The sequence below is a fragment of the Pedobacter panaciterrae genome, assembly GCF_013204795.1.
Classification (GTDB): domain Bacteria; phylum Bacteroidota; class Bacteroidia; order Sphingobacteriales; family Sphingobacteriaceae; genus Pedobacter; species Pedobacter panaciterrae.
In genome coordinates this window covers 1-115,343 of sequence record NZ_JABMKW010000012.1, presented here as the reverse complement: position 1 = coordinate 115,343, position 115,343 = coordinate 1, and the positions used below count along the sequence as shown (strand labels likewise).

General features: G+C 38.2%; 98 protein-coding genes, 1 other RNA gene and 2 riboswitches (1 of these 101 running past the window's edge). Of the genes, 59 read left to right on the top strand and 40 right to left on the bottom strand.

The features are described 5' to 3' along the window. The 4 genes from HQN86_RS07610 to HQN86_RS07595 form a co-directional block, all read right to left on the bottom strand. A protein-coding gene (locus HQN86_RS07610; protein WP_172660422.1) for an alanyl-tRNA synthetase crosses the window boundary here: on the bottom strand, positions 1-119 show its 5' portion. The gene continues 13 nt to the left of window position 1, outside the view; the window shows 119 of its 132 coding nt (coding positions 1-119); it begins with the start codon at positions 117-119; its stop codon lies off the left edge, out of view. A 101-nt stretch (positions 120-220) separates the two neighbouring features. Continuing rightward, the gene (locus tag HQN86_RS07605; protein WP_449580839.1) at positions 221-1,006 is read right to left on the bottom strand and encodes a heme ABC transporter ATP-binding protein; all 786 of its coding nucleotides are present in this window, start codon (positions 1,004-1,006) and stop codon (positions 221-223) included. Positions 1,007-1,010: 4 nt separating this feature from the next. Beyond that, positions 1,011-2,054: a FecCD family ABC transporter permease gene (locus HQN86_RS07600; protein WP_172660420.1), complete on the bottom strand. Its 1,044-nt coding sequence runs from the start codon at positions 2,052-2,054 to the stop codon at positions 1,011-1,013. A gap of 3 nt (positions 2,055-2,057) precedes the next feature. Beyond that, on the bottom strand, positions 2,058-2,888 hold the full coding sequence (locus HQN86_RS07595; RefSeq protein ID WP_172660419.1) for a heme/hemin ABC transporter substrate-binding protein: 831 nt from the start codon (positions 2,886-2,888) through the stop codon (positions 2,058-2,060). A 390-nt stretch (positions 2,889-3,278) separates the two neighbouring features. Here HQN86_RS07595 and HQN86_RS07590 point away from each other — a divergent pair, with 390 nt between their 5' ends. The 9 genes from HQN86_RS07590 to HQN86_RS07550 all read left to right on the top strand — a co-directional run bounded on the left by HQN86_RS07590 (position 3,279) and on the right by HQN86_RS07550 (position 12,828). Beyond that, entirely contained in the window at positions 3,279-5,612 is a 2,334-nt protein-coding gene (locus HQN86_RS07590) for a TonB-dependent receptor (protein WP_172660418.1), read from the top strand. Positions 5,613-5,650: 38 nt separating this feature from the next. Beyond that, complete coding sequence (locus HQN86_RS07585) at positions 5,651-6,214, top strand: biliverdin-producing heme oxygenase (RefSeq protein ID WP_172660417.1); 564 nt, start codon at positions 5,651-5,653, stop codon at positions 6,212-6,214. Positions 6,215-6,261: 47 nt separating this feature from the next. Next, a complete protein-coding gene (locus HQN86_RS07580) occupies positions 6,262-7,326 on the top strand; it encodes a helix-turn-helix transcriptional regulator (RefSeq protein WP_172660416.1) in 1,065 nt (354 codons plus the stop codon). A gap of 27 nt (positions 7,327-7,353) precedes the next feature. Further along, positions 7,354-8,010 (top strand): HmuY family protein, encoded by a 657-nt coding sequence (locus HQN86_RS07575; RefSeq protein WP_172660415.1) that lies wholly within the window; start codon positions 7,354-7,356, stop codon positions 8,008-8,010. A 134-nt stretch (positions 8,011-8,144) separates the two neighbouring features. Further along, complete coding sequence (locus HQN86_RS07570; protein ID WP_172660414.1) at positions 8,145-8,957, top strand: HmuY family protein; 813 nt, start codon at positions 8,145-8,147, stop codon at positions 8,955-8,957. Positions 8,958-8,959: 2 nt separating this feature from the next. Then, a complete protein-coding gene (locus HQN86_RS07565; protein WP_172660413.1) occupies positions 8,960-9,790 on the top strand; it encodes a hypothetical protein in 831 nt (276 codons plus the stop codon). A gap of 50 nt (positions 9,791-9,840) precedes the next feature. Then, positions 9,841-10,560, top strand: coding sequence for an HmuY family protein (locus HQN86_RS07560; RefSeq protein ID WP_172660412.1), 720 nt, complete (start codon positions 9,841-9,843; stop codon positions 10,558-10,560). Between the two features lie 177 nt (positions 10,561-10,737). Beyond that, on the top strand, positions 10,738-11,580 hold the full coding sequence (locus HQN86_RS07555) for a hypothetical protein (RefSeq protein ID WP_172660411.1): 843 nt from the start codon (positions 10,738-10,740) through the stop codon (positions 11,578-11,580). Positions 11,581-11,583: 3 nt separating this feature from the next. Further along, positions 11,584-12,828 carry a S41 family peptidase gene (locus tag HQN86_RS07550; protein ID WP_172660410.1) on the top strand — a complete coding sequence of 415 codons (1,245 nt, stop codon included), beginning with the start codon at positions 11,584-11,586 and terminating at the stop codon, positions 12,826-12,828. A 66-nt stretch (positions 12,829-12,894) separates the two neighbouring features. On the opposite strand, the gene HQN86_RS07545 is transcribed toward HQN86_RS07550, so the two are convergent. Continuing rightward, positions 12,895-13,422 carry a hypothetical protein gene (locus HQN86_RS07545; protein ID WP_216854355.1) on the bottom strand — a complete coding sequence of 176 codons (528 nt, stop codon included), beginning with the start codon at positions 13,420-13,422 and terminating at the stop codon, positions 12,895-12,897. Between the two features lie 148 nt (positions 13,423-13,570). On the opposite strand from HQN86_RS07545, the gene gatB reads away from it, so the two are divergent. The 5 genes from gatB (at position 13,571) to HQN86_RS07520 (ending at position 19,575) form a co-directional block, all read left to right on the top strand. After that, positions 13,571-15,034: an Asp-tRNA(Asn)/Glu-tRNA(Gln) amidotransferase subunit GatB gene (gene gatB, locus HQN86_RS07540; protein ID WP_172660409.1), complete on the top strand. Its 1,464-nt coding sequence runs from the start codon at positions 13,571-13,573 to the stop codon at positions 15,032-15,034. Between the two features lie 8 nt (positions 15,035-15,042). Beyond that, the gene (locus HQN86_RS07535) at positions 15,043-16,152 is read left to right on the top strand and encodes a TlpA disulfide reductase family protein (protein ID WP_172660408.1); all 1,110 of its coding nucleotides are present in this window, start codon (positions 15,043-15,045) and stop codon (positions 16,150-16,152) included. 105 nt (positions 16,153-16,257) lie between these two features. After that, a complete protein-coding gene (locus HQN86_RS07530) occupies positions 16,258-16,947 on the top strand; it encodes a response regulator transcription factor (protein ID WP_048906107.1) in 690 nt (229 codons plus the stop codon). A gap of 110 nt (positions 16,948-17,057) precedes the next feature. Continuing rightward, positions 17,058-17,780, top strand: a complete 723-nt coding sequence (locus HQN86_RS07525; protein ID WP_048906106.1) for an RluA family pseudouridine synthase — start codon at positions 17,058-17,060, stop codon at positions 17,778-17,780. A 10-nt stretch (positions 17,781-17,790) separates the two neighbouring features. Beyond that, positions 17,791-19,575, top strand: a complete 1,785-nt coding sequence (locus tag HQN86_RS07520) for a chloride channel protein (protein ID WP_172660407.1) — start codon at positions 17,791-17,793, stop codon at positions 19,573-19,575. Positions 19,576-19,608: 33 nt separating this feature from the next. On the opposite strand, the gene HQN86_RS07515 is transcribed toward HQN86_RS07520, so the two are convergent. The 3 genes from HQN86_RS07515 to HQN86_RS07505 all read right to left on the bottom strand — a co-directional run bounded on the left by HQN86_RS07515 (position 19,609) and on the right by HQN86_RS07505 (position 22,176). Continuing rightward, entirely contained in the window at positions 19,609-21,018 is a 1,410-nt protein-coding gene (locus HQN86_RS07515; protein WP_172660406.1) for a sigma-54-dependent transcriptional regulator, read from the bottom strand. Positions 21,019-21,118: 100 nt separating this feature from the next. Beyond that, positions 21,119-21,494, bottom strand: an RNA gene (gene rnpB, locus HQN86_RS07510) — RNase P RNA component class A. A gap of 43 nt (positions 21,495-21,537) precedes the next feature. Next, positions 21,538-22,176, bottom strand: coding sequence for a hypothetical protein (locus HQN86_RS07505; RefSeq protein WP_172660405.1), 639 nt, complete (start codon positions 22,174-22,176; stop codon positions 21,538-21,540). A gap of 126 nt (positions 22,177-22,302) precedes the next feature. On the opposite strand from HQN86_RS07505, the gene HQN86_RS07500 reads away from it, so the two are divergent. Beyond that, the gene (locus HQN86_RS07500) at positions 22,303-23,013 is read left to right on the top strand and encodes a DUF4377 domain-containing protein (RefSeq protein WP_172660404.1); all 711 of its coding nucleotides are present in this window, start codon (positions 22,303-22,305) and stop codon (positions 23,011-23,013) included. Between the two features lie 39 nt (positions 23,014-23,052). On the opposite strand, the gene HQN86_RS07495 is transcribed toward HQN86_RS07500, so the two are convergent. From HQN86_RS07495 to HQN86_RS07485, 3 genes are all read right to left on the bottom strand, one after another. Further along, a complete protein-coding gene (locus HQN86_RS07495) occupies positions 23,053-23,454 on the bottom strand; it encodes a GreA/GreB family elongation factor (protein WP_172660403.1) in 402 nt (133 codons plus the stop codon). Between the two features lie 61 nt (positions 23,455-23,515). Beyond that, on the bottom strand, positions 23,516-23,707 hold the full coding sequence (locus tag HQN86_RS07490) for a hypothetical protein (protein WP_172660402.1): 192 nt from the start codon (positions 23,705-23,707) through the stop codon (positions 23,516-23,518). A 70-nt stretch (positions 23,708-23,777) separates the two neighbouring features. Beyond that, entirely contained in the window at positions 23,778-23,927 is a 150-nt protein-coding gene (locus HQN86_RS07485; RefSeq protein WP_172660401.1) for a hypothetical protein, read from the bottom strand. A gap of 173 nt (positions 23,928-24,100) precedes the next feature. Between HQN86_RS07485 and HQN86_RS07480 the strand changes: the two genes are divergently transcribed. Further along, positions 24,101-24,790 (top strand): Crp/Fnr family transcriptional regulator, encoded by a 690-nt coding sequence (locus HQN86_RS07480; RefSeq protein ID WP_172660400.1) that lies wholly within the window; start codon positions 24,101-24,103, stop codon positions 24,788-24,790. A gap of 10 nt (positions 24,791-24,800) precedes the next feature. On the opposite strand, the gene HQN86_RS07475 is transcribed toward HQN86_RS07480, so the two are convergent. The 6 genes from HQN86_RS07475 to nirB form a co-directional block, all read right to left on the bottom strand. Then, entirely contained in the window at positions 24,801-25,205 is a 405-nt protein-coding gene (locus tag HQN86_RS07475) for a hypothetical protein (RefSeq protein WP_246269497.1), read from the bottom strand. Between the two features lie 24 nt (positions 25,206-25,229). Then, positions 25,230-26,717 carry a rubredoxin gene (locus tag HQN86_RS07470; RefSeq protein WP_172660399.1) on the bottom strand — a complete coding sequence of 496 codons (1,488 nt, stop codon included), beginning with the start codon at positions 26,715-26,717 and terminating at the stop codon, positions 25,230-25,232. A gap of 1 nt (position 26,718) precedes the next feature. Beyond that, positions 26,719-30,234, bottom strand: coding sequence for a nitrate reductase (locus HQN86_RS07465; RefSeq protein ID WP_172660398.1), 3,516 nt, complete (start codon positions 30,232-30,234; stop codon positions 26,719-26,721). 22 nt (positions 30,235-30,256) lie between these two features. Continuing rightward, positions 30,257-31,567: a NarK family nitrate/nitrite MFS transporter gene (locus HQN86_RS07460; RefSeq protein WP_172660397.1), complete on the bottom strand. Its 1,311-nt coding sequence runs from the start codon at positions 31,565-31,567 to the stop codon at positions 30,257-30,259. Positions 31,568-31,758: 191 nt separating this feature from the next. Next, complete coding sequence (nirD, locus tag HQN86_RS07455; protein ID WP_048906098.1) at positions 31,759-32,103, bottom strand: nitrite reductase small subunit NirD; 345 nt, start codon at positions 32,101-32,103, stop codon at positions 31,759-31,761. Between the two features lie 43 nt (positions 32,104-32,146). After that, positions 32,147-34,660 (bottom strand): nitrite reductase large subunit NirB, encoded by a 2,514-nt coding sequence (nirB, locus tag HQN86_RS07450; RefSeq protein WP_172660396.1) that lies wholly within the window; start codon positions 34,658-34,660, stop codon positions 32,147-32,149. A gap of 271 nt (positions 34,661-34,931) precedes the next feature. Between nirB and cobA the strand changes: the two genes are divergently transcribed. After that, entirely contained in the window at positions 34,932-35,702 is a 771-nt protein-coding gene (cobA, locus tag HQN86_RS07445; RefSeq protein ID WP_216854354.1) for a uroporphyrinogen-III C-methyltransferase, read from the top strand. Here the strand turns inward: cobA and HQN86_RS07440 are convergent. Further along, a complete protein-coding gene (locus HQN86_RS07440) occupies positions 35,699-37,579 on the bottom strand; it encodes a chloride channel protein (RefSeq protein ID WP_172660395.1) in 1,881 nt (626 codons plus the stop codon). The two genes, cobA and HQN86_RS07440, sit on opposite strands and share 4 nt — an antisense overlap. Before the next feature lie 242 nt (positions 37,580-37,821). Between HQN86_RS07440 and HQN86_RS07435 the strand changes: the two genes are divergently transcribed. Further along, a complete protein-coding gene (locus HQN86_RS07435; protein ID WP_172660394.1) occupies positions 37,822-38,514 on the top strand; it encodes a Crp/Fnr family transcriptional regulator in 693 nt (230 codons plus the stop codon). An 18-nt stretch (positions 38,515-38,532) separates the two neighbouring features. Here HQN86_RS07435 and HQN86_RS07430 read toward each other — a convergent pair whose 3' ends face one another. Next, a complete protein-coding gene (locus tag HQN86_RS07430; RefSeq protein WP_172660393.1) occupies positions 38,533-39,924 on the bottom strand; it encodes a glycoside hydrolase family 140 protein in 1,392 nt (463 codons plus the stop codon). Between the two features lie 122 nt (positions 39,925-40,046). Between HQN86_RS07430 and HQN86_RS07425 the strand changes: the two genes are divergently transcribed. The 6 genes from HQN86_RS07425 (at position 40,047) to HQN86_RS07400 (ending at position 48,868) form a co-directional block, all read left to right on the top strand. After that, complete coding sequence (locus HQN86_RS07425; protein ID WP_172660392.1) at positions 40,047-40,613, top strand: RNA polymerase sigma factor; 567 nt, start codon at positions 40,047-40,049, stop codon at positions 40,611-40,613. A gap of 68 nt (positions 40,614-40,681) precedes the next feature. After that, a complete protein-coding gene (locus HQN86_RS07420; protein ID WP_172660391.1) occupies positions 40,682-41,677 on the top strand; it encodes a FecR family protein in 996 nt (331 codons plus the stop codon). A 116-nt stretch (positions 41,678-41,793) separates the two neighbouring features. Next, the gene (locus HQN86_RS07415) at positions 41,794-45,351 is read left to right on the top strand and encodes a SusC/RagA family TonB-linked outer membrane protein (RefSeq protein ID WP_216854353.1); all 3,558 of its coding nucleotides are present in this window, start codon (positions 41,794-41,796) and stop codon (positions 45,349-45,351) included. A gap of 32 nt (positions 45,352-45,383) precedes the next feature. Further along, the gene (locus HQN86_RS07410; protein ID WP_172660390.1) at positions 45,384-47,168 is read left to right on the top strand and encodes a RagB/SusD family nutrient uptake outer membrane protein; all 1,785 of its coding nucleotides are present in this window, start codon (positions 45,384-45,386) and stop codon (positions 47,166-47,168) included. Positions 47,169-47,195: 27 nt separating this feature from the next. Continuing rightward, complete coding sequence (locus HQN86_RS07405; protein WP_172660389.1) at positions 47,196-48,041, top strand: endonuclease/exonuclease/phosphatase family protein; 846 nt, start codon at positions 47,196-47,198, stop codon at positions 48,039-48,041. 68 nt (positions 48,042-48,109) lie between these two features. Next, positions 48,110-48,868 (top strand): class I SAM-dependent methyltransferase, encoded by a 759-nt coding sequence (locus HQN86_RS07400; protein WP_172660388.1) that lies wholly within the window; start codon positions 48,110-48,112, stop codon positions 48,866-48,868. Between the two features lie 199 nt (positions 48,869-49,067). Here the strand turns inward: HQN86_RS07400 and cls are convergent, their stop codons facing one another. Further along, complete coding sequence (cls, locus tag HQN86_RS07395) at positions 49,068-50,519, bottom strand: cardiolipin synthase (RefSeq protein ID WP_172660387.1); 1,452 nt, start codon at positions 50,517-50,519, stop codon at positions 49,068-49,070. Between the two features lie 122 nt (positions 50,520-50,641). Here cls and HQN86_RS07390 point away from each other — a divergent pair, with 122 nt between their 5' ends. From HQN86_RS07390 to HQN86_RS07380, 3 genes are all read left to right on the top strand, one after another. Next, positions 50,642-52,801 carry a hypothetical protein gene (locus HQN86_RS07390; RefSeq protein ID WP_172660386.1) on the top strand — a complete coding sequence of 720 codons (2,160 nt, stop codon included), beginning with the start codon at positions 50,642-50,644 and terminating at the stop codon, positions 52,799-52,801. Between the two features lie 66 nt (positions 52,802-52,867). Beyond that, complete coding sequence (locus HQN86_RS07385; protein ID WP_172660385.1) at positions 52,868-53,095, top strand: hypothetical protein; 228 nt, start codon at positions 52,868-52,870, stop codon at positions 53,093-53,095. Next, positions 53,092-53,544, top strand: coding sequence for a hypothetical protein (locus HQN86_RS07380; RefSeq protein WP_172660384.1), 453 nt, complete (start codon positions 53,092-53,094; stop codon positions 53,542-53,544). The genes HQN86_RS07385 and HQN86_RS07380 overlap by 4 nt, the downstream gene beginning before the upstream one ends. A 10-nt stretch (positions 53,545-53,554) precedes the next feature. Here the strand turns inward: HQN86_RS07380 and HQN86_RS07375 are convergent, their stop codons facing one another. Then, a complete protein-coding gene (locus tag HQN86_RS07375) occupies positions 53,555-53,803 on the bottom strand; it encodes a hypothetical protein (RefSeq protein ID WP_172660383.1) in 249 nt (82 codons plus the stop codon). 100 nt (positions 53,804-53,903) lie between these two features. Here HQN86_RS07375 and HQN86_RS07370 point away from each other — a divergent pair, with 100 nt between their 5' ends. Further along, the gene (locus tag HQN86_RS07370; RefSeq protein ID WP_172660382.1) at positions 53,904-54,353 is read left to right on the top strand and encodes a GNAT family N-acetyltransferase; all 450 of its coding nucleotides are present in this window, start codon (positions 53,904-53,906) and stop codon (positions 54,351-54,353) included. Between the two features lie 7 nt (positions 54,354-54,360). Here the strand turns inward: HQN86_RS07370 and HQN86_RS07365 are convergent, their stop codons facing one another. After that, on the bottom strand, positions 54,361-57,156 hold the full coding sequence (locus tag HQN86_RS07365; RefSeq protein ID WP_246269495.1) for a substrate-binding domain-containing protein: 2,796 nt from the start codon (positions 57,154-57,156) through the stop codon (positions 54,361-54,363). A gap of 283 nt (positions 57,157-57,439) precedes the next feature. On the opposite strand from HQN86_RS07365, the gene HQN86_RS07360 reads away from it, so the two are divergent. From HQN86_RS07360 to HQN86_RS07340, 5 genes are read left to right on the top strand one after another with little or no spacing between them, the layout of a single operon-like run. Then, on the top strand, positions 57,440-58,774 hold the full coding sequence (locus tag HQN86_RS07360; protein ID WP_172660381.1) for a sugar porter family MFS transporter: 1,335 nt from the start codon (positions 57,440-57,442) through the stop codon (positions 58,772-58,774). 10 nt (positions 58,775-58,784) lie between these two features. After that, on the top strand, positions 58,785-59,702 hold the full coding sequence (locus HQN86_RS07355) for a carbohydrate kinase family protein (RefSeq protein ID WP_172660380.1): 918 nt from the start codon (positions 58,785-58,787) through the stop codon (positions 59,700-59,702). Between the two features lie 42 nt (positions 59,703-59,744). After that, on the top strand, positions 59,745-62,825 hold the full coding sequence (locus HQN86_RS07350; protein WP_172660379.1) for a SusC/RagA family TonB-linked outer membrane protein: 3,081 nt from the start codon (positions 59,745-59,747) through the stop codon (positions 62,823-62,825). Between the two features lie 17 nt (positions 62,826-62,842). Then, complete coding sequence (locus HQN86_RS07345; protein WP_172660378.1) at positions 62,843-64,561, top strand: RagB/SusD family nutrient uptake outer membrane protein; 1,719 nt, start codon at positions 62,843-62,845, stop codon at positions 64,559-64,561. Positions 64,562-64,617: 56 nt separating this feature from the next. After that, positions 64,618-66,267, top strand: a complete 1,650-nt coding sequence (locus HQN86_RS07340) for a glycoside hydrolase family 32 protein (protein WP_172660377.1) — start codon at positions 64,618-64,620, stop codon at positions 66,265-66,267. Between the two features lie 78 nt (positions 66,268-66,345). Here the strand turns inward: HQN86_RS07340 and HQN86_RS07335 are convergent, their stop codons facing one another. After that, a complete protein-coding gene (locus HQN86_RS07335; RefSeq protein ID WP_172660376.1) occupies positions 66,346-66,768 on the bottom strand; it encodes a c-type cytochrome in 423 nt (140 codons plus the stop codon). A 2-nt stretch (positions 66,769-66,770) separates the two neighbouring features. Then, the gene (locus tag HQN86_RS07330; RefSeq protein WP_172660375.1) at positions 66,771-67,424 is read right to left on the bottom strand and encodes an SCO family protein; all 654 of its coding nucleotides are present in this window, start codon (positions 67,422-67,424) and stop codon (positions 66,771-66,773) included. 103 nt (positions 67,425-67,527) lie between these two features. Beyond that, positions 67,528-67,718: riboswitch (cobalamin riboswitch) on the top strand. A 218-nt stretch (positions 67,719-67,936) separates the two neighbouring features. On the opposite strand from HQN86_RS07330, the gene metE reads away from it, so the two are divergent. The 8 genes from metE (at position 67,937) to HQN86_RS07290 (ending at position 74,526) form a co-directional block, all read left to right on the top strand. Beyond that, positions 67,937-70,255, top strand: a complete 2,319-nt coding sequence (metE, locus tag HQN86_RS07325) for a 5-methyltetrahydropteroyltriglutamate--homocysteine S-methyltransferase (protein ID WP_172660374.1) — start codon at positions 67,937-67,939, stop codon at positions 70,253-70,255. Positions 70,256-70,309: 54 nt separating this feature from the next. Continuing rightward, positions 70,310-71,323 (top strand): beta-ketoacyl-ACP synthase III, encoded by a 1,014-nt coding sequence (locus tag HQN86_RS07320; RefSeq protein WP_048906078.1) that lies wholly within the window; start codon positions 70,310-70,312, stop codon positions 71,321-71,323. Beyond that, on the top strand, positions 71,323-71,709 hold the full coding sequence (locus HQN86_RS07315) for an acyl-CoA thioesterase (RefSeq protein ID WP_172660373.1): 387 nt from the start codon (positions 71,323-71,325) through the stop codon (positions 71,707-71,709). Before HQN86_RS07320 ends, HQN86_RS07315 begins: the two co-directional genes overlap by 1 nt. Before the next feature lie 116 nt (positions 71,710-71,825). Then, positions 71,826-72,125 (top strand): hypothetical protein, encoded by a 300-nt coding sequence (locus HQN86_RS07310; protein WP_246269493.1) that lies wholly within the window; start codon positions 71,826-71,828, stop codon positions 72,123-72,125. A gap of 153 nt (positions 72,126-72,278) precedes the next feature. Beyond that, complete coding sequence (locus HQN86_RS07305) at positions 72,279-72,725, top strand: hypothetical protein (protein WP_172660371.1); 447 nt, start codon at positions 72,279-72,281, stop codon at positions 72,723-72,725. 86 nt (positions 72,726-72,811) lie between these two features. After that, positions 72,812-73,363, top strand: a complete 552-nt coding sequence (locus tag HQN86_RS07300; RefSeq protein WP_317171667.1) for an SCO family protein — start codon at positions 72,812-72,814, stop codon at positions 73,361-73,363. A 177-nt stretch (positions 73,364-73,540) separates the two neighbouring features. After that, positions 73,541-73,735, top strand: a complete 195-nt coding sequence (locus HQN86_RS07295) for a hypothetical protein (protein WP_172660369.1) — start codon at positions 73,541-73,543, stop codon at positions 73,733-73,735. Between the two features lie 92 nt (positions 73,736-73,827). Then, positions 73,828-74,526 (top strand): zinc metallopeptidase, encoded by a 699-nt coding sequence (locus tag HQN86_RS07290; protein ID WP_172660368.1) that lies wholly within the window; start codon positions 73,828-73,830, stop codon positions 74,524-74,526. Here HQN86_RS07290 and HQN86_RS07285 read toward each other — a convergent pair. Further along, positions 74,494-74,637: a hypothetical protein gene (locus tag HQN86_RS07285; RefSeq protein WP_172660367.1), complete on the bottom strand. Its 144-nt coding sequence runs from the start codon at positions 74,635-74,637 to the stop codon at positions 74,494-74,496. The two genes, HQN86_RS07290 and HQN86_RS07285, sit on opposite strands and share 33 nt — an antisense overlap. A gap of 116 nt (positions 74,638-74,753) precedes the next feature. On the opposite strand from HQN86_RS07285, the gene HQN86_RS07280 reads away from it, so the two are divergent. The 9 genes from HQN86_RS07280 to HQN86_RS07240 all read left to right on the top strand — a co-directional run bounded on the left by HQN86_RS07280 (position 74,754) and on the right by HQN86_RS07240 (position 89,611). After that, positions 74,754-75,392 carry a 3-keto-disaccharide hydrolase gene (locus HQN86_RS07280; protein WP_172660366.1) on the top strand — a complete coding sequence of 213 codons (639 nt, stop codon included), beginning with the start codon at positions 74,754-74,756 and terminating at the stop codon, positions 75,390-75,392. Positions 75,393-75,403: 11 nt separating this feature from the next. After that, positions 75,404-76,267 (top strand): NAD(P)-dependent oxidoreductase, encoded by an 864-nt coding sequence (locus HQN86_RS07275; RefSeq protein WP_172660365.1) that lies wholly within the window; start codon positions 75,404-75,406, stop codon positions 76,265-76,267. A gap of 73 nt (positions 76,268-76,340) precedes the next feature. Continuing rightward, complete coding sequence (locus HQN86_RS07270; protein ID WP_172660364.1) at positions 76,341-79,271, top strand: DEAD/DEAH box helicase; 2,931 nt, start codon at positions 76,341-76,343, stop codon at positions 79,269-79,271. 7 nt (positions 79,272-79,278) lie between these two features. Continuing rightward, positions 79,279-80,379 carry a DUF4185 domain-containing protein gene (locus HQN86_RS07265; RefSeq protein WP_172660363.1) on the top strand — a complete coding sequence of 367 codons (1,101 nt, stop codon included), beginning with the start codon at positions 79,279-79,281 and terminating at the stop codon, positions 80,377-80,379. 54 nt (positions 80,380-80,433) lie between these two features. After that, complete coding sequence (locus HQN86_RS07260; protein WP_172660362.1) at positions 80,434-81,645, top strand: Pycsar system effector family protein; 1,212 nt, start codon at positions 80,434-80,436, stop codon at positions 81,643-81,645. Between the two features lie 7 nt (positions 81,646-81,652). Next, positions 81,653-83,620: a polyphosphate kinase 1 gene (gene ppk1, locus HQN86_RS07255; RefSeq protein ID WP_172660361.1), complete on the top strand. Its 1,968-nt coding sequence runs from the start codon at positions 81,653-81,655 to the stop codon at positions 83,618-83,620. Positions 83,621-83,633: 13 nt separating this feature from the next. Continuing rightward, a complete protein-coding gene (locus tag HQN86_RS07250) occupies positions 83,634-84,503 on the top strand; it encodes an SdiA-regulated domain-containing protein (protein ID WP_172660360.1) in 870 nt (289 codons plus the stop codon). Between the two features lie 148 nt (positions 84,504-84,651). Beyond that, positions 84,652-87,021 (top strand): GAF domain-containing protein, encoded by a 2,370-nt coding sequence (locus HQN86_RS07245; RefSeq protein ID WP_172660359.1) that lies wholly within the window; start codon positions 84,652-84,654, stop codon positions 87,019-87,021. 1 nt (position 87,022) lies between these two features. After that, positions 87,023-89,611, top strand: a complete 2,589-nt coding sequence (locus HQN86_RS07240; RefSeq protein WP_172660358.1) for a BamA/TamA family outer membrane protein — start codon at positions 87,023-87,025, stop codon at positions 89,609-89,611. A gap of 40 nt (positions 89,612-89,651) precedes the next feature. On the opposite strand, the gene HQN86_RS07235 is transcribed toward HQN86_RS07240, so the two are convergent. The 10 genes from HQN86_RS07235 to thiS all read right to left on the bottom strand — a co-directional run bounded on the left by HQN86_RS07235 (position 89,652) and on the right by thiS (position 98,061). After that, positions 89,652-90,497, bottom strand: a complete 846-nt coding sequence (locus HQN86_RS07235) for a CvfB family protein (RefSeq protein ID WP_172660357.1) — start codon at positions 90,495-90,497, stop codon at positions 89,652-89,654. Between the two features lie 70 nt (positions 90,498-90,567). After that, a complete protein-coding gene (locus HQN86_RS07230; protein ID WP_172660356.1) occupies positions 90,568-90,873 on the bottom strand; it encodes a hypothetical protein in 306 nt (101 codons plus the stop codon). 106 nt (positions 90,874-90,979) lie between these two features. Further along, the gene (locus tag HQN86_RS07225) at positions 90,980-92,056 is read right to left on the bottom strand and encodes a HesA/MoeB/ThiF family protein (RefSeq protein ID WP_172660355.1); all 1,077 of its coding nucleotides are present in this window, start codon (positions 92,054-92,056) and stop codon (positions 90,980-90,982) included. A gap of 6 nt (positions 92,057-92,062) precedes the next feature. Continuing rightward, positions 92,063-93,181 carry a 2-iminoacetate synthase ThiH gene (gene thiH, locus HQN86_RS07220; RefSeq protein WP_172660354.1) on the bottom strand — a complete coding sequence of 373 codons (1,119 nt, stop codon included), beginning with the start codon at positions 93,179-93,181 and terminating at the stop codon, positions 92,063-92,065. Continuing rightward, complete coding sequence (locus HQN86_RS07215) at positions 93,174-93,938, bottom strand: thiazole synthase (RefSeq protein ID WP_172660353.1); 765 nt, start codon at positions 93,936-93,938, stop codon at positions 93,174-93,176. Before HQN86_RS07215 ends, thiH begins: the two co-directional genes overlap by 8 nt. A gap of 5 nt (positions 93,939-93,943) precedes the next feature. Then, on the bottom strand, positions 93,944-94,588 hold the full coding sequence (locus tag HQN86_RS07210; RefSeq protein ID WP_172660352.1) for a thiamine phosphate synthase: 645 nt from the start codon (positions 94,586-94,588) through the stop codon (positions 93,944-93,946). Beyond that, positions 94,585-95,343 carry a hydroxymethylpyrimidine/phosphomethylpyrimidine kinase gene (locus HQN86_RS07205; RefSeq protein ID WP_172660351.1) on the bottom strand — a complete coding sequence of 253 codons (759 nt, stop codon included), beginning with the start codon at positions 95,341-95,343 and terminating at the stop codon, positions 94,585-94,587. The genes HQN86_RS07210 and HQN86_RS07205 overlap by 4 nt, the downstream gene beginning before the upstream one ends. After that, positions 95,340-95,927 carry a thiamine phosphate synthase gene (locus HQN86_RS07200; protein ID WP_172660350.1) on the bottom strand — a complete coding sequence of 196 codons (588 nt, stop codon included), beginning with the start codon at positions 95,925-95,927 and terminating at the stop codon, positions 95,340-95,342. Before HQN86_RS07200 ends, HQN86_RS07205 begins: the two co-directional genes overlap by 4 nt. Then, a complete protein-coding gene (gene thiC, locus HQN86_RS07195; protein WP_172660349.1) occupies positions 95,928-97,811 on the bottom strand; it encodes a phosphomethylpyrimidine synthase ThiC in 1,884 nt (627 codons plus the stop codon). 49 nt (positions 97,812-97,860) lie between these two features. Beyond that, positions 97,861-98,061, bottom strand: coding sequence for a sulfur carrier protein ThiS (gene thiS, locus HQN86_RS07190; RefSeq protein ID WP_172660348.1), 201 nt, complete (start codon positions 98,059-98,061; stop codon positions 97,861-97,863). A 59-nt stretch (positions 98,062-98,120) separates the two neighbouring features. After that, positions 98,121-98,208, bottom strand: a riboswitch (TPP riboswitch). 346 nt (positions 98,209-98,554) lie between these two features. Here thiS and HQN86_RS07185 point away from each other — a divergent pair. Continuing rightward, complete coding sequence (locus HQN86_RS07185) at positions 98,555-99,709, top strand: MFS transporter (protein WP_172660347.1); 1,155 nt, start codon at positions 98,555-98,557, stop codon at positions 99,707-99,709. A gap of 1 nt (position 99,710) precedes the next feature. Here HQN86_RS07185 and HQN86_RS07180 read toward each other — a convergent pair whose 3' ends face one another. Further along, entirely contained in the window at positions 99,711-100,115 is a 405-nt protein-coding gene (locus tag HQN86_RS07180) for a YtxH domain-containing protein (RefSeq protein ID WP_172660346.1), read from the bottom strand. A gap of 224 nt (positions 100,116-100,339) precedes the next feature. Between HQN86_RS07180 and HQN86_RS07175 the strand changes: the two genes are divergently transcribed. The 5 genes from HQN86_RS07175 to HQN86_RS07155 all read left to right on the top strand — a co-directional run bounded on the left by HQN86_RS07175 (position 100,340) and on the right by HQN86_RS07155 (position 106,944). Then, positions 100,340-103,216, top strand: coding sequence for a tetratricopeptide repeat protein (locus HQN86_RS07175; RefSeq protein WP_172660345.1), 2,877 nt, complete (start codon positions 100,340-100,342; stop codon positions 103,214-103,216). 103 nt (positions 103,217-103,319) lie between these two features. Next, on the top strand, positions 103,320-104,486 hold the full coding sequence (locus HQN86_RS07170; RefSeq protein ID WP_172660344.1) for an MFS transporter: 1,167 nt from the start codon (positions 103,320-103,322) through the stop codon (positions 104,484-104,486). An 18-nt stretch (positions 104,487-104,504) separates the two neighbouring features. Then, complete coding sequence (locus tag HQN86_RS27060; RefSeq protein ID WP_172660343.1) at positions 104,505-105,353, top strand: helix-turn-helix domain-containing protein; 849 nt, start codon at positions 104,505-104,507, stop codon at positions 105,351-105,353. 76 nt (positions 105,354-105,429) lie between these two features. Beyond that, entirely contained in the window at positions 105,430-106,119 is a 690-nt protein-coding gene (locus HQN86_RS07160) for an SIP domain-containing protein (RefSeq protein WP_172660342.1), read from the top strand. A 36-nt stretch (positions 106,120-106,155) separates the two neighbouring features. Then, a complete protein-coding gene (locus tag HQN86_RS07155; RefSeq protein ID WP_172660341.1) occupies positions 106,156-106,944 on the top strand; it encodes a DUF3050 domain-containing protein in 789 nt (262 codons plus the stop codon). A gap of 1 nt (position 106,945) precedes the next feature. Here the strand turns inward: HQN86_RS07155 and HQN86_RS07150 are convergent, their stop codons facing one another. After that, on the bottom strand, positions 106,946-107,428 hold the full coding sequence (locus HQN86_RS07150; protein ID WP_172660340.1) for a peroxiredoxin family protein: 483 nt from the start codon (positions 107,426-107,428) through the stop codon (positions 106,946-106,948). Positions 107,429-107,650: 222 nt separating this feature from the next. Here HQN86_RS07150 and HQN86_RS07145 point away from each other — a divergent pair, with 222 nt between their 5' ends. From HQN86_RS07145 to rpiB, 3 genes are read left to right on the top strand one after another with little or no spacing between them, the layout of a single operon-like run. Continuing rightward, complete coding sequence (locus HQN86_RS07145; protein WP_172660339.1) at positions 107,651-109,111, top strand: aminoacyl-histidine dipeptidase; 1,461 nt, start codon at positions 107,651-107,653, stop codon at positions 109,109-109,111. A gap of 25 nt (positions 109,112-109,136) precedes the next feature. After that, positions 109,137-111,431 (top strand): DUF7133 domain-containing protein, encoded by a 2,295-nt coding sequence (locus HQN86_RS07140; RefSeq protein WP_172660338.1) that lies wholly within the window; start codon positions 109,137-109,139, stop codon positions 111,429-111,431. A 10-nt stretch (positions 111,432-111,441) separates the two neighbouring features. Continuing rightward, complete coding sequence (rpiB, locus tag HQN86_RS07135; protein ID WP_172660337.1) at positions 111,442-111,891, top strand: ribose 5-phosphate isomerase B; 450 nt, start codon at positions 111,442-111,444, stop codon at positions 111,889-111,891. 3 nt (positions 111,892-111,894) lie between these two features. Here rpiB and HQN86_RS07130 read toward each other — a convergent pair whose 3' ends face one another. The 3 genes from HQN86_RS07130 to HQN86_RS26700 form a co-directional block, all read right to left on the bottom strand. Next, positions 111,895-112,617 carry a DUF4397 domain-containing protein gene (locus HQN86_RS07130; protein WP_172660336.1) on the bottom strand — a complete coding sequence of 241 codons (723 nt, stop codon included), beginning with the start codon at positions 112,615-112,617 and terminating at the stop codon, positions 111,895-111,897. 158 nt (positions 112,618-112,775) lie between these two features. Then, positions 112,776-114,416, bottom strand: a complete 1,641-nt coding sequence (locus tag HQN86_RS07125) for a L,D-transpeptidase family protein (protein ID WP_172660335.1) — start codon at positions 114,414-114,416, stop codon at positions 112,776-112,778. A 696-nt stretch (positions 114,417-115,112) separates the two neighbouring features. Then, on the bottom strand, positions 115,113-115,343 hold a 231-nt coding region (locus HQN86_RS26700; protein ID WP_216854352.1), incomplete at its 5' end, for a hypothetical protein.

The following is a 115,343-nucleotide window of genomic DNA, read 5'->3' as shown; positions in this document are numbered from 1 at the left end:
CAATACCCTACGGCCAGCCAGATCAGGCCTTTTATCAGGAAAAACAAGAATCCCCAAACGCCGACTTTTTTCAGCCATTTTAGGATTGCAGCTTTTTTTTCTGAAGTGTTAGTAGTCATACTCTATAATTTATGTTTATCTATAATGAGATTTAGACTTAAACAAATCTAAAGATTTGCTTAATAATTATCAGGTTTTTATGATATATTATTGTAAAAATTTAAGTGGCTATTTTAACATCTTTAGGAATAAAGAAGTGTTTTAACGTTCGCGGATTGGTATAAACATCCGAGTCGATTTCAAATACTTCATAGATGTTTTTACTACTCAGTACCTCTGCGGGAGCACCGTCGTACCATTTCCGTCCATTTTTCAACAAAAGTATTCTGTCGCCATACTGAGCGGCCAGGTTAATGTCGTGTAAAATACTGATAACCATAAATCCACGTTTGGTGAGCATCTTGGCAATAGCCAGTGTTTGCTGCTGGTATTGAAGGTCGAGGCTAGCTACCGGTTCATCCATAAGCAGTAAGGCATTTGATACATCCCATATTTGGGCCAGCACCCGGGCCAACTGAACCCTTTGCTGTTCACCTCCGGATAGGGTTAGGTACGAACGTTCTGAAAAATCCTTTACCCCGGTAAGTTCCATCACCTGCTGAATAATTTCTGTATCATTTATAGAAGGGTTACTCTTATAATGAGGATATCTGCCCATCATCACAATTTCTGTAACGGTAAAGGCCATGTTAATCACATTTTGCTGGTTCATTACACCACGTTTTAATGCAAGCAGGGAGGGACTGTATTGCTGAATTTCTTTGTTATGTAGTTTTACAACACCCTTTGATGGTATTTTTTCTCCGCTCAGCATTTTTAGCAGCGTTGATTTACCGGCACCATTAGCACCTAATATCAATAATAGTTCACCCGGTCGGATGCTAAAGGAAACATCTTTGACTAAGGCTCTTCTGCCTGCTTCGAAAGTTAATGAATCTGCTATCAACATTTTATATAACCAGTTTTTTCTTGTCCTTAACTAAAATATACAGAAACAATGGAGTGCCCATTAATGCTGTTATTACACCAATAGGAAGTTCTATTGGGGCAATGATAATGCGGCAAATCATATCTGATATGGTAAGCATTAAAGCGCCAAATAAAGCTGATGCCGGTAAGACATGTTTGTTGTCGACTCCAATAACTAACCGTATGGTGTGCGGAACCAGCAACCCGATAAAGCCAATGATACCCGATACTGCAACGGCTGCACCTACGGCCATAGTTGCAAGTATGACAACATTTCTTTTTACTACATTAACTTTAAGGCCCAGCTGAGCAGCCTGTATTTCGCCAAGAGAGAAAGCATTTAATGCCTTTCCCATACCGGGAAGTAATACCAGAGGGATTAAAACAAAAGGAAGTAGAGAAATTACAGTTTCCCAGGTTGCTCCGGCCAGACTTCCGAGCATCCAGAAAGTGATGTTGCGTAATTGCTGATCATCAGCGGCATAGGTTATGAGTCCTGTTAATGCACCTGCAAGGGCATTAATTGCAATGCCGGCCAAAAGCATAGTGGCAACATTAGATTTGCCGTCGGTTCTGGAGATCTGATATACAATTAAAGCTGCTAAGCCCGCGCCTGCAAAAGCACCAAAGGCCATTATATAGTAGCCCGTGATGTTACTTAGGCCTACCAACAGTGTTGCCTCCAGTACAATAATGATCACTGCCATTAAAGAAGCGCCGGCAGAAATTCCAATTAATCCCGGTTCTGCCAAGGGGTTTCTGAAAATACCCTGTACAGCTGTACCAGAAATGCCTAAGGCGGCACCTACCAGTAGCCCGAGTATTACCCGTGGTATTCGTACAATGTTCAGTACTCCTTCATGTTGTGTGGATACGGGTAATTCGCTAAACAATCCGATTTTTTTGCCTAAAATTACGACAACCTCTTTCAAAGGAATCTGTACGGCACCAAGCCCCATGGAAAGTCCTGCGCTAATCAGCAATGCCACAATAAGCAATATGTATAGACCTGTTTTCTTATTCACTACTTACCAATTAGCATTTAATTGTGTGATTGCCTGAGCAAGACGGACCGAAAAGTTGACTAACAATTCGCCATCCATCTGCACTATCCTTTTGTTTTTGCCTGCATTTGTTAGGGAAACACCAGGCATTTTAAGAATACTGTTAATACCGCCAAGACTTTTATACCCGAAATCAAACATCAATATGAGATCTGGATTTGCATTTACTAAAGATTCTGTGGTATACGGTTTGAACTTCGAAAAACCCTGAGCGGCATTTTTACCGCCAGCAAGCTTGATAATTGCATCCAGATTTGTGTCCTTACCGGCCACCATCATGGTACCGGCACCTCTGGCATATAAAAAAAGCACTTTAGGAGATTTTGGGTTTTTCTTTACTACTTCGAGAGCCTTATTTACGCTTAATGTTGTTTGTTTAACCAATTCTTCTCCTTTTGGAATATTATTCAGAGCGCTTGCCACTTGTCTGATAAAGGTAACGGCACCCTTTGCGGAGTATTCTTGCTTTACTGTAACTACTTTGATCCCTGCAGATTTTAATTGAAATTCTATTGCATTTGACAATGCACCTTCAGGAGCGAGCACAAGATCGGGAGTGAAAGAAATGACACCTTCTGCAGATATACTTCGGTTTTGGCTTACCTTCTCAATTTTATTTACATAAGCGGGATAAGTACTTGTTACATCTACAGCAACAATCTGTGGGCCGTACCCCAATGCATCTACGGTTTCGGTAAGTGCGCCACTAAGAGTGATAATGCGTTTTGGTGCGACTGCAAATAAGGTATTGTAACCTAGAATAAGAAGAAGAGAAATATAGAAGAATCTGATCATTTTTATGTTTTTGTGGGTTGTTTTCTTTAACAAAGGACGACTTAATTAAAATCATTCCAAATAATTTAATTGGTGTTAACGGTATTGGTATATATTTTTTAGTGCAGCTTTTATTTTCATTTTATTGGATTGTTTTGCGCTGTATTTCGTTGTTTATTAGTGTTTTGTGTTTCTATTTGAAATTGCTTTTTAGCTATCTTTTTCCTCTTTTTTTTGCAAAAATCATCCTGAATCCGTAAAAACAATCCCGAAATGGTTAAAAATAATCCTCTTCGCGTTGCTTTATTTCTGACAAATGTAAGCATATTTGTGATCTTATTTAGACTGATTAAAAATAACAAATTACAATTCATGTGTGGCTTTCATTTCATTAAAAGGTGTTTGATTTTCTTGTTTACCTTATTCAGTCTGCCTGCTTTTAGTGCGGATAAACTGGGGAGTCTGGAGGGGATCATAACAGATGAGAACGGCAAGTTACTTCAGGGGATTGCTGTTACGCTTCAACCTGACCACAAAAAAGCACTTAGTGATTCGAAGGGAAGATTTAAGATTACCGGACTTTATGGAGGTACTTATAAATTAACAGTTTCGGCAGTAGGATTTGATGCGCAGACAAAGGAAATAGAAATAGAAATGGGGAAGATGAGCACGATTTTTATTCGGCTTAAGCCTGGAAATAAGGAGTTGAACGAGATTAATGTAACAGGAATACACAGTAATCCGGATAATTTTATTGACATGACCCGCACTGCGATGCCCAGTAAAGTGATTACACGGCAGGAGATTGAAATGATGGGTAGCAGGAGGCTCGATGAGGTATTGAAGGAGCAGACAGGGCTTGCAATTGTAAATGATATAGGATCTGGAAACCGAGCGGTTGGTCTGCAAATGCAGGGTTTCGACAGCGGATATACAATGATCATGATAGATGGTCAACCCATGGTGGGGCGGAACAACGGAAATTTTGACCTTTCCCGCATTACAGTCTCAAATATTGAGCGTATAGAAATCATTAAGGGCGCATCATCCTGCCTATTTGGTAGCGAGGCGCTGGCTGGTGTTGTAAACATTGTAACACGTAAAAATATAAGTCATCCACAGGGACTGGCTGCGCTGAGGTATGGAAGTTTTAATATGGTGGATGCAACTTTGGAAGGCGAAACTCCTTTTGCAGGTAAAAGGGGATCAGCTTATTTATCCGGAAATTATTACCGAACAGATGGGTTCAACTCAAACCCTTATTTATCAGACGGAAAAACTGCCCCGCCCTTTAATAGTTATGCTTTTCAGGGTAGGGGTAGATATTTGCTGAGCGACATTAGTACGCTAAGTTTTAATGGCAGGTTTGTTACCAGGCATTCTGAAAATAAGATCGCCTATCAGAACCTTAATCCTAGTATGGATGTGCTTGATGAATATGACCTTAACGGTTCTTTGGCCTTAAACGACAATTTCCGAAATGGCTTAAAACTAAAATCACAATACTACCTGACAAGGTACCAGAACGAACAGAATGTTACTGATTTAGAAAGTGGTTTTATTATGCCGGGTAGTGATTTTAAACAATACCTGCATCGAGCAGAAATGCAGGTTTCCAAAAATATGGGGCCTTTATTGGAACTAACAGGAGGGGCAGGAGGAGCTTATGAATTGCTGGATAATACTTCTTATAGAGGTAATAAAAGCATGGCGAATTACTTTCTATATGGTCAGTTTGATTTTCAGGCTGCTGAAAGGCTTTCATTTACCGGGGGTGCAAGATTCGACTATCATGATAAATACGATTCTAAATTAAATCCAAGTTTGGGGATGCGGTATAATGCACTAAAAAATTTAACATTTAGGGCTGCAGTCGGAACCGGATTTAAAACACCGAACTTTCAGCAACTGTATATGATTTTTACCAATGTGCAGACCGGCTACTCTGTATTTGGGGCAGAGGAATTCTGGCGCGAAATCCAGATCCTTCAGGAAGCGGGACAGATCATGAGTGTTTTTCCAAGTGCCAAACGTATTGGTAGTTTGAAACCGGAGCGCTCTGTTTCTTATAGCGGTGGGTTTGCCTATAAGCCCTTTGGCGCATTGGATGTGGATGTGAATGTGTTCTATAATGACATGAAGAATTTCATTAATTCTGAACAGGTTGCATTCAAAACAAGCGGTCAGCAGATTTATTCTTATATGAATATTGCCAAAGCATATACTGCCGGAGCAGAAATAGGTGTCAATTATAAAGCGTCCAAATCAATTCATCTTTCGGCCGGCTATCAATTGCTTTATGCGGTAGATAAAGGTGTTGTTGACTCTATAAAGAATGGCACTGGCTTGTATGAGCAAGTTTATGACACCGATGCCAACGAAACACGCCGCTCAAAACGTAGCGATTACCTGGGTATGAACAACAGATCGCGACATATGGCCAATGTAAAGATTAGTTATGCTCACGAGCCATCAGGATTAACAGGTTCATTTCGTGTGAATTATAGGAGTAAGTATGGTTTTATGGAAGATAACAGGGCTAATAACTTTCTTGATCCCTGGGATAAATTTGTGAAAAGCTTTTTTCTGCTGAATCTGGCAGTGCAAAAAACATTGTATAACAAGCATCTGCAGTTGCAGATCACTGCAGATAACCTGATGAATTATCGGGACCAGTTAATGCCCGGACAGCAGGGGCGTGCCATACTGTGTGGTATTAGCTGGAGATTTTTTAAAAATGAATAAACCTTTTAAATATAGTTAACCCCTTAAATAACACCAATATGTTAAGTACAAACATTAAAGAGGCTACTAAAGAAGCCCACCAGCAATTAGAAAAAAAAGTAATATTGAAATTGAAATCTATACGCAGTAATGCCGACTACGCAGATCTGCTAAAGCATTTCTACGTTTACTTCAATGCAGTAGAACAAGCTGTTGCTCCATATATTATCAACGAGTTATTACCAGATTATGCAGAAAGAAGAAATTCTGCCTATCTGAAAGCTGATATTGAGCAACTAGGCGGAGATCTTAATGATTTGCCTGCTGTACAAACCCCACAAATAGGTAATGTAGCTTCGGCATTAGGTGCATTATATGTGATGGAAGGCTCTATTATGGGGGGAAGCATCATTGTACAAATGCTTGCTAAATATGGAATTAATGAAGGGGTATCCTTCTTTTCTGGTTATGGAGAAGCTACCGGTCAGATGTGGGGTAAGTTTGTAGGCGTAATGAATACTCAGGTGCAAACTGAAGCGCAGGAAGGACAGGCCATTATTGCTGCCAACGAAACGTTTTCTCGATTTTCTGATGTTTTTGGAGAAGTTTCAGTTGCTTCATAAAAATAGCTTTCCTATATCGTCCCTATTAAAAAATACAAAACAAGCTGATGAAGATTAAATCAAAAATAGAAGGGTCGGACGACTGGCTGTTCATTGAAGAAATCCCCGAACTCTATTCTCCGAATACACCACTTTCAGAGAAGAATGTGAATATAAAGAGTTTGCCTGCACAGAAGCTGGTTAATTACCAGCTTAGCGCAGGTGGGCTTTTTTTGGTTCACTCAACAATGCAGTTCTCTGAACACGTAAAAGTGCTTTCTGAAATTGAGGGAGAGGCAATTACTTCACAGTTTATTTTTTATGGCACTAATCCATCAAATGAAAAATCAAGCGATATACCTGCGCAGAAAAGTAGTGAAGCAAAAAGTAAATCTTCTGACAAAGAAGGAAGGAGGACGGGTAGCAGGCACAATATCCGATACATACCCTCTATAAAAGGTAAGTATCCGATGATGTCTGGTATTGAGTATAAATACTTCTTGCTGGTACTTTCAAAACAATACTACTTTCACCTGATTGATCAGCATTCGTTGCTTCATAGCGACTTTGTAAGAGAGATATTAAAAGGAAGATATACCTCTTATGCTGCCAAAGATTTACCTGTGACTACTGAAATGAAACGGGTGATTAATGACATCTGTGAATGTAAAAGAAGCGGGGAACTTAAGAGACTTCATACCGAATCCAAGATCCTTGAGTTACTGATGCTTCAGCTGGAGCAAATGCAATCTGGCATGGCAGAGGTTGACAAGTATATGATTAAACAGGATGACCTTAAAAAAATTGAACATGCAAGGAACATACTTGATGCAGAGTATACCTATCCGCCAACAATTATTGAGCTGGCAAAACAGATTACGCTAAACGAGTTTAAACTTAAGCGTGGATTTAAGGAATACTTTGGTACTACCATTTATGGTTACGTAACGAGGTTAAGAATGGAGGAAGCCAGAAGATTGATTCTGGATGAGAAGAAAAGTATAGGCCAGGTAGCTGCGGCTGTAGGATTTAATCATCAAAGTCATCTTACCGACGCCTTTAAGCGCTACTTCGGTATTTTACCCAGCGAAATTAAATCTGATGAAGAGCATGCCCTGGCACTGAATAAATAACCCTCTGAACGTATTAATATAAAACCTATGAAAGCTATAAATTATAAACCAATAATGCTGTTTATTTCACTCGTCGCTTTTGCTTCATGCACAAAAGATGAGGTAAAACCAGATCTGTATGATGATAAAAGTACGGTAATTAAGGATCTTGCCGGTGATGTAGGCAATACAGTTGGCAGTGGAAAAGAGTTTGAAACTTTTTATTTCAGTCTGAATACCGGAACCAAGATCGATCCATCAAAAAAACTAACGACTGAATGGGATCTTGCATTTACAAAAGAATACAATTCGCTGATAGTTGCGAATAATGGACAGGTAACGGTAAGTCCAGGATATGGAGGTTCAGGTACAGGTCGTATTATTATTGTTGAAAAACCTTATGATCAAGTCACACAAGCACCTTCTGATAATGAGTTTACTTCAAATGGCATCCCTAATTTTGGATGGGACGCAGGAAATGGTGTGGGCTGGTTTTTTTACGACCTTAAAACACATATTGCCGTTCCTGTAAAGAACAGAACTTTTGTGGTTAGAACTGCTGAAGGTAAATATGCGAAGCTAGAGATGGTTAGTATGTATAAGGGTGCACCCGCAACGGTTAGTGATCTGAACTGGCCTGCACCATATTTTACTTTCAGGTACTATTTGCAGGCAGATGGCAGTAGAAATTTGAATACAAACTAAATCAAATCAGCTTTCTAACAGAAATCCCATTAACGTAATTTTTATCCCGAAATGGTAAGAGATTGTACGCTCTACTCTGGAAGATTGTTGTCATATTTGCTATTATTTAAAATCATTCTAAATAACCAATGTTAATGAAAAATTATCTCTCTTTCCTTTTTGTTCTGGTAATGGGTTTATCATCAGGGTGTTCAAAGAATAATGAAGTTGTTCCTGAAAAAGAACTGCCGCTTTTACCTGCAATTACCGTAACTGCCAGCGGAGAATACAATGTTATTCTTAAAGGAGATACCGAAGCCAAAATGACTACTGGCGATGGTAATTTTAAGCCTGTATTTTATAGTCTTGAGGATGGAAGGATTATACCTTCTGAGTATGCCAATACCGATAAATGGGACATTGCTTTTACCGGAATATACAACAGCAGCATTTGGGCTAATCATGGTGAAGTAGTGTTTGATAATGGTAATAAAGGGCCAGGTTATGGCAGTCCGGCACGTGGCGGATTATACCTGATTAGTGATCCTGCAGTAGAGACGAAATACTATGATTCAGAAAAGCAAAGGCCAAGGCAAGTGCCCATACCTAAATCTCTTCTAGATGAGGCTTATACGAATGTTGGGACTGTTACAATTAATGACAGTCAGCTACTTTCAAAAGGATTTCTGACCCTTGATTATTTTCTGGGAAGTGGGGCAGGCTATGCATTTTATGATTTCTATGGAGCTATGTTCCCGGGAGATAAAGAAAGAGCGCATATTGTATACAACCTGCCAAGACCCATAATTATCAAAACCGCTAAAGGAAACTATGCGAAAATTATCATTTACAGTTTTTATAAGGATAGTCCTTTAAGTCCTACACTTAAATCAGAAGCACCCTACATCACCTTTAAATATACCATCCTGAAAAACGGATCAAAAGATTTTACTAAAGCAATTAACTAAAAATGAAACAAATAAAACTAATAATGGCAGTTTTGTTGGGCGGTGTAGTAATTATGGGCTGCTCAAGAGATAAGCCTGAAACACCAGATGAACCTGCAGTAGCCGACACTGCTAAAGTAGCGGGAACCAATTGGGTTCCGGCACGTGCAGTAAAAATACAAGACACTACTTACAGCTATACCAAAGTGATTCCATACAAAGATGCAAGTGGAAAACTTATATACGATAAGGCTAATTCTGAAACGAAACAAGGTAAGGGTTATGTTTATTATGATGAGAAATTTAAAGTAGTTTATGTGGTAGACTGGCCAGGTATACAAGGTAATGCTGCAGAAGGTGCGGCAGGGTTTGAGCCCTTTTACTTTAATTTTGATAAGCGCCACAGTGTTAAAAAGGAAGCTGCTCAGGCTGGAACTGCTGCATGGCATATCAAATTCTACGATATCTACAGTGCGTATGTAGTTACCGATGGGGATGCCGGATCAGCTGGTGACCTTGGTAAATTAAGGGTATACCGAACCCCTTTTGATGAACTTGATGAGGCAGCAGATAAGGTGATGACCAGGACTTCAGTTGAGATAGAAATGGATGAGTTTCCGACAACAGATGGATGGGGCAGTTACCGACTTAGTGATCACATCCTTCGACCGTATAAAGACAGAAGTGTGGTATTCCGCCTTAAGGACGGTAGGTATGTGAAGTTTCAGCTCGTAAACCTTTATAGAAGTAATCCTCTAACTGTTACCGATAAGTATGAGTTCGAAGCACCGTATTATAATTTCAGATACTACGTACAACAAACACCAGATAACAGAAACGTAAAGACCAGGTAAGAAAACGGTCTGATATCCAACAACAATTATCAATTAATATTTAAATAACGATGAATCTTAAAAACACAATTTTAGTTCTGGCATTATCTGCCGCATGTTTAACTGCCTGTAAAAAGGATAATGGCGAAAAAGAGCCCGAACAGGCCCAATTTGAACAGGTTTCGAAATACATTAAGAAGTACACAACCGGGCTGGTAGAGGTTACACAGCTTCCATTGCCAGATACCATAAGCAGAAGAGCCAGGAGCTATTTCAGTTTTGATAAAATGGATTTTGTTGATGCTTCAAAAGTAATGACCCAGGAGTGGGACTTCCATATAAGGGGCTTAGAAGCCAGCGTGATCTGGCCAAATAACGGGGCTACTGTTGATGAGGAGCAGCCTTGGTATGAAAATACTGCAAGGGTAAACGTTAAATCAATATTCAAAAAATTTGATGAGGTAAATGAAGTGCCATCAGATATGGTTTTTGATAATGACAAGAATAATAATGTGATTAGTACAGCAGGCTATGACAGAGAACCTTATACCCTGAGTGCTTTTTACTGGGCATACGATGCCTATGATATTGACGGAGTACACACCCACTACATTCCATACACCAACAGAACACATATTTTTAAGCTTACAGACGGTCGTTATGTGAAGTTCCAGATGATCAATACTTATAACAATACGCCCGACAAAAATAGTGCAACTTCAAGGAAAGGATATCTAAGTTTTCGCTATATCATAAGTAAAGCGGGAAGTAAAGATTTAAAAACCAAATAAGAAATTTTAAACCAGGGCCCGGTTTAAGGTAGGCTTTGCATAAGCCGTAATGCCGTGCAGGCAGGGTAATCAATTTTCGCAGAATTAATTTTCCCCGCTACATGGCCTGTGATGTCAGAAAGGATTTGATATCGCTTTAATCAATAATTATTTAATCATAAAAATCATTCTTTTAAGATGAACAATTACCAATCAGGCGTAGTACGCCCAAGCACCCCTCTGCTAACAGGCAGTAAATTTAGTAAAAAAATAACCTTATTTGGTTTGATGGCAGCTATTGCTGTCGGTTCAGTGTTAACTTCTTGTAAAAAGGAAAGTGCGGATGCCGCTGCTCCGGGTTTAAAATTAAACACTGAAAAAGCACTGGCACCTGTAGCTGGTGGTCCTGCTCTAAACCTTACTGATGCTACCGGGACAGTAGAAAGAAGTTCAACAGGCAATATTTATACTGTTAAGAATTACTTTGTAGATCAGGGCATCTACTCAGGTACTGCCAACCACAGACCGAATGGTACCTATTATTTTGATTTCAGTGCAAACGACAACAAAAAGGGTGCTACCAGTACAACCGAACCGACTAGTAAAGTATGGGATATCTCTCTTTCAGGAACTGGAAATGCAGATATTAGAATCAACACTGATGCTACAGAAGGTTCAGCCATCAAATTCCTGAACCAATCATTTGCGACTGTGATCGGCACTTATACTGCCGCGGGGTCTGGTGCTACAGCCTGGGCAGCGGGCAGCACTTCTGCTACCACACCATTTGGTCATAACCGTACTGTAGCAACGCTAGATTATTCTGCTGATGCTCCGGCCTGGACAATTAAAGGATGGTACAACTACTATTTCGCTAATCATACTTTATTGGCTACGGATGACCTTACCATTCTTGTTGAGGATAGTAATGGCGATGTATATGCCTTACATATGATCAGTACTTATGAGAATGCAACACCGGTGGGTACGCCTCCAACCAACTATTCATGGTTAAAATTTGAGTACAAAAAATTACCATAGTATATGGGTAATTATCGCTATCTCAAGTATATACTGCTGATCATTTTGATCAGCAGTATTGCTGCTTGCAGGAAGTCCTCTTTTAATGATGATGAAAAAAATGAATCACCCACTGAAGGCACACGTGAACAACTAACACTGGATTCGATTTATCTTTATACTAAACACACTTATCTCTGGAATAATGTACTGCCAGATTACAAAACTTTCAACCCACGTAGATACAATACAGCAACATCAGATTTGCTGAATTTCAGGAAAGCTCTTTACGATATCAGTCAATATAAAATAAACACTTTAACATCTGAAGCTTATGAAAAGACCAATCTGCCGGGGTTGTCTAAATATAGCTACATAGAAGAAGGAATTCTTAACGCCGGATATCAGGCTGCTTTAAATACAAACACATCCGTTACAGTTTCTGCTTTATCATCAGGAAATATAGGGTATCTTAAACTTAGCGAGTTCGCACATTTAAGTGAGCTAATGGTACCTTTAAATGAGGCATTCACAGAATTTGCCTCTTCGGGGATTACTTCACTTGTTATAGATTTACGTAATAACCCAGGTGGTTATGTAGAGACAGCACAACATCTGGCCAACCTCATTGCTACACCATCTATGAATGATAAAGTAATGTATAGTGAGCATTTTAATGCTCAAATGCAGTCGGGCAAAGCAGCTATCTTAAAAAATCAGCTTTATCTGGATGAAAATAATCAACCTGTATTGGTTGATGGTCGCCGGGCAACTTATGCTGATGTGGATTTTTCTGTTGGTGGTAATACCTATTTATTTAAAAAAGAAGGGCAGTTGAAAACAATATCCAGCCTTTATTTTTTAGTGAATAATGGCACTGCATCTGCCAGTGAAATGCTGATAAATTCCCTTAAACCTTATTTTAATGTTAAATTGATAGGGGAGCAAACTTACGGAAAGCCAGTTGGTTCTTTCGGAATAAAAATAGATAGAATGGTCTTATCCGCAGTGAGTTTTCAAATTAAGAATGCAAAAGATGAGGGTGATTATTTTAGCGGGATGCCTGTAGAAATAGCAGCTACAGATGAACAATTGGGTAATGAATCGGAACTTATATTTGCTAATTCGCTTTCGTTGATAAATAAGCAACAAGCCAAAGTAGCTAAAACTGCTGTTGCTCGTGTAAAATCTATAGTAAACCTTTCTTCCAATAAGGTAGGATTTACTAAGCCTGAAATGATTAAAGAAAGGCTGAGATTAAAACGCTAGTTATAAAAATAATTGGGAGCATCTAAAAAATCGTCATCTCTACGTTAGGAGAGATGACGAAAGTTTTTACCCTCTTGGCCTTATTATTCTTTCAATACCCGGATCTCTTCTTTCCCTTTTGTTTTCGTAATGCCTGTTGTCGCGTCTTCTGTTATTACCTCTTTCTCTGTATTGTCTTCTGCCGTTATCATGGTGTCTATCTTCGCGATATCTTTCAGTGTAATGTCTTCTATTCCCTTTCCAGTTATCATGTCTGCCATATTTAACCCTATAAGCATTGTGGTTATGATATGGTCTTGGCGAATTAATTACGTATTTTCTTCCAGAGTATAAGTTGTAACCCCTGTATCTATGTGGCAGTGAACGAGAATGAACCCACCGGTTTCCGTTTAAGTAAATAAACTGTCTGGTTGGTACATAATAATAACTCTCAATGTCGGGCATGTAATAGTAGTCTACATAATCATAGCCTCTTGGTCCCCATTGCGGCTGTGAGCCTATGTTAACACTAATGTTTACTTGCGCCTTTGCAGGTGCTGTTGCAGCTATTATTGATGCAAATCCAAGCATCGCCAATAAAAATAGTTTTTTCATAGAATTGATTTATTATTTGTGTGTGATGTATTAAAACCAAAGTTTGTGCCATAAGTATAATTCTGGCTACAAATCTGTGTTAATAACGCATAAATGGTTATGTTTGTATCTTAAATACATGTTGAATAAAGTTAATTATTGCATATAAATGAGTACGAAAACTGCAGTTTCTCCATCAGAATTCGAATTGGTATCTGGTTTAGAAATCCACGTACAATTAAACACACAAACAAAAATATTCTCGTCGGATAGTGCTTCTTTTGGAGCAAAACCTAATGAGCATATCTCTGCTGTTTCGCTGGCATTACCAGGCGCTTTGCCTAAATTGAATAAAGAGGTGGTTGCTAAAGCCGTTAGAATGGGCCTGGCCTTAAATTGCACAATTAACCAGCTCAATTTTTTTGATAGAAAGAATTATTTCTATGCCGATTTGCCTAAAGGATATCAGATTACTCAGGATAACAAGCCCATCTGTCAGAATGGTTATCTGAATGTAACGCTAAGCAATGGTGAAGAAAAGCGCATTGGAATTAATAGAATACACCTGGAAGAGGATGCCGGTAAAAGTATGCATGATCAGAATGATCAATACTCTTATGTAGATTTAAACAGGGCAGGGGTTCCATTAATAGAGATTGTTACAGAACCTGATATCAGAAGTTCAGAAGAAGCATCTGCGCTGTTAACAGAGATGAGGAAATTGGTTCGTCATTTAAATGTGAGTGATGGCAATATGGAAGAAGGAAGTTTGCGTTGCGATGCAAATATCTCTATCCGTGAGGTTGGTGCAACAGAATTTGGAACGCGCTGTGAGGTAAAAAACCTAAACTCCATAAGAAACGTGCGCAGGGCAATGGATTTTGAGTTTAACAGACAAAAAGAGGTTGTAGCCAACGGAGGAAGGATTATACAGAGCACATTGAACTTTGATGCTGAAGAAGGTACAACATCGCCAATGCGGAGCAAGGAAGAAGCCAATGATTACAGGTATTTTCCGGATCCGGATTTGCCGCCCGTACATATTTCTGATGAGTGGCTGGAGCAGATAAAGGCCACAATGCCTGAACTGCCCTCGGAGATCTCTAAAAGACTGGTAAAAGATTATGGAGTTAACACATCTGAAGCTACATTACTTGCTGAAGATATTGACTTGCTTACCTATTTTAATTCGGCATTGCCTATAGTTAAAAATACAAAGAGCCTGGTGAATTGGCTTACCGGATCTATCAGAGCTTTGTTAAGTGAACAAGAGATCACAATATCAGGCTTTAAAGTTAGTCCTGTGCAACTTGCAGATGCAATTAACCTGGTAGATAATAAAAAGATCACCCAACAAATTGCATTGCAACAGCTATTGCCTTTAATTGTTAATAATGCGGGTGCCGATGTAAATAAACTGGCTACTGAACATAGCTTGCTAATTGAAGAAAATAGTGATGAACTGGCTGGTTTTGTGGATCAGGTTCTATCGAAATACGAAGCACAGGTACAAGCCTATAAAAAAGGAAAAAAAGGCGTGCTTGGGCTTTTCGTAGGTGAGGTAATGAAACTTGCCAGGGGAAAAGCAGATCCTCAAAAAATAAATGAATTGTTACAAGAGAAATTAAAATAGTAAATATTATGATGAAACGTATTGGGTATGTATTGGTGTTGTGTGTGGCTTTTGCAGCATGTAAGGACAAAAGTAAGTTTGTAATTAACGGGGAGTTTAAAAACGCTGCTCCAAAAAGCAAAGTTTACTTATTTGGCTTGCAAAAAGACAATGCTTTGCCATTAGATTCAACTGTGTTTTCTGAAAAAGGAGAATTTAAATTCACCCATTCAACCCCGGGGGCAGATTTCTTTAGGATTTCTGCGGGCAATAACGAGTATATGATTATTGCAAAGAATGGCGATGAAATTAAAATTACTGCTGATTTGGCCGACAAATCATTGGCTTATACTACATCTGGTGCTGCTGAGGCTGATAAGTTACAGGAATTGAACACCACCAAGCATGAGTATATGACTAAAATTGCTGCTATACAAACTCAGTTTGATGAAGCAGTATCGGCCCAGCCAGATAAGAGAGAAGCTATTATGGAGCAAATGAGACCTCAATATACTGCTGAAATTGAAGGGCTTAATAAAGCGGTGTTGAAATTTGCTGAGGAGAATACAGAATCGTTAGCAGGTTTTTATGCCATAAACTTGTTAAATCCTTCGGAATTTGAGAAAGAAATGGTGGCTTACTCTGATAAAATCAAAAGTAAGTTTAATGATAATGCCGCAGTAACTGAATTTTTAAAGAGAATGGCTAGCTTAAAGGCTGTTCAAATTGGTCAGGCTGCACCAGAATTTACCATAACCGGTATCGATGGAAAGCCAGTTAAGTTGTCTGATTTTAAAGGAAAATATGTATTGCTTGATTTCTGGGCATCGTGGTGTATGCCATGCAGACAGGAAAATCCGAATGTGGTTAAAGCCTACAATACTTATAAAGACAAGAATTTTACCATATTGGGTATTTCTTTAGATAAAGACCCGGCAGCATGGAAAAAAGCAATTGCTGATGATAAACTAACCTGGAACCATGCCAGCGAATTAAGCGATTTTGAAGGTTCTACAGTTAGATTGTATCAAATAGAGGCTATTCCAAGCTCATTTATCATAGATCCAAAGGGAACAATAGTTGCAAAGAATCTTCGCGGAGAGGAGCTTGATGCATTTTTAAATAAAACTTTACGCTAACCCTAAATTCATGTTAATATACATGATGGTATTAACAATTTGTTAACATGAGTTTAACGGTATATTATAATTGATTACCTAATTTCGTAACAAATAATTAAAGCTATGAGCACCGTAAAACAGAAGATACTTATTGTTGATGACGAACCAGATATTTTAGAGTTAATTGAGTATAACTTAAAGAAAGAGGGATATCAGGTATTCTTAGCCAATAATGGTCAGGAAGGCATTACGATTGCAAAGAAGGTACATCCTGATTTAATTATCCTGGATATCATGATGCCAAAGATGGATGGTATTGAGGCATGCAGGTTAATGAGGGCTATTCCTGAGTTTAAAAATACTTTTATGGTGTTTTTAACAGCACGAAGTGAAGAGTATTCAGAAATAGCGGGATTTAATGTTGGTGCAGATGATTATATAGCTAAACCAATTAAGCCTCGTGCACTAGTAAGTCGTATTAATGCGATTCTAAGAAGAAATGCAAGCGGAGACGAGGTTTCTGATAATAAGGTTGAAATAGGTGATTTGGTAATTGACAGAGAAGCGTACCTTGTTTTTCAGAGTGGTAAAAAAGTCATTTTAGCTAAAAAAGAGTTTGAATTACTTTATTTATTAGCTTCAAAACCAGGTAAGGTATATACCAGAGAATCTATTCTAAAGAATATTTGGGAAGATTCTGTAGTGGTTACAAACCGTACAATTGATGTACACATTCGCAAGTTACGCGAGAAGTTAGGTGAAACTTATGTTGCTACTGTAAAAGGAGTGGGGTATAAATTCGAACTTTCTTAGTACTTTTGCATTCTGGAAGATCATTGGGCTTTTTGCTACCTGTAGCGAATTAGCTCATTGATATCTTTACAGGCTGGAATGCACTAGTTACTTCTGAAAAACACACTGAATTGAAATATCCTTCATTTAAAGACATTATCCTATTCGAAAACGATGATTATATCGTTGTAAATAAACCACCTTTTGTTGCCTCTTTAGATGAGCGCGGCGGTTCTGGTGAAGTAAATATCTTACGCCTTGCTAAACAATATAGTGCCGATGCACAGGTTTGCCATCGCCTTGATAAAGAAACTTCGGGTGCAATTATTATTGCAAAAACGCCTGAGGCTTACCGTTCTGTAGCCATGCAATTTGAAAAGCGTAAGGTAAATAAAGTATACCACGCTGTTGTTGATGGGCAGTTTACTTTTAAAGACTTGTTCATAGACCTTCCTATTCTAAATGATGGAAATAAGAGTGTAACTATAGACCGTAAGGAAGGTAAACGTGCGGAAACGTATTTTAATTCCATTAAAAACTACAGACATTATACTCTGGTAGAGTGTAAACCAATAACTGGTAGGATGCATCAGATTCGGATACATTTAGCTACCCAGCGTGCTGCAATTGTTGGAGATCATATGTATAAGGGTAAACCGGTATACCTATCGGCCATGAAAAAAGGATACCGCATTGCAAAGGATGATGAGGAACAACCCATCATGAAACGTTTTGCTTTACATGCCCGCCATTTGGTATTTAAAGGCCTTGATGATAAGGATATTGTAATCGACGCACCCTATCCAAAAGATTTTGCTACATTAATTAAATTGCTGGATAAATTTGACGCTTAAAAGGTAAATTATGTATATACGGCTGGTGAATTATATAGATTCGATTAACCATTACCGGAAAACTAAAATTTCTAACCGTAATTTCCTGGTTATTGCTGCACTGATTGTTGGCATTCTGGCCGGTCTTGCTGCCGCACTTCTAAAAACCTTAACTCACCATATAGAAGATTTTCTGCAGACGGGTTTTCACTGGCAGTACAAGTATTATCTGTATTTCTTTTTTCCTTTTATAGGGATACTTCTTTCGGTAATGTATGTGCGAAGGTTCATCAGAAAAGGAAAATTTGAAACCGGGCTAACACCTCTTTTGTATACAATTTCGAAAAAATCCAGTAAAGTAGAACCTCATAATATCTATTCGCAAATTATTACAGCAGCATTAACTGTTGGTTTTGGGGGTTCTACGGGTTTGGAAGCTCCAATTGTGACCAGTGGAGGGGGTATTGGTTCTGTTGTAGGCAGATTTTTAGGTTTATCATACCGTGAAACCACAATGTTGCTGGCGTGTGGTGCAGCAGCCGGAATATCTGCTGCATTTAATAGTCCAATTGCGGGTATTGTATTTGCCATAGAAATACTGCTTCCAGAGTTTACAATCCCTGCTTTTATACCTTTATTGCTTGCTTCGGCCACCGCTGCGGTAGTAGCAAGGTTCTTTTTTAACGAACAGCTTTTCTTTCTGGTTACAGAAGGATGGAAGATGAATGCACTTGTATATTATGTATTGCTTGCGGTTTTAATTGGTCTTTTCTCTATCTATTTTGCCAAAGCAAATTCGGTTATTAAGTCCTTCTTTTACAAGATTAATCATCCATATAAACGTGTAGTTGTTGGCGGTTTGATGCTAGGTATAATGGTTTTCCTGTTTCCAACATTATATGGGGAGGGTTATATTACCATTAAAAATTTGCTTGGCGGAAATTATACCAATGTAATGACCAACAGTATATTTTCAGAATATAGTAATTTGCCATGGCTGGTTATCCTTTTTACAGCAATAACTATTTTTGCTAAATCTTGCGCTACCCTTATTACTTTAGGTGCCGGTGGGAATGGGGGTATTTTTGCACCGAGCTTGGTTATTGGTGGTTTAATTGGTTTTGTGGTTGCATTTTCTGCAAATACTCTGGGAATAGCAAACCTGAATGTTGCCAATTTCATTGTGGCGGGCATGGCGGCTTCATTAAGCGCTATTATGCATGCACCGCTTACAGGGATATTTTTGATTGCCGAGATCACCGGTGGTTATGTTTTAATGGTTCCGTTGATGATTACATCTGCAATCTCTTATTTGATCAATCGCAGTGCGAATAAATACTCTATCTATACCAAGCCTTTGGCAGAGAAGGGAGAACTGTTGTCGCATGAAGACAAAGACACTACCGTTCTTAATATGATGAAACTTAAATATCTTGTAGAACGAGATTACCTTGTTTTAAATGAAGATGATCTGGTCTCAGTAAGAATGCCTGAAATTCTACTTTCTAAAAGAAATTTGTTTCCGGTTGTAAGTGCAGACAGGAGCTTTAAGGGTTTGGTGTTTGTTGAAGATGTTTTGAAGAGGAATGTTGCCGATGAAGATAACCTTTCTGTAAATGATCTGATGCAGACTGCTCCAGATATTGTACTGGTTACGGATTCACTAAAGAAGGTACTGGGGAAAATGGAAAAGGAAAATGCATGGCTATTACCTGTATTGGATGAAAGTGGAGCTTACCTTGGGTTTGTATCCAAAACGGCAATTTTTAATAAGTACAGGGCTTTGTTAAGCAGGCAAGCTGATTATATGGAATAAAAAAAAGCTCCTGATCAAATCAGGAGCTTTTTTTTATTCTGCGGATCTTTTTAATCCGAATTTCTCGATCTTACTATATAAGTGACTGCGTTGGATATCTATATCATCGGCAGTTTTAGATACATTCCAGTTGTTCTTTTCCAATTTAAACTTGATGAATTCTTTTTCAGCATAGTCTTTGTAATCCTGAAAGTTGTTGAATTTATCATAAGCCAAGGCTGGAGAAGGAGCTGTATGGGTAGATCCATTGGGAGTCCCACCTGCTGCACCTATGTTTGTTCCTCCACTAGGATTTGCAAATACAGTTACATCATGATCTGTAATGGTTTTATCGCTTAAAATAATGAGACGTTCGATCATGTTGTGTAATTCCCTAACATTACCTGTCCACGGCAGACTTTGTAATGCTGTCATGGCGCTATCGCTGATCTTTTTAACAGGCATGCCATATTCTTTACAAATTTCTTCAAGGAAGCTTTGCGCGATCTCCGGGATATCGTCAATGCGCTCACTTAGATGTGGAACATGGATATTTATAACGTTTAGACGGTGGTATAAATCCATACGGAAATTGCCATCTTCGATTTCTTTTAAAAGATTTTTATTGGTAGCTGCCAGTACACGTACATTCACTTCAAGTTCTTTTTCGCCACCTACACGGGTGATTTTGTGTTCCTGTAATGCGCGTAAAACTTTTGCCTGAGCCGAAAGGCTCATGTCTCCAATTTCATCTAAAAACAGCGTTCCCCCATTGGCAAGTTCAAATTTACCTATACGCTGTTTTACAGCAGAGGTAAATGAACCTTTTTCGTGGCCAAATAATTCACTCTCTATCAGTTCTGATGGAATAGCAGCGCAGTTAACCTCGATAAGAGGGCTGTCGGCACGATTCGATTTTTCGTGTAACCAACGTGCAACCAATTCTTTACCACTACCATTTGCTCCGGTTATTAATACCCTGGCTTCTGTAGGGGCAACACGCTCTATAGTTTCTTTAATTTTGTTAATATTCTCTGAACTACCTAGAATATCTCTTGTTTTGCTAACTTTTCTTTTTAATACTTTGGTTTCAGTAACTAAAGTACCTCTGTCCAGTGCATTTCTAACTGTAATCAGTAGCCTGTTTAGATCCGGTGGTTTTGAAATGAAATCAAATGCACCTTTTTTACTGGCTTCTATTGCGGTTTCGACCGTTCCATGTCCTGAAATCATAATGAATGGAAGGTCCGGGCTATATGCAAGTGCTTGTTCCAGCACCTCCATTCCATCCATTTTATTCATCTTGATATCACATAGGACTAGGTCGTATTTCTTCTTTTTGATGAGCTCTAATCCATCTACACCATTGTCAATATCCTCAACTTCATAGTTCTCGTATTCTAAGATTTCACGTAAAGTACTTCTTATCGCTCTCTCATCATCAATTATTAACAATTTTGCCATAGGGTATGCTAAATCTTCTTATTATCCAGTGCTAATATATTATTTTTCAGTTTAATAATGTGTTTTTTTAAAGTTATGAAACTGATATATCATTTAAAAAACAAAATGCAAGCCTGTAAGCCGGGTTCTGTAACCTGATTGCTCAGGTTTTCTATCATTAATCCAGTATAAATGTTGCCATTTATCTCTAACGACCTACCCACTAACATCGGACGAGCAGCCCTACATGCGTTAGCCTATTTGGTCTTTCAACTCCCGGGGTTTACCAGTTCTCCGATCACCCGGAAAAATCGTGAGCTCTTACCTCACGTTTTCAACCTTACCTGTGCTTAAAAGCCATCGGCGGTATGCTTTCTGCGGCACTTTCCATAATTCGGGTGTTCATCCCCAAACCTCTTCCCGTTAGGAAGCGAGATGCTCTGTGTTGCCCGGACTTTCCTCTCCGATATAATCGCAGCGATAGAACGGCTTGCATTTGCGGCAAAGATACAAAATAAGGAATGTATAAATTAAGGTTGTTTACTTTGTCACGTAAATCTTTTTACTGTTTCCTTTGATCGATTTTATTTTGCCAAATAACCTTTTTGCATCAAAAGAATTAAAATAGGTGATTTTTACATTCCCTATTGATTTAACCTTTTCAGCGGGATCGTTAATGTCAAAGGCATTGTTGTATTTAATCTGAATGGCACCAATGGATTTAATTGTTCCAGATTTATCGTGGACATCAAAAGCGTTATTGTATTTAATTTGAATGTTACCGATGGATTTTATTTTTCCTCTGGGATCATGAATATCAAAATTATCATTATAATCAATTTTGATTCCGCCTATCCATTTTATTTTTCCCGATTTTTCATCGTCAAACCGGTCGTAATATTCAATTTTCTGATTGGCAATGAATTTAGAATGTTCGTTATCGGTATATTCTGAATTACTTGTGTAATCTGCAAGTGCTCCTTCGGCCTCATCGATATAAGATATGTCGCCAGTGGAATTTAAACCAATGATGATCATGTTGTTTATAGTTAGTTCGATAGATCTGATTCCATTTTCTCTATCAGAGATTCTAAAATGTGCGCTTGTTAAGGTTTGTGAGCTGGAAATCTGGCTGTGGCACAGCAATAAGCCAAGCACGAACAGGAGTTTGCGTTTCATAGTGGTTTTTCATTAAGTGTGTAACCTAAAGTAAGTAAATCTTATCAATCAGGGGAGAAGAAAATCTTATATTTATGGAAACGACTTGTTTCGTGCATCTTTTTAACAAAGATGAATACACAGAAAATGAAAAGAATTATAACAAAGAATTTCAGTCCAAAATTAATACTAACTATTTTAATGTTGCTGGGCCTTTCAGTTTATGCCAATGCAGCTGATGTAATAAAGCTTATAGTTAAGGAAGATCGTGCAAGTTGTACAGGTGTAGCGCCGCAAACTTGTTTTCAGGTTAAATATAAAAACAGTAAAGGTTGGGAGCTGTTTTACAGCAATATTTCTGGTTTTAATTATAAACCCGGATATCGTTATGTAATTCTGGTAACCCGTACTAAAAGGGCCAATGTTCCTGCCGATGCATCAATTTATACTTATAAACTAAAGAAAGTATTAAAGAAACAAAAGATGCCGGTTAAAACTGGTGAATGGGATTTTGTTGTTAAACATAAATGGAAACTGATTCAGATGAATGGCGTCGCTCTGGAACAATCGCCGGCTTATGTAGTATTTGATAAAGAAAAGGGAAGAGTTAATGGTTTTGCAGGATGTAATTCTTTCTTTGGAGCTTATGAAAAAGGCGATGGTAAACTTACGTTTAAACAAATGGGCAGTACTTTGAGGGCTTGTGTAGATGAAGATAGAAATAGGCTCGAAAGTGAGTTTTTAAAGCTGATAAGCGATAAAACATTGAAATACGATGTTGCTGAACAAACCTTAAATTTTTATGAGAACCACCGCTTGGTTTTAATGTTCGGGATGGCTCCTTTAGATAAGAAATAGGATAAAAAAACCGGCATCTGATGAAGATGCCGGTTTTTTTTATCCTATTTTAGTGACGTCTTCTATTTGGTACTTCTTTATTCCTTCAGGCATTTCCCATTGCACTATGGCGCCCTTAGTGTAGCCAAGGATTGCTACGCCTATTGGAGAGAGAATGGAAAGGGTATTGTGTTTTCTTCGTGCCTTTGCAGGTGCAACAAGTTTGTATATGAATTCTTTTCCTGATTCCATTTCCTTCACTTTTACATTGGTATCAACCGTAACCACATCAGCTGGTAGTTCATTTCTTAAAACCTGCCTTGCATGTTTTAGTTCCAGTTCAAGTTTTGCTTCGTTATACCTGCTTAACTTTCTTCTTCTTAAATGATCTTTAAGGAGGTCGTAAATTCCGGTTGATAGTATGATAGGGGTTTCGTTTATTTTTATTGATTCAGTATTCATGTTTTTTTGTATTGAGTAAATGACTTAATAATTTGATTTGTATGAATAGCCTCAGCCAGTATTAATCGACTGAGGCAATGCCATCGAAGTCTTTATTGTTGTACCAGCTTGTTAAAAAGGTAAATGTACCCGCCGAAAGTAAAACCAACAGTGGTTTAAGTAGTAAAATAGCCAATAGCAAAACTATCAACAGCGCTAAAAGCAGCATTATATGAATGGCCCTAAAAAAGCATTTAGTGCTTATTAATTTCATTTTAGAAAGCAAGAAGGTGAAAGGAAAGAATTAAATGTCTGGACCCCTGACCCCAAGAAAAGGGAGGGGTTTATTTAATAAAGTCTTTACTGCTTTTAAGAAAAGAATCTCCTAAACCGTACTGTAAGGAAAGAAAGCGTAAAAACATGGCAATAGCAGTTCGCAATAATGTTGCAAGCTGAATACCCAGTGTTTTATAAAATTGCTTAAAGAAATCCATTGGTTCAAAGATAGCCCAAATGCTTTGATATAAAAACTATACCTGCTTAGAATTGCGATTATTGCACTATTATGCCATATCTGTACGCTGATTATTAAAATCGGATGTCTTAATTTAATTGATTTATTGTTTCTTTGCTAGATAAGAGGAAATCCTTTTAGCTAGAGACCCTTATGAAGAAAAATACAAAGGCATGTGATCTGCAAAGCTGCTTAATGTGCAGATTGGTTTTAAAGGAATGGAAATTACCTATTGAGAATCATCGCAAGAACTTTTTGGTGAAAAAAGGGGAGGTGATAATTAAAGAAGGAGATCCGGTTAATGGTATTTATTTCGTTAATAAAGGCAAAGTTAAAATACACAAAACCTGGGGAGATAAGGAACTGATAGTTCGTTTTGCCAGTAATGGTGCAATTATTGGTCATCGCGGTCTAAGTACCAAAAGTGCCATTTTTCCTATATCTGCTACTGCACTTGAGGCCACATCGGTATGTTTTATTGATTTGGATTTCTTTATGTCGACCCTTAAGATAAATTCAGACCTTACTTTTCAATTGATGATGTTTTACGCTGATGAACTACAGGAATCGGAACGGAGAATGCGGAATTTAGCCCACATGTCTGTTAAAGGTCGTTTGGCTTTATCTATTATCCAACTTAAAGATCAATTTGGCGTAAATGACAGAGGGCATATTGATATAGAACTAAGCAGGCAGGATCTTGCTGCTTTTACAGGGACCACATATGAAACAGTTTTTCGAATGATGAATGAGCTTGTTAGAGAAGATTTGATTTCGATAACAGGAAAAGCAATAAGTGTTAAAGATCCCAGAGGTTTGAAAGCATTAACACTTATTGCATAATTCTTATACTTTAAAACTTATATCCTAAGCCCACTCCAACATTCCACTTTCCATCTTTTGTACTTGTTTTTGCGGTATAAAGCATCGGCATCTGTAAGGCAATGTGTTTATAAATTGCCGTTACACCACAGCCTAAAGAAGGTATAATAATTGCATTTTTGGGTGCATTTCCGGGCGATTTGTCTTCTTTGATTTTTAAACTGGGAAGTAAACCTATTAATAAACTGAAGGGTTTGCTGGTGTATTTAATTGCAGGGCCTGTACAGTTTATTGCGGCCCCATGATCAATATAACTTAATACCACTACTCCCTCAAACAGGGTAGGTTTAATTTGTGTTGTTTGAGCTTTTCCTTTAAAATTCAGCATGCAAAGTGCCAGTCCGCCATAAATGGCAAGTTGTAATTGTGTTTTCATGAAATGATAATTTAAATGTGAAACCTAAATTGTTTGTAGTGATTCTTTTTGAATCGGAATAATATCTGTTTTAAAGGCTCCGCAAACAGCGCAACCGTAATCTGCTTTTAAATCTGAGAAGGGGGTTCCAGGTGGTACTCCATTTGCCTCATCTCCCCATGTTTCATCATATATAGTTAAGCAGTGACTGCACTGGTGCGCAATGACGTACTCAATTTCTGTAACCAATTCTGTTTCGTAATAATTATCTGCAGAAGCACTTTCTGACAAAGTCTGGAGCTGATAATAATTGTCGCAAAGTTTTACCAATGCTTCAGCTAATGATGCTCTGTCAAGGTTGTCTTTATAAAGAGTGAAATTCTTCGAATTGGGATTAAAATCAGTGGTATGAAGAATGTCGAATTTGCATTCATCCTCCAAGTCATTATTGGCACATTTCCTTATAATTACTGAGCCAAATAAGCCACTTTTTGGATTGGTTTTAATTGCAAAACAAAGTTTGAAAGTTCTGAGATCTACTTTGTTAAACTCATTGATAAGCTCCCGTTTAAGGTTAAGCCCATATTCACAAAGATCCTCACTTTGCCAGTTTAGTTCGTTGGATGCGTGACGTACGTTTATTCTGTTTTTATCCAGTACAGCATTCCAGAGTTTTTTGTCGCCTGTTTCTACACCTTTTATGATAATTGATTTCCAGGGAGTAGTGTACAGCTGGCCAATGCGGGTTTTTGCGCAAATAGCACAAAGATCTTTAAGAAATGAAACTGAAAACAATTCGTTTCTACGGTAAATCCCTAGCCAATATTTGTCGTTATATTTATTGAATCCCTCATAGTATGGTAATTGGAAATCGGGTAGCTTTAGCGGGGCAGAGAGGGGTTGGTAAAAGATGCTTCCGGTTAATTTTACCTTGTTTTCCAGTAGCAGTCCGTCAATATTAATTTGATCATAAAATAAATCTTTATTGCTGAATATTGCGTCTTCAACCAATTTGCTAAGGGTGCCAATGTCCTCAGAATAAATTAAAGATGACCAGCAGTAAATGATATTGGTTCTGGGAAAACGTATGTATAAATACCAATAATTGCCAATCTCTGAAGATATAAAGTTTAAATTTCCAGTGAAAAAGGGAATTAAGGTCTGACTGTTGTCTGCCAGATTGATTTTTAATCTTGGGGTATAGTCAAAAGCATCTAAAACATCTCTGTAAACCCCTTCGCGGAGCCAATTCGAATTGTTAAATATGTCTTCAGTTACATAAGAGCTAATGATGTTTGGCTGTTTATCAGCATCTATTTCAAACTCAGTGTCGGATATAAAAAAGCCATGCTCAATGTCTTCTAACTTATCTTCATCCACAGAAAAATAAAGCTGCTGTCTGGTGCCAAATCTTACGTTTTCGACTGCTGATTCTTCGAGAATAGTGAGGATTTGTAAAAGATCACCAATAGAAACAATGCCTCCCGGAAGATTTACTTTAATTTGATGTTTTTTTATTTCCTTGTTTTCCATATCAGTTCGTTTTTTCTAATACTTCTTCCTTTAATGCTTCCTGAAGGATAAGCTTAACCTCTGGTTTACAAGAACCACACCCCATTCCTGCCCCTGTTGATTCACATAATTCCTTAAAATCTGAACACCCTGAGGTTATTTTTTTTAGGAGGTTTCCTGCTCCAACGTTGTTACAGCTGCATACCAGTTTGCCCGATACCGGTTCTGTTTTTTTACCACTTCTAAGCAGTTGTAATCTCTTATCACTTAATTCTATTTTGTTGGCTATTAGTTCCCTGAACTCAAGGAACTCGGTTTTATCCCCAATTAAGATTGTTCCAACAAGTCTGTCCTGATGGATGATACATTTTTTATAATACCGTTTTGCCTTATCGATAAAAACAATCTCTTCATAGTTTTGGTCGTCAGGGCATTCTGATAGTCCAATACTGCAAAGGTCAAATCCGTGGATCTTTATGATGTTCATGAAGAGGCTGCCTTTGTAATAGCTGCTGATATCTCCGTTGTGAAATTTGGCAACTACCTCTGCTTGCTGCTCAGCAGCGGCCGTTATTCCATATAATGTGCCTTCAAATTCGGCAATCTCGCCTATGGCGTAAATGGAAGGATCGTTGGTTTGTAAACGCTCGTTTACAAGTACACCACGTTTACAATCTAATCCTGTTTCTTTTGCCAGTTCAATATTGGGAGTAGTGCCAATAGCCAGTATAATTGCATCACAATTTATCCTGCGGCCGCTTTTTAGCTCAATGCCTGTTAGTTTGGAACGGCCGTAATAAAGCTGTACTTCATCATTGTAATAAATATCACAGCCCTGATCTACCATTTCCTCATGCAGCATCTGGCTTCCCAGCGGATCCAGTTGTCTGTTCAAAAATCTGGATACCCTATGAATGATGGTTATTTTTACGCCTATTTCACGTAGTGATGCAGCCATTTCCAGGCCAAGCAGGCCGCCACCAACAACTACTACATGAGCGTTTTTAGGAATATGTTTTTTGAAATTGTCTGCATCTGTACGACTCCGCATGGTAAATATGCCAGGTAAGGAAGGCGCATTTTTGGGAAGGGTAGAGCGACTTCCCATAGCCATAATCAATACATCATACGATGTTCTTTTGCCGGTTGAATCTATTACGTATTTCTGTTCTCTGTTTACTTTTTCTACGCTGATGCCTCTTAACAGTCTGATACTATATTCGGGCTCTTCCTCATCATTCATTTTTACCAATTGTTCCCATTTTTGTTCTCCGCTTATATAATCAGGGAGCATTACACGATTGTAAAATGGAAAATTCTCTTTGCTAAAGACTGTGATTTGGTCTTCCTTGTTGATTTCCGTGTAAGATTTAACAAAGCCATAAGCGCCGGCACCAGCGCCTATAATTACTATTTTTTGGAAGTCTTTTTGGAACTTTTCAATATTTACAGCACAATATTTAAAATCAGGTTCTTTAGATAGGGGGTCTAGTATAGTACTGGTAACGTTGTTGGCTCTGTTTAAATCGCTGCCCAATATTTTTCCCCAATGCATAGGGAGAAATACTACGCCTTGTTTTATGGAGGCAGACAGCTTTGCCTTAACCTGCACTTCACCACGTCTGGATCGTACAACTATAACCTGATTATCTTCTATAGATAAGAATTCTGCATCTGTTGGATTGATTTCCATAAAAGCATCTTTAATATGCTGTTTAAGCTTGCTCACTTTGCCTGTTTTAGACATAGTATGCCAGTGATCACGAACTCTGCCTGTGGTTAGGATAAATGGAAAATCTTCGTCAGGAAGTTCGCTGTTCAGCTGATCGGAGGGGCTGTGTATAATCGCTTTCTTGGATCTTGTATGAAATGAATGATTTGTAAACAGACGTTTTGTGCCACTCTCGGTTCTTTTGTTGAATGGCCATTGCAGGGTATTGCTCTTGTCGATTTGTTTATAGTCGAGCCCATGTATATTAATGCTGGTTCTATAGGTGAGTTTTGCATGTTCTTTGTATATATCCTCCATGCTGTTGTACTCAAACCCATTATAGCCCATTTTTTTTGCAAAACGGCAGATGATTTCTGCATCAGGAAGTGCTTCTCCGGGTGCATCGATAACCTTATTCAGGTGACTTATCCTTCTTTCGGAATTGGTCATGGTGCCTTCTTTTTCTGTCCAGGCTGCTGCAGGTAAAATAACATCGGCATAAGCAAGCGTCTCTGCCTTATCAGTAATTTCCTGTATCACAACAAATTTTGCTCTTTTTAAAGCTTCTTCGGCAAACCGTGCATTGGGTAAACTTGTTAATGGGTTTGTGCAAAGTATCCAGATTGCTTTAAGCCGGCCATCATGCAGGGCCTCAAACATTTCTGTAGCGGTAAGCCCTGTTTTGCCGGAAATTGTTGTTCCTCCCCAGAATTTTTGCACTTCCTGACGATGTAGTTCATTTGATAGGTCGCGATGCGCAGGAAGAAGATTTGCAAGTCCACCTACTTCGCGACCACCCATTGCATTTGGTTGTCCGGTAAGTGAAAAGGGGCCAGAACCCGGCTTTCCAATGTGGCCTGTAATAAGATTCAGGTTAATTAGACTCAGATTCTTGTTAACACCAATTGAACTTTGATTAAGTCCCATTGTCCACATCGTTAAAAAGCCTTTGGCATCGCCTATATATGTTGCCGCAAGTTGTATCTCAGATTCCGTGACGCCGCAGATTTTGGCTGATTCTTCTAAAGTCCTTTCAAATACCTTCCGTTTGTAATCGGAAAAGCCTTCTGTGTGATTGCTTATAAAATCACTGTCTACATTGCCTGTTTCAATAAGTGCCCGGCCTATTGCATGGTTCAGTGTTACATCGGTTCCAGGATTGATTTGCAAGTGAAGATCGGCAAGACCGCAAGAGTCTGTCACTCTTGGGTCGGCTACAATAATTTTAATGTTTGGATTTGCGGCTTTATGGGCTTCAACTCTACGCCAAAGTATTGGGTGGCACCATGCGGGATTAGCACCGGTAACGAAAAAGCAGTCGGCAAGTTCAATATCGTCATAGCACACCGGAACACTATCTTCACCTAAAGCCATTTTATAAGCAGTAACAGCACTGCTCATGCAAAGACGAGAATTGGTGTCGATATTGTTACTGCCTATAAAACCTTTAATTAATTTATTGATAACATAGTATTCTTCGGTGAGGCATTGCCCAGACGCATAAAAAGCAACAGAATCGGGCCCATATTTATCAATAAAAGTCTTAAAAACAGCTGCTGTCCGATTCAGTGCATCGTCCCAGCTTACCCTTTGTAAGGGCATATTTTTATTATACCTCATTTGAGGATAAAGGAGACGATCGCTTTTATCGTTTACTGTGTACTGGAGGTTAAGTCCCTTACTGCAAAGCATGCCATGGTTTACCGGATGATCTTTGTCGCCCTGTACTGTAATGGTCTTGTTTTTTTCTAAAGTAACGTTTACGCCACAGCCAACACCACAATAGCAGCATGTACTTTTAAAAACTTTGTTCTTATCTCCAGACATACACGTTTTCTGTTAGGTAGAATTAAGCCTGTTGAAACTCTTGTTTTACTGTTTCCGTATTTTCGGATCTTTTTAATTGAAATCGGGTAATAAATACCAGCAGACCAATTACTGCTACCCCAATTCCTATGTAGTGAAAAGCGTCAGCGTAGGTGAGGTGCTCTGATTTAAAAAGAAAGCCTACCAGCATTGCACCTATATTTCCGCCTGCACCAACAATACCACTTACAGAGCCAATTGCATCTTTATTGATGAAAGGGACAATGCCATAAGTGCCACCATTGGCCATTTTTAGAAATAGTGCAAACAAAAGCATTGCTGCTATAGCTAAACCAAGAGTTTGTGATTGGGCAAATAAGCTAATCCCAATTCCTTCCAAAACTAACAATGCCCCTAGTAGTATTCCTTTTCCTCTAAGGCCATAAGATTTTCCAACTTTATCACTAACAAAGCCACCGAGTGCCCTTGCAAAAATGTTCATGCCACCAAATATGCTCGCCATGGCACCGGCCATAATCATTGATGCACCGAACTGATCTGTGAAAAATGTTGCAGCAACATTATCAACGGTTATCTCTATTCCAAAGCATGCAGCGTAAGCTAATGCCAGCACCCATGTTCTGTAATCTTTTAATGCGGCCATAAAAGAGCCTTTTTGAGTTTTTTTGACTTTAATGACCTGTAAATCATTAAAGTTTCCGGCAGGCGTATCTTTTGTGTACTTGTAGTAGATAAAAGCCATAACTAATAGAATTACCCCCGGAACGATCATAGCAACCCTCCATGAGTTGGCCTGACTTACAAAGCCCAGGCCTGCAAAACCAGCTGCAATAAGTGGCATAATCAGGTTTGTAACTCCACCACCAAGATTTCCCCAGCCGCCTGTAACAGCATTTGCAGTTCCTATTACATTTGGGGCAAACATCATTGAGGTGTGGAATTGTGTGATTACAAAAGAAGCACCTATAATTCCGATGACGAAGCGGAATAAAAGAAAACTTTCGTAGCTGTTACTTAACCCAATGCACATAACGGGTATTGAGCCCAGTGCAAGCAGAATTGTGTAGGATAACCTTGGTCCAAGGGTATCGCATAGTTTACCAATAATTAGCCTGGCAATAATTGTTGCAGAAACTGAGGCAATAATAATATTGCCGATCTGATCTTTACTTAAGTGTAGCTGTTCTCTTATCAGCGGCATGAGTGGGGCTGCGCCAAACCATCCAAAAAAGCAGAAAAAGAAGGTTATCCAGGTAATATGAAAGGTTTTCATTTGAATACCTTTCGTTGAAAATATATTAAGTTTTTTTAGTGGTTTAAGTTCTTCAGTCATAATTCATGAGATTTAGGTTCCGGAATTTGTTTGATGTTGTGGTGGTTAACGGTTTACGGAAATTAATTTCATGAAGGTGCTGCACTAACAGAAAGAGTAAATACTTTTTGATACATTTGATAAGTTTTATTTAATCGATGAGACTATTTTACCCCGTCAGAAATCCGACCTTCTGATGGGGTTTTTTATATTTAATTTTGTAAGCCGATGTATACTAACCCATCTTCAACCTTAACCGGGTAGGTTTGTATGGCGCATTCATCTCCGCTTAAGCACTCTCCTGTAGAAAGTGAAAATGTTTTTTTATGAAAGGGGCAGGCAATTTTAGGGTCTTCACCTACAGAGCCGATCATGCCGCGGCTAAGTGCCATTTGCCTGCGGTGTGGGCATAGGTTTTGTGTGGCATACCATTCATTTCTGCGGGTAAAATAAAATAAGGCAATTTGTTCCTCGCCGCATTTAACACATACTCCTCCGTTTTGTACTGCGTCTTCAACGCGACATGCTTCAAACCAGTTTGTTGTTGTTTCTATCATGATTTCTGTTTTGTTAGTGTATAAATAGGTTTGTTGATTTAAATTATGCTGTTGTCCAGTTTGCAGCCTTTTTCTGGCCGCGCATTTCGTCAAATTTTACACTTGGATCTTTTTCTTCGGGCGCATTCACAAAATGATTGAACCTTTTTCTTATTTCCGGATCCTCAATTGCTGTTTTCCATTCACATTGATAGCTGTTTACAATGTTTTGCATTTCAATTTCCCATTGTTCTGCCATACCCAGGCTGTCGTTTACAACTACATTTCTCAGGTATTCAATTCCACCCTCCATTTTATTTAGCCACGGGGCAGTTCGTGTTAATGGATCGGCAGTGCGGATATAAAACATTAAGAACCTATCTATGTATTTGATGCATGTATCGCTGTCTACATCCGAAGCCAGAAGTAGTGCATGCTGAGGTTTGCTGCCGCCATTACCGCATACATATAGGTTCCATCCCTTTTCGGTTGCTATAATTCCAAAATCTTTGCTTTGTGCTTCTGCGCATTCGCGAATACATCCGCTAACAGCAGATTTTAGTTTATGTGGAGCCCTTAGGCCTCTGTAGCGTTCTTCTATTCTAATTGCATAGCTTACACTGTCGTGCAAACCAAAGCGACACCATGTGCTGCCAACACAACTTTTAACTGTTCGTAATGCTTTTCCGTACGCATGTCCGCTTTCGAAGCCAGCAGCAATTAATTCTTCCCATATTAATGGCAGGTCACTTAAATGGGCTCCGAACATATCTATCCGTTGTCCGCCGGTGATTTTTGTATACAAGCCATATTTTTCAGCAACTTCTCCAATAATTACAAGCTTCTCCGGTTTGATTTCCCCTCCCGGAATTCTTGGAACTACTGAATAGGTTCCTCCTTTTTGAATATTTGCTAAAAACCTGTCATTACTGTCCTGGGCGGTATCATTACCTCTTTTAAGAATCATATCATTCCAGATGCTTGCCAGAAGTGATGATACCAGCGGTTTGCATATTTCGCAGCCGTCGCCTTTGCCTACGTTGTCCAGTACTTGCTCGTAATTTTTAAGGTTGTGTATTTTTATAAGATCATATAACTCTTGTCTGCTCAGTTGGAAGTGCTCGCATACTACATTTCTAACGTACTTGCCATTTTCTTTCATGGTGTGCAGCATTAAATCTTTCACCATTGGTATACATCCACCGCATCCTGTGCCAGCCTTAGTGCATTTTTTGATTGCATCTACCGATTCGCAACCCTCTGCAGAGACAGAATTACAAATGGTTCCTTTTGATACACCCTCGCAACTACAGATCAACGCGTCGTCCGGAAGTCCGGCTAACCCAGCATTCTCAGTTTGGGAGCTGCCACCGCGGGATCCTAATATCAGATCTTCGGGGTTAGGAGGGAGCGCTATTTTGTTGTTTACAGTTTGCAGTAGCATATTGTAAGCCTCTGCTTCGCCAATTAGTATTCCACCTAGTAAATATTTTCCATCGTTGCTGATATTGATGCGTTTGTAAATTCCTTTATGGGTGTCTTCAAATAGAATACTCCTTGAGTCTGGTTCTGTTGTAAACGGATCTCCAAAACTGGCTACATCTACACCAATAAGTTTAAGTTTGGTGCTCATATCGAATCCGTTGAATGTTTTGTTGCCTTCGCATAGATTAGCCGCTACCACTTCGGCCATTTCGTATCCGGGAGCAATCAGTCCATAGATGTTATGGTTAAATAATGCACATTCCCCAATTGCAAAAACAGATGGATCACTGGTCTGCATTGATTCATTTACCAGAACTCCACCTCTGGTGCCAACTTCAATTCCGCAGAGTTTGGCCAGTTCATCTCTAGGGCGTATTCCGGCAGAAATTACAAGTATGTCTGTTTTTAATTCACTGCCATCATTAAACTTTAGAGATTCAATACGGTTTTCGCCTTCTATGCTGCTTGTGCCTTTGTTTGTGTATATGGATAATCCTAGTGTAGCAAGTTTTGTTTGTAGCATCTGACTTCCGGCACTATCTATCTGCCTGGGCATTAGTCTTGGTGCAAATTCAATTACATTTGTTTCAGCAAGATTTAAATCTATTAATGCCTTAGCGGCTTCTAAGCCCAATAAGCCCCCGCCTAATACGGAGCCTGTTTTTGCATTTAAAGCATAATTTTTAATGAGCTCAAGATCTTCGATGGTGCGATAAACGAAAACACCTTCTTTATCGACACCAGGGATATCAGGTACAAAAGCCGATGACCCTGTTGCCAGAACCAGATAGTCGTAATTTAAAATAAGCCCTTTATTCGAATGTATGGTTTTGCTTTCTCTGTCAATTTCTTTTACCGGGTCGCCAAGATGAAGCGTAATGTTTTGTTCGTTGTACCAATTTTCATGAGATAAAGAAAGATCTTCTGCACTCTTTCCGTTAAAGTATTCGCTTAAATGAACTCTGTCGTATGCTCTTCTTGGTTCTTCTCCAAATACAATAATGTTAAAATTATCTGATTTAGAGGTTAATTTTTCGCAAAACTTATGTCCAACCATTCCATTTCCTATTACGATTACTGTTTCATGATTCATAATTTCGATTTTGTTGGGTTATTTATTTTATTTAACTGGTAATTGTGGTTTGTTTAATCAAATATATATAATAATTTGCATTATTTTTATAAATGTATGATTTATATCATGTTTATTTTATTTTTTTAATATGTTTTTGGATTATTTTGTGTTTTATGTTATTTTATTGATGATAATATTTTATTAAAATGGGTGTTTTTGGTTTATTTATATTATTTATATCGTATATTTATGGTGTTAAATCATTTTTTTAATATTTAATCTTGTTTTTATGGGTATTTCTTTGAAAAAAATAGATAAACCGATGTTTTTTGTTGTTGGTTCTGGTCCTGGTGATCCGGATTTGTTAACAATTAAAGGTTTTAAGGTTTTAGAAGCTGCAAAAGTTATCCTTTATGATAATTTGGCGTGCAAAGAGTTGTTAGATATAGCTTCTGATGATTGTGAAAGAATTTATGTTGGTAAAAAGCCATATGGACTTTGCACTTCACAGGAAACTATTCATCAACTGATAAAGCATTATGCATTTACAAGAGGAAATGTTGTTCGTTTAAAAGGAGGGGATCCTTTTATTTTTGGAAGAGGTTTTGAAGAAATCTTATTTGCGCGTGAGCACGGTATAGAATCTCATTATGTGCCGGGCATCAGTAGTATGCAAGCAAGTGGTTTAAATGATATTCCTTTAACCCATCGTGGAGTAAGCGAAAGTATCTGGATTATAACAGGTACAAAAAAAGATGGTTCTTTATCGTCTGATCTCCAATTAGCAGCTAAAAGTAAAGCTACAGTAGTTATATATATGGGAATGAAAAAGCTGACAGAAATATCAGCTTCTTATATTATGTCTGGCAGAGGGGCCGTTCCTGCAGCAATAATCCAGAATGCTTCAATGCCACATCAAAAACAAATTGTTTGTGAGGTTAAAGATTTGTCTCAGGCGGCAATGGATTCCGGGCTTTCCCATCCGGCAATTATAATAATTGGAGATGTAGTAAAAGCCGCGGAATTCGTTGCCGCTCAGGAAGCACATAAATATGCCTAGTTTTCTTTTACTTTATGAATCAATTGACGTCCTCTTACAAGTATTTTAATACGTTGACGCTTTAAGGATAGGTTAATTCCCGCTTCCTGATTTTCCTTGAGGTGTATTTTGTATGCGGTAAGTACATCTTTATAAGTGAGTAAGCCAATTACCCTGTTTTTTTCATTGGCAGATAATACCGGTAAAAACTCCTTGTCGCATTTAGACATTAACTCTACGGCCCATGCAAGATTATCGTTGCTTTCTATTGCGGGAATATTTTGCTCCATGAGCTCGGCTATAGGGCCATTTGCATCGTGATTTTTGTTGTATATGCTTGACAGCGTGATTACACCTTTAAAGTTATCGTCATCATCTGTTACTATAAAGTGATTTTCTAATGGTGGGTTAAGGTCAAAGAATGACCTGATTTCACTTATACGATTTTTGGTGCTTATAACCATGCTATTTGCTCTTAGTACATCAACCACAGTCATTTTCCTCAATACATCCGGTTCATAAGAATCGGGGGTGTATATTCCTCTTCTTGCAATTTTCTCGGTCATAATTGTATTTTCCATAAAAAAGAAAGATATCAGGTATGATGCTGTACAAGCTCCTAGTAAAGGTAACAGTGCGTGAGATTGCATAGTAGCTTCAAGAGCGAAAGTTATGCTGGTTAGATAAGCTCTTGAAGCGCCTGCAAACATAGACGACATGCCCACTAAAGCAGCCATTGGAATGCTTATGCCTGAATTTGGAAACAGTAGAAGTGTAATTGAGCCAAGTATGGCTCCGGCTGCGCCACCGATCGTTAATAATGGTGCGAGTGTGCCTCCTGATGTGCCGCTACCAAGAGCAATTGCCCAGGAGAGAAATTTAAAGAAACAAAGACTCAGCATTAAAGCTAATGGTATTTTTCCTGATAAAACACTGGTGATATTATCGTAACCTACGCCTAGGGTATGGGGAGCAAAAAAGCCGATTATTCCAACTGCCAAACCGCCAATTGCAGGCCACCACATCCAGTGGATAGGTAATTTCTCAAAGGCATCTTCGATGTGATAGACGACTTTAGTTAGCCCAAGTGAAACAAAGCCTATTATTATACCCATAAAGCTGTAAATGCCCAGAGCCATATTTGATGGTGAACTAAGTTCAGGCATAGGGAACACGGGGCCTGATTCAAATAGAAACTGGTGTCCGGCGGCACCTGTTATACAAGCGAGTGCTACAGGTAATATGGCTTTGGGTGAAAATTCAAATAGCAGGAGTTCAATGGCCAGAAAAATAGCTGCTATGGGTGTGCCAAATATTGCAGACATACCAGCAGTAGCTCCAGCGGCAAGAATGATTTTGAGCTCATTAGGTGTGATTTTAAATAACTGGCCTAATGTAGATCCTAAAGCACCACCGGTTGCTATTATAGGGCCTTCTGCCCCGAATGGCCCTCCCGTACCTATCGCGATTGCAGAAGAGATGGGCTTTAGAAGCGCAATTGAAGGTTTAATTTTACTTTGGTTAACAAGGATTTGTTCCATTGCCTCTGGAATACCGTGTCCTCTTATTGCTTTAGAGCCATATAGCGCCATTAATCCAACCAGAATGCCCCCAATTGCAGGAATAATAATTACCCATATCCCCAGATGATTGTTTGCAGGGCTGTTGAATTTTAAGTCGAAACTTCCGTAAAATGCAATGTTGGTTATAAGATCTATAAGAGAGATTAGAACTTTTGCGATTAGACTAATTGCAATAGCAACACCAATAGATAGTAAAGAAATCTGTAGTAAGCGTTTTTTCTTAAAGTAGCCCTTCTTTGTATCATTTACTGACTGGGTTAAATAATCTAAGGAGGGGGATATCGGAATCCCGTTTTTATGCAACGGTCTTTTCATTTAGCTGATGAATTTTTTAGTGTTAAACTCTGAGTGATTTTATTTATGGGCACAAAGGTAAGGTTAATTTACATGCTATAAAAGCCAATTATATTGTTTATGCAATATTTTATTTTTATTTAATTATTTATTTTGTATTTTAATATTGTTTAAACAATGTTTTTTGTTTTGGATTTTATGCGTGGATTCTTCTTTTTTGATATTTATATAGTATTATTGCATATCAAATGCCCATATAAAAAATGAAGGAATCTCGTAATCTATGTGATCTTAAAAGCTGTTTTCTGTGTAAATTATGTTTGCCCGAATGGTTGCCGGCGCTTCAAATTCAGAAAAAGAATTTTGAGGTAAAAAAAGGCGAGGTGATCTTCAAAGAAGGCGATCCCGTAAACGGGATTTATTTTGTATCTGCTGGAACTGTTAAGGTTCATAAAAGATGGGATAAGGAAAAGGAGTTGATTATTCGTTTTGCCGGCCCTGAAGATATTATCGGCCATTTGGGTCTCGGGAAAAAACCGTTATATCCAGTTTCGGCTACGGCATTAGAAAATACAGTAGTATGTTATCTGGAGAGAGATTTCTTTGAAACAACGCTAAGGGTAAATACTGATTTAACTTATAAGTTAATGCAGTTTTTTGCAAATGAATTGCAAGACTCTCATAGGGCAATGCGTGATCTGGCCCATATGTCGGTAAAAGCGAGGATAGCACAATCTATTCTGGCTCTGCTACATAAGTTTGGGGTTGATGAGAATGGTTTTATCGCTTTAGGTCTAAGCAGGCAAGATATTGCATCGTACTCAGGAACAACATATGAAACCTTATTCAAAGTAAGTAATGATTTTATAAAAGAGAAGATAATTGAGGTCTCGGGTAGAAACATTCTGGTATTAAATGAAAAGCGGCTTTCAGAGATGATTGGCGTTAACCATTAGCAGTACTAACGGTTAACATTAACCAGCTTCTAATATAAGTACCCAATCCAAAGCATCTCCGCTTGTTGGAGGTGTAAAAGTAAGCTGAGGCTTTTTGTCGATTTTAAATGCCATGCTAAATACACCATTTCTAGGATTAAACCATTTGGCCTTAAAGAATTGCTTTCCTTTCAGATGAGTTGTATTGACATCCAATTTGCGCCCGGTAGGAGTATAAATAAAAGCATAATGCCCATCATTTGCACGGGTGGCACTACAGTGTGCCCCGTCTTTAGGGTTATCTCCTAAAATTAAACCCTGATCGGGAATACGGTCAAGCATTGATTGGGATTGGATTAGTTTTTTTACATAGCCCATCTGTTGTGAGCCCGGTAAATCCATTGCTTCTTTCCAGTAATGTCGGGCTAAATTGATTGGTTCGCGGCCGGGAGCGTAGAACTGCCATATGTCGTGGCAGCCATAAGTGTGTCCGAGTGCACCGGCAAATACCTGCCAGTATGCTAATTTTCGAATGTCGTCTGCTGTTGAGAATCCGTTCTTTTTCGCATCAAAACATACCGGATGGTCCTCATAAAGAGGTTCCCCATCAACCACTGGTTTTGTTGGCTTTAAATTGTAATCATAAGAGATCTTATCATAATTACTTCCATCCCTGCAATGTCCTGTCTGGAGCATATTAAAATCCAGCCACTCATCATTATGAAACCAGGTTGATGAACCGCCATTTTCTTTTGGTTGTGGATGAAAAGTCATTAACACTTTATCATTGCCTCCGGCACCTTCAGCAATGCCTTCCGCTAAAGCGCGCCAAATGGCCACATCTTTTTCACCGCGAGGATTACGGTCGCCACCCAATATCCATATAATGTTAGGTTGGCTCTTATATCTGTTGCCAAGAAACTTTCCATATTCCTTTGCGTTTTGAACATTGAAAATTTCAGGGCCTTTTCCCCAGGTGCTTTTAAAAACTTTATCGCCCCATAGCGGTAACAGGCCCATGTATAGATTTTTTTTGGCAGCCAATTGAACAAACGCATCAATATCCTTAAAATAGTCTTCATTAAGTTCAGAAACGTTATTGTTTTCCATTGGTTTATGGCCAAGTGCATTGGGCTCATTTATCCCATCCAGCTCGGCCAATATTACCGTTTGAAGTACTGTAAATCCTTTGGATCTGCGGTTATCCATGTAGATCTCTGCGTCTTTAAGGGTTAATCTGTGTAATAACTCCCAGGCAGTATCTCCAAGATAGAAAAAAGGCTTACCATCAGCATAAACAAGGAATCTGCGGTTATCTGATACACGCAATTGCTGCATTTTTACATTTTTTCGATTTATTTTTTGACCATAACCTGCTGGAATATTCATTACAGTGAGTAATAATAAGAAGGGCCAGTATATTTTTTTCATATCCATATATTTAATCGAGTTATTGTAATCATATGAACAACTTTTGCATATATTTAATTAACTAAATATAACCAAATAATAAGAGTTAACATCCTGTTCATATTGGAACTCTACTTTTGAATATGCTTCAAGTTGGAAGAAAAGACGAGGAAATAGTTCGACAACTTAAGTTGGGCGATACTGCAGCTTACGATCTCTTGTATGAGATGTATTGGAAGAAGCTGTATGTCCATATATTAACCCGTATTAAAGACGAGGAAGCTGCTAAAGATATTGTCCAGAATGTTTTTATCAATATTTGGGAGCGAAAAGAAACAATCATAATTAATACCAGCCTTGAACAATTTTTGATGGGGGCTGCAAAATTCCAGGTACTCAATTATTTCAGATCAGAAAAAATAGAAGAACGTGTTTTTGATCATACCTTAAGGAAATTTGAAGATGCATCAGTTTCTATTAATGAACTATCGGACTATCTGGATCTGGAAAAGCTTATAGAGGTAGAAATAAAAGGTTTTCCGGAAAAAATGCGTCATGCATACCTGCTTAAACATGCTCATCATTCCACATCTGAAATAGCAGAAAAACTAAACCTTGCTGAGCAGACGGTTTCAAATCATATTTGTGAAGCCATGAGAAGGATCAGGAAGAGGTTAAGTGAAAAATTCCCCGAGCGACTGATTAATTAATACAAACTTAACAATTTCTCAAAGTAGATTCGAGTGTTTGAAGTTACTTATAAGAAAGAGGCAGAGGTTTGGAATCAGAGCAGTTTAAAAAAATACTAGAACGTTATGTCAGCGGAATGGCAAGTGACGACGAAAAGCAAATCGTCGAGAATTGGTATGCTTCATACGATGATGAAGCTGCTATGCAAGAGTTTTCTGAATCTGGTAAAGAAGAAATCATTAAGGCTGAAATGGAAAATGCTATTTTAGCCAAGAGGGATAATTTTTCAAATACAAAAGTATCGTTATTTAAACATTACTATAAGTATGCTGCAGTACTGGCTTTAATTATACCCGCACTCTTTTTTGGCAGAAAATTCTTAAAGCCATCAAATGACTTTAAGAAATCTGTAGAAAACGAAGTATTTAGCGTAGTGGAGACTAAAAACGGAGAATACAAAAAGATAATCCTTGCAGATCAATCTGTCATTCAAATGAATCCCAGAACAAAACTGCGGATACCAGCTAAATACGTGTTGAATTCTTCAGGTGAGCCGGTTTATTCCGATAGGTCAATTTTTTTAGATGAAGGAGAAGCTTTTTTTGAAGTTACTAAGGATGCTAAACACCCATTTGTAGTTTATACCAAACAAATTAAAACACGTGTATTGGGTACTAAGTTTGCCGTGAGTACGCAACCGAAAGCCATAACCGAGGTAAGTGTTACTGAAGGAAAAGTGGAGGTGAGCGATAGTAAAAACGTGTTTGATCGTTTGCTCCCTGGCAAACGTTTACACTATAATTCGAAAACAAGTAAATGGAAAACAAGTGATTTTGCTACGCGTGAGCATAACGCATGGTTTGAACAGGTAACAGATCTGGACCATGCTTCGTTTGCAGAATTGGCAAAAGTTATGAAAATTAATTATGGTATAATTCTAAAAGGCAGCAGGACCGCTACTTCAAGTTACTTATATAATATACAAATACGGTCTGCACGTTCACTTGATCAGACTATGAAAATAATTTGTTCAGTACATCAAAATAAATATAGGAGGATAGGAAATGAAATAGTGATATACTAAAAATAAAAAACCGGATCTGAAGCAGATCCGGATTGATAAATTCAACAGGAAGTAGTTTGAGACCCTCTACCTGTTGGATCTTGTAGAATCTTATTTATCAATAAAATAACAAATATATGAAAAAACATTTACTGCTTTTGCAGAAGATTATGCGTTATACACTGCTTATCTACGCCTTTATAATCGCCAGTACGCAAATATTATTTGCAGACAATTCCAGTGGCCAGGTTTTAAATAAAAGAGTCAATATTACCTTTAAAAATGAAAATCTGCTTATTGCGATAGAAAAGCTGCAAATGAAAAGCGGAGTCGATTTTGCCTACGACCCGGCATACCTAAAACTTAAAAGATTCAGAACCCAGGAGAAAGATTTTAGTAACGAAAAAATAGAAGAAATTTTAAAATCTATTTTTGACGAAACGGGTCTTACTTTCCGCGAAGAGGTGAAAGGAACCATCACCTTAATTAAAAATGAAGATCCCGGTAAAATTACCGGTAAAATTGTTGACGAAAAAGGCGAGCCACTCCCTGGAGCGAGCATCAAAATTCTAGAACTAAATACAGGAGTGCAGAGTAAGGTTGATGGTACTTATAGTATTAATGTTGCACCGGGTGTTTACACACTTGTAGTTAGTTTTGTATCTTACGGCTCATCTACACAGAGCAGGGTTGTGGTAAAACCCGGAGAAACAACAACACTAAATGTTTCACTTACTGCGCAAACAGGCACTTTAAATGAGGTATTGGTAGTTGGGTATGGCACACAGAAAAGAGAAAACCTTACGGGAGCTGTTGATCAGATCTCTTCGAAATCATTAGAGAACAGACCTGTGCCTAACCTTACACAAGGACTTCAAGGGCTGCTACCCAATCTGAACATCAAAATGATGGACGGAAAGCCAACGCAGTCACCGAGCTATAACATCAGGGGAACTACGTCTATTGGGCAGGGCGGAAGTGCATTGATTCTGATTGATGGTTTTGAAGGAGATCCAAGTTTGCTGAACCCAAATGATGTAGAAACAGTGTCTATTCTAAAGGATGCCGCCTCAGCAGCAATTTACGGTGCCAGGGGTGCGTTTGGTGTTGTGCTTATCACGACCAAAAGACCAGAAAAAGGCAGAACAACTGTGAACTTCTCTAGCAACTATGCTTTAAAGAACCCGTTACAAACGCCCGACTTTGTAACCGATGGATACACCTGGGCAAAAATGTTTGCCGAAGCATTTGTAAACGGAGATGGCTCTTTTCCTCAGAACGTTAATAAAACCCAGAAATTTTCTCAGGCTTACTTAGATGAGTTTAAAAGAAGAGCCGAATCGGGACAACCTTACAATGAAGTAGAGGTAAATCCAACAACAGGTGAGTATACTTATTACGGAAATACAGACTGGTATGGTCAATTGTACAAAAAAAATACAGTAGCTACAGAAAACAATTTGTCCATCAGTGGGAGTAGTGATAAAACCTCCTTTCTGGTTTCAGGTCGTTTTTTAGGGCAGGATGGACTTTTCAGGTATAACACTGATGACTACAACATGAAAAACATCCGTGCAAAGGGATCTGTACAGGTATTTCCATGGCTAACTATAGAAAACAATGCCGACTACTCTGTAATGAATTATCATAATCCTATTAACGTAGGAGAAGGCGGAGGAATCTGGAGGAACATTGCGGATGAGGGTCACCCGACTATGCCGATGTTTAACCCTGATGGTTCCATGACTTTTACTGCTGTATATACTGTAGGAGATTTCTATTATGGAAAGAACGGTATTGATACGAAAAGACAGGTTTTTAGGAATATCACCGGATTGAGATCCAATTTCTTTAATAATAAATTTAGGGTTAATGCTGATTTTACCTTCCGTAATACCAATAATGGTATCAACCAAAAACGCGTTCAGGTACCGTACAGTAATATAAAAGGGATTACTTCTTATGTAGGTACTACTACCAATGACCTTTTATTCGATAGAAGAGAAACACAATACCTGGCTGCAAATATCTATGGTGAGTTTGAAGACAAATTCGGCGACGATCATTATTTAAAAGTAATGGCCGGATATAACTATGAAGAATCTACCTACAAGAGACTCTCTACGCAGCGGAACGGGATCATTTTTGAAGATGCAACTGATTTAAATCTGGCACTCGGACAAGCAATTAATACATTAGGAGCTTATGAGCAATGGGCAGTATTAGGTGGTTTTTCAAGATTGAACTATTCCTTTAAAGACCGTTACCTGTTAGAGGTAAATGCGCGCTATGATGGATCCTCAAAATTCCCTTCTGGTCAGCGTTACGGATTCTTCCCTTCGGTTTCAGCCGGATGGAGAGTTAATAAGGAATCTTTCTGGAATGTTTCAGATAAAATTATCTCAGACCTGAAAGTACGTGCATCTTATGGCTCATTGGGTAACGGAAATATAAATTCGTATGAATTTCAGGAGCTTTTTCTTGTCTCGCAGTCACCATTGGTACTGGGAGGTGTAAGGCCTCAAACCACTAAGCAACCTGGTGTGCTTCCAGACCAGATTACCTGGGAAACTTCTACTACCACCAACTTTGGTTTAGATCTGGCAATGTTGTCTAACCGTCTGACTTTCAGTGGCGACGCCTATGTTCGGAAAACTACTGATATGTTTACCGTAGGTTTAACAGCTCCTGCTGTTTTTGGAAATACTGTACCAAAAGGAAACTATGCAGATTTGACAACCAGAGGATGGGAAGCCTCAATATCATGGAACGACAGGATTGGTAATGCAGATAAACCTTTTAAATATAATGTTCGCTTAACCCTATCTGATAGCAAATCGAAGATTGATAAGTACAACAACCCCACTAAATTGCTTACAGATGTAGGAAATAACGGGACCGGTAAGGAGTATTACGAAGGCCAGACAATAGGAGAGATCTGGGGCTATGAAACAGAAGGTTTCTTTATAGATCAGGCTGATATTGATGCACATGCCAAGCAAAGCCCGCAAATGCGCGCCTCACCAACCAATATCTGGTATCCTGGCGACATCAAACTGAAAGATACCAATGGTGATGGTTTTGTGAATATTGGAGACAATACTGTGGACAAACCAGGCGATAGAAGAATTATAGGAAATTCTGCTCCAAGATATTTGTATAGCATAAGTCTTGGTGCCGACTGGAACAATTTCTTTTTCTCTACATTCTTCCAGGGTGTTGGTAAACAGCAATGGTACCCGAGTACAGAAACCGAAATGTTCTGGGGTCAGTACAACAGGCCATACAACAACATTCCTACTTTTCATGTGGGCAATATGTGGACACCTGAAAACACAAATGCTTATTTCCCAAGAACGATGTCGCGTGCGGCTTCCAGCAACACCAATAGGGAGCTTGGCGTAGCGCAAACTAAATACCTGCAGAATGTTGCTTATTTGCGGATGAAGAACCTTCAGATTGGTTACAATTTACCTGCAAAACTGATTTCACGTATTGGGGCGCGCTCAGCAAAAATATTTTTTTCAGGAGAGAACCTATTCACCTACTCGCCACTCTATAAAATTGTGAAAACCATAGATGTGGAGAACGCAGTACCCTCAGATCAGGATCTGAACTCAGGCAGTACCAACGGAGATGGTTACAACTATCCTTTGATGAAAAGCTATTCATTAGGCTTAAGCTTAGGGTTTTAACCGTTATTGATGAACATTATAAACAGATAATCATGAAAAAACAATATATATGGATACTACTGAGCTGCTTGTGTTTTACAGCCTGTAAGAAGCTTGATCAGGAACCTCAATCTACCCCAACAAATAAAGCTGTTTTTGGCAGTGAAAGTGGTCTGAAGCTCTATACCAACTCTTTTTATGCAATGGATTTCTTGCCTAAGAATTCCACCAGTCAGGATGCTGTTTCTGACTACCTGGCTGTAAAATCTGTTTCCGATTTTATAAGACCGGGGATATTCACTCCAAGCCAGAGTACGGGGTGGACATGGACAGACCTTAGAAACATCAATTACTTTATTGAAAATTGTAAAGATCCTTCTGTTCCTATTGATATTAGAAATAACTATCTGGGTATAGCCAGATATTTCAGGGCATATTTTTATATGGAGAAAGTGAAGAGATTTGGTGACGTACCATGGATTGGCAAACCGCTGAACATCAATGACCCTGCATTATACGCCGGTCGTGATAAAAGAACGCTGGTGATGGATTCTGTGCTAGCCGACCTTGATTTTGCCTGTGCTAACATCAAAGCAACTAACGATGCAACCCGCAGTACAGTTACCAAATGGGTGGCCTACGCTTATAAGTCCAGAATCTGTCTATTCGAAGGAACTTTCAGAAAATACCATACTGAACTTGGCCTGCAGTCTAGCGCATCTGCATGGCTTGAAAACGCTGCATCAACCGCAAAAGAGATTATGGATAAAGGAGGGTATTCAATCAACACAGCCGGAGGCCCGGGTGTTTCCTATCGTCAGGTATTTACCAGCACAGTCCCTGTTGCAAGTGAAGTACTACAGGCCGCTGTAAGTGACCTTACTTTAAATGTATTGAATGAGGCAAACTGGTGGTGGACCAGCGGTACATATGGTGCCAAAGCAAGTTTTACCAGAACATTTATCAATACATATTTGAATCTGGATGGAACTCCCTTTACCAACGACCCTGCTTATACCACTATGCTGTTTAAGGATGAAGTGAAAAACAGAGACCTTAGATTGAAACAGACCATCCGCTCTGGAAATTATAAAAGAATAAGTGGAGGTGTACAAATTCCTGCGCCTCCGGTATTCTCGTATACTTTTACCGGTTATCAACCGATAAAATGGACATTGGATGACATGTATTATGATGCCGGAGCACTTAATATTAACTCGATTGCATTATTCCGTTATGCTGAAGTGCTGTTAAACTATGCGGAAGCCAAAGCAGAACTTGGTACACTTACTAACGAAGATTGGGCTGCAACCGTTGGAGTACTTAGGGCAAGAGGCGGGATAACAGGTGGATTATCAGCAAAGCCAATAATTGCGGATCCGTACCTTATTGCTAACTATTTTCCTGGAATTACTGATCCATCTATTTTGGAAGTAAGGCGAGAAAGGGGGATTGAGCTTAGTCTTGAAGGTCTTCGCTACAGTGATATCTTAAGATGGAAAAGAGGCCCGCTTATGGATCAGGAATGGGACGGTTTTTATGTTCCTGCTTTGGTTACACCTATGGATCTTAATGAAGATGGCATACTTGACGTAGCTTTCTATCAAGGTGCAAAACCAAAACCTGAAGTTGCAGGAGTTACGTATGTGGACGTTTCAGCAACAATTGGCGGTAAAACAAATTCCCAGTTGCTCAAAAATGGTACTTTTGGAGAGCTAATCTGGATGAATGAAATAGTGAGGAAGTGGGATGATAAAATGTATTATTATCCAATTCCTCAGGCAGATTTACAAAAGAACCCTGCTCTTGGACAGAATCCAGGTTGGCAAGGCAACTAATTAGATTATAAAACAAATTAAATAGACATGAAAATAAGACAAATCATTCTTTCTATATTTTTGGTAGTAATGAGCGTTAGCGCTTTTGCTCAAAAATTCACTATTGGATCTTTTAATATTCGTTATGACAATGCCGGAGATGAAGGTAACAGATGGTCGCAAAGGGCTCCTGTAGCTGCAAATCTCTTACGTTTTCACGAATTCGATATCTTCGGTATTCAGGAAGGATTAAAGAATCAGGTTGACGACCTAAGTAAATTGTTGCCAGAGTATGCACATTACGGTTTAGGTCGCGATGATGGTAAAGACGCTGGTGAGCACTCCTCTATCTTTTACCGTCAGGATAAATTTAAGTTACTTGATAAAGGTGATTTTTGGTTGTCTGAAACGCCTGACAAACCAGGAAAAGGATGGGATGCTACTTGCTGTAATCGTATTTGTACCTGGGTACATCTTCAGGATATAAGCAGTGGTAAAAAGTTTTACTACTTTAATGCGCACTTTGATCATCAAGGTAAAATTGCACGTGTAGAAAGTGGAAAGCTAATTGTAAAAAAGATCAGCGAAATAGCAGGTGATGCCCCAGCTGTTTTTACCGGAGATTTGAATGGCGGCCAAAAGAGCGAATGGTATTTAACATTGGCCAATTCAGGTATTTTAACTGATACCTATACGCAGGTTAAACATCCATATGCAAATAATTCATCGTTTAATGCCTGGGGCAAAAGCGTAGATGGTTATGAAATTATAGACCATGTATTTGTTACTAAGGGTTTTAAAGCCGACAAATGGGGGATTCTTACCGATACTTATCATGGTAAGTTTGTTTCAGATCATTTCCCAATTCTGGTAAATGTAACATTAGTAAAATAATCTATTAACCACTAAGAGGCCATAACATTTTATAATGGTATGGCCTCTTTTTTGTTGGGTATTTTACTATGGTAAAAGACAATACAAGCAGATTTAGTAACAGAGTTGAAGACTATGTTAAATATCGCCCGGGATATCCGGTAGAGATCATCAATTTCCTTCAGTCTAAGTTTGGTTTATCTCCGGATAAAATTATTGCAGATATTGGAGCTGGCACAGGAATTTCTGCTGAACTATTTCTTAATTCAGGATATGAGGTTTTTGCTGTTGAACCAAATACGGAGATGAGAGAGAAGGCTATTGAACTTCTTGGACATCTTCCAGCATTTCATGCAGTAGATGGGACCGCGGAAAACACGAAGTTAGAAACCGATAGTATTGATGCTGTAGTAGCTGGCCAGGCCTTTCACTGGTTTGACAGGGATGCGGCGCGAGCTGAGTTTAGCAGGATATTAAAACCAAAGGGTTTAGTTGTACTTATCTGGAACGAAAGAAAAACTACATCTGCCTTTGAGGTTGCATATGATGAACTGATCATTAAGCATGGAAAGGACTATGTGAAGGTAGATCACAGAAATATTGATGAAATCAAAATCGGAGAATTCTATGCTCCAGAGTCTTTTTCCTATCATCTTTTTCAGAACAAACAGGTTTTTGATTTTTATGGATTGCAGGGGAGATTATTTTCATCCTCTTATATGCCTGCCAGAGGAGAAAATGGTTACGAAGCAATGGTTACAGACTTGAAACAGCTTTTTGAGGACTATAAAGAAGATAATTCAATTACCATTAATTACGATACCAAAGTATATATCGGTAAGGTTTGAAGTACTCATGTGGACTTCGGGTGCTGTCTCTCTGCTTCTGAGTTAACCTAACACCAAAGCCAGACTTTCTTATGTTAATCTTAACCTTAGAACGAACATGAACTTAAGATTAACTGAAGAGGAATCGAAGTAATATACAAGAGGATGCAGAAGCACTACAGAGGCAGGACAGAACCAGATATAAGCCATCATGAAATTTCTAAAGCAATGGGGAGAGCAATCTAGCTGCTTTTTCCAATAATTTCTTGTACACAGGGCGTGAATTCCAATAAACAGGATTAATTTTTAATGCATCTTTCAAATCCCGGTAAAAAATATCGCTTAATTCCGTGGCAATTGGAGTATCGTAAACAATTGCATTTACTTCAAAGTTAAGATCGAAGCTTCTGAAATCCATATTAGCAGTACCAACCATAGCTATCTTTTTATCTGTAACCATTGTTTTTGCATGTACAAAACCTTTCTGATATTGATATATTTCTACACCGGCACTTAGTAGCTCACTATAATAGGATCTGGCGGCAGAGTTTACAAGTATAGAATCTGATACTCCTGGTACTAAAAGTTTAACAGAGATTCCACTTAGAGAGGCAATAATCAATGCATCCAATAAGCTTTCGCCAGGAATAAAGTAAGGGCTTGTTATGAGTATTTCGCTGGTTGCAAGATTGATGGCCTGAATGATAGAGAACAAGATGGTTGGTGATTCGGAGTCGGGGCCACTGGCCGCAATCTGAACAACTTTATTGTCGTTTACTGTTTGCAGAGGCTTGGGAGGAAAAAAATCTGTATTGGGCTGAAGCAATTCATCTGCACAGAAATTCCAGTCGCATAAGAATAGGTATTGCAGATATTGTGCTCCCGGACCATCAATTCGGAGATGTGTATCACGCCAATAAAGTTTCTCTGATCCATTGTTAATATATCGGTCGCTAACATTTATGCCACCTACGAAAGCAGTAACGCCATCAATTACAATTATTTTACGGTGGTTCCGGTAATTGAGACGGTTGGCAAAAAGCATAAAATGCACTTTTAAGAAAGGAAAGGCTTCTACACCGTTCTCTACCAATCTTGGAACTAGCTTTTTGCGGATGCTGCGGCTTCCGAAATCATCATAAATAAAACGAACTGTAACCCCTTCCTTCGCTTTTTCAATCAAAGCTTGTTCAATTGCGTGGCCTATTTCATCATCCTCATAGATATAGTATTCAATATGGATATGGTGTTTTGCACTTTTAATTGCATTTAATACTTCCGGAAATTTTTGCTCACCATTGATCAGTAGTTTTAAAGCATTTTTTGAAGTTAATGGACTCATAGAATCCTTTAATATCATAAATGCCAATTCCTTGTTGCCAAGAACAGCATTGCCATTTTCCTTAAAAGTGAGCTCTGAATACTGAAGTATGTCGTGCCTGAATTTATTTGCCAGATCATCGTTGCCATAAAGTTTTTTGCTATACATTTTTCTGTGTCGGTAATTGATGCCGAAAAAGAAATAGAAGAGCATCCCAAAAAAAGGGACAAATATGGCAAACAACAAATATGCGAGGCTTTTGGTTGTGCTTCTGGTATCGTATATAATGCGCAGACAAACAAAGATTAAAAGAACAACGTAAATGATTTCTGAAATCAGCAGCCAGTCCATAATAGTGATAAGCAGTTAAAACGAATAGATATGTAGTAAGTTAATAATTCCTGACCAATAAATAGATGAATAAATTATATTTACGGTAACAACACACAAGAACCAAACCTAAGAACCAAATAATGAAAACATTAACTCTTTTGGCGTTATTTTCTTTTTCTATTGCCATGCATGCCAGTGCGCAATTAGAAAAAACTGCATTTCAGACAGGTAGTGCCTGGAAACCCGAAATAGATGTACGGTCTGATATTGCAATTGTTTACGGGGCAAATGACAGGCAGGGTATGACGTTTCAGGAGCGCGTAAACTCATGGAGAGACCATGGCTACCAAACACACTTTATGACAGGGATAGCATGGGGGGAGTATCAGGACTATTTTTTAGGTAAATGGGATGGTAAAAACCATCAGGATATTGGCCAGGTAGAAAGAAATGGAAATGTGATTTGGCATGGGGGAGGTGTGCCCTACATAGTGCCCGTACAGTCTTTTCTTGAATATATGAAAACGGCTATCATTAAAAAGGTAATTGACGCCGGCATAACTTCCATTTATTTGGAGGAACCGGAATTTTGGGCAAGAGCAGGATATAGCGAGGTGTTTAAACAAGAGTGGAAAAAGTACTATGGTTTTGACTGGAGGCCACAACATGAGTCGGCAGAGAATACCTATTTATCAAACAAACTAAAGTACCATTTGTATTATGAGGCAATTAAGGATGTTTCCTCGTATGCCAAATCGTATGGTAAAACGAAAGGGTTAGCTATAAAAGTTTACATCGCCACGCATTCACTGGTTAACTATTCGTCATGGCAAATAGTTAGTCCGGAGGCGAGTTTGGCTTCTTTGCCAGGGATTGATGGATACATTGCCCAGGTGTGGACAGGGACATCCCGTGAGCCAACATATTTTGATGGACAGAGGAAAGAACGGGTATTTGAAAATGCCTTTCTTGAATATGGTTCTATGGTTTCTATGACGGCACCTACTGGTAGAAAAATGTTCTTCCTTACAGATCCTATTGAAGATTGGCCACGCGATTGGAGTGATTATAAGCTTAATTATCAGGCCACATTTACAGCTAAGTTGTTGTATCCAATGGTTAATAACTATGAAGTAATGCCATGGCCGGAACGTATTTATACCAGACCTTACAAGTTGGCGAACAGCAAAGAGGCGGTGTTAATTCCTAAGTATTATTCTACTCAGATGCAGGTGATGGTTAATGCGTTAAATGATATGCCACTGTCAGAAAATAAGGTTACAGGCAAAAATGGTATTGGTGTTTTGATGGGCAATAGTCTAATGTTCCAACGCTTTCCTGATCATAAGGGATATGAAGATCCACAGTTTTCTAACTTTTATGGCCAAACATTGCCATTGCTAAAAAAAGGAGTACCTGTACAAACAGTGCACATGGAGAATCTTTCTTTTAAGGGGACGCTTAAAGACATAAAGGTATTAATAGTTAGTTACTCAAACATGAAGCCTGTTTCGGCTGAGGTACATAAGTACATTGCAGATTGGGTTAAAGGTGGTGGTGTTCTGTTCTATTGTGGACGCGATGATGATCCTTATCAATCAGTTATGGAATGGTGGAATACGAAGGGCAATCAATTTAAAGTCCCTTCAGATCATTTGTTTAGCTTAATGAATGTAAAGCCGATTAAGAATAAAAAGGTATCGGTAGGTAAAGGGGCAGTTTATTTGATTAAACAAAATCCTAAAGAGTTTGTGTTAAATGCCAATTCGGCAAATACTTATCTGGACCTTGTTAAACATGCTTATGAATTTGATGCAAAAGCAGGAGAGCTATCCTTTAAAAACAATCTTTACTTGCAAAGAGGTCCGTATGATATTGTTTCCGTAATGGACGAATCTTTAAGTAATGAGCCATATAAAATTAAAGGTCCTGTTATAGATCTTTTTGATCCAAATCTTCCTGTACTTTCAGAGAAGGTGATTAAACCTGGGGAACAAGCCCTTTTATACAATATACTGCGTGTAAAAGATAAAACTAAGCCTATGGTTTTAGCTACAGCATCAAGGATATATGATGAAGTAAGGAATGGAAGAGCATATTCATTTATATGTAAAAGCCCTGCAAAAACGGTAAACAGTATTCGTGTTTTACTTCCCGCTAAGCCTGTAAAGTGTGCTGTTTTAAGCAATAATGGTGAGGAAATAGCCGATGTAAATACTTCATGGGATGAAAGCTCAAATACCCTTTATCTGGGTTTTAATAATAGTCCGGATGGGATAAAAGTAAACCTTACCTGGTAATTTGCAACTAACGCGCGAATATTTCAAACAACCTGCGATAAGCATTGTTGTTAAAATAAAAAAATCATGATCACACCAGAAAACAACATACCTCTTGATGATTCTGAAAATTCAGAAGCAGAGGATCAGCAAAGTCAAAAAGACATTCATTCAAATGGTTTGGATGATACCTTTGAAGAAGAGAAAGTAGAACAGCCGGAAATAGAATTGTTCGAGCAAGCCTCTAAGGCTTCGGAAGCATCTTATACTTTAGAGCCTGAAAAGGGAATAGCGCCGAAAAAGGAAGGTAAATGATGAAAGTTTTAATTCTACTTGTTGTCCTTATCTGCAGCGCAATTGTTGGCAGGGGGCAGGTAGCATCTGTAAACTCTATAATGAAGGAGGTTAAAAAAAGCTATCATGCAGGCGAATATGAGGCTACATTAATCAAATTGGAGCAGGCACAAAAAATAGCAAGGAAAATAACCCCTGCTATTTTGTATTGGAGGATTTTAGCACAAAAAGCCTTATTGCCTGGGGTTAAAGATCCGGCATTTTATACCAATATGAAGAAGTTTGAAGAGCTGGAAATGCTAAGGGAAAATTGTAATTTTTACTTGAAAAGTTATGGGAAATTGCCAGCTCTTAGTGAACAACGTAATAAAGTATATGAGGTGCAGCGGAGTTTGAAAGGCTATCCAGTGGCAAAAGTAGAGTTCGATGAGATTATGCACCTGAAGAATGCGGTGAAGTCGAATCATTAAGAGACAGCGTTTACTTTATTGCCAATTCCTGTTCTTCGTGAAGGAGGATGCTATCTCTAATTGAATTCAGTAAAGTCAGGTCTACTTTGCAGTCCAAACTTTGTCTGCAATGCCTGCGATCCTCTTTATCAATTTCAATTGTTCCAATTCTTTCCTGACGGTCATCATAGATCTGATATTGTTTGTTTTTGATCGCTTTTATGTTTAAAAAGCGACCGAAGGGCTTATTATCAGCAACTTCAATTCTAAACTGTTCCATACTATTTTGGTTTAATGTACCCCCTTTAACAAACCAAACAAAAGATTGTTCCTGAAAAATAGCTGTTTTTGCATTAATTTTGTTGCTTAACCTGTTTATAATGATTTCATTAACCCGAACCACTTCTGATAATCCAGATTTCAAGTCATTAGTACTGCTACTCGATAAAGAACTAGCCATCCGCGATGGCGATGATCATGCGTTTTATTCTCAGTATAACAAAATAGTAAATATCAAAAATGTTGTAATTGCTTATGATAATGGTAAGCCGGTTGGCTGTGGTGCTTTTAAGCCATTTGAAGCCAATGCAGTAGAGATAAAAAGAATGTATGTAAACGAAGATTCCAGAGGCAAGAGGATTGCGAGGCAGATTTTATCAGAACTTGAGTTGTGGGCAGTTGAAATAGGGTATGATAGTTTTGTTCTGGAAACGGGATTAAAGCAACCTGAAGCTATTTCATTATATAAAAATATGGGATATGAAATTATACCTAACTATGGCCAGTACCAGGGTGTAGAAAACAGTGTTTGTTTTCAAAAACAAGGCTAACCGCTTACTATTGGAGTCGGGTCTTTTTATATTCAGTAGGGGTCATTCCGTATTTGTTCTTAAAAATGGTGGAGAAATAAGTAGGTGAGGATATACCAACCATATAAGTGATTTCGGAAATGGAATACTCTTCGTTGTTTAAATAGTACTTAGCTTTTTTAAGTCGCCTGTTCAGAATGTAATCTGTTATACTACAGTTTAATAATGCTTTAATTTTACGGTACAGCTGAACTCTGGATATGCCTATTGCTTTGCTGATGTCATCAACGCTGAAATGCTCATTGCCTAGGTTGTGTTCTACAATGCCGGCAAAGTCATTTAGAAACTTTTTGTCAATCACATTCGTAATTGTTCTTTTAACGCCCGATGAGGAGATGTCGCTTGTATAATGCTCTTTTAAAATAACCCGGTTTTTGATCAGATTTTCTACATTTGCTTGCAAGTATTCGAAGTTAAATGGTTTCGTGATATACACATCTGCCATGCTCTGTATACCATTTACTTGCTGCTCTATGCTGCCTTGCGCAGTTAATAATATAATTGGAATGTGTGAGGTACGAATATCAGATTTGAGTTGCTGAGTCAGGTTTTTTCCGGATATACCTGGCACAACAACATCAGTAATGATCAGGTCTGGAATTTTTTCGTATGCTTCTGCCAATCCATTCGTACCTGTAGATGCTGTAAATATTTCATAGGTTCCCTCAAATTTATCCGTTAAATAATCCAGGAGATCCTGATTGTCCTCAATAATTAATATGGATTGATCTTTAATGTGCTCAAATGAACGATCTTTTTCTTTGATGGCCGCATGATCATGTTCTGTAGTGTATATTTTTATCTGATCATAAAGTTTTGCACTTTGCTGTTCCTGTGCAACTTTTTCTTCGGCAGTAAGGTGAGTGTCTCCTAATGGAAGTGCTATTCTAAATGTTGTTCCCTGCCACTTTTGGCTGTTTACAGAGATATCGCCTTTGTGTAAAAGAATCAATTCTTTTGAAAGAGATAACCCTAAACCCGAACCTCTACTGTAATTTACATCCGATTGATAGAACTGATCAAAAATATGTTTAAGCTCTATGTCAGTCATTCCCACTCCATTATCTTCTACATCAATATGAACAGTATCTTCAGTTTTGCTTATTGTAATGTATATTCTCCCGTTATCGCTGGTAAATTTTAAAGCATTGCTTAGTAGGTTAAATATCACTTTATCAAGGATGTTTACATCAAACCAAACTACTCCCGGACTTTCTTTAATCACTAGTCTCAAGTCTATATTTCGTTTTTCAGCACTGTGTTTAAAGCTATCCAGGATTTCTTTTATAAAATCTATTATGTTATTGGCAGTGGCATGCAGCTTGAATTTTTTATGCTCAATTTTCCGGTAGTCCATCAATTGATTTACTAACCGAAGTAGCCTATATACGTTTTTATTAATTAGCTTAAGATTATTACCTGCGGATGCTTTTATCCGTTCATTTTTAAGCAGATCTTCCAGAGGTGATAAGATCAGTGTTAGAGGTGTTCTGAATTCGTGAGATATATTGGTAAAAAAATTAAGTTTAGCTTCGGTTGCGGCCTGAGCTTTTTCCGACATTTCAATCAACTGATTGCGTTGGTTTAAGATCTCAGCATTCTTTAGCTCCAAACTTTTATTGATTTTTCTATTTTCCAGTAAGGCGTGAAAGGCTAATCCCCCGAACACAACCGCTAATACAAGGGTAATCACAATGAAATTCAATACCAATCTTTGGCTATTGTATACCTTGAATTGGTCTGCCAGTAAAGTCTGTTGCCGTTCAATATCATTTTGCTGACTGCTTATTCTTGCCCATTGAAGCTTCATTAATTGTACATTGCTGCTATCGATAACCACAGTTTGCAGAATATTCTCTTTAGAGAATGATTCTCTGTTCAGGATCCTCATGGCTATATTGATAGCTTCTTTACCTCCGGTAGGGTAAAGTACACTGGCAGTAAGCGTTTTGTTACTCACCAGGTTTAGCCCACCGCCATTGCCGGGCAAGGCATCAACACCAACAACTTGTATGCGTTTATTCAGATTAAGCTTTTGAAGTACCCTGCGGGTGCTTGTTGCCATTACATCATTATGCGCAAATATGGCATCAACATTTTTAAGTTTATCCTTGTTTTTAAGTAGTTGAACCTCTGTGTTTTCACCAAGCCAGTCGCCATAAAACTGCCCATTTACTTTAATTTGAGGATGCTTTTTAAGTGCGTCCATAAATCCCCTGTCACGCTCAATAGCAGGAGAGGAGCCGGGCAGTCCCATTACCTCTACAACATTTCCTGAACCTTTTAGACTGTTTGCCAGATATTCGCCGGCAATTTTACCAACCTGATAATTCTCTGCACCAACATAAGCAGTATAAAGTGGCGATGAAGTTTTACGATCGATAACGATTACTGGAATTCCCTTGTTATAGGTCTCTTCAACGATTTTAGTTAATGGAAGGGCTTCGTTTGGAGAAATAATAAGTAAATCAATACCCTCTTCAATCATTTGTTTTACCTGGTCTATCTGCTTGCTGCTGCTGTTATTGGCATCGGCATAACTTAATTTAGTTCCAGGACGTAGCGAAAGCTCGGTTTTCATCTCATCCAGCATTGTTTTTCGCCACAAGTCAGATCCAACACATTGCGAAAAGCCAATTTTATACTCAGGCGTTTCCTTTTTATCTGAGCATCCTATTAAAGGTAATATCAGCCCAAATACAACTACGATCAGCATTGTAATCTGGTACTTAAAAAGACTTTTAAAATCGACTGAATTGCTCATTTATTTGGTTGGTAACTAAGTACTAATCATTAAAGCTATAAATTATATAGCTCATTTAAAAATTTCGAACATGCAGCTGCAATAAGCAGTGTAACGAGAGTTAAAGAATTATGTAACCAGATTTAATGTAGGGGAAATTACTTCCTTTGTTTGTTTTTAATCGTTTGATTATCAGTGGTTTTGTTTGTGTTTGATTTTTTAAAGAATTTGATGTAAGAATCATAACACCTGCTTCTGATTTACCTCTAATTTGCAATCATTAACCATTTATAAATCGAACTTCATGAAAAAAAATTCAGTGCTTGCCTGGTCGGTAGTAGTAGCATTAGGCGGGTTTCTTTTTGGCTTTGATACCGCAGTGATATCAGGAGCCGAGAAATCAATTCAACAATATTGGAATCTTTCTGTATTTGAACATGGGTTAACCATTTCAATAGCCTTAATAGGTACTGTGATAGGCTCATTACTTGGCTCCAGACCATCTGATAAGTTCGGCCGCAAAAACACTTTGTATTTTGTTGCAGTAGTTTACTTGTTGTCATCATTAGGAACTGCATTGGCAGATAACTGGTATGTTTTTCTTGTATTCAGATTTATCGGAGGTTTGGGAGTCGGCACATCCTCAGTAACGGCTCCAATTTATATATCAGAAATTTCGCCGGCCGACAGACGTGGCCGTTTGGTAGGATTGTTCCAGTTTAACGTAGTACTTGGAATTCTGATCTCTTACCTTTCAAATTACCTGATTAGCCAGGGTGGAGAATCATCGTGGCGCTGGATGTTGGGTGTGCAAGCTGTACCATCTTTAGTTTTCCTGATCCTAATTAAGTTTATTCCCGAAAGTCCACGTTGGCTTATCCTTAAAAAAGGAGCTACTGAAAAGGCACTGGAAATATTAAGGATCATTAACCCGCTGAACTGTGAGGCTGAGTTAGCGGCAATTAAGGGATCAGAAAAGAAATTGGGAGAATCTTCAAAAAACAAGGAAAGTTTGTTCTCTGGTCAGTATTCGAAACCTGTGATATTTGCCGTGCTGTTTGCGTTTTTTAATCAGGTGTCGGGTATTAATGCAATTATCTATTATGCGCCCAGGATTTTTGAAATGGCCGGACTTGGTGCACATTCCTCGCTGTTATCAACAGTTGGAATTGGGCTGATTAATTTTGCATTTACCTTATTAGCATTAAATTTTATAGATAAAGTTGGTCGCCGTGTATTGATGTTAATCGGGTCTTTTGGCCTTATCGCTTCCTTATTTTTAGTGGCCTTTACATTTTATACCGAGCGCTTTAGTGGTATGGCTATTCCCATCTATATGATGGTGTTTATTGCTTTTTTTGCATTTTCTCAGGGAGCGGTTATTTGGGTGTTTATTTCAGAAATCTTCCCAAATCAGGTGAGGGCAAAAGGGCAAACCTTGGGCAGCTCTACGCACTGGGTAATGGCCGCTCTGGTTGCTTTTTACTTCCCTTATTTTGCCGAAACTTTTGGAGGTGCGGTAACTTTTAGCTTTTTCGGCACCATGATGGTTTTACAATTGTTATTTGTATGGCGCTTTATGCCTGAGACAAAAGGAAAATCATTGGAGAGCATCGGCGACAATATTGTTTTACATTAAATTTTAAACTATGAAACAAGAAATATCTTTAACGGCAGAAGCAGTGTGCTATGGAGAAATACTTTGGGACGTTTTGCCTGATGGTCCTCAGCCGGGTGGCGCACCTTTAAATGTTGCTTATCACCTCAATAAATTAGGTGTAGCATCTGGTTTGATTAGCAGAATTGGTGATGACAACAATGGGCATAAGCTGGAAGAACTGATGGGCAATTGGGGGATCAACAGGAGCTTCCTGCAAACCGACAAAGAGCACGCTACCAGTGAAGTGCTTGCCAGAATGAACAATGGGAATGAGGTGACTTATGAGATTGTTTTTCCGGTTGCCTGGGATTTTATTAATGAAGCAAATGAGTTAAAGGAACAAATAAAGCCAGCAAAATATTTCGTTTATGGTAGCCTGGCTTCCAGAAATGATACCTCCAGAAATACTCTTATCGAATTGTTGGATACTGATGCAATAAAAGTTTTTGATATCAATATTCGTCCGCCTTTTATTAATCATTCATTGTTAGAAATTCTATTAACTAAAGCAGACATTGTGAAGTTTAATGAGGCAGAGTTGAGTATGGTGCAGACTATGTTTAGCGGTTCATTTGAGGGAGAACCACAGATGGTTAAGTTTATCCAAAACCGTTTTAATGTCCCCGAAATCGTTGTTACTAAAGGAGAGTTTGGCGCTTCGTATTACAAGAATGATGAAGCACATCATATTTGGGGCAACGAGATAAAAGTAACGGATACGATTGGTAGTGGCGATTCTTTTCTGGCTGCTTTTATTGCCAGTCATTACCTTAAAGATCAACCTAAAGATATATTAATGAAAGCGATAGCCATGGGCGGGTTTATTGCAACCAAAAAAGGAGGCTGTCCTCAGTATGATATTGCCGAGTACATTCAGTTCAGAGATCAAATATTTAAACAGAAATAACCTAAACAACAACCAAATATTTAAACCATAACCAAATAAATCATGAGAAAATTTTTCTTGCTATGCAGCTTGCTGCTCATAGCGATAAGCGCGAGCTTTGGGCAAACCAGAGTCATTAGCGGAAAGGTAACTGATGGAGAATCAGTGCCTTTGGAGGCGGTGACAGTAGCAATTCCAGGCACTAAAACTACGGTTCTTACTGATCAGAACGGGAATTTCAAGATCAGCGCAGAGAATGGACAAGTCATAAAGTTTATTTATATGGGCGCAGATCCATATAGCTACACTATTACTGCCGACTCACAAAATATTCAGATCAAACTAAATGTTGCAAGTACCAGTTTGAATCAGGTAGTAGTAACCGGATATCAGAAAGAACGTAAGAAGGACATTACCGGGGCAGTAAATGTAGTAGACGTGAAAGGTATTAAAGATATACCAGTCGGGAATCCTGTTAAGTCTCTTCAGGGACGTGTGCCGGGTGTTTTTATCACTACAGATGGTTCTCCATCAGGCGGTGCTACTGTGAGGATTAGAGGCATCGGAACCTTAGGTAATAATGATCCACTTTATGTAATAGATGGTGTGCCATCGAAGAGAGGTTTGCAGGAATTAAATCCTAATGATATTGAATCTATTCAGGTTTTAAAAGACGCTTCTTCATCTACAATTTACGGTTCAAGAGCTGCGAACGGGGTAATCATTATCACTACTAAGAAAGCCAGGGCAGGATATTCAAAAATTGACGTAAATGTTTCTGCTTCTATTCAGAATTACGCTACCAAATTAAAAACCCTGGATGCAGAAGGCAGAGGCAGGGCTTACTGGCAGGCAGCCGTTAATGATAAAGCGGATCCGAATAAACATCAGATCTATCAGTTTGACTGGAATAATGATGTGAATAACCCAGTTTTAAATAAAGTTATTTATCCTGAGTTTATTGATAATGCTAAGACCATGAGACCTGCCAATACAGATTGGTTTGATGCCATCTCACAAAATTCAATTATTCAATCGTATGATGTTGCCTTGAGCAATGGCAACGAAAAAGGAAATACCATGTTTTCTTTAGGCTATTACCAAAACAAGGGAATTGTAAAGTCTTCTAAAAACGACAAGTTTACTGCTAGGCTAAACACCGACTTTAATTTTTTAAATTCCAAGCTTAAAATAGGAGAAAATCTTACTGCCAGCTACATTAAAAATGCACTTACCCCGGTGAGTGATATTCTGTTTACATCGCTTGTACAGCAACCAATTGTGCCGATACACACCATAGATGGTGGGTGGGGTGGGCCTGCCTCGGGTATGACCGACAGGCAAAACCCGGTGAGATTGATAGAAGATAACAGGCAAAATTCAAGCAGTTTCTATCGTATTATGGGAAATGTATATGCTGATTATAGTATTATTCCTGGATTAAACTTACGTACAAGCCTGGGGGTAGATTATAATGGAACTTACCAAAGGACATTGCGTAAATCATACATCTCCGGGTTTTTAGCAGATCCGTCTAATCAGGTCACTAATTCACAAAATTACGATGGTAACATAGTTTGGCAAAACACGCTGAACTACAAACTAACCAGTAATAAACATCAGGTGGAATTTTTGCTTGGTCATGAGCAGATTAAAAACATCAATCAATCATTCCTTGCCAGCAGACAGGGGCTAGCCTTAGAAACTATAGATTACGCTTATCTGGGTGCTGCAACAGGCAATACCTTAAATGAGGGAATAGGATCCGGAAATGCGCTGCTCTCTTATTTTGGAAAAGTAAATTATGTTTTTAATGACAGATATATTGTTTCAGCTACAATAAGGAGAGATGGTTCTTCGCGTTTCGGACAAGATAACCGTTATGGTACATTTCCTGCATTTTCTGCAGGATGGCGCGTTAGCGAGGAAGAGTTTATGAAAAAACTTCCATTTATTTCTGATTTAAAACTTAGATATGGCTGGGGTAAATCGGGTAATCAGGAAATTCCGAATAATGCTAACAGAGCGCTATATGCCGCTATTTATGGTATGGATCCGACATGGGATTTTGATGCAGGAAGTGCTTATGATATTACAGGCAGTGGTTCCGGACAATTGCCATCAGGTTTTACTTCAATACAAAGGGGGAACAATGCCCTGAAATGGGAATCTTTACAGGAATCTAATTTCGGTTTGGATTTTGGCTTGCTAAACAACAAAATCACAGGTTCATTTGACTATTTTATTAAAAATACCTCCGATATTTTAATTAAACCTGCTTATCTGGCTGTTTTGGGTGATGGGGGTAGTAAATACATCAATGGGGCTTCGATGCGTAACAAAGGATTTGATGCCTTACTGTCTTACGATAACAAATTTTCTGATGATTTTTCAATGAATCTGACGGGTAACTTTTCATTGTACCGAAACGAAGTTACTTATTTGCCAGAGGATGTTTTAGCTTCTTACCCGGGCAATGGAACCGATAAAACTGTTTTGAACAGACCAATTAATTCATTTTTTGGGTATATCGCCGATGGCTTGTTTCAAAATGCAGACGAAGTAAATTCTTCGGCAGCTCAACCTGGAAAAGGAATTGGCCGGATCAGGTATAAAGATTTAAACGGAGATAATGTTATAGATGATAAGGACAGAGATTTTATTGGTAATGCCAGCCCTAAATTTACTTATGGTTTAAACGCTTCCTTTACATACAAAGACTTTGATCTTAGCTTCTTTGTGCAGGCAATTAGCATCAAGGTAACAAATGAATTTAAAACTTATACTGATTTTTCATCCTTGTGGACAGGGACAAACTGGGGCCAGAGAACTCTTGATGCATGGACTCCGTCTAACCAATCCTCAACCATTCCTGCACTTACCTTAATTGATAATAATAACGAGGGCAGGTCATCAACCTATTTTATTGAAGATGGTTCTTACGTAAAACTAAGAAACTTACAGCTTGGCTATAACCTTAAGCGTGTGTTTAAATCGAAAATTCAGAATGCCCGCGTATTCATACAGGGAAGTAATTTATTTACGATCAAGAGTAAGTCGTTTACAGGTACCGATCCGGAAACTCCCAATTATGGATTTCCAGTACCTGTAATAGGAACTATTGGCCTGAACATTACATTGTAACCTAAAAATAACAGAACATGAAAAGATTATTATATACACTAGCGGTTCTTGGTGTCCTTCTTACGTCTTGTAAAAAGGTACTTGACGAACCAGCACAGGGAGTTGCTTCTGGTGAAGAACTGAATACTCCCGAAAATGTTGACAAGATGGTAATTGCAGCTTACTCATCTTTAGGAAACGACCATTATACCTCACCTTATTCAAGCATGTGGCCATACGGTAGCGTTAGAGGTGGAGATACTTATAAAGGAGGAGATGGACCCGGGGATTTGTCTGAATTCCATCTTTTTGAAACCTTTGTTACAAATAGGGTAGATAATGGTTTGTTGGATCAGTTGTGGTTTAGGCTTTATGTAGGTGTTGGAAGGGTTAATGACGCCTTAAAAAGAGTAAATGCTTTGTCTGATGCGGATTATCCTAAAAAAGCAGAAAGACAAGGAGAACTAAAGTTCCTGAGAGGCCATTACTACTTCCTGCTTAAAATCCTTTTTAAATATGTACCATTTATTGATGAAACACTTGTAAAAGAGGATTATCCAACAGTTTCTAACAGGGCATTAAGTAATGAAGAGTTGTGGGACAAGATTGCATCAGATTTTAAAGATGCAGCCGCTGTGCTTCCACCAGATCAAAGTGACAAAGGCCGGCCAAATAAATTTACTGCAAAGGCTTATTTAGCTAAAGCGCTTTTATATCAGGCGTACATTCAGGACGAAAGCAATACAGTAACTTCCATAAGCTCTGAAAAATTAACAGAGGTTAATGCTTTATGTGATGAGGTAATTGCATCCGGCAGATATCATTTAAGTGATGATTTTGCTAATAATTTTCTGTCTTCAACCGAAAATGGACCAGAGTCCGTGTTTGCTATTCAGTATTCGAAAGATGATGGAACACCTAAGGGGCGGCTTGACTATGGACACGCGCTTAATTACCCAATGAACCAGGATTATGGCTGCTGCGGATTTAATGTACCTAGCCATGATTTGATTAACTCATTTAAAACTGATGCAAATGGTTTGCCAATGTTTGGCACCTACAACGATGTTGATGTTGCAGCGTCACTTGATTTTCAAACCAGCACTTTTGATCCTCGTTTAGATCATACTGTTGCTAAACCCGGAGCTCCTTTTAAGTATAAAACAGATTTTATATTTGAACGATTTTGGGCAAGGGCTCCTGCAGTTTATGATGCATTTGCAAGTTTAAAAGAAGCGGTATTGCCAGGTGATGCTTCTTTTCAGAAAATTCCGCCATTTATGTCGAGCTCTAAAAACTGGGAGATTATTCGTTATTCAGATGTACTTCTTTGGAAAGCTGAAGCACTTATAGAACTTGGTAGACAAGATGAGGCTTACCCGTTGATAAATCAGGTAAGGGATCGTTCATCAAAAAGTAAAGCACTTCTTAAACTTGCTAACGGAAATCCAACCTCAAACTATAATGTTCAGCTATATCAGCCGGGCGTAAACTGTACATGGACTCAGGAATATGCCAGAAAGGCGCTTCGCTTTGAAAGAAGGATTGAGTTCGCAACTGAAGGCTATCATTTCTTCGATCTGGTACGCTGGGGCGTAGCGGCGCAAACCATGAACGCTTATTTTAACATAGAAAAATCAAGAGCCAACCATTTGGCTACCGCTAAATTTACAGCCGCAAGAGATGAGTATTTTCCAATTCCATTAAATCAGGTTAATTTTAGCAAAGGCTTATACCAACAAAATAAGGGTTGGTAATGGATTTAAAATATTATTATTACATAAACATACAATTTAACCTAAATAACTAAACGATGAAATCAATTTTAAAAGCCATACTTACCACGGGGCTAATGTTGTACTGCAGTATCTCAATTTTTGCAGCAGATATTTCTATTAAGATCACTAAGAAATACCTCAACTTACCTATATCTCAACGCCAGGATAGGGGAATAATGACATTTGAAATAGCGGGTAAACAAGAACGCTCATTTAAAATAAGATTGGCAACAGGGGAACCTGAGTACTGGGTTTTTAGCGACGTATCTGCTTATAAAGGAAAAACTATAAAAATAAGCTATGATGGTGATGCTACAGGACTTAGCAAAATCTATCAGGACGATAAGATTGCTGGTCAGGATTCTTTGTATCATGAGAAAAATCGCCCTCAGTTTCATTTTACTACAAGGAGGGGGTGGGTTAATGATCCAAATGGATTGATATATTATGAAGGTGAATACCACTTGTTTTATCAGCACAATCCTTATGAGAGAGAATGGGAAAATATGTCGTGGGGGCATGCTGTGAGTAAAGATCTTGTACATTGGGAAGAGCTCGCGGTGGCTTTACATCCTGATAAGTTAGGTACTATGTTTTCTGGATCTGCTGTGATTGATTATGATAATACTGCAGGTTTTAATAAAGGAAAAATACCTGCAATGGTTGCTTTCTATACTGCCGACAATGCAGATAGAGAAATTCAATGTGTTGCTTACAGCTTGGACAAAGGCCGTACCTGGACTAAATATGAAAAAAATCCAGTTATAGACTCTAAGGAGAAATGGAATAGTAGAGATACACGCGATCCTAAGGTTTTCTGGTATAAACCAGGTAAACATTGGGTAATGGCTTTAAATGAGCGCGATGGTCATTCTATTTATACTTCTAAAAACTTAAAGGAGTGGAATTTTGAAAGTCATGTTACCGGATTTTGGGAATGTCCGGACCTTTTTGAATTGCCAGTTGATGGAGATAAAAATAAGACCAAATGGGTGATGTATGGTGCATCGGGTACTTATATGATTGGTTCATTTGATGGAAAAGCTTTTACTCCTGAAACAGGTAAGCTTTTATATACAACAGGGTCTATTTATGCGGCTCAAACCTATTCTAATATCCCTGAAAGTGACGGCAGACGTATTCAGATAGGCTGGGGAAGAGTAGCGCAACCGGGTATGGCTTTTAACAACATGATGTTATTGCCTACAGAACTGAAACTTCACTCAACAAAAAATGGAATTAGGTTGTATAATTTGCCTGTAAGTGAGACTGAACAATTGTTTGAACGTACAAACCAATGGGCTGGTTTAAAATCTGATGATGCAAATCAGAAACTTAAGGAATTCAATAGCGCTGATAAAATACGCATTAAAACTACCTTTAAGCTTTCGCATGCGACTAGTGCCGGGTTTAATTTATTTGGTCAGCGTATTATTGATTATGATATGAACAATAATACAATTAATGGAGTTTTCTATTCACCTGCAGATATGACCAGCATGGAGCTAACAGCTGATATTTATGTTGACAGAACATCTATAGAGGTGTTTATTGATGGTGGTGCTTACTCTTATTCAATGGAAAGAAAACCGGTTGATGATAATAAAGAGGGTTTCCATTTCTGGGGGAACAATATTGATGTTAAAAACCTGGAAGTGTATTCAGCTAAGTCTATCTGGAAATAGTTCTATTTAGAAATGGTGTATCAATCGTCATTCTGAAATAAATTCAGAATGACGATTGCATAATTTTACAGCCTCCTTTTACTTACAGTTTTTTAAATCTTCTGCTATTTGCTCTGGAGTATACATTCCTTGTTTATTACCGTATGTGTTGGTTATGTAAACAACTATTTGAGCAATATCTATGTTGGCCAGGGTAGCAAAATCAGGCATTTTTCCATCGTATTTTTTGCCGTTTACAGTAATCGGGCCTGATGCGCCATTTTTTATAAAACAAGCTATTTTTTGTTTGTTCTCCCTTAGAAAAACGGTATCTGTAAGGGGCGGAGCCAAAGCATTTAATCCTTCTCCTTTTGAACCATGGCAATTTTGGCAATGTTTAATGTAAAGATCACGACCGTTTGCATAATAGATGTCTTGCTTTAGCTGTTCTGAGCTTTGACAAGAATAGATCATTGTAGCAATTGTGATCAGAAATAATGTGCTTATTATTAATTTACGCATAACTACTTCTTATCTTCTGCTAGTAAAACCGGGATATCTTTGGTAAGCTGTGCAACCTGCTCGGGGTTAGTTCCGTCATAAGCTCCACGTATACGTTTTTGCTTATCAATTAAGATTAGCCAACCCTGGTGTACATATCCCTCCTTAGCTGTGCTATCTTCAATTACTGCAACCAGATAATCCTTTTCCGCGATCTTGTAGATGCTGTCTTTTGAGCCATAAGCAAATTGCCATTTTGGGCCATCTACGCCTAGTTTTTGCGCATACTTCTTTAAAACTGATGGATGATCGTATTTAAAATCGATGGTGTGTGAAAGGAACATCACATCAGGATTGTCTTTGTATTTGTCGAATATGGTTTTCATGCTGCGGTGCATGGTAGGGCATATAGTTGTACACGAAGTGAAAAAGAAATCAGCTATATAAATTTTATCTTTAAAAGTATCGTTGTTAATAAGGGTGCTGTCCTGATTTAAGAAGCTAAATGCAGGTATAGTTTTATATACCGTATCAACGCTGGTTGATCCATCTGCATTTTTAACTGTTGCTGCTTCTCTGGGGCCTAAAATAGGAAGCTTTTTTTGATCCTGACAGGAGGCCAGAAACACTACGCTACCAAATAAAAATGCGGATAAAATGGATCGGTTAAATTTCATAATAATGCTTTTAGAATGTTGCAAAGGTACACTACTCAAAAATTAATATGTAATGTGTGGGTAATAAAATGTAAGTTTGCAGCTTATAAGTTCTTTACTTTAATTCTTCATCAACCGGAGAGGTTTTACTTAATTGTAGATTAATAGGGAATCGTGTGTAAATCACGAACTGTCGCGCAACTGTAAGTAACACAAAGGTTTTTACCCTTAGAGTATCCACTGTTCCAGTTATGGAATGGGAAGGATGGTAAAAATGTTACAAGTCAGGAGACCTGCCTTCACCGAATTGACAATGCTTTCGCGATTTGAAGCACAAGTCAGGTATGATGTATTGACGTCCGTCATATCGACGGTAGGAGATATCCCTTGTTTATGTCAGGAGGTCTCTCTCTGCGTGCGAGATGACGGCATCTTGAGTACATCTTTTCCTTTCTTAATCTTCTTTATTTCTATTGCATTGCGAAGTTCAGCAAAGGGCTTTTAACTGATTTTTTCAATTAAATGCAAGAAAAATGCTAACAAACAATCTAGGCTATCCGCGAATTGGTAGCAACAGAGAACTCAAAAAAGCCTGCGAGCAGTATTGGTCGGGCAAAACAACAATTCAAAACCTGGTGCAGGTTGGAAGAAACATCCGTCAGCAAAATTGGGAATTACAAAAGCAAGCGGGTATTGATTTAGTTCCCAGTAACGACTTTTCATTCTATGACCAGGTATTAGATCTTTCGTTAACTGTTGGGGCAATCCCTAAGCGTTATCACGAGGTTATTTTAAATAAAGGCAATTCAGAATTAGACCTTTATTTTGCAATGGCCAGAGGCTATCAGAAAGACAACTTGGATATTACGGCCATGGAAATGACCAAATGGTTTGACACTAACTATCATTATATTGTTCCCGAATTTGTAAAGGATCAGCAGTTTAAACTGTTTTCGACCAAGATATTAGATGAATATAATGAGAGTAAAAGACTAGGCATTAAAACCAAACCTGTAATTATTGGTCCGGTTACCTACCTTTTGCTGGGTAAAGAAAAGGAAGCCGGGTTTGAAAGGATAGACCTTATTAAAAATCTGCTTCCGGTATATATCGATATTTTAAAGAAACTGGAAGAGCAACATGTTGAATGGGTACAGTTTGATGAGCCTTTTCTCTCTTTAGATTTAACAGATAAAGATAAAGCAGCTTATAAATATGTGTATGCGGAAATAAAAAAGCAATTTCCTAATCTTAAAACGTTGCTTACTACCTATTTTGAAGCTTTAAAAGACAATAAGGAATTAGCAACATCGTTACCGGTTACTGCATTGCATATTGATCTTGTGCGAAATCCGGAGCAATTACAACCTGTTTTGGATGTTATTCCTTCTAATTTAATTTTATCAGTTGGCGTTGTTGATGGTAGAAACATTTGGAAAAATGATTTTAAAACCTCATTGGCTTTAATTGAAACTGCACAAGCTAATATTGGTGTTAAAAGATTGATTATTAGCCCATCCTGCTCGCTTATACACTCACCATGTGATCTTGAACTGGAAACAAATGAATCTGTTCTAACCCCAGAGATTAAGCAATGGCTTTCGTTTGCTAAGCAAAAGGTAGATGAAATTGTCACTTTAAAACAATTAGTTAATGGAGAAGAGGCGGCAGCCGAAAAACTGGCGGAGAATATTAATGCGAATGAAAACCGCAAAACTTCTTCCTTAATCCATAATCAGGCGGTAAAACAAAGAGTTGCTGGTATAACTACTAAAGATGAAAATCGGGAAAATGCTTTCGCAATTCGTAAAGAAGCACAGCATAAGGCATTAAAACTTCCTTTGTTCCCAACAACAACTATAGGGTCATTTCCGCAAACACCTGAGGTAAGAAGTTGGAGAGCTAAATATAAAAAGGGCGATTTAACTCTTGCAGAATACGACGCGTTAATTGAAAAGGAAACTGAAGAAACGATTCGTTTTCAGGAAGAATCGGGTATTGATGTTTTAGTACACGGCGAGTTTGAACGCAATGATATGGTTGAATACTTTGGTGAGCAACTTGCAGGTTTTACATTTACTAAAAATGGATGGGTGCAGAGTTATGGTAGCAGATGTGTAAAACCACCAGTAATCTATGGTGATGTGCATCGACCGCAACCGATGACTGTTAGGTGGTCAGCATATGCGCAATCACTTAGTGGTAAGTGGGTTAAGGGAATGCTTACTGGTCCGGTAACTATTTTGCAATGGTCATTTGTTAGAAATGATCAGCCCAGATCAGAAACCTGTACACAGATTGCGCTTGCAATTAGAGATGAGGTTGTGGATCTTGAAAAGGCAGGGATTAAGATCATACAGATCGATGAACCCGCTATCCGCGAAGGTTTACCATTGCGTAAGGCCGATTGGCAAAATTATTTGCATTGGGCAGTTAGGGCGTTCCGTATCTCAGCAAGTGGGGTCGAAGATGAAACTCAGATTCATACCCATATGTGCTATTCTGAATTCAATGACATCATTCAGAACATCGCCGATATGGATGCTGATGTAATTACGATAGAGTGTTCAAGATCACAGATGGAATTATTAGATGCCTTTGCTGATTTTAAATATCCAAATGAAATTGGTCCGGGTGTTTACGACATCCATTCGCCAAGGGTTCCGAGCAAAGAAGAGATGGTTTTACTACTTGAAAAGGCCAAATCTGTTATTCCGGCAGCCCAACTTTGGGTGAATCCTGACTGCGGTTTAAAGACCCGCCACTGGGATGAAACAAAAAAAGCTTTAATAGAAATGGTCGCAGCTGCAAAAGTACTGCGGGAATATGTGGAAGAAGCCGTAACTTTGTAAAAAAAAGGGGCAGGTTTTATGCCTGCCCCTTTTTACAGAATTACATAAACATAAATGAGAATAAGGAAAAATGCGGTGATTACCGCGGTTGGGGGTTATGTTCCGGACACTATTTTAAGTAACCATGACCTTGAAAAGATGGTAGATACCAATAACGAGTGGATTGTTGCCAGGACCGGGATAAAGGAGAGAAGAATAGTAAATGATCCAAATATTGCTACATCCGACATGGCTACTTATGCCTTGAATAGATTGATGGAAGAAGGAAATGTAGATCCAGATGAAATTGATTGTGTAATTGTCTCTACTTCAACACCAGATTACGTAATGGTATCAACGGGGAGTATGGTTTGTGAAAAGGCAGGTTTAAAAAATGCATGGGGTATTGATACTAACGCAGCTTGTAGTGGTTTTTTATATGCACTAACACTAGGGGCAAGTATGATAGAAAGTGGTCGTTGTAAAAAAGTAGTTGTTATTGGTGCTGATAAAAATAGTTCGATAATAAACTATGCCGATCGTAACACCTGTATTCTTTTTGGAGATGGTGCCGGAGCCGTTTTATTAGAGCAAACTGAAGAACCTGTAGGTTTAATGGATAGCTATTTTAGAACTGATGGTAGTGGAAAGGAAAATCTGATTGTTACCGCAGGAGGATCTAAATTCCCTGCATCTCAGCAAACACTTGATGATAAGTTACATTACGTGCGTCAGGATGGTCGTGTTGTATTTAAAGCGGCAATTCAGGGTATGACAGATACTTGTAACAAGGTTCTAAAATCCAACGATCTTGAGAGTTCACAGATCAATTATCTTATCCCTCATCAGGCTAATTTGAGAATTATTCAGTCTGTTGGTGATTATCTTGGATTATCCGAAGATCAGGTAAAGGTTAATATAGATAGATACGGTAACACAACCGCTGCAACTATTCCTTTGTGTTTATGGGACTTTAAAGATGATTTCAAGTATGGCGACAAGTTGATGTTAACTGCATTTGGTGCTGGTTTTTCATGGGGCGCTACTTATTTGAAATGGGGTAACCTAAGAAATAAACAATCAATTTAATGACATTAGAAGATAAAATTACGGCTTCGGAGACTAGAATTTTCAAAGCCGTTTTTCCAAATACAACCAATCATTACGATACATTATTTGGTGGTACTGCTATGCATATGATGGATGAGGTAGCTTTTATTACTGCTACCCGTTTTAGCAGACAAATTATGGTAACAGTAAGTAGTGACAGGATAGATTTTAAGAAACCAATTCCTGCAGGCACAATTGTGGAACTGGTGGGCAGGGTAAGTCATATCGGGAATACGAGCCTTAAAGTTAGTGTTGAGATTTTTATTGAACAGATGTATTCTGAACATAGAGAAAGAGCAGTAACCGGGGAGTTTTCGTTTGTAGCTATCGACGAGAATAAAAAACCAACGTCAATATTAAAGTAGGTAAATGAATCGTCATTTATGATGCTTACATTTGTCGCGTAATGCTACTAAAACCCATAACCATATTACTTTTGTTTAGTTTGCTTAGTGCAAATTGTTCGAATCTATTTGTGTTTATGGGTTTTGAAGTAAATCAGAAATATATTACTGCTGAACTCTGTGAAAATAGAGACAAACCTCAAATGCATTGTAATGGTAAGTGCTATTTAATGAAAAAATTAAAACAGGCACAAGACAAAGAGCAAAAGCAAGAGAGACAATCGCAGAAAACACAAATCCAAGACGCGTTAATTGTAAAGCCTCTGGTTTTTAAGCAGTATTCATTAGCGGAAATCAAATTCCATATTCCTTTTTCTACTGGGATACCGCAAAGTATTAAAAATTCTATATTTCATCCGCCACAAGGAAAGGGTTAAATCAACCATTCTCTTCAAAGACCGGAATAAATGCGCTGAAGGAGTGCAATGATTCCGAGGTCTTTTCTGAGAAGGTAAATTTATAGACAAATAGTACAGGTATGTGTGCTATTGGGAGGTCTTTAGGGTAGTTATGAATTTTAATATTTAAAAATGAAGAAAATAATTTTTGTCGCTTTTATAGCGCTAATAGCTGCTGCATGTACGCAGCAAAAGGACGGTAAAACAGATTACAAAGCTGTTCGTGATGAAGTAATGAAGTTCCATGATGTGGTAATGGGCGATCACAGTGCACTTGTGAATAACCAGATGAAACTGGATACTTTGTTGAAGAACCTTAGTGGGTTAAAAATTAAGTTTCCTGATGTTGATACGGTAAAGGAAAAACAAGCCATGTTGGCTATGGTAAATGATTTAAGTAAAGCTGAAGATCAGATGAATGATTGGATGCACAAATTTGAGCCTGATGTAACTGGCAAATCAAATGAAGCAGCAGTTAAGTATTTTAAAGATGAGCGGAAGAAAATTGAGATTATTGACAGCTTGTATAAGCAGGAAATTAAATTGTCTGATGATTACCTGAGTAAATTTAAGAAGTAATGAAGAGTTTGCTTTTTGGGGCCTTAATGATAGCCCTTTTTGTTTCAGGCTGTAAGACTGAAACAAAGCGATTACCTTTTTTACAAATGGAAATTTCTGAAAAGGTGGTTGATGGAAAAACAATTGCTGATACAGCGTTTCGAACTATACCATCATTCAAGTTATTGAATCAGGATAGTGTTGTTGTAACTCAAAAGGATTTTGATGGAACAATTTATGTTGCCGATTTCTTTTTCACCTCTTGCCCTACAATCTGTCCAATTATGCATCGTAATTTGCTTAAGATTTACAAGAAATATGAAGCAAATCCAGAAGTAAAACTTGCTTCTCATACTATCGATGTAAAGTATGATACTCCTTCCAGGATGAAAGCATATGCTGATAAGCTCGGAGTTAAGGGAACACAGTGGGAATATTTATGGGGATCGAGAGACGAAATCTATACCCTTGCTGAACGCAATTATCTGGCCGCTGCTCAAGAAGATAAATCGGCCCCTGGTGGTTTTGTTCATGGCGGATATTTAACACTTGTAGACAAAGAGAAACGTATAAGAGGTGTTTACGACGGAACTGATGATGCCGATGTAAAGAAACTAATGGGAGATATGGATATCTTATTGGCCGAATATAAAAAGTAGCCTATTTTTTAAGGCTATTTTATTTGATTAAGGCTGGCTATATGCTGGCCTTAACTGAATTATATGATTTATAGGATAATTTAGTGGAATATATTGACATTTTTTTATCTTTATGTCATGATGATTTGCTCATTAAAATAAATATTTTTGCTTTCTCTAAACTAATCTCTAACTCTTATGGTAAAGGTAGAACTAGAAAATGATTTAATTGAGTTTAAAGCCCGTCTTGAGTTTAGGCAAGAAGAAATTTTAAAGCTAGTTCACGAAATCAACTTGCTTCATATCAGTAAGGCCGTTCTTGCATTGGCAACAGCAGATTTACTTCATGAGTCAGTAGCAGAATTAGAACAGATTTTTGAAATGCATAAATAGGATTAAAGCTAAAAGGTGGCGCTGCGAACCAATTCGAATCTAAATTGTTATTTATACAAGTTTGTTTATTAACTAAATAAAAAGTTTCAAACATGGGATTAATGGGATATTACCTGATAGCAGGAATTATGTTTGTTGTAGGTCTTATTGTTAGCAACAGGCTCAAAAGTAAATTTAAGGAATATAGTGAGATTGGACTTGCTAATGGCATGAGTGGTAGGGAGATCGCCGAAAAAATGCTGTCTGATAATGGGATTCATGATGTGCGGGTTATATCTACGCCTGGGCATTTAAGCGATCATTATAATCCGGAAGATAAAACTGTAAACCTGAGTCCTGATGTTTTTGAGGGCAGAAGTATATCAGCTGCAGCGGTAGCGGCCCACGAATGTGGCCATGCTGTTCAACATGCCACTGCATATAGTATGCTTACATTTAGAAGTGCTATTGTTCCCCTTGTCAATATCAGCACTCAACTCTCGCAATGGGTAATACTTGCGGGCCTGGGCTTTTTAATAGGACGCGCCAACCCTACCATATTATTAGTGGGAATTATCCTGTTTGCTATCACCACAGTCTTTACAATTATTACACTTCCGGTTGAATATGATGCGAGTAACCGCGCATTGAAATGGCTCGAAAATAGTCATATTACTACACCTTATGAGCACGATAAAGCAGCTGATGCACTGAAATGGGCGGCCCGAACATACGTTGTTGCTGCAATAAGTTCAATAGCTACATTATTGTATTATATTTTACTTTTTGTAAACAGTAGGGATAGAAACTAGGACATATTCATTGCCCCTAATGTATTTGCCATCAACGTAGCCATCTAATTGTTCTGCCAGGTTATCCTTCCAGAACAGTTCAATACCATATTCATGAGTAACTTCCTTCATTTAAGAAGATAAATATAGCTTAATTGAACCTTTAAAAAAAAAGCTAATTTGTGTACCTTTAGCATATATACTAATTTAACTGGTACACCTTATTACTTAATCTAAATTATACGGCAATGAAAAAAATCCTTGTGTTGTGTTCTCTCTCTATTTTTTTATTGTCATGTTCTAGCGTAAAGCAACAGAAATCAGACGGCTGGATTAGTTTGTTCGATGGCAAAACTTTTAACGGCTGGAAAAAAAATCAAAATCCCGAGACCTTTACAATAGAAAATGGTGCGATAAAGGTGGCCGGGCCTGTTTCTCATTTATTTTATGATGGTTCAGTAAGTAATCATAATTTTAAAAACTTTGAATTTAAAGCACAAGTAATGACTAAGCCTGGTGCAAATTCAGGGATTTATTTCCATACCGCTTTCCAGCAGGAGGGATTCCCGGGTAAAGGTCACGAAGTTCAGGTAAACAACTCTCACAGTGATTGGCGAAGAACAGGAAGCTTATATGCAGTTCAGGATGTGAAAGAAACTTACGTAAAAGACAATGAATGGTATGAAGAATATATCATGGTTAAAGATAAAAACGTTACCATTAAAATAAACGGGAAAACGGTTGTCGAATATACTGAGCCGGATAATGTTGCAAAGGAAAATATTGGAGGCAAAGCTATTTCTGACGGTACCTTTGCTTTACAGGGGCATGATCCGGGTAGTGTAATCTATTATAAAGATATTATGGTTAGGCCGTTGCCCAACTAATTAAATAAAATATGAATAATTTGAAGATTGGCTGGGCTGGGCTTGGCAATATGGGCAGTGCTATGGCTGCAAACTTGCTGAGGGCAGGATACGAAGTACGAGTTTACAACAGGAATAAGGATAAAGAAAAGGAATTGACAAGTGCAGGCGCGCAATCTGCTAAAGATCTGCGTGAATTGGTTGATTCTTGTGATGTTGTTTTTACCATGTTATCTGATGATCATGCTGTAAAGGAAGTTTATAATGAAACCAATGGCCTTTTATCTGGAGAAAACTCAGGTAAATTGTTAATTGATATGAGTACTGTCGCTCCGGAAACATCAAGATATTTATCTGCTCTTTCTGAAAAACATAAGATGAAATTTATTGAGGCTCCGGTTTCCGGAAGTGTAAAGCCAGCCCAGGATGGAACCTTGATTATTCTGGTTGGCGGAAGTGCTGAGAACTATAATAAGGCAAAACCTCTTTTTGATGTATTGGGAAAACTTTCTTTATACTTAGGTGGAGCCGGAGCGGGTAGTTCGGCAAAGCTGGCAATCAATTACCTGCTTGGTATCAATATACAAGCTCTTGCTGAGACTGTTCTTTTTGCAGAACAAAATGGAATAAGCAAAGAAAATATGTTAACCATTATTAATGAGGGCGCGTGTGGAAATGGAATTATTAAAATTAAAACGCCATCAGTTTTAAATAACAATTATCCGGCAGCCTTTGCGCTTAAGTATATTGTTAAAGATTTAAAGTTGGCAAAAGAAGCCGGCCTTTCCTCGCCATTATCAATACCACTTTTGAATACCTTTAGTGCAGCAATGAATGAAGGAGGTCTTGGCGATCAGGATCTTATGTCTGTTATTAAATACCTGGAAAAGACTTAATCTGTAACGCTTTGTAGAAACGTTAGAGCGCTATTTTATTCTTATCTTTAGCACATTGCTATTACATTGTTGAATGACGGAAAAAGAAGGATACAACTCGGAAAATTTTGACTTCTCTACGCTGAAGCCGATTTTAAATGCCAAGCAAAATGTTAAGCTACCTGTATCCGAAACAAAGGGAAATACAAAAATGATATTGATATTTAGTCAACATCGTTTTTACAGACATTTGGTAGTAGAACTTGCAGAAGCTGAAATTACTTTAAACGGAAAACCTAAAAACCCACTTACTTTTATTGATCCGACTGACATGATCTGGAAAACAGATAGTCAGGAGGAGCTGAAATTTTATACCGGTATTTCAAAGTTCAGAAATAACTACGATGCAGGTAAATCAGAATCTGATCTGGAAGGACTTAAAGCAATGGCTAAAAATCCATTGGGATTTGAAGTATACCTTCATGACGAGAAGGTTTCAACGAATATTACCGCATCATCTATTATACCGGGACAGCTAAAGGTTTTAAAGGTTGATCTTACTTTAACAGTAGATGAAAAAGGAGATTTTTTTGAAATTTCGGCAAAACTGTTGCTGGAAAATAAGTCTTTCTCTTTGGATATGCTTAAGGTAAAGTATCATTATTTTATTCAATGGAGCAACACACTTTATCTGATAAACAATCCCCACTTCCTGAGCGTGCTGGCATTTTTTAAACAGCATAATGATATTATTGTAGTACACAGATCAGAATTTGAACTGTTTCAGGAAAACATACTTTCTAAATTAGAAGATAAGGTTAAGATCAATTATTCTTATTTAAAAACAGCCACCAAAAAACAAATAGAAGAAAAGGGATTTGATCTCGATAATGAACAGATCATCTATTTGTCTGAATCAGAAGATTTTGTATTGGTTACACCTGTTATCAGATATGGCAGTCTGGAAATTCCGATACTTTCTAAAAAGCAAATTAGAGCCAAAGATAAAAGAGGAAACATATTTACATTAAATAGAGATGAGGATACAGAGTTCCAGTTTATATCCAATATTTCAAGAGAGCACCCGTTCTTTTATGAACAGGTACAGGAATTACCGGAACAAGCACATGCTGACTGCTTTTACCTCCATAAAAAGAGATTTACAGAAGATAACTGGTTCCTAAATGCTTTTGAGGCATGGCGAAATAAAGGGATAACAATTCTTGGTTTTAATGAATTAAAGAACAATAACTTAAACCCGTACAAAGCTGATATTTCTATTAACGTGATCAGTGGTATAGATTGGTTTGAGACTTCAGTAAAAGTTAAATTTGATAAGCAGGCGGTTTCATTAAAACATCTGCATCGTTCAATCCGCAACAAAAGTAAGTTTGTTCAATTGGATGACGGCACGTTAGGGATATTGCCTGATGAATGGATTGAGAAGTTTACAGGCTACTTTAGTGCAGGAGAGGTAGTGGAAGAAACTATTCGTACTTCAAAAATTAATTATGCTTCGGTTGACGAATTGTATGAACTGGAGCAACTAGATGAAGTTGTTAAAGATGAAATGAAACTTTATCGCTCTAAGTTGTCTGATTTTGAATCTATTAAAGAAGTAGAAGTTCCTTCAGGACTTAATGCCACGCTACGTGGATATCAGAGAGAAGGCTTAAACTGGTTGAATTTTTTAGATGGTTTTAATTTTGGAGCTTGTTTGGCAGATGATATGGGATTGGGTAAAACCATACAGGTACTTGCATTCATCCTTTCACAGCGAGAGAAAGGTCATCATAATACCAATTTAGTGGTAGTTCCTGCTTCACTTATTTTTAACTGGCAACAGGAGGTAGAGAAGTTTGCGCCGTCCATAAAAATACGGATTGTATATGGTTCAGACCGGGCCAAGGTAGTTCATGATTTCGATAATTACGAGATCATTTTAACGTCGTATGGAACGCTATTGGCTGATATCAGGTTCCTTAAAGAATATAGGTTCAACTATATTTTTCTTGATGAATCACAAACAATTAAGAATCCAGAATCGCAACGTTATAAGGCCGTTCGCTTATTGAGATCGAGAAATAAAGTTGTGCTTACCGGAACGCCGATAGAGAACAATACTTTCGATTTATATGGGCAGCTGTCCTTTGCCTGCCCTGGTTTGCTTGGAACCAAGCAGCAGTTTAAGAGACTTTATTCAGTGCCGATAGATCAGTTTAAAAATACAAGAAGTGCTCTGGAACTACAAAAAAAGATCAATCCATTTATACTTAGGCGCACAAAAGAGCAGGTAGCCAAAGAACTTCCTGATAAAACCGAAATGGTGATATATTGTGAAATGGGGGCAGAGCAGCGCGATATTTATGAAGCCAATAAGGAAGAAATTCGTGACTATCTGATAGGTAAATCTGAAGATGAGCTTGCCAAGAGTAGTATGCATGTTTTACAGGGAATTACAAAATTAAGGCAAATCTGTAACTCGCCGGCAATTTTAAAAGAAGGCAAACATGAAAATACATCCTCTAAATTGGATGTATTAATTGAACAGATAGAAAATAAGTCTCCTCATCATAAGATTCTTGTATTTTCTCAGTTTGTAACTATGCTTGATCTGGTAAAGCGAGAGCTTGTTGATAGAAATATTGGTTTTGAATATTTAACAGGTCAAACCAGAAACAGATCTGCAGTGGTTGGGTCTTTTCAGGATAACCCGAATATTCGTGTTTTTTTAATTAGTTTAAAGGCAGGGGGCACGGGTTTGAATCTAACTCAGGCCGATTATGTTTACCTCATTGATCCATGGTGGAACCCGGCAGTTGAAAATCAGGCGATAGACAGAAGCTATCGCATCGGGCAGCAAAAAAATGTTGTGGCGGTAAGATTAATTTGCCCTGATACAATTGAAGAGAAGATTATGAAGATGCAGGACAGCAAGAAAGATTTGGCTACAGATTTGATAAAAACAGAAGAGTCGATATTCAAGACACTGACTAAAAAGGATTTATTGGGATTATTAGGTTAATAGATATATGTTAAAAAATAAATACATCGGAAACGGGATACTTGTGCTGACAGGAAGTTTGTTGTCAGTATCATTTTATGCATTTAGAGCGGCAAAAAGAGATATTGTTCCAATTAGTTTGGAGCGAGTGGCTCGTGTAACAGGTAAAACCATTTCAGGTGAAACCTTGCCCAATCCAAATAAGACAAATGAACTTTACGATGTAGGAGGTACAGATTTAGGTATAGCCTGGAAAATGGGGAATGGAAAAGTAGGTTTCTTTTTTGGTGATACTTATGGTAACGATTTTAAAGTGGTAAATGAGGGTGGACCAGGGAAAGCGGGCAATTGGCGGTCAAACGTATTGGGGTTATCGAGCGATAAAAATCTTGGGGACGGGCTTACTTTTGATGGTATGGTAGCGCACCAGATTGTTCCAAGTCCGCATATTATTGATGGTACTGGCAGCCATACAACCATTCCAACTGCGGCAATACATGCTGCGGGTACAGATTACGTTCATTATATGGATGTAAGAAAGTGGGGTAACATTGGAAGTTGGACTACAAACTATTCTGGCTTATATAAATCTACAAACAATGGTCAGAATTGGGTTAAATGTAATGAGATACGCTTTGGAGCTTTAAGTAATTTTGCTCAGGTAACTTACGCTAAAAAAGATGGTTTTGTGTATATGATAGGAACCGTTCCGGGCCGGTGGGGATCAGCTCACCTTGCCCGTTTTAAGGAAAGTGACATTTTAAAGCAAACCGCTTACGAATACTGGAGCACAACAAAGGGCTGGGTTAAAAATGATGAGAGTAGTGCCGATGCGGTAATTGAAGCACCTTTAGGCGAGCTTTCGCTAGCATACAATAAAAAGTTTAAACGCTGGATAATCACTTATTTAAATGAAAAGAAAGCCGAAATTGTATTGAGAGATGCTGAAAACATTACAGGACCCTGGAGCTCCGAGAAAACACTAGTAAAGGCAACGGAATATCCGGGATTGTATGGCGCCTTTATGCATCCGGTAAATGAGAATAGCGATGAATTCTATTTTCTGATGTCTATGTGGAAACCTTATAATGTTTTTCTGATGAAGGCTAAACTAAAATTTGCAGATTAGCTATACTTACACCATATTTATACAATTAATAAAGTACCTATTAACTACTGAAAAATGCAATACCGGGAATTATTAGATCTGCTCAGAGCGCATGTTGCAAGCTTGTTTCAGTCTCACGAAGACGAACGTTTTATTTATCATAATTTACATCACACGGAACAGGTTGTTGAAAACGTAGTTAGAATTGCTAACCATTACCAGCTATCTGACCAGGATTTCTTTATTGTTGTTGCCGCAAGTTGGTTTCATGATATGGGATATTTTTTTGATTGCACTCAGCATGAAATAAAAGGAGCGGATTTAGCCAACGATTTTTTATCTGATAAAGATGTTTCTCCAGAAGTAATTGATCAGGTAAAAGGTTGTATTATGGCTACCAAGATGCCTCAAAACCCAGAGGGACTGTTGCAGCAAATTGTTTGTGATGCAGATCTTTTTCATCTGGGAAGTGATAGGTTTAAAGAACGCAATAGGTTAATGCGTAAAGAAGCCGAGGCATTTGTTAAGCATAAAATTGACAAGACTAACTGGAGAATTAAAACAATAGCGCTATTTAAAGCACACCATTACCATACCGAATTTTGCCAGCAGCTGCTTAATGCTAAGAAAGCAGAAAATCTTGCTGAACTGGAAAATAAACTCATAAAAGAACAAAACGTGGATATAACGGGAGTTTCTAAAATTGAAGATTCTAAAGAAAAAGAAACAAAAGGAGATAAAAAGAATAAAAGTGATAAGCCCGGGCGTGGCATTGAAACTATGTTCAGAATCACCTCCACAAACCATCAGCGTTTAAGCGATATGGCCGATAATAAGGCTCATATAATGATATCTACCAATTCAATTATCCTCTCGGTTATTTTAAGTGTACTCTTGCGTAAACTCGAAGATAACCCTCATCTGATTATTCCAACACTACTTCTGCTAATCATTTGCGTGGTTACTATGGTGTTTTCTATACTTGCCACCAGACCCTCAATTCCGACGGGTGTATTTACACCAGACGACATTAAGGAAAAACGTGTGAACCTACTGTTCTTCGGTAATTTCTACCGGATGAGTTTGCCGGACTATGAAAGCGGGATGATTAAAATGATGGATGATCGTGATTTCTTATACGGTAGTCTGATAAAAGACGTATACGCCCAGGGTGTAGTTTTAGGTCGTAAATACAGGTTGTTAAGAATTGCCTACAATGTTTTTATGTTTGGTATTGTTGCAGCCGTATTGGCCTTTATTATTGCGTCTGCTCTGGTAACAATGTAATAACTTTATGGGAGAAGCGGTGTTTTATAACAGAGATCTAAGCTGGCTTGGGTTTAATGAAAGGGTGCTTCTGGAAGCAGCAAAGGATACCGTTCCAATTTTAGAAAGGATTAAATTTCTCTCTATTTATTCATCTAATCTGGATGAATTTTATCGGGTAAGGATGCCGGTGTTGATGGCTGTTGATGAGTACCGGCACAATATCGATGGTCAGGGAAACTATGAGCTTGCCAAAACAGAAATTAACAGGCAGCAAAGAAAATTTGGAGCAATCGTTGCAGACCAAATACTTCCGCAACTGACCAATAACGATATACATTGGATTTATAACAAACCCATCCCTCCACAAATAGCAGATCAGATCGTAAACCTGTTCTTTAACGAAGTACTGGCTTACATTTATTCAATTTGTATTGATAAAGACCTTACCGATTTTTTTGCCGAAAACAATAAACTCTATCAGTTAGTTATTCTGAAAGATGCACTTGGTGCTGAAAGATTGGAACTGATCAATGTTCCATCAGAGAGTTTACAACGCTTGTATGCATTAGAGAATGATGGGCATAAATACGTTGTTTTTTTGGAAGACATCATTAAGCATAACTTATCATACCTCTTTCCAAATGATACTATAGAGGGTGTATACAATCTTAAAATTACCCGTGATGCAGAACTAAAGATTGGTAATGCCACAGAGGAAAATATTACAACTGTCTTGGAACGTCAGCTGGAAACCCGTGATTTCGGTTTTGCAACGCGCTTTCTAATTGAACCAGGAATTCCTTTAAGGAGTTTGTATCGCTTGATATATGCATTAAAGCTAGGCAATGCCTCGGTTGTTGAAGGAGGAGGGTACCACAATTTAAAAGACCTGAATAGTTTTCCATTGAATGGAGCAGAGTTCAGCTATCCAAAATGGCCTTCAATATCTTCTGTACTTATTCCTGAGACGGATACATTGTTTAATCTGATTTTAAAGGGAGATACACTTGTAAATGTCCCTTATCAGAGTTACAACCCAATACTCAGGTTTTTTAATGAGGCCGCAAATGATGTATTTGTCGAAGAAATCTATACTACACTTTACCGGGTTGCAAATAATTCCAGAATTGTAAGCGCCTTGATGACAGCGGCAAAAAATGGCAAAAAAGTAGTAGCGCTGGTCGAGCTAAAAGCCAGATTTGATGAGGCCAATAACATCAAATGGGCCAAACAAATGAAAGCTGCGGGAGTAAAGATTGTTTATAGTAGTATTGATTTAAAAGTACATGCCAAAGTTGCTCTTGTAAAGCGGGTTATAAGTGGAAAAGAAGAGTTTGTAGGTTTGCTGGCTACCGGAAATTTAAATGAATCAACCGCAAGGTTTTATACAGATCAAATTCTGCTTACTTCCCATCAGCCGATGCTTAAAGAGCTCGAATCCCTATTCGGTTTTTTGCGTAAGAATAAAAAGGCGCCAGGACCAGAAGATCTGATAGATTTTAAGCATTTGCTGGTAGCCCAATTTAATTTACAGCAAAAATTCCTTGATCTTATACAAAGAGAAATAGAAAATGCAAAAGCGGGATTAATCAATGGTATTACTATAAAATTAAATAATCTGGAAGAGAAGATCCTGATCTCTAAACTTTATGAAGCATCGCAAGCAGGAGTGAAAGTACAACTTATTGTAAGAGGAATCTGTTGTTTAATACCAGGACAAGCCGGATTAAGTGAAAACATTACCGTAACCCGGATTGTAGACCGCTACCTTGAACACGGACGTATTTTTATTTTTGAAAATAATGGTAATAAAGAAATATTTATGGGATCTGCAGATTGGATGAACCGTAATATTTATAGCCGAATTGAAGTATGTTTCCCATTATATGATGCTAAGTTGAAGGAAATTATAATGAAAATAGTTAACTTACAGTTACATGATAACGCTCAGGAATCTATTTATAAATTTCTAAAAGATACTGATACAATATAAATCCCGATTATTTATGAAACGAATCTACTCTAAGTGTTTATGTATTGTTATTTTGTTAGCTCTTTTTGGAACCTACGCATGTAAAAGCCCGCTAGGGAAATATACAAGCCCAAAGGGTTATGACTTAACTAAACCTGATAAGTTCAATATGCCATCGAGTCTGCTTGAAATATCAGGTATTGCCTTTCACGACAGTAATAGCGATACGATCTATAGCATTCAGGATGAAGAAGGTAAATTGTTCAGGCAAAAATGGGATGTGAAAGAACAAAAGAATATGAAATTTGGCTCCAGAGGAGATTATGAAGATGTCAGTATATTTCATGATAGGGTTTTTGTACTCAAAAGTAGTGGAGCCCTTTATTCTTTTCCTTTTTCTGAGGCAATCAAAGAAAAATCTGACCTTGTAAAGGAATCTAAGCACCTGGTGCCAAAAGCTGAATACGAAAGCTTGTATGCCGATGCTGCTACCAGCAAGTTATATATCTTATGTAAAAACTGCCCAGAGGATAAAAAAGCCAAAAAAGCAACAGGGTATATATTAGATTATCAACCAGCTCAGGATACATTAATTGCCTCAGGTAGTTTTAAGATTGATTTAAAACAACTTAAGGCTGTTTATCCTAAATTTAAAAACGACTTGCGGGCTTCAGCAATGGCCAAAAACCCTAAAACAAATGAATGGTATATTATTTCATCGGTAAGTAAACTATTGGTTATTACTGATGATAAATGGAAAGTAAAAGCCGCCCATCATTTAAGCTCATCGGTATTTAACCAGCCTGAAGGAATTGCATTTGATAAAGATCTAAATCTGTATATCTCTAACGAAGGAGATGAGTTAACAGACGGCAACATTATAAAATTCAAGTATACTCCTTAGAGGCAAACAGAATCGGATTAAATAATTACCTAGGTTTTACCTATTATGCAAATACAGGTGCTACCTTTGACAAGTTATTTTTATTTATATTAAAGAATTTATTTCAGCGCTTTAATGTTGTTATTAAGGTTCTGTAACGAATAGATCAATGCAATCAATAACATTAAATCTAAATCAAACAATAAAGGAACCCGGAAAACATCCGATAGGTGCGGATATTAAATTGTCCCTAAATCCGTTTATTGAATATATTCAAAAAAGAGCGAACAAGGAAAAAACAGCCAAGATTAACTTTTACAGATATATCCTTGAGCAATTTAATCATTATCCGGAGCTCAGAAGTCCGATACCCCCAGAGAACGCTAAAAATTATGCTACGCTTTTTGAATTAATTTATACCTCATTATCGCCTATTATTAATGATGAAAATCAACAATTCTGGGCAATAGGTACACCTATTTCTCCATGTTTTCATTATGGTACTGATGCATTTTATAGTGTATTCATGGAACCGTCAATGTGTAGTTTAAAGTCAGACCTGAGTTTACCATCCAAAAAGGAAATGGATAAAAATCTTCTGGCCACCTTTTATAATCTTATTCTTGAGAAATTTTACAACTTCTCTTTAAGCAATAACAAGTTCACCATTAAATCAATTATAGATCCTAAAACTCATTTATTGAAGTACTACCGCTTAAATGTGGATACCAGGTTTTTGGATATCAGGGCAAAAACAAAACTGCCTGAATATAACTTAAAAGATGTTAAAGATTATATTAAAGATGAACGGAACTCACTAAAGATATTAACAAAACTAATACCACCTGATATCTTTAGTATTGAGGGGATATCAATTGTAACCTTAACTGATGTTACGGATGAGTATGCCCTGGAAACAGTCAAAAACCTCGTTATTGAACATAATGAGTCTCAGAATGGACAACATAGCAGGGATATAGCTACTGCGCTGAAAACCCTTGTAGGATCTGATGAAGTAAACTTTGGGATGCTACCTTATCTTAAATTAAACAAAAAACTGCTGATCAATGATCAATCAGGTTTTCAAAGTAAGGTAGTTCAGTTGGCAAAAGAAAAGGGTATGGATGATACTGAATATTCTAGCCTTATAGAAGACTATCTTGACCATCCGCGAACATTAATTTTTCCGGATATAGCAGACGAAGAACCGGAAGTTTACCCTATGCTTAGTCTGCTAGATGAGGTAGGTATTAAGTCGTATGCCTTGTTTCCGTTGTTTTATAATGGAAAACTTGTTGGAGCTCTTGAGTTATACACAAAAGATTCTACCAAATTTAATGGAAACACTCTTACAAAAATAGAGGCAGCGTTTCCTTTACTGGCTCAGCTCTTCCATAACATAATTATAGATTTTAATAACGAAATTCAGGATGTAATAACAGATAAGTTCACTGCTTTGCAGCCTTCTGTTCAGTGGCGTTTCCACGAAGCAGCCCTTAATTACATACAATCGGGTGCCAGAGACAGAAATCTGCCTATTGAACCTATTTTCTTTAGAAATGTATATCCGTTTTATGGAGCTGTAGACATTAGAAACTCAAGCATTCAACGTAATGCAGCAATTAGGAGGGATCTGTATGTACATTTCGAGATTCTTGAAGAAACACTTAATGCTGTGAGGAATACTGTTTCGGCTTGTAAGGAAAGCGATATACCCCTTGAAGCAGCAATTTGGAAATATAAAGATCTTGATGAGCTTTCAGATCGGGAAATCTTAAAAACGGAAGACTATTTGCAGAGACAAATACCAACCTCACTAAATCATCTGCGAGATACACATCCTGAAATAAAAAGCATAATAGATAGATATTTCATGCTTACAAGTGTTAACGGAAAAGTATTTGAAAACAGAGAACGCTACGAAAAAAGCATGCAAATGATAAATGTTGCGGTAACACGCCATCTTGATGAATTTAATACAGAAATTCAGAATATTTATCCAAGCTATTTTGAGAAGTTTAGAACGGATGGTGTTGAATTTGATATTTATCTTGGACAATCTATTGCGCCTAGAATTCCGATGTCTGAAGATTTACTTGGTACATTCCGATTGAAACAGTTGAGGGTATTAGCTGAAATTGCTCAAACAACCAGTAATTTAGGTCCATATTTTTCTTTACCTCTTGAAACAACACAGCTTATTTTCGTTTACGATAAGCCTATTGATGTGAGCTTTAGGATTGATGAACAAAGATTTGATGTGGAGGGTAGTTACAATATTCGTTATCAGATGGTAAAAAAACGGATTGATAAAGCCCATATCAAAGACACATCAGAGCGGTTAACACAGCCTGGTAAAATATCAATTGTGTATTTTAACAGTTCAGAAGCCAGAGAATATCTGGGCTATATAAAAAAGCTGCAGAACGTGGGTTTACTGAACAATGATCTTGAATATTTAGAAATAGAAGAATTACAAGGTGTAGAGGGATTAAAGGCGCTGAGGATAGGAGTAACCTTAAAAAGAATAATTAACTAATATGCGCCCTCTAAAGAAGCTCTTAAGTGCTGTTTTTATTACCTTGTCTATCCCTGCTTTAGGGCAGGCACAGAAACAGGCAGATTCCATTACAGTTGCTATAGCACCCGAGTATAATAGCGTGAGCGGTTTTCACCGGTTTTGGCTGGGCGAAAGTTATCGCAAAATATGGGCAACGCCAGTAAAAGTTCGCATTATAGATCTTCAGAAAGAAAAAGGAGGACTAAAGATCGTTAAACTTGGGGGGGGGATGCAAACCCGCTCTTTACGGTTAGTAGATCCGACGGGCAGAGAGTACGCTTTAAGAACGATACAGAAGTATCCGGAACAGGGCTTGCCTGAAAGTTTAAGGCCAACTATCGCAAAAGACATTGCTCAGGACCAGGTTTCAACTAATCACCCTTTTGCGGCGTTAATTGTTCCTCCTTTGGCAGAAGCGCTTGAGCTTGCCCATTCTAAACCAGAGATCGTATACGTAGCAGATGATCCGGGACTTGGAGAGTATAGAGAAAAATTTGCAAACGCCGCTTATTTATTGGAACCAAGGTCGCCTTTTGAAGAAGAAACCGACAACACAGCTAAAGTACAGCGTAAAATACAGGAAGACAATGATCATACATCAGACCAGAAGCTAACACTTAGGGCCAGATTACTGGATTTTGTTTTGGGAGACTGGGACAGGCATGAAGATAACTGGCGCTGGCTGGCTCAGAAAGAAAAGGGTGAAACCACCTATATTCCTGTTCCCAGAGATAGGGATAAGGTGTTTTATAAAACTTCAGGTGTATTTCCATGGGTTCTTAACCATCAATGGCTCAAATCTCATTTGCAGCCTTATAGTGACAATATCAGAGATGTAAATCATTGGAACTTTAATGAGCGGTACTTTGACAGGTATTTTTTAAACGAGCTTAGCGAACAGGACTGGAAGGATGCTGTTAAGTTTGTTCAGGGAAAACTAACTACTGAACTTATTAATACGTCTTTCAGGCAAATGCCGGATACAATATTTAAGCTTAGTGGTAGTCAGTTAATTGGTCACTTTATATCAAGAAGAGATAAACTGGATACGCTTGCTTTACAGTACTATAAGTTTTTATCCATAAATGTTGACGTACCTACCTCTGATAAAAAAGAGTTTTTTGATGTTAATTACACCGATAACGGAAATGTTGAAGTTACGGTATATAATATCAATAAGGAGGGCAAGAATGGAAGATTGGTATATAAAAGAACATTTGACCCTAATATAACCAAAGAGGTTAGGTTGTTTGGAATGGCAGGTGAAGATGTATTTTCCGTAAGGGGAAAAGAAAACACTAAGATAAAAGTTAGGATGATTGGAGGGAGCGATGCAGATAAGTTCCAGGTTGCACAAGATGTTTCAAATAAGCCCTTCATTTATGATCGTTCTGACGAATCAAATGAATTACCGGATAAAACAAAGACAAAGATGCGCCTTGCAAATGATACCCTGGTAAACAGGTTTGATAAGAATGCGTTCTTATACGATAGGTCCGGGCCGCTTTTTAATTTTAATTATAACATTGATCAGGGTGTACAGATTGGTTTGGGTTACATCATAGAAAAACAAGGCTTTAGAAAGGAGCCATATGCTTCAAAACATGAGTTTTGGGCCAATTACTCTACTGGTAGGAAATCGTTTATTCTAGACTATCTTGGTGATTTTAAAAAGGCCGTAGGTAATAATGATCTTGTAGTACATGCAAATTTGCTGGGACCTAACAACTTAAGTAACTTCTTTGGCATTGGAAACAATTCACAATATCTCGATTTGGATAACGATGATGATGAGGGACCAGATAGAGAAGATGGGATTTCTTATTACAGAAATCGTTACGACTATTTAAATGTAGATGTAAGGCTCAGTAGAAAACTCACCAGGTATTTAAAAATTGAAGGCGGAGTATTGGGATCATTTTATACAAGTACAGCATCTGGAAATGAGGAACGTTTCTTTAATGATTATAATGCCGCCCATCCGGAAGAAGAGATATTTTCAGATAAGTACTACGCCGGTTTTGTAGCGGGATGGACTTACGACAGTCGTGATAATATTGCAAATCCTAAAAAAGGGTTGTACTGGAAAACGTCTTTAACCGCTCAGCAACGGGTTGATAAAACCAACGATCGTTATGGATCTGTAACTACAGAATTCCGTTTCTACATTAATCCTGGGAAATCAGGTTTAGTGTTTGCAAATAGAATAGGAGCAGGGACTGTTGTGGGCGATCCGGCTTTCTTCCAGCACATGCAAATTGGCGGTGTTAATAGTTTAAGAGGTTTTAACAGCAAAAGATTTACGGGGACCACTATGGCTTACCATAACCTTGATATGAGATTAAAGCTGTTTAATTTTACTTCCTATCTGGTTCCCGGAACTGTTGGGATGATTGGTTTTAACGATGTAGGTAGGGTATGGGAAAAAGGAGAGTCATCTGCAAGATGGCACCATGGTTATGGCGGTGGCTTGTATGTGCTCCCTGGCGAAGTACTTTTGATACAGGCAACACTCGGATTCTCGAGAGAGGCAACGATGCCATATTTTTCAATAGGATTTAACTTTTAAAATAAAAAAAGGCCATTAAATTCAAATGGCCTTTTTTATTTTACTCTGCCTCGTGATCAATCAGTATCTTTATTTCATGATCTGAAATGGTAATCAAGCGGTCCTTATATAGGCCACCAATTACCTTCTTAAATGCATTTTTACTGATTTTAAATCGCGCATATATTTCTTCTGGAGTACTTTTGTCGCCTAAAGCAATTACGCCGCCACTTTCTTTTAATTCTTCCAGAACGCTATCCTTTGTATCAAGAATATGACCATAGCCCATTGGTTGCAGACTTAAATCAATCTTGCCTTCAACACGGATCTTCTTGATCCAACCTTTTCTTAGTTCACCTGGATTAAGCACATCAAACAATTCGTTAGTGTACAACAACCCAATATACTTATTATCAACAATTGCATTATATCCAAGATCAGAACGGTCCACAATAAGTAAGCTTACTTCATCACCCTCTTCTAAATCTATATCTTCTTCCTCAACAAAGTTGGTTAACCTGGAAGACGCAACCATACGGTCATTGCTTTCATCAAGAAAAATATAAACTACATGGCGGTCTCCTTTAAACATTGGACGTTTCTGCTCTCTTTTAGGAACGTATATATCCTTATCAAGACCCAAATCCATAAAAGCACCGTCCTCACTGTCATCAACAACAGTTAAATAAGCAAAATCACCCACACAAGCCAATGGCTTTTTGGTAGTACCCATTAACCTGCCATCTTTATGAACATAAACGAATACGGTTATGTTGTCGCCTATTTCGGCATTCTTTGGAACATCATTATAAGGAAGTAATACTTCTTTATCTCCTTCGGTTAAAATAAGGCCGGCTTCTGTTTTGTTTATTATTCTTAAATCGTTGTATTGTCCTATTGCTATCATGGTCACTATGTTGAATCATTTCCGATAAACCAGAAATGATTGTATTTACTTATGAACTGCAAAGGTAGCATTACTGAATGGGTAAATTGCTAAGTGAGCCCGGCTGTATGCAAAAATACTTTTCAATTTCGAGTGCAACATGATAAGGGATGTCTTCCTTTGAGTCTGTGGATATATAACTGTAATTGTCTAATGTATTAATACACTTGCCAATTCTCTTCGGAAGCTCTTTTCTCATAGCCTTATATGCACTATGAGTCAAACTGTTCGTTAACTCAAGAATTTTGAATTTCTTTGGTCCTGTTTTGTCGTGAATCTTTTTAACTGGTATCTGATTTTTACTTGTACTGTTTTTATTTGCAATCTGTTTTTTCATTTTGAACTTTTTGAGTTTTTTTATGAGTTATTTAAGATTGTAGATCTACACTGAAAGTCTATATAGAAAAGAATATATAGTGGTTGAAATATTGAAAAAAAATATTTTATTTATTAAGACTCAGAATATAGATTTGAGCATCTGTTCTTGTTTTTAGCAAGTTATAAGCAATTTTACTTCTTAAGCCACTGGTGCAGCAAAGCACAATTTTTTTATCTTCAGGGATCGAATGCAAATGATCATTAAGCTCATATAATGGGAAATTATATCCACCGATATTGTATTCATCAAATTCAAAATCCTCTCGTACATCAATTAAAAACAGAGAAGAATCTTTTTCTTTTAGATATTCAAATGCTTCCAGGTTTATTTCTTCATAGCCATTTTTAGCAGCAGTCGAGGCAACTGATTCATAAACCGACTCAAATTTCTTATCAGAAGTTGAATTAGAGTCAATGGCGTTTACACTTTTTCCTATATTAAGGATCAATGAAGAATTGTCGAGCACATTAAGAATGAGTAATTTACCCGATAGCACTTCGCCAAAACCACAAATTAGTTTGATGGTTTCATTAGCCATATAACTGCCTATTATCCCCGGTAAGCTGCCAATTACGCCACCTTCATCACAATTTGGAACTTCATCAGCAGCCGGCGGTTCAGGAAATAACGCCCTGTAATCCACACCTCCGTTATAATTAAATACAGATACCTGACCTTCAAATTTAAAGATAGAACCAAATACCAATGGTTTGTTTAAAGCAACGCAGGTATCATTAACCAGATAACGGGTAGGGAAGTTATCAGACCCATCCACTACGAGATCATAATCCTGAATTAACGAATTGGCATTATCCAGTTCAATTTTAAAAGGGTAGGAAACGAGATTAACATGCGGATTAAGTAGCTGCAGCTTATTTACTGAGGTATCTGCTTTACTTTTTCCAATATCAGTAGTATTAAAGAGTATCTGTCTGTGTAAGTTACTTTCATCTACAGTATCATGATCAACAACACCAATTGTGCCTATGCCGGCTGCGGCAAGATAAAGCAACACCGGAGAACCCAGGCCACCGGCTCCAATAACCAATACTTTGGCAGCTTTTAGCTTTTGCTGACCCTCTATACCCAGTTCTGGTAATAGAATCTGTCTGTTATATCTCTTTAATTCAGCGCTATCCATGGTTAATTAGTTTTTTGTTAAACTGACATCCCAATCTTTCCATACCGGTTCATAACCTTGGGAACTAATCATTTGGGCTATCTCTTTTGCGTTGCGCTCGTCAGAAATCTCAAATTGTTCTAACGACTGTGGCTCAACGGCATACCCACCAGGGTTAGTTTTAGAACCTGCACTTATAGATGTGATCCCTAATTTCACAATATTATTCCTAAAAACGATGGATTCACGTGTAGAAATTGATAATTCTACTTCCTCATTATATATTCTATAAGCGCAGATAAGTTGTACCAACTCTTTGTCGTTCATCACAACTTTAGGCTCCAAGCCGCCGCTAAATGGACGTAAACGCGGAAATGAGATGCTGTATTTACTCTGCCAGTACCTTTTTTCAAGATAAGTTAAGTGCATTGCTGTAAAAAAGGAATCTGTTCGCCAATCTTCCAAACCTATAAGCACGCCTAATCCCATTTTATGAATTCCGGCCTGTCCCAATCTATCCGGCGTTTCCAATCTATACTGAAAATTGGATTTTTTCCCCTTTGGGTGATGTTTTTTATAATCATCCTGATGATAAGTTTCCTGATAAACAAGAACCGTATTTAACCCATAGGGTGTAAGTTCTTTATAATCTTCAGTATCCAATGGCTGAACTTCCATCGATATATGAGAAAAGTGAGGCTTAATAAGTTCCAATACTTTTTTAAAATATTCGGTATGCACGGTTTGGTTCGCCTCGCCGGTAACCAGCAACACGTGGTCATATCCCATGTCTTTAATTACGGCGATTTCCTGCATAATTTCCATCGAAGACAGCGTTTTCCTTCTTACCTTATTGTCGTAACTAAATCCGCAATAAGTGCAAATGTTATTGCATTCGTTAGAAAGATAAAGCGGCACATACATTTGAATCGCCTTACCAAAACGCTTAAGGGTTAACTGCTGACTCATCTGTGCCATTTGTTCCAGATATGGAGCCGCTGCGGGCGAAATAAGCGCTTTGAAGTCTTCTAATGTTCTTTGAGAAGAATTTAAGGCACGCTCCACATCAACACTAGTTTTGGCATAAATGCTTTTACTGGTCTCGTCCCAGTTGCAGGATTGGAAGAGGTTGGTGAAGTTAGTCATCTAAAAATGAGGTTAATGGGCTGCTGGCCACAGCATGTAAATTAACAGAACCAAGTTTAGCCTCAAAAGCCATTCTTCCGGCCTCTACGGCGATCTTAAAAGCCCTGGCCATCTGTTCAGGATGTTGTGAAACTGCAATGGCAGTGTTCACCAAAACCGCGTCAGCACCAATTTCCATAGCCTTTGCAGCATCAGAAGGAGCACCAATTCCGGCGTCAATAATTACAGGAACATTACATTGGCTGATGATGATTTCTAAAAAGTCTATTGTCTTTAAGCCCTTATTACTGCCAATAGGAGAGCCCAAAGGCATTACAGCCGATGTCCCAGCATCTTCCAATCGCTTACACAAAACCGGGTCGGCATGTATGTAGGGAAGTACAATAAAGCCCAGTTTTGCCAGTTCCTCTGTGGCTATTAGTGTTTCGATTGGGTCGGGCATTAAATATTTAGGATCTGGATGAATCTCAAGCTTAATCCAGTTGGTTTCTAACGATTCTCTGGCCATTTGAGCCGCAAAAACTGCCTCTTTTGCATTGCGGACACCAGAAGTGTTAGGTAAAAGGTTAATATGAGGATGATTTAGATGTATTAAAATATCATCGTCATTATCTTTCAGATCAACTCTTTTTAAAGCCACAGTTACTAGCTCCGATTCCGAAGCAAGCAATGCTTTTTCCATTTCAGTAGCTGAACTGAACTTTCCGGTTCCCGTAAACAAACGGGATTTAAATGTTTTGTCTGCTATTTTTAACATAATAGTTAGTTATTAATGGGGTTTAAAACCTTTAGCGCACTGTACATTTGTGCAAGCTCAGCGGCAGGATCATTTGCATTGGTTAGTGCACCAGATAATGCCACACCATGAACCCCAGTTGTCATAATCAAAGAAATATCATTCAATTCTATACCTCCAATTGCAATAATAGGAGTGGTGATGCCAGCTATAGAAACCTGTTTCATAATCGCTTCATATCCTTCTAAACCAATTATAGGGCTTAAATTTTGTTTGGTATTGGTAAACCGATAAGGGCCTAATCCTATATAGTCAGCTCCCTCGGCAACCCTTTGTTTAACATGCTCAAAAGTGTTTGCCGTACCACCAATAATCATTTGCCCGCCTACAATACTTCTTGCTTCTGCAATTGGCATGTCGGTTAAACCTAAATGCAACCCATAAGCGCCAGCTTTTAGGGCAATTAACGGATGATCATTTACAATTAACCTTGCTCCATAAGCTTTGCAAAGTGCATTGGCCTTAATAGCCAGTTCGAGAATTACATTCTCAGGCTTGTTTTTAACCCTCAGTTGTATCCACTTTGCACCCGCAATAAGTGTTTTATTAATAGCATCTAAGTGACTGATGTTTTCAGTTTCCTGTGATATGTAGTGTAGTTTATCAATCATAATGAATGGTACCCAAGTAGGGTATTGTTACTGTTTAAGAATTTTTCGATATATAATTTAGCATTGCCGCAAGCTTGTTTTAAAGGATAACCAAGTGCAACATTTGCAGCAATCGCTGCCGATAAAACACAGCCAGAGCCGTGTTTTTGATGAATTTGATCAACCCCCGAGCTAAACTCATAAGTATCATCCTGCTCATATAGATAATCAGTGCCGGGTGCAGCAATGCTATGTCCTCCTTTTAATAAAACCGCGCAGTATTGTGCCCAAAGCTTAGCGGTATGGCTTACATCCATTGCCTCAGCACCTAAACTTAGCATTTCATTGTAGTTCGGAGTAATCAAGTCTATCTGTTCAAGTACAGGCGATAATATTTCCATCCCATTCGCCCAGTCGTGAAATTCATAACCGGAGCTTGCCTTTAATACCGGGTCTACAATGATCTTTAAATCAGAATCTTTAGCTCTTAGGAAACTGACCACCTCTTGCAAAACAGAGACATCTTTTATCAGTCCTATTTTACAAGCCGACACCTTAAACCGAGCCATTAAAGGCTCCAGCTGTGCAATGATTTGAAGTGAATCCAACCAGTTGTTCTTTAAAAATTCGCTATCGGTTTGCACTGTCAGTGCACTGCAGATGCCAAAGCCATAAACATGGTGTTGCTCAAAACACTTTACATCGGCCAAAACACCGGCACCTGCACTGGGGTCAAATCCCGCAATACTAATTGCATATGGTCTGTTTGCTATCATCTTTCCTGTATACGTTTAAAATTACTGATCGCTTTAGAAGGGTCATTCCAAATAAAACCAAGTACGGCCACTCCATCAAAACCTATTAAACTGAGCGCTTCGGCGTTTTCAGCATCAATTCCACCCAGTGCGATCAGTTTTGTGTTGTTTAAACGCTGTGGTAAACTAAAGTCCCGATTAAGCACACCAGCATACCCTGGTTTGGATATGCTGTTAAACACCGGCCCAAAAAAAGCATAGTCAAATTCTTGCAAATTATTAATATCCTCAAGCTGATGGATAGATGTACTCAATACAGTGTCATTAAAGTTAAGCATCGTTTTAGCCTCCTGTAATTGTTTCCTATGCGCCTCCTTGTAATGCAGCCTGTTAATCCCAAAGTCGCCTGCAAGCTCATGATAATCATGTAATGCAATCCTGCTATGATACGCCTCATCTATTTCAGAAATCAGCTGATTATAGTGCGCTCTTGTATATGAATCTTTTCTTAAGTGAAATATATCTAATCCACTTTCAAACAGTTTATTAATTATATTTGATTCATTGTCAACCATACAAGGATTTGCAATAACAATTACATTCATCTACAAATAGATTTCGCTGCCTTTCTCTGTAAATTCTTTCGATTTTTCTGCCATCCCTTTTGCCAGTGCATCTTGTTCATCAACACCCTGCTTTGCGGCATACTCCCTAACATCCTGAGTGATCTTCATCGAGCAGAAGTTAGGCCCGCACATCGAGCAGAAGTGGGCGATCTTTGCTCCGTCAGCAGGTAAAGTTTCATCATGAAATTCCTTTGCCGTATCCGGATCAAGAGAAAGATTAAACTGATCTTCCCATCTAAATTCAAATCTTGCCTTACTTAAAGCGTTATCTCTGTACTGCGCACCAGGATGGCCTTTTGCTAAATCGGCAGCATGAGCGGCAATTTTATAGGTAATTACACCATCTTTAACGTCTTTCTTATTTGGTAAGCCGAGATGCTCTTTTGGGGTAACATAACACAACATTGCAGTCCCAAACCAACCTATCATGGCAGCACCGATGGCTGATGTGATGTGATCATAACCCGGAGCAATATCAGTAGTTAGTGGGCCTAATGTATAGAACGGAGCTTCAGAACAATGTTCCAGCTGTTTCTCCATGTTTTCTTTAATCAGGTGCATCGGTACATGACCAGGACCTTCAATTATAGTTTGTACATCATGCTTCCAGGCAATTTTGGTTAGTTCACCAAGCGTTTCCAATTCAGCAAACTGAGCTTCATCGTTAGCATCGGCTATACAACCGGGCCTTAAACCATCGCCTAAAGAAAAGGACACATCGTATGCCTTCATGATCTCGCAGATTTCCTCAAAATGAGTATAAAGAAAGCTTTCTTTATGATGTGCAAGGCACCATTTAGCCATAATGGATCCGCCCCTTGATACAATTCCGGTTACCCTTTTTGCCGTAAGCGGGATGTAGCGCAACAACACACCAGCATGTATAGTAAAGTAATCTACACCTTGTTCGGCCTGTTCAATTAAAGTATCCCTAAACAGCTCCCAGGTCAAATCTTCGGCTTTTCCATTAACTTTTTCTAAGGCCTGATATATTGGAACTGTTCCAATTGGAACCGGAGAATTTCGAATAATCCATTCGCGTGTTTCGTGGATGTTTTTTCCGGTTGATAAGTCCATTATCGTATCTGCACCCCATCGGCATGCCCATACTGCCTTTTCAACTTCTTCTTCAATAGAAGAGGTTACGGCCGAATTACCGATGTTGGCGTTGATTTTAACCAGGAAATTACGGCCAATAATCATTGGCTCTAATTCAGGATGGTTAATGTTACAAGGAATTACCGCCCTGCCCGAAGCCACTTCCTGACGAACAAACTCTGGGGTAATGTATCCCTTTGGGGTATTTGCGCCAAAGCTATGACCTTTATGCTGATGACTCATTACATCGTATTGTGCACCCAGTTGCTCATTTAAAAGATCTATTCTTTGGTTTTCTCTAATAGCAATGTATTCCATTTCGGCAGTAATGATGCCTTTTTTTGCGTAATGCATTTGAGAAACATTAGCGCCATTTTTTGCCTTGTAAGGTTTGTTGATATAAGCAAAACGCAACGAATCCAATTTGCTATCGGCCAGGCGCTGCTGACCATAATCAGAAGAAATGTGATCTAACTGCTCAACATCTTGTCTGTTAGTAATCCATTTTTCTCTTAATCTAGGCAGACCTTCTCTTACATCAATATGTGCATTTGGATCGGTATAGGGGCCGCTGGTGTCATAAATTGTTACCGGAGGGTTTGGTTCTGTTAAACCGAAGCCATTGTGGATTTTGGTATCGCTTAAGCTAATCTCGCGCATGGCAACTTCAATATCGTGCAATTGTCCTTTTACAAAAATCTTACGTGAGGCAGGGAAGGGACTACGGCTGATCACTTCTTCGGTTGGAGTTTTTTCACTTTTCATAAATACTTTAATTTATAATGAAGGATTGATTTAATACATGATTGGGGCATTAACCACCCTGGGTGGCTTTAATTAGGATTACCTGATCGCCATGTTTTAGCTCATGTTCGGCCCAGGCAGACTTAGAAATAATGGTTTGATTGATGGCTACAGCGATACCTTTAGCCTGAACGTTAATAACAGACAGCATTTGTTCTACAGAACAAGGGTTGTTAAATTGGTAATTTTGTTGATTTACAGTTATTTCCATCTTTAGCTAATTTGGAAAAACTATAGAGATTGCCCATAACGGGACGAAAAGATAGCAATAGATTTGCTTCTACTTTTCCCTTCGGCAGTACTAACTGCATCAGGTTCAAAGGGTATATCTCAGCGCAAGGCACCCCTAAAGTTTTTTGTAAAGCTATGTTATTTTTTGGAAAAACAAATAGGAGAATCCTAAGTAAATTATCTATGCTACTTCTATCTGTATGCTTCAGCTATGGTTGAACCCTTCTTCTGCCGTGCTTCTAGGATGCATCTGAGGTATTTCAAATCATCCTCGAAGAATCCTCGAAGCAGCGTAAAGGAAGCACCAGGGAACGGGTGTGTTTAATTTTCAATATTGCACATATAGAAATAATCTGATCAACTTGCTAAATAGTTTTTTCAGCTCCAATTTGAATTGTTTACATTTGTAGCCTATTAATTACGACTAGCTGCATTTTAGGGTGATTAATTTTATTTTTTTTCATCTCAAATTAATGATTTCAAATAGTAAACATCGGTTTTTCTTAAGCCTTTTCTTTTTCATTTCAGGATTTAGCTTTGCTACCTGGGCCTCAAGAATTCCCACGATTAAAACCGCTTTTGGATTTAATGAAGCAGAATTAGGAAGTATTCTATTGGCAATGCCGGTCGGTTCTTTAATCGGGCTACCTATTTCAGGGTGGTTAGTTTCCAAATACAATAGTCGTGTACCGTTAACAGTTGGCTATGCATTAAATGCGCTTTCACTGGCGCTGATAGGAATTGCACACAATACATTTAGTCTTGTTTTTGCAATTTGTGTATTCGCTTTTACTACCAGAATATTTAATATTTCAGTAAATACGCAAACACTAACACTACAAAAGAGATTTGAGAAAAAGATAATAGGATCATTCCATGGATTTTGGAGTATAGGAGGGATAGCAGGAATTGCCTTGTCTACACTTTTACTGACCTTAAATGTTACGCTGGCAGTACACTTTTCTATAGTTGCCGTGTTGATGTTACTGGTAACCTTATACTCATACCAGTTTTTATTAAAAGGAGATAAGTCCGAAACGGGTAACAAGTTGATTTTGAGTAAGCCAGACCCGTATATCTTTTACCTTGGTATAGTTGTGTTTTTATGCGCAATATGCGAAGGAGGGATGTTCGACTGGAGTGGGATTTACTTTCAGGAAGTATTAAATGCGCCGATATTTACTTATGGATACCTGATCTTTATGACATTTATGGCAACATCCAGATTCTTGTCTGATATTATCATCGTAAGATTTGGTATGCCAAAAACATATATCATGAGTGCTGTTTTTATTGTATCAGGAATTTCCCTCGCCATTATCTTTCCAACATTCTGGACAGCTATGATTGGTTTTTCATTAGTAGGCTTTGGAACAGCGTCAATAATACCAATGTCGTATGCGCTGGCAGGTGCTTCAAAGAAGTACTCACCGGGGATGGCCATATCCATTATAGCTACTTATTCGATAACCGGAATGTTGTTAGGACCTCCATTAATTGGATATCTGGCTCATGCGTTTAATTTAAGAGTATCCTTTGTAATCTTCGGATTATGTGGACTATTATTAGTTCCCATTACCAAAATGTTTTTTAAACACCAAAGGATAGCTCTAGATATTAAACCATAAATTAAGCCTTTTGAATGGCGTCATTTGCATCATCAGCAGTGTTTTTGATTGCTGATTTCGCTTTTTCTAATTCAGTATCTCTAAATTCTTTAAACTCTTGAGATACTGAGTTCACCTTAGTCTTAACGTTGTCTACAACCTGATTTTTTAGTCCTCCAAGACTTTGTTTTCCATTATTGATATTATCCTTAATGGAATGGAAACCATCTTTTACATTATCTGCAAGGTCTAGCGCTTTATCAGATATTCTTTCTCTTGTTCTTTTTCCACTGTCAGGAGCAAATAGTACTCCTATAACAGCACCTACCGCTAAACCAGCTAATAATCCAACTATTGCTCCAGATTTGTCAGTTGGCATAGTCGGGAAATTGGACAAACGGCTAGATATTAATTTTTTATAATTCATAATAGATGTTTTTTACTTAATCACTAACACATTTCGTACCAGATTGTTTTAAGCTTTTTGCCTTAAAGCTTCCGTCATGCTGAATTTATTTCAGCATCTCGCGCCAGCAAGGTTTCCTTTCTCTTGAGAGATCCTGAAACAAGTTCAGGATGACGATTCGCATTATATTACCACAGTCGCTTTAAAAGCACCCTATCTAGTAATTTATTATATTTAGGATAAATATGAAAAGATTCTGTTTCTCCCTGATTTTATTCCTTGTCATTAATTTAGGTGCAATCAGGTCTCAGTCTATTAATCCCGATAGTACAGAACAAGTTTTTACGGAGTTGATAAAACTTAAGAAGCAACTTGTTTTGCAGGCGAAAACTGCTACGGATGCGGTACCTGTAATTAGTCGTATGCTTGAGCTTGGAATGTGGGAAACAGCTGATAGTTTGATTAAATATTCAAGTCATAATAGCATAGATTACCAGTTACTTAAATGCAATTACCTAATCTTAAATAATAAATACAAAGAGGCTGAAATTATAATGTCTCAGGTACTAAAACAAGAACGGAAAAATGAAAAAGCACTCCTCATAAAAGGCTTTTTGGAGATACAGGCATGGCGTTTAGTAAAGGCTGAAAATACAGCAAAGCAAGTGCTTCAAAGTAATCCGGATAGCGAAGATGCAGCACTTTTACTTGGCAGGGTTAAGCTGCTTAAAAAGGAATACGAAACGGCTTTGCAGATTGCAAAAGAGATACAGCAGAGAAATCCAAAAAGTGCTAAAGCCTATCTGTTGGAAGCCGATGTTTATTTTTGGGATCAGCATCCTGAAAAGGCCGAACAACTGTTAATTAAATCACTTGAATTGGATCCTTTCAATGCAGATGCAAGATTCAGTTACGGTTATGCAATATGGAGAAGGGTAGATGCAACACAGTTAAATGCCATGGCTGCCCAGTGGGAACTGGCACTGGCAATTAATCCGCTTCATTATCAAACTCACTGGCATTGGGGCAATGGGCATACCAATTTAACCTATGCAGATTATGCAGAAGCCAATGATGAAGAGGTGAGAAAAGCACTTTTAAGGGCCGATCAGCGAATAAAAAGCAATGATGTGCAAGGCGCAATAGAGATTACCAGGGCGGTAGAAAATCAATACAGCAATTCTGTTTTGCCGTTAATGCACAGGGCATCGATTTATTATAGCGCATTTGATCTGGATAGAGGCATGCGGCTCGACTCTGCCGAGCATATTTTTAAATCTATTTTGCTTAGAAAAAAGCACTATGGTCCGGCCCACAATGGCTTGTCGGCAGTTATTAAATCGAAAAGGATTCCATATCTTGATGCCTTCGACGCCATCACTAAAGCGCTGGATAATACCAAAATCAGGGATATGAAGAATTTTACCAAAGTGTTTTCTGATGTAAGCTATTATCCGGGAGAAACTGCAAAAGCAATGGTTTGGAACCAGCTATATTCATCAGTAGTTTACTTTCCTTTTTTATCTAAACAAGGCAATACTTTTAAAATACCTCCATTGCATCAGGATTTAGCGGTTACTATGGACGCTCCGGCTTTTAGGTACATGACTACATTTGATAACAGGCAGTGGATGGATATAAGAGGCGTAGGGAGTGGAGCCGCAGGGATAGAATATGTAGAGCGTGGGGCTTTTATGGAGCGAAATGTGGTGTTGCATGAGTATGTGCATTTGTTTCATGGGGCCGTATTAACCGATGCTGAAAACAGGAAAATAAGAGCGCTATACTACGATGCGATGAAACAAAAGCGTACGCTCGATTATTACTCCCAAAACAATGAAAGCGAGTATTTTGCGCAGACTTATCCGGCGTATTTTGAGCCAGTAAAAGTACACCCACTTGATTTTAAATCTATGAATACAAGCGCCGATTTAAAATCAAAGGATCCTGATATGTATAGTTTTCTGGATAAATTGGTTTCAAAGGAAAAGGCCTATTTGGCTGGCGATAAAAAAGCTATGGCCAGCAATTGGGCTGAGGTTTATGTGAACCTGGCAAGTCGGGCAGGTAATTCAAAACTTGCAGTGGCCTATCTGGATACAGCTTTGACTTATGATGCTAAGTATCTTCCGGCATTTCTTAGTATTGCCCACCTCAAAATCTATAACAAAGATTTTAGCGGAGCTGAGCAATGGCTGGTAAAAGCTAAAAGTATTGATATCGTTTATGCACCTATTTATGCAATGTATGCAGATCTGGTTGCAGCTAAATATGCTGCACGACAAATCAATCAGGAAGAATCTGTTAAACAGCAGGCAGGTTATTTGCAGCAATCTATTACTCTTGAAGACGATTATCAGGAGCTGGCAAAGGATAATTTGTTGCTTAGGGAGATGTACAGGAAAAACGCTAAGTTAAAAGAAGCGATTGAGGCGGCCGATCTGTATATTAAAACAGGAGCCACGGTGTCTACCTATTTAAGAGATAGAATAGATGATGCTATTGCATTTTCTGCATTTTTAAGGGCAACGTTGGGTGATACACAGCAAGTTGCTGTTTTGAAAAAGCTGGTTGAGCAGAAACCTCAGAATTTTGAACTTAGAAATATGTACGCCGATGCTTTGGCCGAAAACAAGCAATACAAACCAGCTATTGCTACATTAAAAGAAGCCCAAAGGATTTTGACCGCTTCAGGAAATGGAAGACCAGATTATAATTTAAGGATAGCAGAATTCTACAATGAATTGAAATACAAGGATAGTACTGATTTTTATTTGCAACCATTTTTATCGGGTAAGTTATATGTAAAAGGGCCTGATCAGTTAAGGTACATAAGGCTGTTGGTTCAAAAAGGCTATAAAATAAAGGCATCAGAGCTATTAAAAAAGGCTAACAGATCTGGTGACAATATTTATGCTTCAGATTATTTATACACTTCTGCAAAATTGCTGCAAGCTAATCGCCGCAAAACGGAAAGTATGGCGTTGTATGAAAAGGCAATTCAATTAAACCCATATCATTTTGCTGCCTATCAAGAATTAATTGATTACGCTAAAGCTAAAAAACAAGTTAAGAGGATCAGTGAGTTACAGTTAAAAATGAAAAAAAATAACCTTAGGTAAGTCAAAATTAAAGGTGAAATTTTTTTACTAAAAATAGACTAATTAACCTATTTTATTATCTACTTTTGTAGTGTGTATTTTTTACACTAACCTATAGTAGATTATGAAGAAAAGTTTGCTTGCTTTAACCCTTGGAGGCCTTGGAATCGGGATCACAGAATTTGTGATGATGGGCCTATTGCCAGACATCGCGAAAGATTTACATATTACCATCCCTCAGGCCGGGCATCTTATTTCTGCTTATGCTTTAGGAGTTGTAATTGGCGCACCTTTATTAGTAGTTATTGCGGGGAGCTATCCTCCCAAAAAAATACTAATGGTTTTAATGCTCATGTTTACAGGTTTTAATGCCTTTTCGGCATTTGCACCAGACTATAATACCATGTTTGCCGCTCGTTTGCTGGCAGGTTTACCACACGGAGCATTCTTTGGAGTAGGTTCTGTGGTAGCAAGCAGAATAGCAGAAAAGGGTAAGGAAGCGCAATCTGTGTCGCTAATGTTTGCCGGATTAACTATAGCAAACGTAATAGGGGTGCCTCTGGGTACTTATATTGGCCATAACTACTCATGGAGGTACACTTTTGTAATCATTGTTATTGTAGGTATAGTTACTTTATTGAGTTTAAAATCATGGATGCCAGCACTTCCAGCTACTAAAAATCGTGATTTGGGTAAAGAGCTTAACTTCTTTAAACTTCCTGAATCATGGTTAATCATTTTAATGATTGCAATTGGTACAGGTGGGTTATTTTCGTGGTATAGCTACATTGCTCCATTGCTTACCGAAGTTTCAGGATTCTCTGCCAATTCAATCACGTATATCTTGGTTGTAGCAGGATTAGGGATGTTGGTAGGTAACTTTATTGGAGGTAAACTGGCTGATAAAATATCGCCTGCAAAGGCAACTATAACCTTACTGATTGCAATGTCAATTAGCCTTTTAATTGTACATTATGTATCAGGAAACCAGGTGTTAGCTGTAATAATGACATTTGTGACTGGTGCAATTGCTTTTGCAGCGGCATCACCAATTCAGATGCTGATGATCAATACTGCCAAAGGTTCAGAAATGCTCGCTGCTTCTGTTAGTCAGGCCAGCTTTAACATAGGTAATGCGCTTGGTGCATTTTTAGGCGGTTTGCCACTTGCCGCAGGTTATGATTATACTTCTCCGGTTTCTGTGGGTTCAATAATGGCTTTAACAGGTGCTGCGTTTGCATGGGTACTTATTGCAAGAAGCAGAAGAGTTGCTAAACTGAATTACGCATAAAAGTTCTAGCTTAGTGTCGTGAAAGACATTATCCCAGTCCATAAACTCTATGAGCGCTCTTCGGCGGGAATGGAGGTTATTTATTTTGACAACGTTCAAGAACGTGCTTCGATTTTAAGCGCACACCGCGACGATCATTATATTTTTTTATATCAGGAAAAGGGAGAAAGCAATTTCATGCTTGATTTTAAGTCTCTTTTGGTTAATGACCGTGCCATACTATATGTACTACCAGGGCAGGTGCATCACAGCATAAATAGTAAAAATGTTTCGGGTTGGTTTTTGGCAATTGATACCCTATTGGTTAATGAAGAGTACAGAACTGTTTTTGAACAGTACATTATAAGCAATGGACCCATATCACTGGATGATGCTAAAGCAGAAAAATTTAAGCAATGCCTGAAATTGCTTCATGAAAGGTTTTTGCTTATTGAAGAGCCGTTGAGCAGGGCAATAGCCCATTCTCTTGCACAATCTTATATCGGTATGGTTGCCGAAGCTTATCTTTCACAAACTCAATTTGGGCAAAAGCAAAATACCAGACCGGTGCAAATCAATAGTCAATTCAGGAGTTTGCTGCTGGCAAATTTTAAAACGATTAAAGGCCCTTCTGAATACGCAGAGAAATTAAATATTTCCCTTACTTATTTAAATGAAGTGGTTAAAGGGCTCACAGGCTTTCCGGTTAGTTACTGGATTCATAATGAGATTGTACTCGAAGCAAAGCGGTTGCTATATTATACCGATCTAACGGTAAAAGAAATCTCATTTGAATTGGGATTCTCAGATCATACTTATTTTTCCAGATTGTTTACTAAGTTTGCCGGCACTTCTGCCGGAGCCTTTAGGGCTATATACCGCAAATAGTCCAATACTTACCTTTCTTTCTTCATTGCAAAGTGAACGTTTTTAATGTTGTTTTGTAACATCAAAACAAGGAATTATGAATTTAATAAAAAGAAAGGCGCTTGTAATATTTGAAAAACAATTTGGCAAAACAGGACATGTTCTGGATGTTCGTGCATGGAATCCTTCAACGTTTTATGAAATAGATCTGCACTTGCCAGGGGTAGATATGAGCAAGTGGCAAAGCGTACAGCACATGAAATGTAAGGTTTCCGATGGGGTTTACAGAGACTATACACCTGCGCATTGGGATGAGGATACACAAACCTGTACATTGTATGTTGATGCAGCACACGACGGTAGCGGAAGTAAATGGGCTGCCAGCTTAAAACCAAAGGACGAGATAATGTATCTTGGAATTTCAAGTACTTTTACAAAGCCAGTTCCTTCTGCTTCGTTAACCTGCCTTGGCGATAGTTCTGCAATAGGGCATTTTTTGGCTTTAGAGCAATTGGCTGGTAAGGGAAATGTATCTGGAGCTGTAGTAATCAAGGAAGAAGAACACCGTAAAGCATTTATGTCGTACTTCGATTCTACATTGGAGGCTATCCCTCAAAAAGTGAGTAGCAATATCAATAATTTGCAGGAATGGTTACAGGAACAAAATCTTGATGGTGGCGCGGTATACTTAGCCGGCAATGTTCCTATGGTTGTTGAGCTCAGAAAAATAATTAAAGCATTACCAGGTTTTAATGGACGTGTTAAAGTTCAGGGTTTTTGGTGGTAAAATTTTATCTTTGCCATCAGGAATAAAGAAGGAATAATGAGTAGTGCACCGCTGGAAAGAATCCAAAACGAAATAGAGCCATTAAGGCAGCAGATAATCAATCATAAAGTTTATTCAGTTATCAATGATCTTGAAGATCTGAGGATCTTTATGCAATACCATGTGTACGCAGTTTGGGATTTCATGTCGCTGTTAAAATCGCTTCAAATTAACCTTACCTGTACCACTATTCCCTGGTTTCCGGTTGGATCGGCAAACAACAGGTATTTAATTAATGAGATCGTTGCCGGAGAAGAATCTGATGTGGATAGTAAAGGTGAAAGGAAAAGTCACTTTGAAATGTACCTTGAGGCAATGCAGCAATGCGGAGCAGATATCAATCAGATTGATCAGTTTGTAAACGCATTGAAAACAACAGGTGATTTGAATAAGGCTTATGAGTTGTCTGATACTCCAGATGAGGCACGAAGCTTTGTGAACTTTACTTTTAAAATTATCAACAGCAATCAGCCGCATTTGCAGGCAAGCACGTTTACGTTTGGCAGAGAAGATTTGATACCTAATATGTTCCTGACTATAGTAAACGACCTGAACAAGAAATTCCCTGATCAGATCTCTTTATTTAAGTACTATCTGGATAGGCACATCGAGGTGGATGGAGATCATCATAGTCACCTTGCGCTAGAAATGACTTCAGATCTATGCGGTAACAGCGATGAATACTGGAAGGCCGCAGAACAAGCTACAATAGAATCGCTTAAAAAGCGGATTGAACTATGGGATGGCGCTTACAACAAAATTGTATTCGCCACTACAACAGCATAAATTATTTCATCAGATCAAAGAATTTTGGTAAATCCTTTTCATTGCTTGAATAAAACGTCAGTTTTTTAGCTGTGTCGTAAAGGTATAGCGATGGATATTGTTTAGGGTGAAACAAGGGAATAAACACATGATCGCGATCTTGTAGTATCGTAACATTCTTTAGTGCCTGTAATGGCTTACCATAATTGGTAAAAAAGTAATCTATAGAACGTTGCTCATCCTGAGTAATCATATAAATATTAACGTTCTTTAGCTCTTTAGTTCTTTTAGACATGTTTGCAGCCGTTCTTTGGCAGTGTTCGCAAGTAGCGTCAAAGAACATCAATAAAGCTTTTTTCCCTTTTGCTATCTGACTTGTAGAATAAGCATTGCCATCAGTTTTATAGAAAACCGCAGTAGGCAACACACTACCCGGCAAAAGCGCCTGGCTAAAAGCAATTGTAGAAAATGCACAAAGGATTAAAGAGAATATTATTTTTTTCATAGAATGTTCTTAATAAAAGAAAGCGCTAATATCATATTCTTTATAATAATTATCGTCATTTAAAACCTAATTTTTACAATAGAACATTGGGCTGTGGATAAGGACTGTTGCCCTAAGTACTTGCAAATGGCTGGTTTGTGCAACAATAAGATGATAAAAGGTTAGCCTTAATTGTATATAAAAACTTTTCTCTAAGTTTGTTTACATACAAATGAGCAAGGAATGAAAGTTGAAAGTTTAGAGCCAGCATCGCTTTGGAATAATTTTATCAGTTTAAATGCAATACCCCGTGCATCAAAGAAGGAGCAAAGGGTAATACAGTTTATGGTTGACTTTGGTAAAAACCTTGGACTACAAACAATTCAGGATCGTACTGGAAATGTAATTATAAAGAAGCCGGCAACCACTGGTATGGAAAGCAGACAAACTGTAATTCTGCAGTCGCATCTTGATATGGTTCATCAAAAGAATGGCGATACAATCTTTAATTTTGATACTCAGGGGATAGAAATGTATGTAGATGGCGATTGGGTTAAAGCTAAGGGTACTACCCTGGGCGCCGATAACGGTATTGGCGTTGCCACCATTATGAGCATTTTAGCTTCATCAGATATTGCTCATCCTTCTATTGAAGCTTTATTTACAATAGATGAAGAAACCGGGATGACGGGGGCAAAGGAGCTTGATCCGTCTAATCTCTCAGGAACTATTTTGCTGAACCTTGATACAGAAGAAGATGATGAGCTTACCATCGGCTGTGCCGGCGGTATAGATACAAATACGATATATACTTATAAACAAAAACAGGTTGCAGACAGCAGCATTGCTTTTGAGATCTCTATAAAAGGTTTACTAGGCGGCCACTCCGGTATGGATATCCATAAAGGCAGGGCCAACGCGAATAAATTGATGAACCGGTTACTTTATGAGGCAAATAAGGAACTTGGTATTCAGTTGAGTTCGGTAGATGGCGGAAGCCTAAGAAATGCCATTCCAAGAGAATCTAAAGCTGTGGTTGTGGTAACACCTGCTCAAAAAGAAAAGTTTAATTCCTTTATAAAAAGTTTTACAGCTATTGTTGAGGCAGAATTTCATGCCATAGAACCTTCTTTATTGATTTCTGCCGTTGAAACCCAATTGCCTAAGTTTGCAATGGACGAAGCAGATTTTACCAAGATCGTGAATGCAGTTTACTCTCTTCCAAACGGTGTTTTTAGGATGAGCCCTGATATTGCTGACCTGGTGGAAGCCTCTTCTAACCTGGCCAGAGTGATTATTGGAAACGGAGAGTTTGTGACCCAATCATTGCAACGCAGTAGTGTTGAAAGCACTAAACGAGATGTTGCAATTGCCGTTGGTGCATCTCTGGAAATTATTGGATGCGATGTTTCACGCAGTGGCGATTATCCGGGTTGGAAACCTAATCCCGATTCCAGTATTTTAGAATTGATGGCTGATCTATATAGATCCAGTTTTAATTCCGAACCTAATGTTAATGCCTGCCACGCTGGTTTAGAGTGCGGTATTTTGGGTGGCCACCTGCCGGGAATGGATATGATCTCCTTTGGACCAACAATTCATGGTGCACATTCGCCCGATGAAAAGGTACAGGTATCTTCAGTACAAAAATTCTGGGGCTATTTGCTAAAAGTACTTCAACAAATTCCACTTAAAAATAACTAAATACTATTCTACGTTTGTTCCTATTATGAAAGTTTACATATACGCATTTTTAATCCTTATTGTATTTTCTTTATACCAATGTCAGAGTTATAAAAAGGTTTCTACAACAAAAGCTACTTCCGATAAACCCATCGACTTTAACACATCACCGGTGGTTCCTGCTGATGAATCCATAAGTAAAATGGTTATAGAAGATGGTTTTGAGGTAGAACTTATTGCAGCCGAGCCAATAGTAACAACACCTGTGGCAATGAGCTTTGATCAGAAAGGGCGTATGTGGGTAGTAGAAATGAATGGATATATGCCTGATACATTGGGTACCGGAGAAGATAAGCCATCGGGTAAGATCATTATTCTGGAAGATAAAAATAAAGATGGTGTTGCAGACGAGCGTAAACTAGTAATCGACTCATTGGTGCTGCCAAGGGCAATTTGTTTAATTGAAGATGGTATTCTGGTGGCTGAACCGCCAAACTTATGGTACTATGAACTTAAAAATGATAAGCCAGTAAAAAGGACGCTTGTCGATAGTAAATACGCGGTAGATGGTAATGTGGAGCATCAGCCAAATGGCTTGTTAAGAGCCCTTGACAATTGGATTTACAATGCAAAATCAAGTAAACGATATAGAAAACAAGGCGATAAATGGTTGATTGAGGATACTCATTTTAGAGGTCAGTGGGGAGTAAGTCAGGATAATTATGGCAGGTTATACTATAATGATAATTCGACGAACTTGTTGGGCGATTATTTTAGTCCCGGTTTTGGTGCCTCAAATAAAAATCAAAGAGGAGTGGATGGCTTTTCTGAAAGAACAGTACCAAACAACCGTGTATATCCAATTAGACCAACCCCGGGCGTAAACAGAGGTTATTCTCCAGGAACATTAGATGACAGCTTAAGATTAAGAAACTTTACAGCAGCTTGCGGTCCGTTGATTTACCGGGGAGATCTGTTTGGCAGTGCTTATGATTTTAATGCTTTTGTAGCAGAACCCTCGGCTAACTTAATTAAGAGGAATATTTTAAAAGAAACCGGATATGTAGTAAAAGGGGAGCAGGCATATAAAGATAAGGAGTTCCTGGCCAGTGTTGATGAAAGATTCAGACCGGTTAGCTTATACAATGGCCCTGATGGGGCATTATATGTTGTAGACATGTATAGAGGCATTATTCAGCATAAAACCTATGTTACGCCATATTTATCAGGTCAGATTAAAGCGAGAAACCTCACATTGCCATTGGCATGTGGCCGAATCTATAAAATTGTTCCAAAAGGTAAAAAGGCCGTTGCTACAAGCATTCCTAATGATCCTGAAAAATTGATAGCATTATTGGGAAGTACTAACGGTTATTTACGGGATATGGCTCAGCAAACGCTGATAGATGGAAAATACAAGCAAGCAATCCCTCATTTAAAAGCAGTTTTAAAACAAACGACAAATCCATTACAGGTGATTCATGCGTTATGGACGTTGGAAGGGCTTAATGCATTAGAAACAAATGAAGTGCTGGCCTTATTGAAAAGTACAGAATGGCCAATCCGTATGCAGGCGTTAACAGTGCTGCCGTCGGTAATTAACTCATCGTCTTATGCTAGCTATGTGAAAGCATTAGATGAATTAGTTGATAGTAACGACGAATTGGCTGCTCCTTATGTGGCATTTGTATCAAAATATATTAAACCATTTAATGAACAAGCCGCTGATAACATGTTGGTAAATCTGACTAAAAAGTATCCGAATAGCAGTTTTGTTTCTGATGCTGTGATCAGCAATTTAGCTTATCGCGAAGAGTCGTTTAAAGAAACAATAGCCAAGTTTGAACCCGATACCAATTTGAAAATAAATAAACAGTTACAGAAAGTAATTACCGCTTATAATAACACTAAAAAGAACCGTGATCCGGATGCGCTTGCCAAAGAATATCCAAAAGGATCGGCACTGTTCTTATCTACCTGTCAAACTTGCCATTCGCACGATGGTAATGGTATTGCCTCTTTAGCACCACCATTAAATAAGTCGCAATGGGTAAATGGCGATAAAAACACTTTAATTTCAATTGTTTTATTTGGATTAACCGGCCCGGTAAATGTTAATGGCCACGTATATGAAGCGCCAGAAATTGCTGGTGATATGCCTGGAATTGGTCATAGCGATGAAATTTCTGATGAAGATATTGCTCAGTTGTTAAGTTTTATTAGAAACTCGTGGCAAAACAATGCAGGTAAAATTGATGTTAAAGACGTAGTGAGTGTTCGTGAGAAACTTAAAAGCAGACAAAAAGCATTTACAGTTGCCGAATTAGAATCAAAAAACTGAAATTAGATTTATGAAAGTTATAATTGGATCAGATCATGCAGGTTTTGCATATAAAACCATATTAGTAAAAATGTTGCTTGATGAGGGATATGAAGTGATAGATAAGGGTACTCATACAAGTGCACCCAGCGATTATCCCGATCATGCTGCGCATGTAGCCCATGCTTTGTTAAATAAAGAAGGCGATAGAGGAATTTTAGTGTGCGGCAGTTCGGTAGGAGTTAGTGTAGCTGCAAATAAATTTAAGGGTATAAGAGCTGGTGTATGTCATGATACCTATTCAGCACACCAGTCTGTTGAGCACGACGATGTGAATGTTTTATGTATTGGAGAACGTGTTATTGGAATTGAGTTAGCTAAAGATATTGTTAGAGCGTTTCTCAAGGCTATCTTTTCTAATGAAGAACGACATGTTCAACGATTAGAAAAAATAGCCGCCATTGAGAGAGGAGAGATGTAGGGGTTATTGATTTGTAATGACTTGTCCGTCAAAAGCATGTTCTGTTCCAGATGGAGTAAGCATGCCTCTTGATATGATGGTATAAGTTTTGCCTTTCTTGATATCGATGTCTTTCAGTTCTTTTTTTACAGCACCGGATGCTTTATCCTTAATTTCGAAGGTGTAAATTTTAGCAGGAATCTCTACAAAATCACTTGCAGCTTTGTATGCTTTGTCGGTAGCTACTGCAACGCTATCTTTAAATGCAAGATTAAGCGCAGAAGCATCAGGCGATAAATTAATAAATCTTACAAATGCTTTTTCAGCGGCAGGAGCTTTAATGTTATCGTTAATAAGCAGATAATCAAGACTTGCTTGTTTGCCGATAAAGAATAAAGAATAGATTTTGCCGTTTTCGAACTTTAAACTCTCTGAAAGCAAGCTTTCTGTACTGCTTTCGGTTGTAAGTTTACCCGTATAGTCGCCTGGACTTAAGCGAAAATAAGATACCACGCCTCCAAAAGAAAGGGCACCTGAATTTACTTTACTCTGGTTCAGATAGAAATTATAAGTGGCTAATGTTGGCGAGGCGTTAGTAACACTTAACAGAGAAAGTTCTGGATCAGGTGCAGGATCATCGTTTTTGCAAGATTGCATTAGTAGGGTTAAAAGCAAGATGATTATAGCTACAATGCAGATTATAAATGAGTTTGAGTAAGCGCTTTTAGTAAAGGATTTAGTGGCCATAAGAATTGGTTTAGGGTTTATAGTTAACAATAGAGCATTGATGGTAAAAAACAGAGCCGGCTCATATTGAGCCGACCCTGAATCTAAATTAACGCTCTCAAACCACTAAACGAGGCTAGTTGATAAATCGCTACAGTAGGATTAAGAAAAAATGAAAATTATTCTTCTTTAAGTAGCATACTTGCCAAAGGTTCATCTCTGCTGTAAATATCTTTACGGAAATTTAACCGGTTATTTCGGTCAATAAAAGCTGTGAAATAGGCTATATAAACGGGAACTTTATTTTTTAGTGTAACGTATTGCTCTTTCCCTGAATTCATAGCCGTTTTTATTTTAGCTGCATCCCAGCCCTTGCTGTTTTTAAGTAGGAATGCTGCAAGTTTTGCAGGATCTTCTACACGGATACAACCATGACTAAACGCTCTGGACGACTCTCCGAACAGCGACTTTGAAGGAGTGTCGTGCAGGTAGATATCGTAACTGTTTGGGAACAGAAACTTTACAAGTCCTAAGGAGTTTTTAGGTCCGGGTTTTTGTCTGACTACAGGCAAACCGCCACTATAACCCGTTATTTCCATCTGATGGTTTTTAATGTAGTTTTTGTTGCGTCGCATATTGGGCAGAACTTCATTACGAACAATACTGGTAGGGACATTCCAATAAGGGCTGAATACTACATATTTCATATCACCCGAAAAAATAACTGTTTTGTGTATAGATTGGCCTACTACAACATTTCCACTCCATAATAAGCTGTCTGCATGGTAAACATGCAGTTTAAATTCAGGGATGTTTACACCAAGGTAATTGGAGTCAATTTGTACCGGCAACCATCGGCTACGCTCCATATTTACTAAAAGCTGTCTGATTCTCTTTTTTAACGGTGTATTGAGTTCTGTTAATGTGCCTGGCCCGATGGCACCATCTGAGGTCATGCCACTTCTTTCCTGAAACTGTTTTACGGCTAAAAGAAATTCATCGTTGTAATGAGTATCGGTAGTATCACCTTTAAAATCCTCCAACTTGAATAAGCGTGTTTTTATTTGAGCAATCACCTCTGAGGAATCTCCAGGTTTATAAGATTTTTTATCGGCCACTATCGGTTTCCATGGATCTTTTTGATCAAGCTCGCGATATTTAATAAGGAAGTTCTTCAAAAGATCATATTGTCTGTAAACGGGAGCCACTGTTGTACCTGCAAATTTGGCTGGGCTTTTAATCATACTATCCAGATAAGCATCGTATGCGATCTTTTTACGTGGAAGAAACCATTCAGAAGATTTGCTAATAGAGGCATCCATGCCTTCCCATGCTAATTTGGCAAAAACAAAATATTGGGCAGTAAGCATCAATTCTAGTTTGATATCTGGTTTTTTACTGGGCTTGGCGTAGATCATAGAATCCAATGCTGCTCTATATGGGATATCCTTATTGATTCCTTCATCTTTAAGATTTTTAACCCGATCGGTAAGGTTGCCTGCCTGTTCTATTAACCCATTTTTGTTATACCATGCAAAAGCAAAGTGCCTGTTGTTGTAGAATTTTTGGATTGATGCAGCGTATTCTTTGAGTAGTGGATGTGCAGCAATAAATGACTCAATTTGAAGGGTGTCAAAAAAAAGCTCCTGTTCAGAATTAAAGTTTCCAGGGATGGTTTTGTTCCAGTCTTTAATGGAACGTCTTTTTAATGAGTCTTTTGTGATTTTTGTTGCCTTCTTTTCAGATTGGTTGCAGCTATTTAAAGATAGCAGACCAAAAAGCAAAAAGGCTACAATAGGGAAGGGGCGTAACAAATTCATGCTTTAATTTTATTTAATAAATATCATGATTCCAAATTGATTTGAAAAGTAAAGCTGGGCTTAAATTAAGGATATGAACATCTTTTGGTGCTTTGTTTTTGTAAGTTGTTGTATTACAGTTCTTTTTCGATTTTGTGCTGTTCATAACTATGTTGAAAACCTGTTGGTAAGCTGTTAGTGAATTGTTAGAAAAATAAATCGGATTTTCCTTGTTTTCAATGGTTTAAGTGTGTAAATTAGATCTATCAATTACGAAGTACTTTGACAGTCTGAAGAAATTCCAAAAAGAACACTTAGCTTAAGGGCAAAAAGATTCTGGTAATTTCGATGATCAGTAAATAAAAACTCGAAGTTCAAAGGAGACAGAGAACACGAGATTTAAGATTACCGGAGCCCCAGCGCAAAGGTATGTAGACTGTGTCAGGACGGACGTATCTCAGATGATGAAGCCTACGGGATGATTTATAAAGAGATAACTTAGACGGGTTTCAAAGTTCGTGAGAACTAAGAATACTACGAAATGGTAAAGTAAAAGAAGAATTGATGCTTTTTTATGGCTACGGCGATAAAAAAGTGGAAACGGAGTACTCAAATCGAAAGAAGCGAGACTCCGTTTTCTTTTGTACAGGCTTTTTTTGCTTTCTTGTCTGCTTTTGGTGTTTCTCATTTGCACTTTAATAGTTGAGGTGTATTTTTTTAACGACCTTCCAATGACTCTGAACGACATTTTTTCGTTTGTAAGGCTTTTTGATGTAAGGTATCAGGCGATGGGGTATTATACCTAATGTTATGTATACTATATATAGTGTAGAATTTGATGTGATTACGCATATAGTATATATATAATGTGAGGAGTCGTTTTTGCCGGCCTTGTTTTACCTTTTGTGGTATTTTAAGATAAAGAATTAACCTGATTTTAACCTGCTG

Bases quoted from the DNA above. Each gene is read 5' to 3' on its own strand.
- HQN86_RS07595 (WP_172660419.1), bottom strand. From the start codon at position 2,888: ATGATCAGATTCTTCTATATTTCTCTTCTTCTTATTCTAGGTTACAAT.
- HQN86_RS07585 (WP_172660417.1), top strand. From the start codon at position 5,651: ATGTTAAGTACAAACATTAAAGAGGCTACTAAAGAAGCCCACCAGCAA.
- HQN86_RS07580 (WP_172660416.1), top strand. From the start codon at position 6,262: ATGAAGATTAAATCAAAAATAGAAGGGTCGGACGACTGGCTGTTCATT.
- HQN86_RS07575 (WP_172660415.1), top strand. From the start codon at position 7,354: ATGAAAGCTATAAATTATAAACCAATAATGCTGTTTATTTCACTCGTC.
- HQN86_RS07570 (WP_172660414.1), top strand. From the start codon at position 8,145: ATGAAAAATTATCTCTCTTTCCTTTTTGTTCTGGTAATGGGTTTATCA.
- HQN86_RS07565 (WP_172660413.1), top strand. From the start codon at position 8,960: ATGAAACAAATAAAACTAATAATGGCAGTTTTGTTGGGCGGTGTAGTA.
- HQN86_RS07560 (WP_172660412.1), top strand. From the start codon at position 9,841: ATGAATCTTAAAAACACAATTTTAGTTCTGGCATTATCTGCCGCATGT.
- HQN86_RS07555 (WP_172660411.1), top strand. From the start codon at position 10,738: ATGAACAATTACCAATCAGGCGTAGTACGCCCAAGCACCCCTCTGCTA.
- HQN86_RS07550 (WP_172660410.1), top strand. From the start codon at position 11,584: ATGGGTAATTATCGCTATCTCAAGTATATACTGCTGATCATTTTGATC.
- HQN86_RS07545 (WP_216854355.1), bottom strand. From the start codon at position 13,422: ATGAAAAAACTATTTTTATTGGCGATGCTTGGATTTGCATCAATAATA.
- gatB (WP_172660409.1), top strand. From the start codon at position 13,571: ATGAGTACGAAAACTGCAGTTTCTCCATCAGAATTCGAATTGGTATCT.
- HQN86_RS07535 (WP_172660408.1), top strand. From the start codon at position 15,043: ATGATGAAACGTATTGGGTATGTATTGGTGTTGTGTGTGGCTTTTGCA.
- HQN86_RS07530 (WP_048906107.1), top strand. From the start codon at position 16,258: ATGAGCACCGTAAAACAGAAGATACTTATTGTTGATGACGAACCAGAT.
- HQN86_RS07520 (WP_172660407.1), top strand. From the start codon at position 17,791: ATGTATATACGGCTGGTGAATTATATAGATTCGATTAACCATTACCGG.
- HQN86_RS07515 (WP_172660406.1), bottom strand. From the start codon at position 21,018: ATGGCAAAATTGTTAATAATTGATGATGAGAGAGCGATAAGAAGTACT.
- HQN86_RS07505 (WP_172660405.1), bottom strand. From the start codon at position 22,176: ATGAAACGCAAACTCCTGTTCGTGCTTGGCTTATTGCTGTGCCACAGC.
- HQN86_RS07500 (WP_172660404.1), top strand. From the start codon at position 22,303: ATGAAAAGAATTATAACAAAGAATTTCAGTCCAAAATTAATACTAACT.
- HQN86_RS07495 (WP_172660403.1), bottom strand. From the start codon at position 23,454: ATGAATACTGAATCAATAAAAATAAACGAAACCCCTATCATACTATCA.
- HQN86_RS07490 (WP_172660402.1), bottom strand. From the start codon at position 23,707: ATGAAATTAATAAGCACTAAATGCTTTTTTAGGGCCATTCATATAATG.
- HQN86_RS07485 (WP_172660401.1), bottom strand. From the start codon at position 23,927: ATGGATTTCTTTAAGCAATTTTATAAAACACTGGGTATTCAGCTTGCA.
- HQN86_RS07480 (WP_172660400.1), top strand. From the start codon at position 24,101: ATGAAGAAAAATACAAAGGCATGTGATCTGCAAAGCTGCTTAATGTGC.
- HQN86_RS07475 (WP_246269497.1), bottom strand. From the start codon at position 25,205: ATGAAAACACAATTACAACTTGCCATTTATGGCGGACTGGCACTTTGC.
- HQN86_RS07470 (WP_172660399.1), bottom strand. From the start codon at position 26,717: ATGGAAAACAAGGAAATAAAAAAACATCAAATTAAAGTAAATCTTCCG.
- HQN86_RS07465 (WP_172660398.1), bottom strand. From the start codon at position 30,234: ATGTCTGGAGATAAGAACAAAGTTTTTAAAAGTACATGCTGCTATTGT.
- HQN86_RS07460 (WP_172660397.1), bottom strand. From the start codon at position 31,567: ATGACTGAAGAACTTAAACCACTAAAAAAACTTAATATATTTTCAACG.
- nirD (WP_048906098.1), bottom strand. From the start codon at position 32,103: ATGATAGAAACAACAACAAACTGGTTTGAAGCATGTCGCGTTGAAGAC.
- nirB (WP_172660396.1), bottom strand. From the start codon at position 34,660: ATGAATCATGAAACAGTAATCGTAATAGGAAATGGAATGGTTGGACAT.
- cobA (WP_216854354.1), top strand. From the start codon at position 34,932: ATGGGTATTTCTTTGAAAAAAATAGATAAACCGATGTTTTTTGTTGTT.
- HQN86_RS07440 (WP_172660395.1), bottom strand. From the start codon at position 37,579: ATGAAAAGACCGTTGCATAAAAACGGGATTCCGATATCCCCCTCCTTA.
- HQN86_RS07435 (WP_172660394.1), top strand. From the start codon at position 37,822: ATGAAGGAATCTCGTAATCTATGTGATCTTAAAAGCTGTTTTCTGTGT.
- HQN86_RS07430 (WP_172660393.1), bottom strand. From the start codon at position 39,924: ATGAAAAAAATATACTGGCCCTTCTTATTATTACTCACTGTAATGAAT.
- HQN86_RS07425 (WP_172660392.1), top strand. From the start codon at position 40,047: ATGCTTCAAGTTGGAAGAAAAGACGAGGAAATAGTTCGACAACTTAAG.
- HQN86_RS07415 (WP_216854353.1), top strand. From the start codon at position 41,794: ATGAAAAAACATTTACTGCTTTTGCAGAAGATTATGCGTTATACACTG.
- HQN86_RS07410 (WP_172660390.1), top strand. From the start codon at position 45,384: ATGAAAAAACAATATATATGGATACTACTGAGCTGCTTGTGTTTTACA.
- HQN86_RS07405 (WP_172660389.1), top strand. From the start codon at position 47,196: ATGAAAATAAGACAAATCATTCTTTCTATATTTTTGGTAGTAATGAGC.
- HQN86_RS07400 (WP_172660388.1), top strand. From the start codon at position 48,110: ATGGTAAAAGACAATACAAGCAGATTTAGTAACAGAGTTGAAGACTAT.
- cls (WP_172660387.1), bottom strand. From the start codon at position 50,519: ATGGACTGGCTGCTGATTTCAGAAATCATTTACGTTGTTCTTTTAATC.
- HQN86_RS07390 (WP_172660386.1), top strand. From the start codon at position 50,642: ATGAAAACATTAACTCTTTTGGCGTTATTTTCTTTTTCTATTGCCATG.
- HQN86_RS07385 (WP_172660385.1), top strand. From the start codon at position 52,868: ATGATCACACCAGAAAACAACATACCTCTTGATGATTCTGAAAATTCA.
- HQN86_RS07380 (WP_172660384.1), top strand. From the start codon at position 53,092: ATGATGAAAGTTTTAATTCTACTTGTTGTCCTTATCTGCAGCGCAATT.
- HQN86_RS07375 (WP_172660383.1), bottom strand. From the start codon at position 53,803: ATGGAACAGTTTAGAATTGAAGTTGCTGATAATAAGCCCTTCGGTCGC.
- HQN86_RS07370 (WP_172660382.1), top strand. From the start codon at position 53,904: ATGATTTCATTAACCCGAACCACTTCTGATAATCCAGATTTCAAGTCA.
- HQN86_RS07365 (WP_246269495.1), bottom strand. From the start codon at position 57,156: ATGAGCAATTCAGTCGATTTTAAAAGTCTTTTTAAGTACCAGATTACA.
- HQN86_RS07360 (WP_172660381.1), top strand. From the start codon at position 57,440: ATGAAAAAAAATTCAGTGCTTGCCTGGTCGGTAGTAGTAGCATTAGGC.
- HQN86_RS07355 (WP_172660380.1), top strand. From the start codon at position 58,785: ATGAAACAAGAAATATCTTTAACGGCAGAAGCAGTGTGCTATGGAGAA.
- HQN86_RS07350 (WP_172660379.1), top strand. From the start codon at position 59,745: ATGAGAAAATTTTTCTTGCTATGCAGCTTGCTGCTCATAGCGATAAGC.
- HQN86_RS07345 (WP_172660378.1), top strand. From the start codon at position 62,843: ATGAAAAGATTATTATATACACTAGCGGTTCTTGGTGTCCTTCTTACG.
- HQN86_RS07340 (WP_172660377.1), top strand. From the start codon at position 64,618: ATGAAATCAATTTTAAAAGCCATACTTACCACGGGGCTAATGTTGTAC.
- HQN86_RS07335 (WP_172660376.1), bottom strand. From the start codon at position 66,768: ATGCGTAAATTAATAATAAGCACATTATTTCTGATCACAATTGCTACA.
- HQN86_RS07330 (WP_172660375.1), bottom strand. From the start codon at position 67,424: ATGAAATTTAACCGATCCATTTTATCCGCATTTTTATTTGGTAGCGTA.
- metE (WP_172660374.1), top strand. From the start codon at position 67,937: ATGCTAACAAACAATCTAGGCTATCCGCGAATTGGTAGCAACAGAGAA.
- HQN86_RS07320 (WP_048906078.1), top strand. From the start codon at position 70,310: ATGAGAATAAGGAAAAATGCGGTGATTACCGCGGTTGGGGGTTATGTT.
- HQN86_RS07315 (WP_172660373.1), top strand. From the start codon at position 71,323: ATGACATTAGAAGATAAAATTACGGCTTCGGAGACTAGAATTTTCAAA.
- HQN86_RS07310 (WP_246269493.1), top strand. From the start codon at position 71,826: ATGGGTTTTGAAGTAAATCAGAAATATATTACTGCTGAACTCTGTGAA.
- HQN86_RS07305 (WP_172660371.1), top strand. From the start codon at position 72,279: ATGAAGAAAATAATTTTTGTCGCTTTTATAGCGCTAATAGCTGCTGCA.
- HQN86_RS07300 (WP_317171667.1), top strand. From the start codon at position 72,812: ATGGAAATTTCTGAAAAGGTGGTTGATGGAAAAACAATTGCTGATACA.
- HQN86_RS07295 (WP_172660369.1), top strand. From the start codon at position 73,541: ATGGTAAAGGTAGAACTAGAAAATGATTTAATTGAGTTTAAAGCCCGT.
- HQN86_RS07290 (WP_172660368.1), top strand. From the start codon at position 73,828: ATGGGATTAATGGGATATTACCTGATAGCAGGAATTATGTTTGTTGTA.
- HQN86_RS07285 (WP_172660367.1), bottom strand. From the start codon at position 74,637: ATGAAGGAAGTTACTCATGAATATGGTATTGAACTGTTCTGGAAGGAT.
- HQN86_RS07280 (WP_172660366.1), top strand. From the start codon at position 74,754: ATGAAAAAAATCCTTGTGTTGTGTTCTCTCTCTATTTTTTTATTGTCA.
- HQN86_RS07275 (WP_172660365.1), top strand. From the start codon at position 75,404: ATGAATAATTTGAAGATTGGCTGGGCTGGGCTTGGCAATATGGGCAGT.
- HQN86_RS07270 (WP_172660364.1), top strand. From the start codon at position 76,341: ATGACGGAAAAAGAAGGATACAACTCGGAAAATTTTGACTTCTCTACG.
- HQN86_RS07265 (WP_172660363.1), top strand. From the start codon at position 79,279: ATGTTAAAAAATAAATACATCGGAAACGGGATACTTGTGCTGACAGGA.
- HQN86_RS07260 (WP_172660362.1), top strand. From the start codon at position 80,434: ATGCAATACCGGGAATTATTAGATCTGCTCAGAGCGCATGTTGCAAGC.
- ppk1 (WP_172660361.1), top strand. From the start codon at position 81,653: ATGGGAGAAGCGGTGTTTTATAACAGAGATCTAAGCTGGCTTGGGTTT.
- HQN86_RS07250 (WP_172660360.1), top strand. From the start codon at position 83,634: ATGAAACGAATCTACTCTAAGTGTTTATGTATTGTTATTTTGTTAGCT.
- HQN86_RS07245 (WP_172660359.1), top strand. From the start codon at position 84,652: ATGCAATCAATAACATTAAATCTAAATCAAACAATAAAGGAACCCGGA.
- HQN86_RS07240 (WP_172660358.1), top strand. From the start codon at position 87,023: ATGCGCCCTCTAAAGAAGCTCTTAAGTGCTGTTTTTATTACCTTGTCT.
- HQN86_RS07235 (WP_172660357.1), bottom strand. From the start codon at position 90,497: ATGATAGCAATAGGACAATACAACGATTTAAGAATAATAAACAAAACA.
- HQN86_RS07230 (WP_172660356.1), bottom strand. From the start codon at position 90,873: ATGAAAAAACAGATTGCAAATAAAAACAGTACAAGTAAAAATCAGATA.
- HQN86_RS07225 (WP_172660355.1), bottom strand. From the start codon at position 92,056: ATGGATAGCGCTGAATTAAAGAGATATAACAGACAGATTCTATTACCA.
- thiH (WP_172660354.1), bottom strand. From the start codon at position 93,181: ATGACTAACTTCACCAACCTCTTCCAATCCTGCAACTGGGACGAGACC.
- HQN86_RS07215 (WP_172660353.1), bottom strand. From the start codon at position 93,938: ATGTTAAAAATAGCAGACAAAACATTTAAATCCCGTTTGTTTACGGGA.
- HQN86_RS07210 (WP_172660352.1), bottom strand. From the start codon at position 94,588: ATGATTGATAAACTACACTACATATCACAGGAAACTGAAAACATCAGT.
- HQN86_RS07205 (WP_172660351.1), bottom strand. From the start codon at position 95,343: ATGATAGCAAACAGACCATATGCAATTAGTATTGCGGGATTTGACCCC.
- HQN86_RS07200 (WP_172660350.1), bottom strand. From the start codon at position 95,927: ATGAATGTAATTGTTATTGCAAATCCTTGTATGGTTGACAATGAATCA.
- thiC (WP_172660349.1), bottom strand. From the start codon at position 97,811: ATGAAAAGTGAAAAAACTCCAACCGAAGAAGTGATCAGCCGTAGTCCC.
- thiS (WP_172660348.1), bottom strand. From the start codon at position 98,061: ATGGAAATAACTGTAAATCAACAAAATTACCAATTTAACAACCCTTGT.
- HQN86_RS07185 (WP_172660347.1), top strand. From the start codon at position 98,555: ATGATTTCAAATAGTAAACATCGGTTTTTCTTAAGCCTTTTCTTTTTC.
- HQN86_RS07180 (WP_172660346.1), bottom strand. From the start codon at position 100,115: ATGAATTATAAAAAATTAATATCTAGCCGTTTGTCCAATTTCCCGACT.
- HQN86_RS07175 (WP_172660345.1), top strand. From the start codon at position 100,340: ATGAAAAGATTCTGTTTCTCCCTGATTTTATTCCTTGTCATTAATTTA.
- HQN86_RS07170 (WP_172660344.1), top strand. From the start codon at position 103,320: ATGAAGAAAAGTTTGCTTGCTTTAACCCTTGGAGGCCTTGGAATCGGG.
- HQN86_RS07160 (WP_172660342.1), top strand. From the start codon at position 105,430: ATGAATTTAATAAAAAGAAAGGCGCTTGTAATATTTGAAAAACAATTT.
- HQN86_RS07155 (WP_172660341.1), top strand. From the start codon at position 106,156: ATGAGTAGTGCACCGCTGGAAAGAATCCAAAACGAAATAGAGCCATTA.
- HQN86_RS07150 (WP_172660340.1), bottom strand. From the start codon at position 107,428: ATGAAAAAAATAATATTCTCTTTAATCCTTTGTGCATTTTCTACAATT.
- HQN86_RS07145 (WP_172660339.1), top strand. From the start codon at position 107,651: ATGAAAGTTGAAAGTTTAGAGCCAGCATCGCTTTGGAATAATTTTATC.
- HQN86_RS07140 (WP_172660338.1), top strand. From the start codon at position 109,137: ATGAAAGTTTACATATACGCATTTTTAATCCTTATTGTATTTTCTTTA.
- rpiB (WP_172660337.1), top strand. From the start codon at position 111,442: ATGAAAGTTATAATTGGATCAGATCATGCAGGTTTTGCATATAAAACC.
- HQN86_RS07130 (WP_172660336.1), bottom strand. From the start codon at position 112,617: ATGGCCACTAAATCCTTTACTAAAAGCGCTTACTCAAACTCATTTATA.
- HQN86_RS07125 (WP_172660335.1), bottom strand. From the start codon at position 114,416: ATGAATTTGTTACGCCCCTTCCCTATTGTAGCCTTTTTGCTTTTTGGT.